A 115343-nucleotide genomic window follows, 5' to 3' on the forward strand; every position below is an offset into this window, starting at 1 on the left:
GGTGTTGTAGCTAAAATCTTTGCATAAGATTTGACGAACCACTAGTAAAAAGGGCATCATTTGATGCCCTTTTTCTGCGCTAAAAAAAGAGTTGGATGTTTTGACATCGATTTTTGCTCTTAGCAAAGAATTAAACGGTCTTTTTGACTAAAATGACTGTTAGATGTGTTGTTTTGCAACGCAAAGGAATGTGCCCTGCAACAGCGGGGTTATTGTCGTCTATATTTAAGACTTATCACAGGTTGGTTTTATGAAAGCAAACGCTGAAACTCCTGATAGCTCAGGTGCAGCAGATACAATGAAGTGGATTGTCGCTTTTGTTCTGTTGGCTGCTGCTGTTGTGGGTAATTACCTGTATGGTGAATTGTCTGTTGTAATTCGCGCTGCAGGTGTAGTTGTGCTGATTGCTGCCGCACTAGGCGTTGCAGCAACAACAACTAAAGGTAAAGCTGCGATCGATTTTGCAAAAGAATCTCGTATGGAGATTCGTAAAGTTGTTTGGCCTACTCGCCAAGAAACTATGCAAACTACATTGATCGTTTTAGCTGTATGTATTGTTATGTCTCTAGTGCTTTGGGGAATTGACGGCATTATGGTCCGTCTAGTTTCTCTAGCAACTGGGGTGTAGAGGGTTCTGATTCATGAGTGAAGCTCCAAAAAAACGTTGGTATGTAGTTCAAGCCTTTTCTGGCTTTGAAGGTCGTGTTGCACAGTCGCTACGCGAGCATATTAAAATGCACAACATGGAAGAACTATTTGGCGATGTGCTAGTACCTACTGAAGAAGTAGTGGAAATGCGTGCAGGCCAACGCCGTAAAAGTGAACGTAAATTCTTCCCTGGCTACGTATTAGTTCAAATGATCATGAATGATGAATCATGGCACTTAGTACGCAGCATTCCGCGTGTTATGGGCTTCATTGGTGGTACCTCTGATCGTCCTGCACCAATCACTGATAAAGAAGCTGATGCTATCTTGAACCGTCTAGAGAAAGCGAGCGAGTCTCCACGTCCTAAGACAATGTTCGAAGCGGGTGAAGTGGTTCGTGTGAACGATGGTCCATTTGCTGACTTCAACGGTACTGTTGAAGAAGTAGATTACGAGAAAAGCCGCATTAAGGTATCTGTATCGATCTTTGGTCGTGCAACACCGGTTGAGCTTGAATTTGGTCAGGTTGAAAAACTGGACTAAAACTCTAAGTTTTGAACAAGCTGTGGATAAATACTTCATAAGTTGTTCAAAATAAAAGAGTATAAAAAATCACCTTTTTAGGGTTGTTAAAGGCGCGAATTATGATTATAATTTCGCGCCTTTTTGCTTCTGTGGAAGTGAAAAAGAGTTAATTGAATTTATGGGGAGCTCGCCTTGCGGCTAGCGCATGTACCCAAAATATTAGGAAATATCATGGCTAAGAAAGTTGAAGCTTATATCAAACTGCAAGTTGCAGCTGGTATGGCAAACCCAAGTCCACCGGTTGGTCCTGCTCTAGGTCAACACGGCGTGAACATCATGGAATTCTGTAAAGCGTTCAACGCAAAAACAGAATCTGTTGAGAAAGGTCTACCTACTCCAGTAGTTATTACTGTTTACAACGACCGTTCTTTCACGTTCGTAACTAAGACTCCACCTGCTGCTGTTCTTCTTAAGAAAGCTGCTGGCGTTAAGTCTGGTTCAGGTCGTCCAAACACTGAGAAAGTTGGTACTGTTACTGACGCTCAAGTTCAGGAAATCGCAGAAACTAAAGCTGCTGATATGACTGGTGCTGACATCGAAGCAATGAAACGTTCTATTGCTGGTACTGCTCGTTCAATGGGCCTAGTGGTAGAGGGATAAGATCATGGCTAAACTTACTAAGCGTATGCGCGTAATCCGCGACAAAGTTGACTCAACTAAAGAATACGAAATCAGCGAAGCTGTTGCTCTTCTTAAAGAACTAGCGACTGCTAAATTCGTTGAGTCTGTAGATGTTGCTGTTAACCTAGGCATCGATGCTCGTAAATCTGACCAAAACGTTCGTGGCGCAACAGTGCTACCTCACGGTACTGGCCGTGACATCCGCGTTGCTGTTTTCACTCAAGGTGCAAACGCAGAAGCTGCTAAAGCTGCTGGCGCAGATATCGTTGGTATGGAAGATCTTGCTGAGCAAGTGAAAAAAGGCGAAATGAACTTCGACGTAGTTGTTGCTTCTCCAGATGCAATGCGTGTTGTTGGTCAACTAGGTACAATCCTAGGTCCACGTGGCCTTATGCCAAACCCTAAAGTTGGTACTGTAACTCCTAACGTTGCTGAAGCGGTTAAGAACGCTAAAGCTGGTCAGGTTCGTTACCGTAACGACAAGAACGGCATCATCCACACTACTATCGGTAAAGCATCTTTCGAAGCTAGCCAGCTTCAAGAGAACCTAGAAGCACTTCTAGTTGCTCTTAAGAAAGCTAAGCCTTCTTCAGCTAAGGGTTCTTACCTGAAGAAAGTAAGCATCTCTACTACGATGGGTGCTGGTGTTGCTGTTGATCAAGCTAGTCTTGATACTCAAGCAAACTAATTTGCTTAGGCGCAGATTTAGTGTATACTTCTGCGCCTAATATTTGTGGTTGGGTGGTTTTAAAGCAATTTGAAATCATCTATCCCAAGACCGTAGGCGCTGTCGATTTTCATTAGATTATTGATAGCTTAATAAAACCTACGTAGGCGATGTTGTGGTTTGAAGTGGATTTATTCATTTTTAAATAACATCGTAAACGCTCAATACATTTTGTATTGGGTGCTGTAATCACAACCAGAGGTTAATCCAAATGGCTTTAAATCTTCAAGACAAAAAAGCAATTGTTGCTGAAGTCAACGAAGCTGCCAGTGGTGCACTTTCTGCAGTTGTAGCTGATTCTCGTGGCGTTGAAGTTGGCGCAATGACTTCTCTACGTAAACAAGCTCGCGAAGCGGGTGTTTACATGAAAGTTGTTCGTAACACACTAGCACGCCGTGCGGTTCAGGGTACAGACTACGAGTGTCTAGTAGACACTTTCACTGGTCCAACTCTGATCGCGTTCTCTAACGAGCACCCAGGTGCTGCAGCGCGTCTTTTCAAAGACTTCGCTAAAGAGAACAAAGATTTCGAGATCAAAGCTGCTGCATTTGAAGGCGCAGTTACTGATGCTGAAGTACTAGCGACACTACCAACTTACGACGAAGCTATCGCACGCCTAATGATGTGCATGAAAGAAGCTTCTGCTGGCAAGCTGGTTCGTACTATCGCTGCACTACGTGACCAAAAAGAAGAAGCAGCGGCTTAAGCCTTGCTTTTCACTGGTTGCAAATTAAACTTATTGTTGACTTAAAAGAGAATTGTTATGTCTATTACTAACGAGCAAATCCTAGACGCAGTTGCAGAAATGTCTGTAATGCAAGTTGTTGAGCTTATCGAAGCTATGGAAGAGAAATTCGGCGTTTCAGCTGCAGCTGCAGTTGTAGCTGGTGGCGCAGCTGGCGGCGACGCTGCTGCTGAGCAAACTGAATTCGACGTAATCCTAACTGCTGCTGGCGCTAACAAAGTACAAGTTATCAAAGCTGTACGTGGCGCAACTGGCCTAGGTCTTAAAGAAGCTAAAGGTCTTGTAGACTCAGCTCCTGCAGCGCTTAAAGAAGGCGTTGACAAAGCTGAAGCTGAAGCTCTTAAAGCACAGCTAGAAGAAGCTGGCGCTTCTGTTGAAATCAAGTAATTATTACTTAATTTCATAGCCGCAAGGCTAATGGCTGGTGGTTTATTAACCACCGGCCTTTTTGCGCTGTAGGGCTATGACGAAATTTCCGCTGTTTAACCGTCATAATCCGAGCAAAAAAACAGTCATTTTTTCGAAATGATTGTTCACTACCACTAAACAGCTGTTTGTCACCACCCCCTCTGAAGAGTGTTTTGGGTGGTTTGGGTCACTTATCAGCGAGCTGAGGAACCCCATGGTTTACTCTTATACCGAGAAAAAGCGCATCCGTAAGGATTTTGGTACTCGTCCACAAGTTTTGGACATTCCATACCTGTTATCGATCCAGCTTGATTCTTTCGACAAATTCATCGAACAGGATCCAGAAGGTCAATACGGTCTTGAAGCTGCTTTCCGTTCTGTATTTCCAATTCAGAGCTACAACGGCAATTCTGAGCTGCAATACGTTAGCTACCGTCTTGGTGAGCCAGTTTTTGACGTTAAAGAATGTCAAATCCGCGGTGTTACTTACTCAAAGCCACTACGCGTAAAACTACGTCTAGTTATCTTTGATCGAGATGCACCAGCAGGTACTGTAAAAGACATTAAAGAACAAGAAGTCTACATGGGCGAAATTCCGCTTATGACAGACAATGGTACTTTCGTAATTAATGGTACCGAGAGGGTTATCGTATCCCAGCTGCACCGAAGCCCAGGCGTGTTCTTCGACAGTGATAAGGGTAAGACCCACTCATCAGGTAAAGTTCTTTATAACGCACGTGTAATTCCTTACCGTGGCTCATGGTTAGACTTTGAGTTCGATCCTAAGGATAACTTATTCGTACGTATCGACCGTCGTCGTAAGCTACCAGCATCGATTATTCTTCGTGCACTTGGTAAATCGACTGAAGAAATCCTTGATCTGTTCTTCGACAAAGTGAACTTCGAAGTGAAAGACCAAACTCTTCTTATGGAGTTGGTTCCTGATCGTCTACGTGGTGAAACTGCGTCATTCGACATCGAAGCAAACGGTAAAACTTACGTTGAGACTGGTCGTCGTGTTACTGCTCGCCATATCCGTCAACTTGAAAAAGATGGCGTTGAGCACATCGAAGTACCAGTAGAGTACATCGTTGGTAAAGTTGCATCTAAAGATTACATCAACGAAGCAACTGGCGAGATCATCGTTGGCGCGAACCAAGAGATTAGCCTAGAAGCTCTTGCTAACCTGTCTCAAGCAGGCCACAAGGCTCTACAAACTCTGTTCACGAATGACCTAGATCACGGTCCATTCATGTCAGACACTCTACGTGCAGATAGCACAGTAGATCGCATCTCTGCATTGGTAGAAATCTACCGCATGATGCGTCCTGGCGAGCCACCAACGAAAGAAGCTGCAGAGTCTCTATTCGAAAGCCTATTCTTCTCTGAAGAACGTTACGACCTATCAACTGTAGGCCGTATGAAGTTCAACAGCTCTATCGAGCGTGAAGAAGAAGAAGAGCGCGGTACTCTGGATGAATCAGACATCATCGAAGTGATGAAGAAACTGATTGGTATCCGTAACGGTATTGGTGAAGTGGACGATATCGACCACCTTGGCAACCGTCGTATCCGTTCTGTAGGTGAAATGGCAGAAAACCAATTCCGTGTTGGTCTAGTTCGTGTAGAACGTGCCGTTAAAGAGCGCCTAAGCCTTGGTGACCTTGATGCAATCATGCCTCAAGATCTTATCAACGCTAAGCCGATCTCTGCTGCAGTTAAAGAATTCTTTGGCTCTTCACAGCTTTCACAGTTCATGGACCAAAACAACCCATTGTCAGAAGTTACGCACAAACGTCGTATCTCTGCTTTAGGTCCTGGTGGTCTTACTCGTGAGCGCGCAGGCTTCGAAGTACGTGACGTTCACGTAACTCACTACGGTCGTCTATGTCCGATCGAAACGCCTGAAGGTCCAAACATCGGTCTAATTAACTCACTATCTGCGTTTGCACGTTGTAACGATTACGGTTTCCTAGAAACTCCGTACCGTCGTGTAGTAGATGGTGTAGTAACAGAAGAAGTTGATTACCTGTCTGCAATCCAGGAAGGTCAATTCGTAATCGCGCAAGCAAACACCATTCTTACTGAAGAAGGTACGTTTGCAGATGAGCTAATCACAGCTCGTCAAAAAGGTGAATCTGGTCTTCACTCACGCGATCACGTTGACTACATGGACGTTGCGACAAACCAAGTAGTATCTATCGCTGCTTCGCTTATCCCGTTCCTAGAACACGATGATGCGAACCGTGCATTGATGGGTGCCAACATGCAACGTCAAGCTGTACCAACACTTAAGGCTGATAAGCCTCTAGTAGGTACTGGTATCGAACGTAACATCGCAGTTGACTCTGGTGTTACAGCGGTTGCTAAACGTGGTGGTCAAGTTCAGTCTGTAGACGCTTCTCGTATCGTAGTTAAGGTTAACGAAGATGAATTGGTACCTGGCGAAGCTGGTATCGATATCTACAACCTAACTAAGTACACGCGTTCGAACCAAAACACATGTATTAACCAACGTCCAACTGTACTTCCTGGTGAACCAGTTGCACGTGGCGATGTTCTTGCTGATGGTCCTTCAACAGACCTTGGTGAACTAGCTCTTGGCCAAAACATGCGTATCGCATTCATGCCTTGGAACGGTTACAACTTCGAAGACTCGATCTTAGTATCTGAGCGCGTAGTTCAAGAAGACCGTTTCACGACAATCCACATCCAAGAACTATCTTGTGTGGCTCGTGATACTAAGCTGGGTTCTGAAGAGATCACAGCTGATATTCCAAACGTAGGTGAGTCTGCTCTGTCTAAACTAGACGAGTCAGGTATCGTTTACATTGGTGCTGAAGTTAAGGGTGGCGACATCCTAGTTGGTAAAGTAACCCCTAAAGGTGAAACTCAACTGACTCCTGAAGAGAAGCTGCTACGTGCTATCTTCGGTGAGAAAGCATCTGATGTTAAAGATACTTCTCTACGTGTACCAAATTCTGTTTCGGGTACTATCATCGATGTACAAGTCTTCACTCGCGATGGCGTAGAGAAAGACAAGCGTGCACTTGAAATCGAACAGATGCAGCTTAAAGAAGCTAAGAAAGACCTAACTGAAGAGTTCCAAATTCTTGAGGGTGGCCTTCTTAACCGTGTTAAAGCTGTACTTCTGTCTGGTGGTTACTCTGAAGCTAAGCTTGATACTATCGGTCGTAAGCAATGGCTAGAGCAAGTTCTAGAAGACGATGCGCTACAAACACAGCTTGAGCAACTTGCTGAGCAGTGGGATGAGCTAAAAGCAGACTTCGATAAGAAGTTTGAAACTAAGCGTCGTAAAATCACTCAAGGTGATGATCTAGCGCCTGGCGTTCTTAAGATTGTTAAAGTTTACCTAGCGGTTAAACGTCGTATCCAGCCTGGTGATAAGATGGCCGGTCGTCACGGTAACAAAGGTGTAATCTCTAAGATTAACCCTGTTGAAGACATGCCATACGATGAGAAAGGTCAGCCTGTAGACATCGTACTTAACCCGCTGGGTGTACCATCGCGTATGAACATCGGTCAGATCCTAGAAGTTCACTTAGGTTTGGCTGCGAAAGGTATCGGTGACAAGATCAACCAAATGGTTAAGGAACAACAAGAACTGCATAAGTTCCGTGAGTTCCTACAGAAGGTTTACGATCTTGGTGATACTCGTCAGAAAGTTGATATTGCTGAACTGTCTGATGATCAAGTTCGTACACTGATCAAGAACCTACGTGGCGGTCTACCGATTGCTACTCCTGTGTTCGACGGTGCTTCTGAGTCTCTAATCAAAGAACTACTTAAACTGGGTGATCTGCCAGAATCTGGTCAGCTTAAACTGTTTGATGGTCGTACTGGTGATTCGTTTGAGCGTCCTGTAACTGTTGGTTACATGTACATGCTGAAACTGAACCACTTGGTTGATGACAAGATGCATGCTCGTTCAACTGGTTCTTACAGCCTAGTAACTCAGCAACCACTTGGTGGTAAAGCTCAGTTCGGTGGTCAGCGTTTTGGTGAGATGGAAGTATGGGCACTAGAAGCATACGGTGCTGCATATACTCTACAAGAAATGCTAACAGTTAAGTCAGATGACGTTAACGGCCGTACTAAGATGTATAAGAACATCGTAGACGGTAACCATAGCATGGAACCTGGTATGCCTGAGTCGTTCAACGTACTGTTGAAAGAGATTCGCTCGCTAGGTATCAACATCGAGCTAGAAGACGAAGAGTAATCCCTCCTTCTTTTTAAAAGAAGATAGGATTATTTGGTAAAAGGGAGCTTGCTACAGCAGTGAGCTCCTTTAACTCCTTACAGGAGCTGAATGTGAAAGACTTATTAAACTTTCTAAAAGCACAGCATAAGACCGAAGAATTTGATGCAATCAAAATCGGTCTATCTTCACCAGACATGATCCGTTCATGGTCTTTTGGTGAAGTTAAAAAGCCGGAAACAATTAACTATCGTACGTTCAAACCTGAACGTGATGGTCTGTTCTGTGCACGTATTTTTGGTCCAGTTAAAGACTACGAATGTCTTTGTGGCAAATACAAGCGCCTGAAGCACCGTGGTGTTATCTGTGAGAAGTGTGGCGTTGAAGTTACACAAACTAAAGTTCGTCGTGACCGCATGGGCCACATCGAGCTAGCTTCACCAGTTGCTCACATCTGGTTCCTAAAATCACTGCCGTCTCGTATCGGTCTACTAATGGATATCCCTCTACGTGATATCGAACGTGTTCTTTACTTCGAGATGTACGTAGTAACTGAACCAGGTATGACTGATCTAGAAAAATCTCAGATGCTTACTGAAGAAGAGTATCTGGATCGTCTAGAAGAGTGGGGTGACGAATTTACTGCTAAGATGGGTGCTGAAGCGATCAAAGATCTGCTTGCAACAATGGACCTTCATCAAGAAGTGGAAGAAATGCGCGAAGAGTTAGAAACGACTAACTCAGAAACTAAGCGTAAAAAAGTTACTAAGCGCCTGAAGCTAGTTGAAGCGTTCATTGCATCGGGTAACGATCCGCAATGGATGATTCTGACTGTACTTCCGGTTCTGCCGCCAGATCTACGTCCTCTAGTACCACTAGATGGCGGTCGTTTTGCGACTTCAGATCTGAACGACCTTTACCGTCGTGTGATCAACCGTAACAACCGTTTGAAGCGCCTTCTAGAGCTAGCGGCTCCAGACATCATCGTACGTAACGAAAAGCGTATGCTGCAAGAGTCTGTTGATGCACTTCTAGATAACGGTCGTCGTGGTCGTGCTATCACTGGTTCTAACAAGCGTCCTCTGAAATCTCTTGCTGATATGATCAAGGGTAAACAAGGTCGTTTCCGTCAGAACCTTCTAGGTAAACGTGTAGACTACTCTGGCCGTTCTGTAATCACAGTAGGTCCATACCTTCGTCTACATCAGTGTGGTCTTCCTAAGAAGATGGCACTTGAGCTATTTAAGCCGTTCATCTACAGCAAGCTAGAAACTCGTGGCATGGCTACGACAATCAAAGCTGCTAAGAAGATGGTAGAGCGCGAAGAAGCTATCGTTTGGGATATCCTGGACGAAGTAATCCGCGAACACCCAGTACTGCTTAACCGTGCACCTACACTTCACCGTCTAGGTATCCAAGCGTTTGAACCAGTACTAATCGAAGGTAAAGCGATTCAGCTTCACCCACTAGTGTGTGCGGCATACAACGCCGACTTCGATGGTGACCAAATGGCGGTACACGTGCCTCTAACTCTAGAAGCACAGCTTGAAGCACGTACACTGATGATGTCGACGAATAACATTCTGTCGCCAGCGTCAGGTGATCCGATCATCGTACCTTCTCAGGACGTTGTATTGGGTCTTTACTACATGACACGTGACAAGATCAACGTGAAAGGCGAAGGTATGTACCTTGCTGGCCCTGCTGAGGCTGAAAAGGCATACCGTACTAAGACTGCTGAGCTACACGCTCGCGTTAAAGTACGTATCACCGAAACTGTAGTAGACGAAGATGGTAACAGCACTACTGAAACGAAGATGGTTGATACAACTGTCGGCCGTGCAATGCTATGGCAAATCGTTCCAGCTGGCCTACCGTACAGCATCGTTAACCAAAAGTTAGGTAAGAAGCAGATCTCTACTCTTCTTAACGAGTGTTACCGTAAGCTTGGTCTAAAAGATACAGTAGTATTTGCTGACCAAATCATGTACGCAGGTTTTGCATACGCTGCACTTTCTGGTGTTTCTGTAGGTATCGACGATATGGTTGTACCTCAAGCGAAATACGATGAAATTGAATCTGCTGAAGAAGAAGTTCGCGAAATCCAAGAGCAATTCCAATCTGGTCTTGTTACTGCGGGTGAGCGTTACAACAAAGTTATCGATATCTGGGCATCTACGAATGACCGCGTTGCGAAAGCAATGATGGATAACCTATCTTCTGAAACAGTTATCAACCGTGACGGCGAAGAAGAACAGCAAGAATCGTTCAACAGCATCTACATGATGGCCGACTCGGGCGCACGTGGTTCTGCAGCTCAGATTCGTCAGCTAGCAGGTATGCGTGGTCTGATGGCGCGTCCAGATGGTTCAATCATCGAAACGCCGATCACAGCGAACTTTAAAGAAGGTCTAAACGTCCTTCAGTACTTTATCTCAACGCACGGTGCTCGTAAGGGTCTTGCGGATACAGCACTGAAAACAGCAAACTCGGGTTACCTAACTCGTCGTCTAGTAGACGTTGCTCAAGACGTTGTAGTACACGAACATGACTGTGGCACGCATGAAGGTATCGACATGATGCCTCACATCGAAGGTGGTGACGTTAAAGTTGCACTTTCTGAGCTTGCTCTAGGTCGTGTAGTAGCTGAAGACGTTCTTAAGCCTGGTACTGAAGATGTACTGATTCCACGTAATACTCTGATTGATGAGAAGTGGTGTCAAATCATGGAAGACAACTCAGTAGATAGCATGAAAGTGCGCTCTGTTGTTACCTGTGATGCAGACTTCGGTTGTTGTGCACAGTGTTACGGTCGTGACCTAGCACGTGGTCACCTAGTGAACCAAGGTGAAGCAGTTGGTGTTATCGCTGCACAATCTATCGGTGAACCGGGTACACAGCTAACGATGCGTACGTTCCACATCGGTGGTGCGGCATCTACTGCAGCAGCAGAGAACAGCATCCAAGCTAAGACAACTGGTACTGTGAAACTTCACAATGCTAAGTTCGTAGTTAACAAAGATAAGAAACTGGTTATCACTTCTCGTGCATCTGAGATGACGATTATTGATGAATTCGGCCGTACTAAAGAGAAGCACAAACTTCCTTACGGTTCGATGCTAACCAAAGGCGACAACGCAGCAGTTACTGCTGGTGAAGTTGTAGCTAACTGGGAAGCGCATACCATGCCAATCATCACTGAAGTGGCAGGTCGTATCCAATTCGTAGATATGATCGATGGTATTACAGTTTCTCGTCAAACTGACGATCTAACGGGTCTTTCTTCAAGTGAAGTTACAGACGCAGCAGCTCGCCCAGCAGCAGGTAAAGATATGCGTCCAGCTATCAAACTTGTTGATGAGCAAGGTAACGACGTAATGATCCCTGGTACTGATATGCCAGCTCACTACTTCCTACCTGGCAAAGCGATTGTAAACATCGAAGATGGCGCTGAAGTTGGCATCGGTGACACACTATCTCGTATCCCTCAAAAATCGAGCGGAAACAAAGATATCACCGGTGGTCTACCACGCGTAGCTGACCTATTCGAAGCTCGTAAGCCTAAAGAGCCTGCGATCCTTGCTGAGCACACAGGTACTGTGTCTTTCGGTAAAGAAACGAAAGGTAAGCGTCGTCTAGTAATCACTCGTGAAGGCGGTGACGCTTACGAAGAGATGATTCCTAAGCATCGTCAATTGAACGTGTTCGAAGGTGAGAAGATTGAACGTGGTGATGTAATCGCCGACGGTCCTGAAACTCCACACGATATCCTGCGTCTACGTGGTATCCACGCAGTAACTCAGTACATCGCGAACGAAGTTCAAGAAGTTTACCGCTTACAAGGCGTAAAGATTAACGATAAGCACATCGAGACTATCGTTCGTCAAATGCTACGTAAGTGTACAATCACTCATTCTGGTGACTCTCCGTTCCTACCTGGCGAACAAGTTGAGTACCACAATGTTAAGATTGCTAACCGTAAGCTAGAAGCTGAAGGTAAAGAACTAGTACGTTTCGAACGTGATCTACTAGGTATTACTAAAGCATCTCTTGCAACTGAGTCATTCATCTCAGCTGCATCGTTCCAAGAAACGACTCGCGTACTAACAGAAGCTGCGGTTTCTGGTAAGCGTGATGACCTTCGCGGTCTGAAAGAGAACGTAATTGTTGGTCGTCTGATCCCAGCTGGTACTGGTTTCGCATACCACCAAGAGCGTCAAAAACAACGTGAAGAAGAGCAAGAAGGTCCTTCAGCTGAACAAGCTACTGACAATCTAGCAGCACTTCTAAACGCTGGTTTCTCTTCAGAAGAGTAAGCTCTACGAGTAGTCTCTAAGAGATAAGAAAAAGGCACCTTCGGGTGCCTTTTTTGTATCTGGCGTATTGGTATTTAGCTATGACTTATAAAGTGATAGGTGTGCTTATCTAGCTGGTGAGGTTGGATTTATGTCCTGAAGAGTGCTCTTTGAGGCCAGTAAGATAAAGGGTAGAGATGACTAGGCTGATTAGGGCTGTAACCATATGCTTATGGCTAAAGGTCAGGGCGAGCGAGTAAGCTCTGTCTGAAAGGTTCTGGGTAGTTTGGATAACCTTACAGACAAAACAAAAAGCTTGCACAGAGGCAAGCTTATTAAGGATTCGGCTAACTAAGCGCCTGGTGGAATCGCTAAACTGTCTGCAATAAGCTGGATAAGATTATCTTCTACTTCAAAACGTAGTTCGAGTAGTTCACCTACTTTGGACATATCTCCTTCGAAGTTAGGCAACTCATCGTCTGCATTTACTTTAACGTACTTATCATTGAATTCTAGAAGCGGCTCGGTTGTAAGTACGATCTTCGCGTAAGTTGTATCAATCTCGTCATTGGTTTTAAAGCCTGTTGCTTGCCATTTTTTCATGACCATATCGTAGATCTTAAAATGACCCTCTGAGATATAATCGACAACATGATCACAGAATGAGCTTATTTCTTTAGGGGAAGGGAGTTCAACAACGTTTGATTGCCCGTTGCTAGCTGGCTGCAAGGCACCTAGCTTACAATATTCAACGATTAGAGACTGTCGAGTTTCGAGCCAATGATCGATGACCTCATTAGAGCCACCCCATTGTTCTTGTATTTGTTTGAATTTATTTAGCATGACCATGTCCTCATGATCTGATCACAACCTTGTGATCAAGTAATTGCCTAAGCAGGGTCCGTTTTATTGGTAGCTACTAAAAGTAATAGCTTGAAATATTCTCTGCTACAACTCTAGTATGAAATTAGATTGCCAGTAAAATGAACGAACTGCAAGCAATGAGGCATAGGGATGTTTAAAAAAAGTGATAACAAAATGACAGAGCAAGCTTATTGGTGCGTCGTTTCTGGTAGTGATATTTGGGTTAATAATGATCAGTTTCCGTTTGGCTCTGCTGAAGAGCTTGGGCTGAGTGTGGAGCATGCAATCTGTATTGGTCAGCATCAAGGTCGCAAGGTGTATTGGCTCAACGATTGTGATGTGGAGAATGAGCTGAGCATGGTCAGCCTAAGAGAGTTACTGCACTGGCCTGAAGTGAGTTTCTTGACTGCAAGCAAAGCCATCCAATATGGGCATATGACTCAAAGTATGCGTTTTTGCCCTCAGTGTGGTGGTCGAAATCATCTCAACCATAACCAGGTGGCGATGCAGTGTGGAGATTGCCGCACACTTCATTATCCTCGTATCTTCCCGTGCATCATTGTCGCTGTACGAAACGACAACAAGATATTGCTTGCGCAGCACCCAAGACATAAGACAGGTATGTATACCGTGATAGCGGGCTTCCTAGAGGTCGGAGAGACCTTAGAGCAGTGTGTGGCAAGAGAAGTCAAAGAAGAAACGGGTATCGATGTCGATAATATTCGTTATTTTGGCAGCCAGCCATGGGCGTTTCCATCGAGTATGATGATGGGCTTTCTCGCAGATTATGCTGGTGGTACGCTCAAGCCTGACTACAGCGAGCTATCGGATGCTCAATGGTTTGACGTAACAAGCCTGCCTGATGTTGCTCCTGTTGGAACCATTGCGAGACAGTTGATTGAGAAAACCGTTGATGACGTGATGAAAGATGGTGTGACTGAGCAGATACTAGAGCACTAATTTGCCTGTGATAGTATTTGGCCTATGGGTGATCAAAAGCTAAAAAAAACCCTCCACAAGTGGAGGGGGTAAGTAAGATGTCGTTATGAGATGCTGAGTAGTGACTACTCAGATGTTATAATTGTAATTTTCGCTAGCGAACAAATTTTTAACATGCTCCCGTAATTGGGTGCAAATTAAGCATTGATTTAAAAGTTAATAACTTGATCTAGGTTGCAAAGCACACAGCTTTTACCCTTCAATCAGTGTTAGAATACTTGCCATCAAAACTAGACAAGATTGAATTGGAATTTAACGGAATGACCGAATTAAAAAACGATCGCTATTTACGCGCACTTTTAAAACAGCCTGTTGATTACACACCGGTATGGATGATGCGCCAAGCTGGCCGCTATCTTCCTGAATACAAAGCAACGCGCGCTGAAGCGGGCGATTTCATGTCTTTGTGCAAAAACGCGGAACTGGCATCAGAAGTAACACTTCAACCTTTACGTCGTTTCCCGCTTGATGCGGCAATCTTGTTCTCAGACATACTAACTATCCCTGATGCAATGGGCTTAGGTTTGTACTTTGAAACAGGTGAAGGTCCTAAGTTTGAGCGTCCTATCACGTGTAAAGCTGACGTAGAGAAGATTGGCCTACCTGATCCAGAAGGCGAGCTTCAATACGTAATGAATGCGGTTCGTCAGATCCGTAAAGACCTGAAAGGCGAAGTGCCACTGATTGGTTTCTCTGGTAGCCCATGGACTCTAGCGACATACATGGTTGAAGGTGGAAGCTCTAAAGCATTCACTAAGATCAAGAAGATGATGTACGCAGAACCACAAACGCTGCACCTGCTTCTAGACAAGCTGGCTGACAGTGTTATCGAATACTTGAACGCGCAAATTAAAGCGGGTGCTCAATCGGTAATGGTATTTGATACATGGGGTGGTGTACTGACTCCTCGTGATTACAACCTATTCTCACTGCAATACATGCACAAAATCGTTGATGGCCTAATCCGTGAAAACGAAGGTCGTCGAGTACCGGTTACTCTGTTCACTAAGAACGGTGGCATGTGGCTTGAGTCTATCGCAGCAACAGGTTGTGATGCGGTTGGTCTAGACTGGACAATCAACATCGCAGATGCAAAAGCTCGCATCGGCGACAAAGTTGCTCTGCAAGGTAACATGGATCCTTCAATGCTTTACGCTCAGCCTGAACGTATTCGCGAAGAAGTGGGCAGCATCCTTGAAGGCTTCGGCGACGGTGGTACAGGTCATGTATTTAACCTAGGCCACGGTATCCACTTAGATGTACCGCCAGAGAACGCTGGTGTATTCGTTGACGCTGTTCACGAATTGTCTAAGCCTTACCACAAGTAATTCTGAGTAAGATTATTGAAAGCGCTGTTGGGAAACCAACAGCGCTTTTTTATTGCCTGAAATTGGCATTTGATGGCGGTTTAATCTTGTTGTGTGCAGTTAATTAGGTATTTGGATCATGGTAGGCCAAATGCTCAGAGATGTGTTTCCTGATATAAGGAATGACTTCACTTTCAAACCAAGGGTTCTTCTTGAGCCAGATATTATTGCGTGGCGAAGGGTGGGGTAATGGCAAAAACTCAGGCGCCCACCTTTGCCAATCACGCACGGTTTCGGTCAATGTGCTGGTGGTCTTGTTTGTTAGGTAATGGTTTTGTGCGTACTGGCCAATCAGCAGTGTCATTTGAATATTGGGTAGAGATTGCAGCACTTTGTTATGCCAAAGCTCCGCGCACTCTTTGCGTGGTGGAAGATCACCACTTTTCCCTTTCCCCGGATAACAAAACCCCATAGGCACAATCGCGACTTTTTGCTCGTCGTAAAAAGTATCGCTATCTATCCCTAACCATCCTCTTAATCGTTCGCCACTCGCGTCATTCCAAGGGATCGACGACTCATGCACCTTGATACCCGGCGCTTGACCTATGATCAGCAAGCGCGCGTTTGGATGCGCTTGAATCACCGGGTTAGCACCGTGTGATAGGTGAGGCTCACAAGCTCGGCATTGTCGAATCTCTTTAAGTAACGAAGAGGACATCAGTAACCTTTATCAAAATCGATGACATGATTAAGTGTAAAGCCATCTCGCCACTGTTTGTAATTCTCTGCGAAGATCTCGACTACTTGTCTTGGCTCACTGAGTGCAGCGATGTGTGGAGTGATGGTGACTTGCGGTAGTTTCCAGAAAGGATGTTCCTGAGAGAGGGGTTCACTTTCAAACACATCTAAAAATGCGTGTTCTACCCATCTGTTTTTTATGGCGAGCAACAAGGCTTTATTGTCGATGCTTTCCCCTCGACCGACATTAAACAGCAACACATTAGAGCAGTAACCTAACGTGGTTTGGTTCAACAGCTGATAGGTTTCAGCGGTTGATGGCAAGGTGTTGACCACAATATCGGCCTGCTTAAGGGCAGCCTCTATCTCATTGATGTGGAAAGTCTCTTTAAAGGTTTCTTGTTTGGATGGGATGCCGGTACGGTTGACACCTATGGTATGAATACCAAAAGCCGCCGCGGTTTTTGCCAAATGACTGCCGATTGAACCTGTTCCTAAAATCACCATAGTTTTGTCAGTTAGGCTAGTATAAAGCTGTGGCTGCCAGTTTCGTTGTTGTTGATGCTGGTGGTAATGAGGGAAGTGTCTACAGTGACTGATTGTGTAACCCAATACGTATTCTGCGATAGCCGGACCAAAGATGCCTTTGACGTTGGTTAGCGTATAGTCCTGACGCAGATCTGGCTGAGTGAGTTTATTGATTCCGGCATAGGTACTCTGTACCCAGTCTAGCTCTTTAAACTCGCCGAGGCGCTCTGCGATTAGAGGTGGTGACGCCAAGACAATCTGTGCTGATTTGGGGTTTTGAGTGATTTCTAGGTCGGGTAAATCCTGGTTTAGAATCAGTTGCGTATAGGTATCGTCATGCTCAGTAAGAATATAGAGCTTATTCGTAAAATTGTTCATCGGCTTACCTTTTCCCCCCAGGGTTTATCAAGTACACTTTCGCTGTCTTTTTCTGCAATTATTGAGTGACTATGCTTCAGAATCCACTGCAGGTTCGTCTTGAAAAGTTAGAACCTTGGCAACAAATTACCTTTATGGCGTGTCTATGTGAGCGTATGTACCCTAACTATGCCATGTTTTGTGAGAATACAGAATTTGCGGAAGCTCGAATCTATCGTGATGTTTTGGATAGCATTTGGGAAATCCTGACGGTTAAAACAGCAAAGGTGAACTTTGAGCGTCAACTTGAGAAGGTTGAAGAGCTATTCCCTAGCGGTGATGATTTTGATTTTTATGGTGTTTACCCAGCAATGGACGCATGCCAAGGCCTAGCAACGCTAATTCATGGTCTGCTTGACCGTGAACATATGTTGGAAGCGGTAATTAAAGTGAGTCAACAATCGGTGAAGACGGTTGCTGAGCTTGAGTTTGCTCAAGGCGCTGAAGAAGTGACGAACGAAAACCAGAAAGAAAACGAAGCGGTGTGTGAAGAGTGGGACGTTCAGTGGGCCATTTTCCGACCTCTACGTGAAACGACTGAGCGTGACTTAGAGCTGATCAAAGACCTACGCCACGAACTGCGTGAAGACCCAGTCAGTAACATTGGTGTTGCGCTATAATTCGCAATTGCACCAAGGTACGAATAAAAACAAAGACTCCCTAGGGAGCCTTTGTTGTATCTGACGGTATCAAATTGAGATTAAGCGTCTTTTTTGTCTTCGTTCTACACTTTGTCTTTTGATGCCTTATCTTTTGATGCGTCGTCGTCATTCGTTGATTTTGCATCTGAAGAGTCGTTGTCTGCTGGAGTTTCTTCCTCGTCCTCGTCATCGCGGTTTTCGATAACACCGTGTGTCTCTTTCCACTTCTCCCAGCGTTGGAACGCCAGTTCTTGCATGTCAGTCGTCTTATCCGCTTCGTCGACAATCTCTTCGCCCACTAGGTGCTCAAAGATGTCTTCTAGGGTGATGATGCCCTGAATAGTGCCGTATTCGTCCACAACTAAAGACAGTTGCAGGCGGTTTGCCATCATCTGGTCAAAGGCCTTAGCCAAGCCCATGTTGTTCAGCAACACGTGGATAGGGCGCATTACTTCACCCAAAGCTTTCTCACCACAACCGGCTTGCTGCAATCTAAACAGCTCTAAGCGGTGAACAAAACCGATGATGTTGTCACTCTGCTCGCTGTAAACCAGCGGACGTGAGAATGGCGTGTCTTTATGTTGTTCTAGGAACGTATTCACACTCATTTCCGCATCAACACGGAATACCACTGGGCGCGGCGTCATTACCTGAGTCACGGGTACATCTTGAATACCCAGTAGGTTGCTCAGGATTTTTGACTCGCCTTCTGCAAATTCACCGCTCTCTTTTGCCAAAATCGCCATTGCAGATAACTCATCACGCATTTTTGGTGCTTGGTGGCCACGAGCAAGACGTTTGGTGATCTGTTCTGAGAACCATACAAACGGTGTTAGGAATAACACCATCCAACGAAGCACGCTTGCCGAAGCAGGAGCAAGTTGACGCCAGTAGGTTGCACCAATGGTTTTTGGAACAATCTCAGATAATACCAAGATACCTAGCGTTAGCACGGCAGAGAAGACACCTAACCATTGGCTACCAAAAACGACAGCCGCTTGTGCACCTGCTGTCGCAGCACCGATAGTATGGGCGATGGTGTTGAGCGTTAAAATTGACGCAAGCGGGCGGTCAATATCTGTTTTCAGTTTGTCTAAAGACTCTGCTGCAGGGTGCCCATTTTGTTTTAGTTGAGCAATGTAGCTCGGACTAATACTCAAAAGTACAGCTTCCAAAACAGAACAAATGAAAGAAACTCCAATAGCAATGGAGACGTAAATAGATAGCAGCAGCATGTTTGCCCTTAAATTAAATTGTACGCTTTAGCAGCGATTCAGCGTGGATTATAGTGAAAAAGTAGTGGCTAGGTCATCATTAATTTTGCTCTCAGCCCCTTTTAAACAAGGGCTTGCTTAATAAAATCAGTAACAAATTGTGAGTTATTACTCATATTATGGCTAAAACTACGGCATTAGAGCTAAAGATCGACGACAAACCTTTGCCAGATGGGGCATTTATGTTTTAGAGTGAATTGAATTCAAAAATACAAAGAAGGGAAACCTAAAATGAACAAGACTCAATTAATCGACTTTATTGCTGAAAAAGCGGACCTTTCTAAAGCACAAGCTAAAGCTGCTCTAGAAGCGACTCTTGGCGGTGTTACAGATGCTCTTAAAGATGGCGATCAAGTTCAGCTAATTGGTTTTGGTACTTTTAAAGTAAACCACCGTGCAGCTCGCACTGGTCGTAACCCAAAAACTGGTGATGAGATCCAAATCGCTGCTGCAAATGTTCCAGCATTTGTTGCAGGTAAAGCGCTGAAAGATTCAGTGAAATAATCTAAACTGTACCGAGGTAGTCGTATTCCACCTCGGTACAGGTTTTTATGAAAAAAGCATTTCTTCTCGTTTCACTATTATCTACATTTCTTATTGGCTGTTCTTCAACAAGCCCTCGCAAAAACCTAGAGCAATTTGAAACTCACACTGGCGGCCAAGTCATGGGCGACGCGACGAGTTTCTACTGGGTTACAAACAAGCTAACACAACCTCATACTTCAGCTGACTACGTCACTGTCGGCGATTACGGCTGGTACCAAACTGATTATGCTTGGTCAGAAGGCGTGCTTCGTGAATTCATTCGTGAAGGCGAGCAGCGTAACTCTTCTAATGAGCTGGTTCCCTATCGAGTCCATGTGCGTTTCAATAAGTCAGGCGAAGCTGTGTATCAACAGTATCGTATTGATAGCAAAATCTTACCTATCCAAGCCAAGCAGCTTGAAAACTATCAGAAAGAAGCGACGTCGGTTCTAGAGACCACAACGAAGCAGCATGATGAAGGGCTTAGGCTGATTCAGGGTTACTGGAATGGCAGCTCTTTTAAAACGTGCGCTGGTGGTGAGTTTGATCGCATTGAATTTAACCAGACCTTGCCAGGCTTCGTGATTGACCGATTGGCGTCTGTGGAAAGCTATGCGGCGTTTCTTGGCAGTGATTCACTGGGTAAGATGAGCGTGGAAGAGTTACTGATGCTGGCTGAAGACAGCCATGATTGTGTCGTTAGGCCATCATTGTTGAAAGAATAGCGAGTAATCAAAGGATTGAGAGTATTTGGCCTACTGTAGGCCAAGTGCCTATTTGTCTGTACAAATACAGATTCTTGTGTAAATGAGATAATAAAAGGCGCCTATTGAGGCGCCTTTTTCTGTTATTCACTTGCTGTCATTTGCTTACTGTTATTGGAAAGTAAGCGAGCAACAAGATTGTTTACTGCTCTTGTTCGCGCGCAATCGCACGGTAACCAATATCATTGCGGTGGAACATACCATTCCAGCTAACTTGCTTCGTCAACGCGTAAGCGCGCTCTTGAGCCTCAGAAACCGTATTGCCCAGTGCTGTTGCACAAAGTACACGACCGCCGTTTGTCACAACGTCGCCAGCTTCATTATTTGTCGTACCCGCGTGGAAAACCTTTTGGCCTTCAACTTCGCTTGTTGGTAGTGAAATAACGTCACCTTTTGCGTAGTCAGCAGGGTAACCGCCAGCCGCAAGAACAACACCGATAGAAGCGCGTGGATCCCACTTCGATTCTGCTTCGTCGAGCTTCTCGTCGATAGCCATTAGGCAAAGTTCAACAAGGTCTGACTCCATACGCATCATGATAGGTTGCGTTTCAGGGTCGCCAAAGCGGCAGTTGTATTCGATAACTTTAGGTGTGCCGTCAGCATCGATCATTAGGCCAGCGTAAAGGAAACCTGTGTAAGGTGCGCCTTCTGCGTCCATACCACGTACCGTTGGGTAGATAACTTCCTCAAGGATACGGTTGTGGATTTCTGGAGTTACAACCGGCGCAGGAGAGTAAGCACCCATGCCGCCCGTGTTTGGCCCAGTGTCTTTGTCGCCAACACGTTTGTGATCTTGGCTGGTGGCCATAGGAAGCACGCTAGAGCCGTCAACCATTACGATGAAGCTTGCTTCTTCGCCTTCGAGGAACTCTTCGATAACAACGCGGCTGCCTGCTTCGCCAAAGGCGTTGCCCGCTAGCATGTCTTTGATTGCGTCTTCTGCTTCTTCAAGGGTCATCGCAACGATAACGCCTTTACCTGCCGCAAGACCGTCAGCTTTCACTACGATAGGAGCGCCTTGCTCGCGAACGTAAGCGATAGCTGGCTCAATCTCAGTGAAGTTTGAGTAGTAACCTGTTGGGATATCATGACGAGCTAGGAAGTCTTTAGTGAATGCTTTAGAGCCTTCAAGCTGTGCTGCAGCTTGAGTAGGGCCGAAGATTGGCAAACCTACTTCGCGGAATGCATCAACCACACCGATAACCAATGGTGCTTCAGGGCCCACGATAGTCAGTTCGATTTTTTTATCTTGAGCAAACGCGACTAAACCAGCGATGTCTTCAACGCCGATGTTTACGTTCTCTAGTTTTGGCTCAAGTGCAGTACCTGCGTTACCTGGAGCGATGAATACTGTTTCAACGTTTGGGTTTTGTGCTGCTTTCCAACCCAAAGCATGTTCTCTACCGCCAGCACCAATAATTAATACATTCATTTTATTTTACCTTTGATAGCTTCATCAGATTACCTATTTCGGCGTCAAACATGCTCACTTATAGTCATAAGCTCCGCGTGTTTTCCTTGAACTAGGCAATCTGATTTTGCTCTAAAAATTAAAATTTCTATTAACGTTGATGAGTAAAACGCCAACATTAATGAACGGTTAAACGAATAAAAAAGGCTCTAGGAAAACCTAGAGCCTATTCTGATTAGTGGCGGAAGTGACGCATGCCTGTGAATATCATCGCCATGCCGTGCTCGTCTGCAGCTGCGATAACTTCGTCATCACGCATAGAGCCGCCCGGTTGGATAACACACTTGATGCCAGCCTCTGCAGCCGCGTCGATACCGTCACGGAATGGGAAGAATGCATCTGATGCCATCACACAGCCTTCAACCTGTAGACCTTCGTCTGCAGCTTTGATGCCTGCGATTTTCGCAGAGTAAACGCGGCTCATTTGGCCAGCGCCAACACCAATTGTCATGTCGCCTTTCGAGTAAACGATAGCGTTAGATTTAACGTATTTCGCTACTTTCCAGCAGAATAGAGCATCTTTCAATTCTTCAGCTGTAGGTTGGCGCTTAGAAACCACTTTAAGGTCATCTTCAGACACCATGCCTTGGTCGCGGTCTTGAACTAGCAAACCACCGTTAACGCGTTTAACGTCAAAGCCAGTTGTCTTCGTTGTCCACTCACCACACTCAAGTAGGCGAAGGTTTTTCTTAGCCGCTACGATTGCTACTGCTTCAGCAGAAACTGATGGTGCAATGATAACTTCAACGAATTGACGCTCAGTGATAGCCGTTGCTGTTGCAGCGTCTAGCTCACGGTTGAAAGCGATGATGCCGCCAAATGCAGAAGTTGGGTCTGTTTTGAATGCACGGTCGTAAGCTTCTAGGATGTCTTCACCTAGTGCAACACCACATGGGTTAGCGTGCTTAACGATCACACATGCTGGCTGGTCGAACTCTTTCACACACTCAAGTGCTGCGTCGGTGTCAGCGATGTTGTTGTAAGAAAGGGCTTTACCTTGAATCTGGCGAGCTGTAGAAACTGATGCTTCTTCAGGGTTTGCTTCAACGTAGAATGCGGCTGCCTGGTGGCTGTTCTCACCGTAGCGCATGTCTTGCTTTTTCTCGAACTGTTGGTTGAACGTGCGAGGGAATTTGCTCTTGTTTTCAGGAGAAGGTTCGTCACCTTCTTTGTTCTCACCGTAAGATGGAACCATAGTGCCGAAGTAGTTTGCGATCATGCCGTCGTAAGAAGCGGTGTGCTCGAATGCTGCGATAGCGAGGTCGAAGCGAGTCTCTAGTGTTAGAGATTTATCGTTCGCGTCCATTTCAGCGACAACGCGCTCGTAGTCGTGTGCGTTAACAACGATCGTTACGTCTTTGTGGTTTTTCGCTGCAGAGCGAACCATTGTAGGGCCGCCGATGTCGATGTTCTCAACAGCATCAGCAAGGGTACAACCTTCTTTAGCAACGGTTTCTGCGAATGGGTATAGGTTTACAACAACCATATCGATAGGGTTGATACCGTGAGTTTCCATCACGTCATCATCTTGGCCACGACGGCCTAGAACACCACCATGAACTTTTGGGTGCAGAGTCTTAACACGGCCATCCATCATTTCTGGGAAACCAGTGTAGTCAGATACTTCTGTAACAGAGATGCCTTTTTCAGCAAGCAGGCGAGCAGTGCCACCGGTAGATAGGATATCTACACCACGGTTAGCAAGAGCTTGTGCAAATTCAACGATACCAGTTTTGTCTGATACGCTGATTAGAGCGCGGCGAATTGGACGAGCGTTATTCATGCTTCCATCTTCCTCAAATTCATGGGGTTAAAATAAAGATATTTGCCAAAAAAGAACTTGTTTCTATCTTCTTAGCGTGGATTATCTTAGATACCAGTAAGAGATAAAATATTGGCCAGTTTTGGTAAAGACCTTTTGGGTTAGTCTTATGATTAAGCTATAAGATAACCAACTCCAAATTTGATGGCGCAGATTCTAACTAATTTATTACAAAAAAGCTCGCGCAATCGTTTGGCATCTCAAAATTAATTATGAAAAGTGCCATTTTAGCCTGAAAAGTAACGATAAGGTTAATTGTGGAATGGACGAAACAGTAGGAAAAAACATGTTTCAGATCGGTGAATTAGCGAAGCGATGCGGTGTGACAGCCGATACCTTGCGATTTTATGAGAAGAATAACCTGATCGCGCCAGCCAGTCGCAGTGACTCGGGTTATCGCCTATATGATGAAAATAACCAGAAACAGGTGACGTTTATTCTCAAATCTAAAGCGTTGGGGCTGAGTTTGGACGAGATTAAAGAATTGCTTGAGATTCGCCTCGAGGCCACACAGCACAGTTGCGCTGAAGTGAAGTCGATTACCTCAGCAAAGCTAGAGATGATTGATGAGAAGATTACCGAGTTAACTAAGATTCGCACCGCACTTAAAAAGATTAATGATGCGTGTTGTGGTCACGTAGACGATGATGCAAGCCATTGTTCGATTCTAGCAGCCTTGGACTCAGCAAACGTCGACAAAGGTCGCTGCTGTCGCACTGGAGAGTAATCAGCGACTATCACGGATCGACAAGCCAAAAAAAAGCCAAACTCAACAATGAGCTTGGCTTTCAATTCAATAAATTACGAAAGAACGATTAGTTCATGCCGTATTTTTTAAGTTTCTTGCGAAGAGTACCGCGGTTAATACCCATCATGGTTGCTGCGCGAGTTTGGTTACCGCGAGTGTACTGCATGATAGTGTCTAGTAGTGGCTGTTCAACTTCAGCTAATACTAATTCGTATAACTCGCTGACTTCTTGACCGTTTAATTGAGCAAGGTAATTTTTCAATGATGCTTTAACTGAGTCACGTAGTGGCTTCTGCGTGATTTGGTCTTGTGATGTAACTGTAGTTACTGTCAATGCTTCTGAAGTCAGATTTTGTTCGAACATATTCGGTCTAGCTCTTCTCGTAATTATGGTGCAACGTTATCAAAAAAACCTTCTAGCGCTTCAAGCTGCAGATCACCTGCTTCGAATGCGTTGAAGGTACGGCGAAACTCACTCGCTTGTTCATGTTCTTTTAGATACCAACCCACATGCTTACGAGCGATGCGAGGGCCTAAAAACTCTCCATAAAATTCATGTAGAGCGTGCACATGACCAAGCATGATGTCTTTCACTTCCGAAATCGGGAGTGGGTCCATCGTGGTGCCGTTTTCCAAATAGTGTAGGATTTCGTTAAAAATCCAAGGACGTCCTTGGGCAGGTCGACCTATCATTAAAGCATCAGCGCCGGTGTACTCCAGCACAAACTTCGCTTTTTCCGGACTATCGATATCACCGTTAGCGATAACCGGAATAGATACTGCTTGTTTCGCTGCTTTAATGTGTTTGTATTCTGCCTCACCTTTGTACATACAAGCGCGAGTTCTTCCATGGAGCGCAAGAGCTTGTATGCCGCAGTCTTCGGCTATTTTCGCGATTTGGACACAGTTTCTATTGTCTGTATCCCAGCCTGTGCGCGTTTTCAACGTTACTGGAACGTCGACAGCATTTACCACCGCTTTCAGAATGTCTTCAATGAGTTCTGGATGCTGCAGTAAGGCTGAGCCCGCAAGCTTCTTATTCACTTTTTTGGCTGGACAACCCATGTTGATATCGATGATTTGCGCACCGTTATCGACATTAAATTGAGCAGCCTCGGCCATAAGCTGTGGATCTGCACCAGCGATTTGTACTGAACGAATGCCCGATTCGCCTTCATGTACCATACGCTGCTGAGACTTTGACGTTTTCCAAACTTTCGGATTGGAGGACATCATTTCACTGACTGCCATCCCCGCACCGTAGCGAAGACACAACTCACGGAATGGTCTATCCGTTACGCCAGCCATAGGAGCGACGATTAGATTGTTCTTAAGTTGATAATTTCCGATTTTCAAAAATGTCATCACAGTTCTGTACCAGCAAGGGCGCGCATTTTACGCATTTTTTCGCTGCGTGAAAAGACTAATATTTGAGCATTTACAATTTGTTTTTGTAATTTGTTTAAATTTCAGTCAATTAGCGCCCAAAGTCTTGTCTAGCCTTGCTTGCGACCTGAGATTCGACACCATTCTTGTTGTTCGATGATCGGATCAATGTGAAGCTCATCACGATAATAAGTGGCAACATCTTCTGCTTGTGTATCTAAAACACCCGACATCGCAAGTACACCATTTGGCTTAACTAGGCCCTTGATGATGCCAGAAAGGTCGCGTAATGGACCCGCAAGAATGTTGGCAACAACAACGTCTGCTAGCAAACCTTCCGGTTGATCTTGTGGCAAGAACACCTCTAGTTGCTCAGCAACGCCATTGCGTTGTGCGTTGTCTTTTGATGCAAGCAGAGCTTGAGGATCAATGTCGATCCCGATAACTTTTGCTGCGCCTAGTTTGATCGCAGCGATCGCTAGGATGCCTGAGCCACAACCGAAGTCGATCACGGTTTTGCCTGCAAGGTCTAAGCCTTCAAGCCACTCAAGACACAATGCCGTTGTCGGGTGAGTACCTGTACCAAATGCAAGGCCAGGGTCTAGCATTACGTTAACAGCGTCAGGTTCAGGGATATCGCGCCAGCTAGGGCAGATCCATAAACGCTCACCAAACTTCATTGGGTGGAAGTTGTCCATCCATTCACGCTCCCAATCCTTGTCTTCAATTTGCTCTACTTTATGAGCAAAGTCTGCAGGGAACATGTTGCTTGCTTTAATCTGCGCTAGAACGACACCGGTATCAGTCTCAGCGTCGTAAAGCGCGAGAATGTCAGTATCACCCCAAAGGCGAGTTTCGCCTGGCAGAGGCTCAAATACAGGGGTATCTTGTGCATCCAGGAAAGTTACAGAAAGAGCACCAGTCTCTTCCATTAACATGTCGCCGATTTGTTCGGCATTTTCATTGGTAGCATTAAGCTTGATTTGAATCCAAGGCATGGCTGCATCTTCTATATGAGAAAAATTGGATGGCGAGTCTAGCAGAAAATATGAGCAAATTCACCAAAACCCCACGGAATATAATGGGGATTAAAGATTGATTTTTTCGGCGGTTCAAAAACAAAAATGCTCACCGCAGTGAGCATTTTGACTGTTCTTAAACGAACGGATTATGACAAACCAAGTTTCTTCTCAAGGTAGTGGATGTTTGCACCACCGTGTTGGAAGTTTTCGTCGTTCATAATAGACAGTTGAAGCTCAGTATTAACGTTAATACCTTCAACAATCATTTCACCCAATGCGTTCTTCATACGAGCGATAGCAACATCACGGTTCTCACCGTAAGTGATCAGCTTACCAATCATTGAATCGTAGTGTGGTGGCACTGTGTAACCCGTGTAGATGTGAGATTCCCAACGTACGCCCATGCCGCCTGGTGCGTGGAAACGTTCAATCTTACCTGGTGAAGGTAGGAAACGAACTGGATCTTCAGCATTGATACGACATTCGATTGAGTGGCCACGCAGCTTAATGTCATCCTGAGTGAATGATAGAGGCTGACCAGCTGCAATACGTAGCTGTTCTTTCACTAGGTCGATACCCGTTACCATTTCAGTAATCGTGTGTTCAACCTGGATACGAGTGTTCATTTCGATGAAGTAGAATTCACCGTTCTCGTATAGGAATTCAAATGTACCTGCACCGCGGTAACCGATCTCAATACATGCACGAGTACAACGTTCGCCAATGTACTTACGCATCTCTTCAGTGATACCTGGAGCTGGCGCTTCTTCCACAACTTTCTGGTGACGACGTTGCATTGAACAGTCACGCTCACCTAGGTGGATAGCATTGCCTTGGCCATCTGCAAGCACTTGTACTTCAATGTGACGTGGGTTTTCTAGGAATTTCTCCATGTAAACCATGTCGTTGTTGAAACATGCTTTTGCTTCAGCACGAGTCATCGCGATAGCTTCTGTTAATTCTGCTTCAGAACGAACAACACGCATACCACGACCGCCGCCGCCGCCAGATGCCTTGATGATAACTGGGAAGCCAATGCGTTTAGCGTGCGCTTTGTTTTTTGCTTCGTCGTCGTCAAGAGGGCCGTCAGAACCTGGTACACAAGGTACGCCAGCTTTCTTCATTGACGTGATAGCTGACACTTTGTCACCCATCATGCGAATGGTTTCAGCTTTAGGGCCAACGAAGATAAAGCCACTGCGCTCTACCTGTTCTGCAAAGTCTGCATTTTCAGATAGGAAGCCGTAGCCAGGGTGAACAGCTACTGCACCTGTAACTTCAGCTGCGCTGATGATACGAGGGATGTTTAGGTAGCTATCGATACCACGAGCTGGACCGATACAAATGGTTTCGTCTGCAAGCAGTACGTGCTTAAGGTCACGGTCAGCAGTTGAGTGAACCGCTACCGTTTTAATGCCAAGCTCTTTACATGCACGCAGAATACGTAGTGCAATCTCACCACGGTTCGCGATTACTAATTTATCTAACATAATGAGTGCTCTCTATTATTCGATAATTACTAGAGCTTGGTCGAATTCTACTGGTTGACCGTCTTCAACTAGGATAGCTGTTACAACACCAGATTTATCAGCTTCGATTTGGTTCATCATTTTCATTGCTTCAACGATACATAGCGTTTCGCCAGCAGTTACAGATTGACCAACTTTAACGAATGGTTTTGCGTCTGGGCTTGGAGCGCCGTAGAAAGTACCAACCATTGGAGAAAGAACTTGGTGACCAGCTGGAACTGCAGGAGCTGCTGCTTCTGCTGCTACAGGTGCCGCCGCAGGAGCTGCTGCCGCTACAGGTGCTGGAGCAGCTGCATATTGAACAGGTGCTACAGGTGCAGTGCTGTTACGACTGATTCGTACTGACTCTTCACCTTCAGAGATTTCTAGCTCAGAAATACCAGACTCTTCAACCAATTCGATTAGCTTTTTGATTTTGCGAATATCCATTGTTTCTTTCTCTTTATCTGTTAATTGAACTTACTCTATGACTGAGTAGGTTAGTAATAGTTCGTTGTTTATGTTTACTTTGAGTTGAGCTTGCTGAGCGCAGCGGTCAAAGCAAATTGATAACCTTGGGCACCTAAGCCACAAATCACACCTTCTGCTTTATCAGATAGGTAAGAGTGGTGACGGAATGGTTCACGCGCGTGAACATTCGATAGATGAACCTCAATAAATGGTATGGCAACGCCAAGTAGTGCATCACGCAGTGCCACACTGGTATGTGTAAAGGCTGCTGGGTTGATAATAATAAAATCAACATTTTGATAAGCACTATGGATAGCTTCAATCAGTTCGTACTCACGATTTGACTGTAAGTGAGATAGCTCAACATCGTGTGCTTTCGCTTGCTCGGTCAGTGAGCTAATAATCTGGTCAAGTGTTTGAGAACCGTAGTGTGCGGGCTCTCTAAGGCCTAACAGGTTAAGGTTTGGGCCATTTAAAACTAGAATGCGAAACTTTGTAGACATCGTGGGGCTATCTTCCTTTATCGTGTTTACGAACGTGAATGTTGCCATTTTATTGAAAATTTGCGGTTAATTTCCAGTGAGAAAAACCCAAATTTAAAAATTAGAACCAGATTATAGCTAATTCAGCGCAAATCGCAGCAATTTACTGGTCTAATCTCCTATTGATACAGCTTGGAATTGTTACCAACTTAACAAAAAAGCGTCTTAGCCTTAATTTGGGGCGGGATATTTGAGATCAAGATCAGCCATAAAAAAACCGCCACATAGGTGACGGTTTAGAAAGTGCTGTTTTAAACAGTGATTAGCTGCTGTGACTGGTTGCTTATGCCAGTTCTGCTTTCTCGGCAATCAGCTTATCAACCACACTTGGGTCGGCCAGTGTCGAGGTATCACCTAGGTTACCTGTATCGCCAGTCGCGATTTTACGCAGGATACGACGCATGATTTTACCCGAACGAGTTTTTGGTAGAGAGTCGGTCCAGTGCAGTACATCTGGCGTTGCAATTGGGCCAATCTCTTTACGTACCCAGTCTTTTACTTCTTTATGAAGCTCTGCGGTTGGGAACTCACCATCATTCAGCGTGATGTAAGCGTAAATCGCTTGGCCTTTAATATCATGAGGGATGCCCACAATCGCGGCTTCTGCAATCTTATCGAACGCGACTAGAGCCGATTCAATCTCAGCAGTACCCATACGGTGACCTGATACGTTAAGTACATCATCGACACGCCCCGTAATCCAGTAGTAACCGTCTTCATCACGACGAGCGCCGTCACTGGTGAAGTACATGCCTTTAAAGGTCGAGAAGTAAGTCTGTTCGAAGCGGTCATGATCGCCATGAACGGTACGCATTTGGCCTGGCCAAGAGTCAAGAATCACTAGGTTGCCGTCTGTTGCACCCTCAATGATGTTACCCATGTTATCAACCAGTGCCGGTTGCACACCGAAGAATGGACGAGTTGCAGAGCCCGGTTTCAGGTCTGTTGCGCCTGGTAGCGGTGCAATCAAGATACCGCCCGTTTCTGTTTGCCACCATGTATCAACAATTGGAGATTGCTCATTACCGATTGTTTTGTAGTACCACTCCCACGCCTCTGGGTTGATAGGTTCACCCACTGAGCCCATGATTCTTAGGCTGTCACGAGAAGTACCTTCAACGGCTTCATTGCCTTTCGCCATCAATGCACGAATAGCCGTTGGCGCCGTATAAAGAATATTAACTTGGTGCTTATCGACCACTTCGCTCATGCGGCTGGTGTTCGGGTAATTTGGCACGCCTTCAAACAGAATCGTTTTTGCGCCATTAGCAAGCGGTCCGTAAACAAGATATGTGTGACCGGTAATCCAACCCACATCGGCTGTACACCAGAAAGTCTCGCCTTCTTGGTAATCGAATACGTATTTGAAGGTCATCGCAGCATAAACAAGGTAGCCACCTGTGGTGTGCATAACGCCTTTAGGTTTACCTGTTGAGCCTGACGTATAAAGGATGAATAGTGGATCTTCTGCGTTCATCTCTTCTGGTGGGCAATCTGCAGATACATTAGCAATAGCATCGTGCCACCACACATCGCGATGTTCGTGCCATGCCACATCACCGCCAGTGCGTTTGAATACAACAACCTTCTCGATGTTTTTCACTTCAGGGTTCGTCAGTGCTTCATCGACATTCTTTTTCAGTGGAACAGCACGGCCGCCACGCACGCCTTCATCGGCAGTGATAACGACTTTAGAATTTGAATCGATAATACGACCAGACAGTGCTTCTGGTGAGAAACCACCAAATACGACTGTGTGAACCGCACCGATACGGGTACACGCCAGCATGGCTACTGCCGCTTCTGGCACCATTGGCATGTATAAACAAACCACATCACCTTTGCGCACGCCTTGCTCTTTTAGAGCATTCGAAAACAGGCACACTTCTTTATGCAGTTCATTAAAAGTTAGAGTTTTATCATCTGCCGGGTCATCGCCTTCCCAGATGATAGCGACTTCATCACCGCGCTCAGCAAGGTGGCGGTCGATACAGTTAGCCGAAACGTTAAGCGTGCCATCTTCAAACCAGCGAATATCAATGTGGCCAGGGTCGAAAGAGGTGTTTTTTACTTGTGTGAAAGGTTTGATCCAATCAACGATTTTTCCGTGTTCACCCCAAAAGCCTTCAGGGTCAGAAACAGATTGCTGGTACATGGCTAGGTAAGTGTCATTATCCGCGTGTGTGGTTGATTTAATATTTTCTTTTACCGGATAAACGTGGGCTTCACTCATTGCATCTCTCCTTGTGCCTACATTCCTAATGAACTGGCAACTTCCTTTGTGTTCAGTTTCTAGGTCTATTACAGAACCGTCTTTGTGTTATCACTCTCGGCTAGGACGGCGATTTCCACAATTAGACTTTAGGATGAGACGCTGCTTTTCACTTACAAAATAGCGAGTTAAGTTCAATTTTGAGATGTTGCTCTCTATGTGAAGCGCCAGTGGTTGAATTAAGAATAAGAAGAGTTGAAACGGGGAAGGTCACCATGTTTCAGGCGCACAAAGATCAGCGCAGCGGAGATAGCGTCTTGTAATGCATCATGTTTATTGACCGGGATAGGTAAATCGAGTTGGCGACAGATGGCGTCCATACTGAGATCAAAATAGGCATTGGGCAGCTGTCTTTCGAGTTTATCTTGGTAGAGCTGGCTCACTTCGACTAATCGGTTAGGCAGTGGAAATCCAAGCTGTTTTAAACAGGCACGGTCGAGAATCTTTTTATCATAGCGGATGTGATAGCCGACTAAAGGACGATTTCCGATGAAGTTCAGTAGCTCAATTAGGGCTTGTTTCTCTTCTATACCGTGCTTTAGATCTTGATGGCGAATGCGGTGGATTTTGATGGAATTACAATCGAGTGACTGAGGTGCTCTGAGTCGAACTTCAAAAGGTTGGCTGGTAATGATTCGGTTACCGATGATCTTTGTCGCGGCAATAGTGACTAATTCCGCTTGATTAGGGTCGAGGCTGGTGGTTTCACAATCGAGCGATACATATTCATTAAGCGTAGGCGTAGCAAACAGAGGCTGATAAGGAGAGCCTTTGAGCTTGTGATGCCAGTAATAACGAACCAATCTATTCATCGTTCAGCCGCCTAATCTCTTATCTGATAGTGGTAACCGAGCCATTGCTTGAATTTCTTCACCACATGTAGGCTATGACGAAGCAGATCCCTGTCTGCTCGCTCCATCAGTTTGACGTTAATCTTGTTGCTGCTGTGCTGCTGAGAAAGCCTTTGGGCTAAGCGCCACTTAAAGAATTGCTTGAGTGCTTCACTGAGATTATCGGCAGTACTTTGCTCTAATACTTTCTTGCTGACCAGCTGCTCAATGCGTTCGAAGGTGTTGTTGACCGTGACACCATGTTCTAGGCAAAGCGCTCTCACACCATGCACGATAGGGAAAATACCGCCTTGTTTGATATCGAGTCCGGACTTAGATTGCTTCACATTACCAAACAGGGTCAGGGGAACTGAGAAGTTCAGCGCCGGGCGGCAGAACTCCGTCAGAATCAATTCTTGTCCGAGCATTAAATCACTGAGGTGCTGCTTTACAGGTTTTAATAACTCTCTATTCCCCGCTACTGCGTGTGCATCTGCCATGATCGCGATATCCATCACGGTGTCTGGCGTGGCTTTTTTTACCCAATGGGTGAGGGTTTGTTTCCACTCTTGTTCTGAATGCACCCATTTCGGATTGTTGACCATTACGTTGCCCGGGCACAGTGGGTAACCCAATTGTTGAAGGGTATGGGTGAGGTCGTTCATGGCACTTTGGCATTGATGCCATTCCAAACCATCTTGAATAATCAGAGCGTTGTCTTGATCGGTTTTGAGAATTTGCTCTCCACGCCCCTCAGAACCCAATACGATTAGGCAGCAATGATTATGCAGTGCAGGTGGGATCACCAACTCAAAAGCCTTCTCTATGATCTGTTCGTTGACCGCAGAAATCAGCTCCATGATAAAGCGTGTGCGAATCCCATTACTGAGCAAGCTCTCGACCAGTTGACGTTGTTTGTTGGATGCCATTGCCAATTCTTCAACGCTGGTGGCGCGCGCAATACGCAAAGTAAGAACGTGGGAGTGTGTGGAGAATGCACTGAGAATCTGTGTCATATCCACCATGCCGACCGCATTTTTACCATCACAAACCATCAACCTTTTTACTCGATTTCTGGTCATGGTAATCATGGCGTTAAATAAGAAATCGCCTTGGTTCACGTGCATCACCGGAAACGTTGCGATCTCACCGACAGGCGCATCCAGTGTGAAATTATCGAGCATCACAGCATGCAATAAATTGGTTCGAGTGACGATTCCATACGACAAGGAACATGATGATCCAAAAGCTTTTGGATCATTATGTTCCAAATGGACTAGGGCCGAGTCTAACCCTTGTTCTTTAAGGGTTTGAGTGACTTGGTTGATCGGTTGGTTTGGTTCAAGTATCAGTGGTGGGTGATAGATAGAGTCATCCACTTTGGTTAATATAAACTCGGCAAGATTCTGTTGCTGCTGGGCGGCTTCTATCAAAGCTTTTCGTGTTGATAGGTTGCTATCAAAGTAGGCAGCGAATTGGCCATTGGCGTGGTAAAGCTCAAGAAAAATATCGGTGGGCAGCAGATAACTTAATGTATCTTCGAGTGCGATATATTGGTGTTTGGTGTGGGGTTCAAACTGGCTGCGGACATCAAAAATATCGTCATTGGCATAGTGTGCGTAAATCTCACCATCACTGCTCGCGCGCTCTTCAACAGCTCCTTTGATCAAAATATGCAGGTGTCGGCTCGGCCTTTCAGCTTCCAGTATCACTTCTTGAGAGCGGTAATACACCACGTCTAATGAAGAGCGAAGCTTCAACTGTTCGGCGTCGGACAGGCTATCGAAGGGCGGGTGCTGCATATTAAATTTGTCAGGCATAAGCATCACAAGAAGAAATGGGAGTCTTTAATCAGTCTGACAAAATACCAGCGAAGCTCCAGACGACTTTAGTCTAAATGCGAGTATGAGTATTGATGAGCGTGAAATCTCTTGTTGAAATGCGATATCCAGACCCATTGAATATGGGAATACTATCCCAGTAATAATTCCCTTTTTCATCGTATGCGAGATAGGCATAATTGGTGCTGCCTTTTTCCGCACACTTTATAGGTCATTTATGTTTAGCCCTTCACCCTATGGCTGGATCTCTCAGTATTTTCTTGGTTTCTTTTTTGCGTATGGCGTGTATTTGCCATTTTGGGCGTTGTGGTTTGAAGACCAAGGCGTGTCTGCTGGTGATATTGGCGTATTGATTGGTATCGGCTTTGCGACTCGTTGTGTGGCCAACTTAGTGATTACGCCGCGTATCCATAAAGTGGAACACTTGATGCCAGCGCTACGCTGTTTGAGTTTCGCTGCGCTGCTGTTTGTCGGTTTCCACTTCTTCACCGGTGGCAGCTTTATACTGATGTTGTTGGCAACGGTACTGTTTAACCTCTGTTGTGGGCCGATCATTCCTCTTTCTGATGCGATGGCTAACCATTACAGTCGTTTGAAAATGCTCGACTACGGCCGAACTCGTCTTTGGGGATCAATTGCCTTTATCGCAGGTTCAACGGTTGTTGGCTATTTGGTGGCACAATTCGGCACTGACATGATTTTGTATACTGCGCTTGCCGGTGTGTTGCTGTCATTGATTCTTGCGATGAGAAACCCCAATGTGATGCCAGTAACACAATCTGAGCAACAAGCGGCGCGACCAAAACTAGGTGAACTGCTGCGTGAGTCGTCAGTGGTAAAGTTTTTAGCCTTGATGGCGCTGCTGCAAGGTAGTCATGCGGCTTACTACAGTTTTAGTGCGATTTATTGGAAAGAAGCGGGTCACTCAGAAGCTATCATCGGTTATTTGTGGAGTTTAGGTGTTGTTGCTGAAGTGGCCGTATTTGCTCTGAGTAAGCGATTATTCTCAGGCTGGTCACTGCGTACTTTGTTTGTCGTCGCGGCTATTGGGGTGATGGCGCGTTGGGGTATAACCGCATCAACCACGGCGATTTTTGCACTGGTGATGGTGCAGTTGCTGCACGGTGTGACATTTGCCATGGCACACATCGCCGCGATTCAATACATCCAATCTGAAGAACAAAACAAGATGGTTGCGCTACAAGCCCTGTATAACGCGATTCCATTAGGTGCCTTTATTGCACTGATGACCACCTTAAGTGGTTGGGGTTATGAGCTTTGGGGCGCAAATATCTTCTGGGGCATGGCTGCAATGGGTGCACTTGCTCTGTTCATTAAGTTGGATGAAAGAAGTTCAGTGGTTGAGATTAATCAATCAGATTCGGAACAGTCAGAATCTCACAGCAAATGCTGATAATTAGAGTCTAAAGCACAGAATTTAAGCGATGCGATTGAGTTAATCACCCATCCTTAGTTAAATGAAACCTCTCCCTTATGGAGAGGTTTTTTTATGGATGAAAAAAGGGTTTTCAATGCAAGGATGGATAGTAATTCCAGTCTCTTTAGCCTACTTGGGCGTGTTATTTCTGATCGCTTGGTATGGAGACAGGCAGGTTCGTTGGCTATCGCGTTGGCGCCCGTGGATCTATAGCCTTTCGATTGCCGTGTATTGTACCTCTTGGACCTTCTATGGAACGGTCGGGCAGGCGAGTAACAACCCTTGGTCTTTTTTACCCATTTACCTCGCCCCGATTCTAGTCTTTACACTAGGCTGGCGGATCTTGGCGCGGCTGATCCTGATTGCGAAGCGGGAACATATCACCTCCATTGCCGACTTTATCGCGGCTCGTTATGGAAAATCTCAGGGCTTAGCGGTGGCGGTGACGGTTATCGCCGTGGTTGGTATCCTTCCTTATATTGCTCTGCAACTGCGTGGTATTACCATGGGGTTGGATATTGTTGCACCCAACCTAGCGGCTGACTTCGGTTATCAGGACTATCATGTGTCTTGGTTTGTGGTCGGTGCTTTGGCTATTTTCACCATGCTGTTTGGTACAAGACACATTGATAACACAGAGCATCACCGTGGCATGATGATGGCGGTGGCGTTTGAATCCATCGTTAAGCTCGCGGCATTCCTGATCGTTGGCCTATTCATCATGTATCTGGCGATGAGCAGCGACAAGATCGACTTGCTTGATGTGGCGGCTTCCACCTACGAATCACCCAATATTCCGACCTTAATTATTCATACCGTTTTGACCATGTTGGCGATTGTCTGTCTGCCACGCCAGTTCCATACCATGGTGGTAGAGAACGAACGTCCTCAAGACCTGCATACCGCTCGTTGGTTGTTTCCGCTTTACCTGATTTTGATGGGACTGTTCGTGCTGCCAATTGCTTGGGCAGGACAAGGACTACTTACTGGTATGCCAGCGGATACCTATGTGATCAGTGTGCCAATGTCAGAAGGCGCTAATCACATTGCCTTGCTGGCTTTCCTTGGTGGTACGTCTGCGGCAAGTGGCATGGTGATAGTGTCGACCATCGCCTTGGCGATCATGGTGTCGAATGATTTAGTGATGCCATTGTTACTGCGCCGTATGCGCCTAACTCAAAGAACCCATCGACACTTTTCTGGCCTGCTATTGGTGATTCGCCGCGGGCTAATTTTACTGCTGTTACTGGGTGCTTGGCTGTTTTATCAGGCGCTCGATACCATCCATTCACTGTCAGCGATTGGCTTTCTTTCCTTTGCTGCGATTGCTCAATTCGCGCCAGCACTTATTGGTGGTTTGTACTGGCGCCCGGGTAACCGCAAGGGCGTGTATGTCGGCTTAATGGTGGGCTCGTTGATTTGGCTGATTACCTTGATGAGCCAAACCAGCATGTTGGCTGGCGACAGTGAAAGTAACCTTTTACTGTGGATTATCACGCCGCCAGAACTGCTCAGTAGCTGGAATATCAGCAGTTCAAACTGGGGCATTGTGCTGAGTATTGTACTTAATACCTTGTGCTATGCCGTGGTTTCGATGACGACTCGCCCAAGCCTAAGTGAGCGCTTACAATCAGCAGCATTTGTTGGCACGCCGCTGCCTGAAAACGAGAATATCAGCCTTTACCAGAACCGAGTGACGGTCGCTGAATTAGAGATGCTGGCGTCGCGTTTTGTGGGCCGTAAGCGTGCGAAAAGTGCTTTACACAGCTATTGGCAACAACACGGGCAGCCGCTGCTTCCTAATCAACAAGCGCCTGCGAGTCTGATTCGACACGCAGAGCGCGTGCTCGCCGGTGTATTCGGTGCTTCATCTGCTAAGTTAGTACTTACTTCTGCTTTGCAGGGAAGAAACATGCAGCTTGAAGAAGTCGCGACCATCGTTGATGAAGCCTCGGAGCTGTACGACTTCAGTCGCGGTTTACTGCAAGGCGCGATTGAACATATTGGCCAAGGCATCGCAGTAATCGACAAACAAATGAGGCTGGTTGCATGGAATCAGCGTTACCTAGAATTGTTTGAATTCCCTGCGGGTTTGATTCAGGTTGGGCGACCCATTTCAGACGTGATTCGTCATAATGCCGAGCAAGGGTTGTGTGGCCCAGGTGACCCGGAAGATCACGTTCGCCGCCGTGTTTATCACCTTGAGCAAGGCACTCGACACACCTCTTCTCGTATTCGTCCTGATGGCCGAGTGATTGAGGTGCAAGGTAACCCAATGCCAAGTGGTGGTTTTGTGATGAGCTTTACCGACATCACGGTATTCCGACAAGCAGAGCAAGCGCTAAAAGATGCCAATGAAAGCTTGGAATCGAGAGTGCATGAGCGAACTCAAGAGCTCGAAAAACTGAATCATCGCTTGGTAAAAGCCACGCAGATTTCGGATCAAGAATCACAATCTAAGAGTCGTTTTCTAGCCGCGGTAAGCCACGATTTGATGCAGCCGCTCAATGCCGCACGTCTATTTGCTTCGTCACTGTCTGAGGTGGCAAAAGAGCAAGAGGTGAAGCAATTGTCATCTCACATCGAGAGTGCACTTGGCGCCGCAGAAGATTTGATTGGTGACTTGCTAGATATCTCTCGATTGGAGTCCGGAAAGTTAGAAACCAACATTCACGCGATTGCCGTGCATGACGTATTAACCAATTTGAACGCGGAATTTAGCGCTCTAGCGAGACAACAGAAAATTGAGTTTAAGATGATTCCGTCGTCATTGTTCATTCATTCAGACCCTAAGCTGTTGAGGCGTGTGATTCAGAACTTTTTGACCAATGCGTTCCGCTACAACCCGGAAGGGAAAGTGGTACTGGGTGCGAGAAGAGTCAATGGACAGGTTCGAATTGATGTGTGGGATAATGGAACCGGTATCGATGAAGACAAGCAACAAGAAATCTTTGAAGAGTTTACTCGTGGCAGCCAAGTACGAGCCGATCAAGGATTGGGGTTAGGGTTAGCAATCTCGAAAGGTATTGCTCATGTGCTTGGCCATCAAATTTCGATGCGCTCATGGCCGGGGCAAGGCAGTGTCTTTTCCATCAGTTTAGCTAGAGCGGAAAAAGTGGCTCCAGTTGTGCAAGCTTCGACGCCAATGGCGACCAGCGACATCGAACATCTCAAGATATTGTGTGTCGATAATGAACGAGAAATCTTAGTCGGTATGGAAAACCTGATCGGACGTTGGGGCTGTGAGGTTAAGACGGCGGTTGATTTGGTCGAAAGCTTGCAGTGCCTAGATGAGGGTTGGCTACCTGATGTGATTTTCTCTGATTACCGTTTAGATAATGGCAGAACGGGTCTCGAAGTCCTGCAGCAGTGTCGCTTGCGCCTCGGAGACTCTTTTGAAGGGGTCATCATTAGTGCCGATAGAACCGATGACATGTTGGCAGCGATAAAGGCCAACAGCTTTCGCTTTATTGCCAAGCCAGTGAAGCCACTTAAGTTAAGAGCGGTCTTGAATCGAGTGAGCTAGTTTGGGTTAACAGGCTCGGATTAGTACGTTCGTGAGCGGATAGTGAAAAGGCCTCAGATGAGGCCTTTTTTGTCTCTGTTTTTTTTGCGAACGCCGATTCGCTTGTTAATTCAATAACTAACCAGCAATGCCACCTTGTGTCAGTGTGGTTGGATCAAGCAGTTTACTGAGCTCTTCTCGGCTAAGATCGGTTTCTCTTTCTGCGACATCCAGAATTGGTAAGCCTTCTTTGTAAGCTTTCTTGGCAATATCAGCCGCCTTCAAGTAGCCAATCACAGGGTTAAGTGCGGTCACTAGGATTGGGTTCTTTGACAGTGCCAAATCGAGATTGTCTTGGCGTACCGTGAAGGTCGCGATGGCTTTGTCCGCTAAAGCGACTGAGCTGTTTGCCAATAACTCAATACTTTCCAACACGTTATGAGCAATCACTGGCAGCATCACATTAAGTTGGAAGTTACCTGATTGTCCGGCTACGGTAATGGTGGTGTCGTTGCCAATGACTTGCGCCGCCGCCATAGCTGCAGCTTCTGGAATCACAGGATTTACCTTGCCAGGCATGATCGATGAGCCTGGTTGTAGAGCCTGTAATTCAATTTCCCCTAAGCCAGCCAACGGCCCAGAGTTCATCCAGCGAAGATCGTTTGAGATCTTCATGATCGCAACTGCTGCCGTTTTGAGCTGACCTGACAGCGCAACGATCGCGTCTTGACTGCTGAGGCTAAAAAAGAAGTTTTCACTCGAGCTAAAACTGATCTTTGTCGATTGAGACAGGTTACTCGCAAACTTATCGGCAAAGCGTGGGTCAGCATTGATCCCTGTTCCAACCGCAGTACCACCTTGTGCTAAAGCCTTGATAGCGGGCAGGGTGTTCTCTATTGCTTGCTTAGCGTGTTCTATCTGAAATTTCCAACCACCTAGCTCTTGAGCAAAGGTCATTGGCATCGCATCCATTAGATGAGTGCGGCCGGTCTTCACGACCTCCGCAAGTTCCTGTTGTTTGATGGTGAGTGCTTCAGAAAGGTGAGTTAATGCAGGTAATAGCTTATTTTCAGCCATCAAAGCAACGCTCACTTGAATTGCGGTTGGCACCACATCGTTACTGCTTTGGCCCATGTTGACGTGATCATTGGGGTTCACGTCGCCTTGCAAGCTTCTTGAGGCAAGCGTAGCAATCACTTCATTGGCATTCATGTTGGAACTGGTACCTGAACCGGTTTGGTAGACATCGATAGGGAATTGATCGAGGTGTTTACCCTCAATGATCTCTTGGCTGGCTTCGGCTATCGCGTTGGCAATATCACCTTCCAGTAGACCTAACTGAGCATTGGTATCTGCCGCTGCCTGTTTAATTAACGCCAGTGCTTGAATAAAACTGGTCGGCATCTTGTGAGAGCTAAACGCGAAGTTATCCGCTGCACGCTGAGTTTGTGCTTGGTATAGCGCATCGGCAGGGACTTTCACTTCGCCCATGCTGTCTTTTTCAATCCGAAATTGTAGGGTCATGTTCTATCCTTGTTAGCCAAGTGGGGCTTGGACTTGTTTTAGTGTTTGGCTGAGATTCAAAAAACGCGCTTGGCCTTGAGGTTGCTGGCAGTAGTGGCGCTTCAAATAAAATAGTGGTGAGTGAATAGAGTCTAGGCAGATATGACGAAAGGCGAAACTGCGCTGAGGAGACTCAATCGCTTCAATCAAATGAAAGAAAACTTGGCGTAGATACAGCTCGCACAACAAGATGTTTTCTTGAGCGGCATGCTTTTCATAGTAAGCCGAAAGCGTCAGTGCACACTCGATATACTCTCGAATTACAAACGGCTCATGGCCTTGAACTTGTTCTAATGAAGCAAAGCGATCCTGTGCTTTGTAAAATCTCGAATAGAGAACCTGCTGCTCTTTCATCATCATCTGCATCTCTTTATTGGATGTTAATGATAATTATTATCAAATAAAATTTTAAAAACAACCCTTTGTTTATCTTTTTATAAAGTGAGCAGAAAAAGAAAAAGCCGATACACGAAGTATCGGCTTTCTGGAGTCAGTACCTAATCCCTACAATGTAAGTACTGATTCATTTTTTGCTAAACATCTTTGTTTAATGGTCGTGCTTAGTGGTCGTGAGCTTCACCTGCACCTTTCGGGTAACGGATGTTCTCAACCATATCTTGTACATCTTGTGGTACTTCAGCAGTTACTTTGTTTACAGCAATCGATACTACGAAGTTTAGACACATACCTAGCGTACCGATGCCTTCTGGGCTGATACCAAACCACCAGTTTTCAGGTGTGCTTGCTGCTGGGTTAATGAACTTGAAGTAGATGATGTAGCTTGCTGTGAAGGCAATACCTGACAACATACCTGCAATTGCGCCTTCCTTGTTCATCTTCTTGTAGAAGATACCTAGGATAATCGCTGGGAAGAAGGATGCTGCGGCTAAGCCGAAGGCAAACGCTACTACCTGTGCTACAAAGCCTGGTGGGTTAATACCTAAGTAACCGGCACCGACAATCGCGACCATGGCTGCCAGACGAGCGGCTAACAGCTCCTGCTTGTCGGTCATGTTTGGTCTGAAGCCTTTCTTCAACAAGTCATGTGAAATCGACGTTGAGATGACCAATAGTAGACCCGCGGCTGTTGATAGTGCGGCTGCTAGGCCACCGGCTGCAAGCAGTGCTACAACCCAGTTTGGTAGTTTCGCTAGCTCTGGAGAAGCCAGTACGATGATGTCACGGTTAATCTTCATCTCGTTGCGCTCATCGCCCGAGTAGAACATTTTGCCATCGCCGTTCTTATCTTCCCAACCTACTAGGCCAGTGCTTTCCCAGTTTTTGTACCAGCTTGGTGCGTCCGCTGCAGCGACACCTTGCATGTCAGGGCCGTTGATTGTTTCGATCATGTTTACACGAGCGAATGCTGCAACGCCTGGTGCTGTTGTGTATAGCAATGAGATGAACAGTAGTGCCCAACCCGCTGAGATACGAGCATCACGTACTTTTGGTACCGTGAAGAAACGAATGATTACGTGTGGAAGACCCGCAGTACCGACCATTAGAGCCGCACAGATGAAGAATACATCTACCATGCTCTTGTTACCTTCGGTATAGGCGGTAAATCCGAGTTCTTCGGTCAGTCCATCCAGTTTATCAAGAAGGTAAACATCTGTGCCTGATAGCGTAGAGCCCATACCAACTTGTGGAAGTGGGTTACCTGTCATCATGATTGAGGTAAAGATTGCTGGAACAAGGAAGGCGAAAATGAGGACACAGAATTGAGCTACCTGCGTATAAGTGATGCCTTTCATGCCACCTAGTACTGCGTAGAAGAACACAATACCCATACCAATGATGATGCCTAGGTTAATATCAACTTCTAGGAAACGAGAGAATACAACGCCCACACCACGCATCTGGCCTGCAACGTACGTAAACGATACGAAGATTGCACAGAATACCGCTACCATACGTGCCGTTTTCGAGTAGTAACGCTCACCGATGAAATCAGGAACCGTAAACTGACCGAACTTACGTAGGTAAGGTGCTAAACATAGCGCAAGTAGTACATAACCACCAGTCCAACCCATTAGGTAAACCGCACCGTCGTAACCAACGAATGAGATGATACCTGCCATTGAGATGAATGATGCTGCCGACATCCAGTCAGCGGCGGTCGCCATGCCGTTTGCTACTGGGTGTACACCACCGCCAGCAACGTAGAACTCACTAGTAGACCCTGCACGAGCCCAGATTGCGATGCCGATATATACCGCGAAAGTAATACCGACGAGAATAAACGTCCAAGTTTGAATATCCATGTTCTAGCCTCTAGTCTTCCTGTACGTTGTATTTTTTGTCGAGCGCATTCATGCGGACAACGTAAATAAATATCAGCGCCACGAAGGTGTATATCGAACCTTGCTGAGCGAACCAAAATCCTAGCTTGAACCCGCCAAACTGAACGGTATTGAGGGCATCCACAAATAAGATGCCAGCGCCGTAAGACACCGCAAACCAGACCGCGAGCAGTGTTCCCATAATTCCCAAGTTTTCCTTCCAGTAGGCTTGAGCATGTTCCGTAGATTCGAACGCCATTGCCTTCTCCTTTATTCCGTTTTCGTAGAAACTGTTTTTGTGAAACCGTTTTGTAAAATAGCGTGTTAACGTAATGTTACGATTTAGAATGTAGCAAGGATAAGTCAAGGGATCTGTGCAACTTTAGTCGGGATGGTATTAGCGCTAATGTACTGAAATATGGGAGCTAGGAGACATAATCATAGAAAAATGTGATGTTAAAATGTTGTTAAATTAGCCAAAGGTCTAACAAAAAGGGATGAATTAGACTGCGAGTCATAAAATTTAACAACTAAATGACCGAGAAACGGTATTTAGCCCTGCTTATGACACGAAGCGAAATATAAGTTTGTTATAGTAACAACGGCACTTTCACCGACCGTGCCTTGCTAAACGGCAGAAGATCAACAAGCTAGCGGCAGAAGATCAACATGCTTATATCTTGAGTTTTATTCTTTGGGGGAACGAATTGGACGCAATAACTATCAACCACTTATTTTTAACTGGTGCGGTGCTCATCGCCATCAGTGTGCTTTTCTCACAAGTGTCCTCACGATTGGGCGTTCCGATTCTTTTGATCTTTTTATTCGTTGGTATGTTAGCGGGTGAAGATGGACCCGGTAATATTCATTTCGATGATTACTCACTGACCTACTTGGTGAGTAACCTTGCGCTTGCCGTGATTCTGTTGGATGGCGGTATGCGAACCAAGGTGGCGAGCTTCAAGGTCGCTTTCTGGCCTTCGCTCTCGCTGGCGACGATAGGTGTCGCATGTACAGCAACCTTAACCGGATTAATGGCGGCTTGGCTGTTTGACTTGTCATTAATGCAGGGCATCTTGGTCGGGGCGATTGTTGGTTCAACCGATGCGGCAGCGGTATTCTCTTTGCTGAAAGGACAGAGTCTCAATGAGCGTGTTGGCTCAACCCTAGAGATCGAATCGGGCACTAACGACCCAATGGCGGTCTTCCTGACGGTGACCTTAATTGCGCTGTTAGGTAACCCTGACGCTGAGATGGGAATGAACTTCCTACTGCAAAGTTTTGCGATGCAGTTTGGTATCGGTACTCTTGTTGGTATTGGCGGCGGCTGGGTTCTATGGAGCTTAATCAATCGAGTACAATTGGCTGATGGCCTTTATTCCATTCTGGTACTCAGTGGGGGCGTGGCGCTGTTTGCGTTCTCTAACATGCTTGGCGGCAGCGGCATTTTATCGATTTACCTAGTGGGCTTGTTCATTGGTAATCGTCCGACGCGCTCGCGACACTCTATTCTTAATGTTCTTGATGGCATGACGTGGCTAAGCCAGATCGTGATGTTCTTGGTATTGGGTTTATTGGTGACGCCATCAACGTTGATGGACATTGCTCTGCCTGCGCTGGCACTGGCCTTCGGTATGATTTTGTTTGCTCGTCCGCTGTCGGTTTGGTTGGGTTTACTGCCGTTCAGAAGCTTTTCCACCAAAGAACGCTGGTTTGTTTCTTGGGTAGGTTTGCGTGGTGCAGTACCAATCATCTTAGCGGTATTCCCGATGATGGCAGGCCTGCCCAATGCTCAGCTGTATTTCAATATCGCGTTCTTCGTGGTTATGGTGTCGCTGATTGTTCAAGGCGGCAGCTTGATGAAAGTCGCGAGATTGGCTCAAGTGACTTTACCACCGACGCCAACACCGATTTCTCGTACTGGCATTGAAATTTACCCTGCTAGTGAGTGGGAGATATTTGTCTACAAGCTGAAAGAAGAGAAGTGGTGTGTGGGCGAACCACTAAAGCGTTTGTCTATGCCGGAAGGAACGCGAATTACTGCACTGTTTAGAAAGGATGCCTTGCTTCACCCATCAGGCAGCACCGTGTTAGAGGCGAACGATATCTTATGTGTGCTTGGTCAAGACAAAGATTTGGACAGCTTAAGTTCGTTGTTCAGTGAGGCGCCTCTAGCAGAAGAGGCGGCACGATTCTTTGGTGACTTCTTCTTGGATGTTGAGCTATCAGTTGCGGCAGTGAGTGATTGTTATGGTATTGAACTTGGCTCGGAAGAAGAGCGAGAAATGACGCTAAAACAATTGGTTGCTCAAGAGCTTGGCGCACACTCTGTATTGGGTGATAGCTTTGAGTGGCATGACATCACTTGGGTGGTTGCAGAGATAGATGATCATAAAGTCGTCAGGTTGGGTTTATGTTTACCTAAGACGACTTTAGAAGAGGATATCAGTGAAGCTTAATTGTGGACTTCTTGTAGCAAGATAACCGCTTGAGTACGATTTTTCACATCCAGTTTACGGAAGATGGCCGTCATATGTGCTTTGATGGTCGCTTCCGAAACATTCAATTCATACGCGATTTGCTTGTTAAGCAAGCCGTCAGAAAGCATCCCTAATACCTTGTATTGCTGAGGCGTCAGTGTGGAAATCTTTTCTGCAAGGTCGCTACACGCTGCATTATTGGTGATAAGCCCTTCAGGGAAGAACGGGTCGCCATTCAGCACTTGATTCAGTGCACTCACCAACTCACGCATATCACTCGACTTAGGAATAAAGCCAAACGCACCGTGGCTCTTCACCTGAGTGACCACGCTGGCATCTTCACTGGCAGAAACCACCACAATCGGTAGATCTGGGTATTCAGCGCGCAGTTGAATTAAGCCTGACATGCCATTGGCGCCCGGCATTTTCAGATCGAGCAGTAATAGATCCGGCTCGCCTTCTTTCTTTAGCAGAGTCAGTAAGGCATCGAGAGAATCGGCCTCAAGCAGGTTCGCACCACTGATCGCCATATGAACTGACTGAAACAGGGCGTTGCGAAAGAGAGGGTGGTCATCAGCAATGATGATGGTATAGGTCGAGTCCATGACGTTCATACTTTTAACAATTTAGTTAATATTTATTATCATCCTGATTGAGTATGTGGACAATATCTATGCATTAAAAGTCTGAACCATATCGACTTTTATCCCCGGAATAAGAAAGCGTTACTCTGAATAGCAAAAAAGCCGCACTGCCATCTCGTTACGGAGGGGCGGTGCGGCTTTCGATTCGGCTTATATTTTAGTGAATATTGCCGTTATAGCTGGTGGTTTTGCATGTGTTTTAAGAATACATCGGCAGGCATAAAACCGGTTACACGAGCATTTGGAACATGGTTACCCTCACCATCCCAGAACTCAATCGTAGGTAAGCCAAGTACCTGTAATTGTTTAAGCAGTTCAATGTCTTGAGGCATGTTTCTCGTTACATCGGCTTGTAGCAGTACGAAGTCAGAAAGCTTGTTTTCCACATCAGCTTGATGGAAGGTGTACTTCTCGAATTCTTTACATGCCACACACCAATCGGCGTAGAAGTCGAGCATCACAGGCTTACCGAGTTTCTTCGCTTCGATGAGCTGGATTTCTAGTTCTTCAACCGTGTTGATGCGTGCAAATTGGATGTGTTGTTCTACCGTCACGCTCTTTTCTGCAAACCAGTAATTGAGCGCAGGTTGAGCTGATGCGAACAGGCCAAGCATCGCAATGATGCCCACAGCGCTTTGCTTCCAGCCACCAAATGGCAGTGCATTCTTACTGTGGTAAAGCCAACCAAAGGCGATGAAGCCAAGGCCAGACCAAAGCACGGTTGCCCACAATTCAGGAATGATGCGCTCTAGCAGGAAGATAGGCGCGGCAAGCAAGATAAAGCCGAATACGATCTTCACCTTGTTCATCCAGCTGCCCGCTTTAGGCAATAGCTTATTACCAAACACTGCCACTAAAATCAGTGGGATACCCATACCCATAGCCAACGCGTACAGAGCAATTGCACCGGTAAATAGGTCACCACTCTGAGCCACATACAGCAGTGCGCCTGACAATGGCGCCGTGGTACAAGGTGAACACACCAAGCCAGAGATAGCGCCCATTGCGAATACGCCCAAGGTATTGCCACCTTGCTGCTTGTTGCTTTGGTTGTTGAGCCAAGTTTGGATGCTGCTTGGCAGTTGCAGGTTATAAACGCCAAACATCGACATTGCTAACGCCACGAACAGAACACTCAGCGCGATCAGCACGTAAGGGTGCTGCATAGCGGCTTGGAATTGCATGCCTGCTGAAGCAACCACTAAACCTAATAAGGTGTAGGTTAACGCCATGCCTTGCACGTAAATAAAGGACAGCATCAGCGCGCGACCTTGGCTGAGTTTGCCACCACCTAAAACGATACCCGTTAGAATCGGATACATAGGCAGCACACACGGCGTAAAGGCTAAACCAACACCGAGTGCTAAGAATAATAGAGGGGTCCACCAACTGTCACCGAGCTTATCGGCTAAGCCTTCTTCTTTTGAAACAGGGGCATTTGGCTGTTGAGTCGTGTTACTTACAACGTCTGCTTTCGGAGATGTTGGTTGCGTAGAAACATCGGTTTCGTTGCCAGCAGAAGATGAAGCTTGTGAGTCACTACCTTGCGAATTAGCAGAACCTGTTGCTGTGAAAGGTTCAATGTCGATGATACGAGTCTCTGGTGGGTAGCAGAACCCTGCGTCCGCACAGCCTTGATACTTAACGATCAGCTGTGAGCCATCTTGGTAACTCTGCAGAGGAACTTGCACGAATAACGGCTGAGTATAAATGCTCACCTCACCGAAGAATTCATCTTGGTGCGGCTTACCATCTTCTAATTCAACATTACCGATAGCGAGATTTTGGCCAGTGAACGAGAGGCTATGTTGATAGAGGTAGTAGCCCTCTTTTACTTGCCAGTCGAGAAGGACTTTGTCGTCTTGCTGGTAGTAATTGAAAGGGAAAGCTTGGTCTACAGGGACAAAACCATTGTTATTGCCTCCGAAGCTTGGCTCGGCGTTGTCGTTCCCAAATAGCGCCCACGCAGGCTGGGTGAATAGGGAAACACAAACAAAAAGTAATGTGGCAAGTCGTCGCATACTATTTAGTCATCAAAATGGAGTTGAAGGTATCTTAACTCAATCAGACCGTAATAGTTTGCTATTAGTTTCATCGGCAAACAAATATCCCCTAAGGCGGGATAGCGATTTTATTGGGTAATCGAGTGGGGAGCTGCAATTCAACTTGAGTGACTTGCCTTTGTAAAAGAGACATTTAAGCTACACCCAAGCGTGCTTTTACTACTTGTTCGCAAGCATCAATATTCATCGTATCTTTTGGAATAATAAGCACGGTATCATTACCGCCAACGGTGCCGATAATCTCAGTATGTGGGTCGATATCGACTAATCTTGCGACTAATTGAGCACAACCTGGATGAGTTTTTACGATGACCATCGCTTGGTTATGAGTGATGAATTCGATTTGCGATGAGATGGATGCATCGACACGAACCGGTGCACTTTCAACCGTGATGCAGTAAACCTTTTTACCGCAAGCATTCTGAATTTTGACAACACCAAGCTGTGACAAAATACGAGATACGGTCGATTGGCTGATACCGGTATAGCCAATATCGACGAGTTTCTCTCGCAGTTGATTTTGGGTCGAGAAGCTTTGTTGTTGTAGTAAGCGTTTGCACGCTGCAGTCAGTGTTTTATCTTCAGCTGAATACAAGCAACCGTGCTCAGTGATTGGGTTCATGAACAACTCCTTAAGGTCAACATGTGGTTATCGCTTGTCCATAGCGCCGAGCGTACTCCCAAAGCCGTAGAGTACGATTGTTAAATAGGGCTTACCGATGAATCCCGAAATAAAGAGGGAAGGTATGCGTGATGTATGATCGTCTATCCATTGAGTCTACCACTAAAGGATAGTTATCTTTTTGAAGGGGATCACCAAATAAAATTCTAGTTAATTGCTTTTATTTTGGAGTTTTATTCTTTTGTTAAATGGATATTTATTCCAAGTTTGGCATAAATATCCATCGGTATTAGGGTGCTTTGGAGACCGTGATAATGGCGCTAAGGGTTAGCGAATTTCACTCATGATCTCGCGAGAGAATACTTTTTCACAGTAGTGACATTTTAGCTGCACGTTTTCCTGTTTTAGCTGCACTTTAAAGCTGCTTTCGACTGGCTCACCGTGCGAAATACAGTTGCTATTCGGGCAAGAGTAGACACTGTGGATTTGCTCTGGCAGCACAAGGGTTAGCTTATTAACCACTTTATACTCTTCAATCTGATTGACCGTTGCCTGCGGAGCATAAAGAGCCAATTGGTTGGCTTGTTCCTTGGTCAGGAAGATGTTCTCAATCTTGATTAGATCTTTATGGCCAAGTGCCGATGATGGCAGGTTTAAGCCCATAGTGATGCGCTGTTCTGTCTTGTGTAGCTTAAACAGTTTAAGGATTTTGATACCAAGGTGAGCAGGGATGTGGTCAATCACGCTGCCGTTACGGATCGCTTCTACTTGTAGCTGAGTTTGTTTAACCATGACTGTTTCTCCTGCTTATAAAGTGTCGTTAAGAACTAGGGCCAATAGGGCTTCGCGAGCGTATACACCGTTTTCAGCTTGTTCGAAGTAGTAAGCGTGTGGCGTTTTATCAACGTCGGTGGTGATTTCGTCGACGCGTGGCAGCGGGTGAAGTACCTTCATGTTTTGACGAGCGTCTTTCAATGTATCGGCGGTGAGGATGTAAGCCGATTTCATGTGTGCGTATTCCGACGCATCAAAGCGCTCTTTCTGCACGCGAGTCATGTACAGAACATCCAGTTCCGGCACGACTTCTTCAATGCTGCTGTGAGTGCTGTATTGGATGCCCATCTCTTCCAATTCTTCACAGATGTAATCTGGCATCTCTAAGACTTCTGGCGCGATAAAGAAGAAACGCACGTTATTGAATTTCGATAGTGCTTGGGTCAATGAGTGCACGGTACGGCCATATTTTAGGTCGCCGACGAACGCCACATTGAGGTTATCGAGCGTGCCTTGTGTTTCGTAAATCGAGAACAGGTCCAGCAAGGTTTGCGTCGGGTGCTGGTTAGCACCGTCGCCGCCGTTTACTACCGGCACACCGTTAGAAAATTCAGACGCTAAACGTGCTGCCCCTTCTTGTGGGTGACGCATTACAAAGGCATCGACGTAGGATGAAATAACCTGCACTGAATCGGCAAGTGTTTCGCCTTTCTTCGCCAGTGAGGTGTTACCGCCATTATCAAAGCCAATGACCGTGCCACCAAGGCGCTGGACGGCGGTCTCAAATGAAAGGCGAGTTCGAGTTGAAGGCTCAAAGAAGCAGCTCGCAACGACTTTATTTTTCAGCAACTCTGGGTTTGGCTCGGCCTTGAGTCTTGCTGCTGTGTCGACGATAAGCTCCAGTTCATTACGAGTGAGCTCAGGTATGGAGATGATGTGCTTGTTAAATAACGAATGCGCCATAACGGGTCTTCCTTCTATGCATACAGTCAAATTGCGGACAAAAAAAAGCCCCCTAAAAATAGGAGGCTTCGAAACGATCAATAGAGCAAAATAAAAATGACACCACCGCCACTCTTTGGCGTGTAGTTTGACAATCATGTGCGACAGAATTGCAGTTCATATTTTGCTCTCTTAAGACAAATTGCGGAGGATTATACTCAGATAAAAACTGCATGCAATACTTTCTGTAAAGTATTCATTTAATGGATTTTTATGCGAAATAACCTCTACATTTTGCTTTGATTTAAGCCCTTGTTGAAACAGAAAATCTCAGGCTTTTTCAGGTAATAATCTTTTCAAGGACATGAAAAAAAATGCGGGTTTTATCCAAGGTCAAAATCCCAAGAACGCCACCCGCATTTCCCTGTTATTGCACTTAGCTTGTCAATTTATTGCGAACAAGTGCGTGCTTAACTGCTTAATTTCTTAATTTCTTAGCTGCCTAATGTCGCAACCATGACTGCTTTGATGGTGTGCATGCGGTTTTCTGCTTCATCGAACACGATAGAGTATTCAGACTCAACTACCTCATCAGTCACTTCCACACCGTCTTTTAGCTGTGGATATTCAGCCGCAAGTTGTTTGCCTACCGTGGTATCTTCGCCATGGAAAGCTGGCAGACAGTGCATGAATTTCACATGTGGGTTACCCGTTGCTTTCAGCATTTCCATGTTCACTTGGTAAGGCATCATTAGGTTGATACGCTCAGCCCATGCTTCTTTCGCTTCGCCCATAGATACCCAAACGTCGGTGTACAGGAAGTCACAACCTTGCACGCCTTCTTGAACATCTTCAGTCAGTGTAATTTTGCCACCTGTGTGCTCTGCGATTTCACGACACTGAGCCAATAGTTCTTCTTGTGGCCAGAACTGTTTTGGAGCAACAAGGCGAATGTCCATGCCCATTTTCGCTGCGCCAACCATCAGAGAGTTACCCATGTTGTTGCGAGCATCACCTAGGTAAGCAAAGCTGATTTCATGCAGTTGTTTACCACGGCCGTATTCCGTCATGGTTAGGAAGTCAGCAAGAATTTGTGTAGGGTGGAATTCGTCAGTCAGACCATTCCATACTGGAACTCCAGCGTAAGCGCCGAGCTCTTCAACGATTTCTTGACCGAAGCCGCGGTATTCAATGCCATCGTACATACGGCCAAGAACGCGAGCGGTATCTTTCATTGATTCTTTGTGGCCAATTTGAGAGCCAGATGGGCCTAAGTAAGACACGCGAGCGCCTTGGTCGAATGCCGCTACTTCGAATGCACAGCGAGTACGAGTTGAGGTTTTCTCAAAGATAAGCGCAATGTTTTTGCCAGTTAGTGTTGGCTGTTCGTAACCGTTGTACTTCGCTTTTTTTAGCTCCATAGAAAGATCTAATAAGTGTTGAATTTCGCGTGGAGTGAAATCTAGTAGTTTTAGGAAGTTACGATTGCGTAGGTTAAAAGCCATGATGTATTCCTTCTTAGATTTAGGCGCTTTCTTGTTACAGGGAAAGAAAATTCAAGAAAGCGCGATTCAATTTTTGTGTATTAATTTCAGTTCAAACGGTGATTCAGTTTTCTCGCAAGGTTTGAAAAGCTCGCGAGTAGATTAATCTTTGGTGATGTTGGTGCCCGCCAAGCCTTGCAGGATTTGCAAACCATCTTCGAGTGCACCAATACCGACGACTTTGCCGCCTTGCTGAATGAATTCGCACGATGCTTCAATTTTTGGTCCCATAGAGCCTGCATCAAATTCGAATTTCGCCAGTTCACTTGGTGTGGTGCTGCGCAGTGCGTGTTGAGTCGGTTTGCCCCAATCAAGGTAAACAGCGTCCGCGTCGGTCAAAATAAGCAGTGCATCCGCATCCAGTTGTTTCGCTAAGAAAGCCGCTGACATGTCTTTGTCGATAACCGCTTCAACACCCACTAATTTGCCGTTCTCTTTTTTCACTGGGATGCCACCGCCGCCAGTACAAATCACTAGGTGGCCTGCATCGATAAGTTGGGTGATCGCTTCGTGCTCAACAATGCCAGTAGGGCGTGGGCTTGGCACAACGCGACGGAAGTGTTGGCCGTCTGGTTTGACGATCCAGTGGAATTTCTCCGCCAATTCACGCGCTTCCGCTTCTTCGTAGATCGGGCCAATCGGCTTCGTTGGATCGGCGAATGCAGGATCGTTTGGATCAACGGTCATTTGTGTCAACATGCACGAGATGTTGCGGTTAGGTAGATAGTTCTTGAACTCTTGCATCAGCATGTAGCCGATCATGCCTTGAGTCTCACTGCCCAATACATCTAGCGGATACGGGTTTACTTTTTTGTATTCCAAACCTTGCAGAGCCAGTAAACCAACTTGTGGGCCATTACCATGTACTAGAACCACGTTGTACACTTTCGCGATTTCAGAGATGGTTTTAACCGCTGTTTCAATATTACGGCGTTGAACATCGGCTTCTAACGGCTCACCGCGACGAAGTAAGGCATTACCGCCGAGTGCAACAACAACAGTTTGCTTAGTCATAATTGTGTTCTCTCATTTTGGCCAAGCTGAGATTATTTAAGATCATTCAACTTGGCCGTTTTCGTCTTAGTGATTAGATACCATCACGCTCAATTGGGCAGCTCATGCAGCGTGCGCCACCGCGACCGCGGCCAAGTTCATCTCCAGGGATAGGAAGAACTGTGATGCCTGCTTTATCGTATTTTTCATTGGTGTAGGTGTTGCCTTCGTAGCCAATCACAACGCCAGGTTTAACCGTTAGAACGTTGTTTGCATCGTTCCACTGCTCACGTTCTGCATGGAAGTTGTCACCACCGGTCGTGATTAGGTTTAGCTTGTCTACGCCCAGTGCTTTTTCGATAGCTGTTACGAAGTAGCCTTCTTCTTTCACTTTCACTGCGCCAGACTCATCACCAGTTAGGTTCCAGCACTGTACGTCTTTACTCACCACTTCAGGGTAAACAGAGAACGTATCTTCGTTCATGTGCGTCATAACGGTGTCTAAGTGCATGCAAGAGCGGTGTTTTGGTAGCTGCATTGCGATAACTTGTTTCGCTTGACCGTGTTTGAATAGGCTAGATGCTAAGTGCTCAACACCTTGTGCTGTTGTACGCTCAGACATACCGATAAGAACCGTACCGCGACCGATTACAAGAACGTCACCGCCTTCAATGGTTGAGTTGTCGTAGCTGATGTTTTCTTCATCGCCGAAGTACTTAATGAAGTCTTGGCCAGCAAATGTTGGGTGCCAGCGGTAAATAGCGCGAACGTGGTTGGTTTCACGTTGACGAGCAGGTTTCGCCATCGGGTTGATGGATACGCCACCGTATACCCAGCAAGATGTGTCACGAGTAAATAGGTGGTTTGGTAGCGGTTCGATAATGAAGTCGGTTGGTGCGTGCATGCCTTGCATCATTGAAGATGATTTCATTGGCATCTCAGCGTAAGACAGACCACCCGTTAGGATTTTTGCTAGTTCTAGGTTTGGTAAGTCGCCCAAGTAGCAGCGCACATCGTTAGCAAAGGTTTTGCCTAAGCGGTAATCAGAAACTTGATGATTCAAAAGCCAATCTTTCGCTTCTGGCACTGCTAGCGTGTCTGCTAGTAGGTCAGTAAGAAGAAGAACTTCAACACCTTGATCACGCAGCGTTTGAGTAAATGCGTCATGCTCTTTACCAGCACGTTCAACAGCCAGTACGTCATCAAATAGTAAATCGTGACAGTTAGAGGGTGTTAGGTGAGTCAGTGCGCGTCTTGGACGGTGAACTAGAACGCGGCGTAATTGACCTATTTCAGAACCTACATAGAACTTACTCATGATCGTCTCTCTCTTATATATTTGAATTACTTTTATCGCTAAGAGTAATTATTTATTTTCAGTTGAGAAGAATGAATTATTTATTCATATCTCTTGTCTGGAATTAATATTACGCCTGCTAGTCAGGTATTCTTAGAGATCTATCACAAATCGTTTTTTATCCCGCAGCCCTTTAAAATTAAGGGTTTTAACAAACTTTATGCACTTTCAGTTATGAATAATACATTCTAAATAGTTAGCAGTTAGGGAACTTTATGCACGCTTTTTTGACGAAACTTACTAGAATCTAATTTACGAGGGATTATATGCAGAATAGTTTTATTGATAAGAGTGTACTTAGCTTGGAAGTATGCAGTGTTTTTATTTAGATATTTAATTTTGGATGTGGAATTAATTGTTTATTAACAAAGTAAATGCGAATAAAGCTGTTGCGATCACATTTTAAAATTGGCTGTTTAAGTGTGTTTTTTGATAGAAAAGGGCATTAATCCTCGTCTGTTTATTAGGCTATTAATTACTTTAAATATAATTAACGCTAATAAGTGACTAACTATTTGTTTAAACATCATGGTTGAAAATAGAGTGTTATTTCATCAAGAAAATTAGATGTTTAAAAGTAGGATTGATTCTTCTATTGCGAGTGCTTTGAGTTTAGTTGAGCTTGGCTACGAACAGAAGAACCTTGAATATCGCGTGTATGGCTTTGAGGAGCTGTTTCAGTGGCAGAGGGTTACATTGAGAGGGAACAATAAAAAAGCCGCTGTGAGAAGCGGCTTTGGATGAGAAAGGAGTGAAGTGCTGTTAGTTAGATCAGCGCACCAATACTCAGTACAACAATGCAGAACACCATCAATATACCGACTAGTGGCATCACCCATTTAACCCAGCGCACGTAAGGGACACGAGCAATCGCCAAACCACCCATCACCACCGCGGAGGTTGGGGTGATTAGGTTCACCAAGCCAGATGCAGATTGGTACGCAGTGATAACCAAGTCACGACCTACGCCAGCAAAGTCGGCCAGTGGTGCCATGATTGGCATGGTCAGTACCGCTAAGCCAGAGGTCGATGGCACTAAGAACGACAGTAGAATCTCTAAGAAGAACATCACGTTAATGAAGATAACCGAAGAAAGCCCCGTTACCATCTGTTCTGCTGAGAAGAGAATGGTATCGGTGATCATACCGCGGTCCATCACCACTACGATACCACGTGCAATACCTATGATGAGCGCAACGCCAAGTAGGTCGCGGGCACCATCAATGAAGCTGGTGGTAAACTCTTCTTCGCTCATGCGAGCCACAATACCAACGATGATGGTTGCTGCTAAGAACATCGCTGAGATCTCAGCCATCCACCATCCAGCAACGGATACACCATAAATCATTACAGCGAACGAGCCACCAAAAATGGTCAGAATCAGTTTGCGAGTCGCGGTGAATTCAAGTTTTTCGCCGCTCGCATTACCTAAGAAGTGCGCTTTGTTCTCTTCGTATTTGTCGTAGACAATTGATGTTGTTGGATCGGCTTGAACCATTCTTGCGTAACGCATTACGTAGGCAACACAAATACCCCAACCAATAATCAACATCGCAATGCGCAACACGATACCGTCTGTAAATGGAATACCAGAGGCGTTGGCAGCGATCACGGTTGCGAATGGGTTAATCGTTGAACCCAGCACCCCAATACCTGCACCAAGCAGTACGGTCGCAGCGGCAACAAGAGGGTCAAAGCGAGCTGCCATCATTACCGGCACTAGCAATGTATAGAAGGGCAGTGATTCTTCCGCCATGCCGTAGACGGTACCACCTGCGGCAAATAGCGCCATCAGTATTGGTATCATCAACTCTTCTCTCCCTTCTAAGCGGGCGGTGACGCGCTCGATACCGGCATCAATGGCACCCGTTTTGGTTACTAGCCCTAAGAAGCCACCAATGATTAAGATGAACAGCGAAACGTCGATAGCCGCCGCTTCATAGCTATTGTGGTCATAGAAGCCGTCAATAGGCGCGAGCAGTACATCAATCACGCCTTGAGGGTTACCTTCTACCGCTTGATAGGTTCCGGTTACGGGTACTTCTCGGCCTAGCTCTTCATTCATTGCACGGTCGTATTGGCCTGCTGGAACAATCCAGGTAAGCAGTGCGACGAACGCAATCAGAATAAATAGAATGGTGTAGGCAGAAGGGAATTTAAAGTTGGCAAAGAAGCCGCCCTTTTTTTTCTCGCTTGGTATCGTTTGAGTTGTCATGGCTATCTCCTTACATCATCTTAAATAGAAGTGATGTGAATTAGCGACTAATGATTTATAGATTGTAAATACACGGACACTTATAAAGCACTCAACGATATAAAGTTGCTGACTTTAAATATAAGTATCTTTATATTTATATATCCAAATGAATTTAGATTTAATTTAACTGCGGTTATTTTATTCCTTACGTTGGAATTTAAGTTTGGTATTGTTCACAAAAATAGTGACCAATGAATAGGCTGGAAAACGTTAGAAAAAGAGCAAGGTTTTTTGGTTGGTTAGCTTGGATTAATATTCGATGTTAATTAGAAAGAAACAAGGGGTGGTTGTGTTGGCAGGCATTGTTAATGAATGACGTGAATATTCCTGAAATTTTATTCAAACTTTATTTTTGTTCGGGTTTTTAGATTTATAATGTTTATTTGATACGTATCAAATAAACACATTGTTCAGAAAAGAAAAAAGGAAGCCGAAGCTTCCTTTTAGGTTTGGTTTTTCAGCGAGTGTTAGATAAACAGACCGCCGAATGCGAAGCCGAGTGCTACCGCTGTACTGATTGTTGCCACACCAGGAATGAAGAATGGGTGGTTAAATACGTACTTACCAATACGAGTTGAACCTGTGTCATCCATCTCAACCGCTGCCAGTAGCGTAGGGTAAGTTGGAAGTACGAACAGTGCACTTACCGCAGCAAAAGAAGCCACGGCTGTTAGTGGTGCTACGCCAATCGCTAGAGCTGCAGGCATCAGTGCAACCGTTGTCGCGCCTTGAGAGTAAAGCAGCATAGAAGCGAAGAACAGAACAAGAGCCAGCATCCAAGGGTAGTCAGCAAGTAGAGCACCAGCAACGTCTTTGATTTCAGCAACGTGTGCATTCACAAACGTTGAACCTAACCAAGCCACACCCAGTACACAAACACATGCTGTCATACCAGAGCGGAATGTTGGAGCCGAAGAAATCTTCGCTGCATCAATCTTAGTGAACATCACGATTGCCGCTGCTGCTGCCAGCATCACAGACATGATCGCTTCGTTACGGCCCAGTGCTGGGTTTTCAATTAGGCCAACAGAGCTAGAGATAGCGGCTGCGTAGCAAACAACAAAACCAATCGCTGCAAGGAAGATGTAAGTCGCCTTCTTCGCTGTTGGTAGAATTTCGCGTTTCTCTTCTGTTGCTAGCTTGATTAGACCTTTCTCTAGACGTTCTTGGTAAATAGGATCGTCTTTCAGTTCGCTGCCCATGTAGTTCGCGACAACCGCACCAACCATACAAGCGATGAAGGTTGTTGGAATACAAACCATCAATAGCGTTAGGTAATCGACACCAAAGGGTGCCAGCATCGCTGCGAAAGCCACAACTGCTGCCGAAATAGGCGAAGCTGTGATCGCAATTTGAGAGGCTACAACTGCGATAGACAGTGGACGAGAAGGACGAACACCTTGGCCTTTTGCTACTTCTGCAATAACAGGCAACGTAGAGAATGCTGTGTGACCAGTACCCGCCATTAGTGTCATTACAAAGGTCACAATCGGCGCGTAAAAGGTGATACGTTCAGGGTGTTTACGCAAAAAGTTTTCTGCAATTTGTACCAACCAGTCCATACCGCCAGCAACCTGCATTGCTGCAATTGCGGTGATAACCGACATGATGATCAAAATTACATCGACCGGGATAAAAGATTGGCTTGTTGGAACACCAAGAATTAATGAAAGGGCAATAACACCAGCACCACCGGCAAAACCAATACCGATACCGCCAATTCTGGCCCCCAAAAAGATAAAGAGCAGGACGACAAATAGTTCTACTGCAATCATAAGTAACACCTCATTTTAGATTTTATTATGTGAACATTCGCCACTGGAATGTTCACATAATAGTTCTATGGTTTAGGTTTAATTAAGCAAAAACGCAACTAACGGAAATCCACAAGATCAGCAGGGTTAACCGTATTGGAGCCTAAAAAAGGGCTCCGTTTGGAGCCCTTTCTCGCTACCGTTATTCGTAGCGTTTAGCTTTATACTGAGGATGCATTAGATTTTCAACAGAGAAAATGTCATCAAGTTCTTCTTCGGTCAATAAACCGCGTTCTAGAACTACATCACGAACACTCTTACCTGTTTCTGCACAGATCTTACCAACAATGTCACCTTCGTGGTGGCCAATGTATGGGTTTAGGTAAGTGACGATACCGATAGAGTTAAATACGTGCGCTTCACATACTTCTTTGTTTACCGTAATGCCGTCTACACACTTGTCGCGCAGGTTCACACAAGCGTTTGTCAGAATGTCTAGAGACTCAAACATGCTTTGTGCAATAACAGGTTCCATTACGTTCAGTTGAAGTTGACCACCTTCCGCAGCGAAAGAAACCGTGTTGTCGTTACCTAGAACTTTGAAGCAAACTTGGTTTACTACTTCAGGTACAACTGGGTTTACTTTAGCAGGCATGATTGAAGAACCTGCTTGCAGTTCAGGTAGGTTTAGCTCGTTCAAACCAGTACGTGGACCTGAAGAAAGTAGACGCAAGTCGTTACAGATCTTAGATAGCTTAACTGCTAGACGCTTAAGTGCGCCGTGCGTCATTACGTATGCGCCACAGTCAGACGTTGCTTCGATTAAATCTTCAGCCGCTACACACTCTAGGCCTGTTACTTCTGCTAGGTGTTTCACTGCTAGGCCTTGGTAACCCGGTGCTGCGTTCAGACCTGTACCGATAGCCGTTGCGCCTAGGTTTACTTCAAGCAGTAGTTTTGAAGTGTATTCTAGGTTTTTGATTTCTTCATTGATGGTTACAGCCCAAGCGTGGAACTCTTGGCCAACCGTCATTGGAACTGCGTCTTGAAGCTGAGTACGACCCATCTTCAAAATCGTGTTGAATTCTTGGCTCTTAAGCTCGAATGCACCTTTTAGGTATTCGATCGCATCAATCAGTTTACGAACGCTGTTGTAAACAGAGATACGGAAGCCAGTTGGGTAAGCACAGTTTGTAGATTGGCTGCGGTTTACATGGTCGTTCGGGTTGATGAACTCGTATTGGCCTTTTTCTTTGCCCATAAGTTCAAGAGCCACGTTCGCAACAACTTCGTTTGCGTTCATGTTTACAGAAGTACCAGCACCACCTTGGAAAACGTCCGATGGGAACTGATCCATGCACTTACCCGTGTCTAGAATTAGGTCACAAGCTTGGATGATGTATTTAGCCACTTCGCTTGGAATTACACCTAACTCTTTGTTTGCTAAAGCCGCCGCTTTCTTAGTCATCACCATACCGCGAACGAATTCAGGTACATCTGAGATCGTTACATTTGAGATGTTGAAGTTTTCAACTGCGCGTAGAGTGTGGATGCCGTAGTAAGCATCAGCCGGAACATGACGTTGACCTAATAGATCTTCTTCGAGACGAGTAGCTTGAGGAGCTTCAACTTGAGCTTCTGATTGAGTAGCCATAACAGGATCCTTAGAGAATTATTCTGATTATATAGTTAGTTATTAGCCTATTCTGTGTGCAAATACTCCGTTCGCTAGAATATTGGGCTGATAAATCCGTCCTGACTTATGTGGCACATGATACTGTACTTAGCGCATAAAAATATTAAGTGGATCACCTTTTTCGGTTTTGTTTCGTCAATATTTTGCAAAGTTATTCTTGGTCAATAAACACGCTTATTTACCGGATAAATTTGAGATTGTTAGGGCTTTCAGCGTAAACTGCAAGTAACAAAGGAGGGCGTGTGTTTCCTATCTTATTATTACTATTTATCTTCGTACCCATCATTGAGATTGGGCTATTTATTCAAGTTGGTGGCTTCTTAGGATTGTGGCCAACTATTGCGTTGGTTTTGATCACTGCATTTGTGGGTGCATCGCTGGTTCGTAGCCAAGGCATTCAGACACTTATGTCTGTGCAAGGTCGTTTGCAACAAGGCGAAATGCCAGCACAACAGATTCTTGAAGGCGTGATGCTTGCAGTTGCCGGTGTATTGCTGCTGACTCCGGGTTTTATGACGGACGCACTCGGTATGTTGGTATTATTGCCAGCACCAAGAGCGATGATTGCCAAGAAAATGATGGAAAAAATGGTGGTGACCAACATGTCTGGTGGTTTCCATGCCGGTGGACAAGCTGGTTTTGGCCAGAGCCCATTTGGACAAGACCCATTCAATCGCGATCCATCTGACCAATCAAAAGACGGCAACACCTTTGAAGGTGAGTTTGAGAAGAAAGACGACGACAACGATCGTAACCGCTTAAACTAATTAATTTTTTCTCTCTTTATATAGAGGGAAAACAGAAAAGGCTCTTACCTTTATCCTTCGCAAGAAAGTGATAATGGTAAGAGCTTTTTTATTGTCTGTCGCTAGCTGTTACTTACTGTTTACTATCGATAACAGATAACAGATAACAGATAACAGATAAAAGATAAGTTTGAGCGTTCGGTTATACCGCGCCTTCAAAGCCCATTTGTCGCCATGCTTCAAAAGCAATGATTGCCACTGCGTTAGACAGGTTCAGGCTGCGCGCGTCTGGCATCATTGGAATACGAATGCGTTGTTCCATTGGCATGCTTTCAATGAACTCAGCAGGCAGGCCGCGAGTCTCTGGGCCAAACATCAACACATCACCTTGTTGGAATTTTGCATCAACGTGGTGACCTGTCGTTTTAGTGGTGCAGGCAAAGATGCGGAAGTCACCCTCGCGTTCATTCTCAAGATACTCAAGGAAAGCTTCTAGGTTCTTGTGACGCTTAACTCGCGCAAGGTCGTGGTAATCCAAGCCAGCACGACGAACCTTCTTCTCTTCAAAATCAAAGCCAAGCGGTTCAATCAGGTGCAGGTTTGCGCCGCAGTTAGCACATAGGCGGATGATGTTACCCGTATTGGGTGCAATTTCTGGTTCGTATAGAGCGATATCAAACATGTTGGTTCACAAGAGTAATCAAAGATAGCCCGAGTATACGGTGGCAAGCTGAGTGAGTACAGTTCACCACCATTCGCTTACGCTTTATTCGCGAGTGCTTGTGCGTAGTTTTCAGCAACCGCCTTCCAATTCACCACATTCCACCATGCGTTGATGTAATCAGGACGACGGTTTTGGTAGCTGATGTAGTAGGCGTGTTCCCAAACATCGAGCGCAAGAATCGGTTCGCCATCACTGACAACGGTATCCATCCACGGATTATCTTGGTTCGAGGTTGAGATGATCTTCAGTTGCCCTTGCTCTACCACTAGCCAAGCAAAGCCGGAGCCAAAGGTATTGATCGCCGCTTGGGCGAACTGATCTTGGAATGTCTCGAAATCACCGAAGGTACTCTTGATAGCCTCACCAAGCTCGCCCGTAGGTTCACCACCACCGTCTTGCGACATGCAATTCCAATACAAGATGTGATTGTAGTAGCCGCCGCCATTGTTACGCACGGCAGGGCTGTGCTGAGATATGTTGGCAAAGATCTCGGTCAGAGATTGCTGTTCTAGCTCGCTGCCAGACACTGCCGCAACAAACTTATCGTAGTAGGTTCTATGGTGCTTGCTGTAATGCACTTCCATTGTCTTAGCGTCAATGTAAGGCTCTAGGGCATCGTAAGCGTAGGGTAAAGCAGGGAAAGTGTGCGACATGGTAAATCCTCCTTAATTAGAGGATTTACCATAATGATAATGACAATTATTATCAACTGCGATCTTTGTGGGGGTATTACACCGGTAAGATAGGCAGGGTGATTTCGAGTTGTAATCCACCGAGCTGGCTGCGGGTTGCGGTGATGGTTCCGCTGTGTTGGCGAATCGCACTTTCAGTAATGGTTAATCCAAGACCTGTGCCGCCGGTATTACGATCACGGGCAGTGGAAACGCGATAGAAAGGTCTGAAGATAGAATCCAGCTCATCCTCTGGTACACCATCGCCATTATCGTTCACACAAATCGTCAGCTGATCTTGAACCACATGGAACTGTACATCCACTTGGTCTTTACCGTAGTAGATGGCATTGCGTGTAATGTTGTCTAGCGCACTCATCAGCAGTTTAGGGTTCCCCGAAATAGAGCGTTCTGGGATCTCCGAGAACGTCAGTTGTTTGCCCATCTGTTCGGCTTCAAACTGTGCGTCTTTTAAGATCTCTTCCCATAGGCTCGAGATAGGCTGAACCTCACGAGTAATATGGCTGTCGACCTGCATACGAGATAGCGTTAGCAGCTCACTGATCATCTGTTCCAAACGCTGTGCTTCGGTATCAATGCGTTCTAACTCTTGGCTCTCGCCTTGTTTACGAATCGCCAGTGCATTGGCCATGCGAAGACGTGTCAGTGGCGAGCGCAGTTCGTGTGAGATATCAGAGAGCAGGCGTTGTTGCCCCGAAATCATCTGGTTTACCGCTTCTACCATCTGGTTAAAGCTTTCACCCGCTTGTCTGAACTCTGAAGTACCTTTTTCGAGTGTTGGATCGACCTCGAATTGACCTTTCGCCACGCGTTGTGCCGCGCGTTCTAGCCTGCGAGCGGGTTGACTCAGTGCCCAAGCTAACCAAAGTAATAGCGGGGTACTCGCCAACATCACGGCAAGCAATAGCTGCAGAGGTCTATCAAACAGGCGCAGTAAGAATGGCGGTGGTTGGTTCCACTTCACTCCGGCATACATCAGCAACTCTTCACCAGCGAGAGTAATTGGCACTGGCCCTGCGACCATGTAGTGTCCGTAGAGTTTTTGCTTCGGCATCTCAGGGTTATCAATCGAGGTAACAAAGTTACGAATCGCCTTTAGCTTATAGTCTGAATGCCTTTTCGAGGTAAGGACTGCGCCCTCAAGATCGGTCAGGTAGATGCGAGCTCTAGAATCCTTGCGGCTGCGTGGTGCCTCCAGTTGGAAGACAATCTTGCCCAGATTAGGTTCTTTGGCGTAGCGTTTCTCTGTGATTTTAGCGATACGCTCGAGTTTATCGAGGTGATCTGCGGGCACATCTCGCGCGACTCGAGGGTCTAAATGGGGAAGTGACAGCACCGACAAAAGCACCAGTAACATGGTGAACCAAAAGATAGCAAAGATACGTCCATATAAGCTGGTGATTTTAGGTATACGCATTAATCTTCCTCTACCAATAAGTAGCCACGGCCTCGTAAGGTTTTGATGCGTGATTTGCCGTCAGTGCGCTCAGGAATCTTCTTACGTAGATTAGAGATGTGCATGTCTATCGCGCGGTCAAACGCTGCGAGCCTTTTACCCAGCACATCCAAACTCAATGCTTCTTTGGTGATCACTTGCCCTGGGTTTTGGATAAGGTGACTCAGTAGGGCGAACTCGGTTGTGGTGAGGTCGATGAGCTCCCCATTGCAGTAGGCTTCTTGTTTGCCAGGGAAGACTTCGATGTCTTGATATTGAACTCTATCACTGGCCGCCTTAGGTGCGGTGTTGGTTTGAGTACGACGCAAGATAGCTCGAATACGAGCTAACAACTCTCGGTCACTGAAAGGTTTAGGCAGGTAATCATCCGCGCCAAGTTCAAGACCAATCACACGGTCGATCTCTTCGCCTTTTGCGGTCAGCATTAGTACCGGCGTTTCCCAATTTTCCCTCAGCTTTTTTAGCGTTTCCATGCCATTAAGGCGCGGCATCATCACATCCAAAAGGACCAGATCAATCTCATCATTGATCGCTTCAAGCCCGGCATAGCCATCATTGGCTTCGGAGACAGTGAAGCCCTCAAAGCTCAAAATGTCTTTAAGTAAGCTGGTTAACTCTGTGTCGTCATCAATAAGAAGAATGTTCGCCATTGGGAAGCCTTAATCATTTAGTTAGGTTAATAATACTGCTAATTATTCGTCAACTTTCACTCTTTACGATTCTTTACGCTTTCTAAACGTCACTTTACGAGGGAAAGACTAATCTATATTCAAGCGCTGAGAAACAGACGCAACACATGACTTATTATACCGAATTGAGGCAACAATTATGAAAATGACTAAGAAACTTGTACTAGCAGCTGCGGCACTTCCACTTATTTTTGGTACAGCAAGCGCGTATGCTTACGGTGGTGGTGATAAAGGTGACCACAAAGGTATGCACGACAAGTGTGGCGGTTTCGATAAAAAAGTAATGCGCCAACTAGACCTAACCGACGCTCAAAAAGAACAGTTAAAAGAGATGCGTGAAGCAGACCGTGCTGAGATGAAAGCAAAGCGCGGTGCAAACAAAACGGCAAAAATGGCGCAAATGAAAGCGCATCACGAAAAGGTTCAAGCATTGGTACTTGCTGACAACTTTGACGAAGCAGCAGCAAACGACCTAGCAAGCCAAATGGTTGAGAAGCAAACTGAGCGTCGCGTAGCAATGCTTAAGAAGCAACACCAAATGATGAGCGTACTAACGGCTGAGCAAAAGACTCAACTGAAAGAAATCCAACAAGAGCGCATGACTAAGTGTGCTGACAAAATGGGAAAACGCATGAACAAAGACAAGTAATTCATTGCTTGAAAAATCAGCGTTGAATGAAAGTGTTTAGAAAGAAGCGGCCGAGTGCCGCTTTTTTTGATCCTTAAAAATGAATGTTTTACATCATAGCTGTCATATTCAATTGGTTGTTTGCAGGTTATACTTTGTGCTATCAGTCACTTTATAGCCAAGTTATGAAACAAGAATACGCACGTTTAGTTACGCTCGCCGCTTGGGCAGCCACCACCATCGCCACTATTTTATTGATAGTGAAAGTCGCAGCGTGGTGGGTGACAGGTTCCGTGAGTCTGTTGGCTTCCGTCGTGGATTCAATGCTGGATATCGCGGCCTCTGTCGTTAACCTTATCGTGGTTCGTTACTCTCTGCAGCCTGCCGACAAAGAGCACACCTTTGGTCATGGTAAGGCTGAATCTCTCGCTGCATTAGCGCAGGCAATGTTTATTTCAGGCTCTGCATGTTTCCTTATTCTCAATGGTATTGAGCGCTTCTTCCGACCTCATGAACTGAACTCTCCAGAAATTGGTATCTACGTCAGCCTGTTCGCGATAGTGATGACCTTTGGTCTGGTTCGCTTCCAAAAACATGTGGTCAACAAAACGGGTAGCCAAGCTATTGCAGCCGATTCATTGCACTATCAATCAGACCTTTATATGAACGCCGCGATTATGCTGGCACTGGCATTGAGTTGGTTTGGGCTTGGCCAAGCGGACTCTGTATTTGCGGTCGGTATAGGTATCTACATTCTGTACAGCGCTTATCAAATGGCGATGGAAGCGGTTCAGTCTCTGCTTGATCATAAGCTGCCAGATGATGAGCTGAAACAGATTAAAGAGACATCATTGAGCGTGGAAGGCGTGTTGGGTGTGCATCAATTACGAACGCGTCGCTCGGGGCCAATACGCTTCATCCAACTGCATCTAGAATTGGAAGATAATATCCCACTTATTGAAGCGCATCGCATTTCTGACGAAGTAGAAGACAAGCTTATCTCCGTTTTCCCTGATGCTGATGTATTAATTCATCAAGACCCGTATTCGGTCGTATTTGGACCCGAGAAGCAGCAGAAATTTCACTCATGGTAAGCGAGCTAAAAAAGGGTTGGCAAATGGTAAGTAGGTGGCTTTTGAACTAAAGTGAGTAAAAATTACTAATTCTTCAGTGATTCAAAAATCACCTTAGTAACAATTAATGTTGATTCTGATGTGAATCAACAAAGTTACTGAGTAAAACTGTAATACTCTTACAGAAGTAGAAATGTTACATAATTTTACGCGATTTAAGTGCTATTCCTGTTGAGGAAATGTAACATAACGCACAAATATAGATTTAAAATCTTGTTGATATACAATCAGCAAGAATAAGAATTGAATAATAGATTCCCAAAAATCGAGGGTGAGCATGATTAAGAAGATCGGTGTTTTGACCAGTGGTGGTGACGCTCCAGGCATGAACGCAGCAGTTCGTGGTGTAGTTCGTACTGCGCTATCAGTTGGCATTGAAGTTTACGGCATTTACGATGGCTACCAAGGCCTTGTTGAAGACCGTATCGAAAAGCTTGACCGTTCAAGCGTATCTGACGTGATCAACCGTGGTGGTACTTTCTTAGGTTCTGCACGTTTCCCTGAGTTCAAAGACGTTGCTGTTCGTGAGAAAGGCATCGAGAACCTTAAGAAGCACGGTATCGAAGCACTCGTTGTTATCGGTGGTGACGGTTCTTACATGGGTGCTAAGAAACTGACTGAGATGGGTTACCCATGTATCGGTCTTCCAGGCACAATCGATAACGATATCGCGGGTACTGACTACACAATCGGCTACCTAACAGCGCTTAACACTGTTATCGATTCAATCGACCGTCTACGTGACACGTCTTCTTCTCACCAACGTATTTCTATTGTTGAAATCATGGGCCGTCACTGTGGTGACCTTACGCTTATGTCAGCAATTGCGGGTGGCTGTGAGTACATCATCACACCTGAGACTGGCCTAGATAAAGATCAGCTTATCAGCAATATCCAAGATGGTATTGCGAAAGGTAAGAAGCACGCAATCATCGCTCTAACTGAGTTAATGATGGATGCGAATGAACTAGCGAAAGAGATCGAAGCTTCAACAGGTCGTGAAACTCGTGCAACGGTTCTTGGTCACATCCAACGTGGTGGTCGCCCGACTGCATTTGACCGTGTACTGGCTTCTCGCATGGGTAACTACGCTGTTCACCTTCTTCAAGAAGGCCACGGTGGTCGTTGTGTTGGTATCGAGAAAGAAGCGCTTGTTCACCACGACATCATCGACTGTATCGAGAACATGCAGAACCCAGACCGTTCTGAGCTGTTCCGCGTTGCAGAAGAGTTGTTCTAAGCCACGCTTAGCGTTCGCTTAAAATATTAAAAGCCGCTGATTGTTCAGCGGTTTTTTTGTGCCTGTTGTTTGGCTTTAAAGCTTGAATCTCAAACGATAGGCAATAAAAAAGGCCAACCTAAGTTGACCTTTCATTTAATCTAAACGGTGAAGTTTAAATTAAGCTTTTGCTTCAGCTGCTGCTTTAGCGATAGCTGCGAAGCTTTTCGCGTCTAGCGCTGCGCCGCCAACTAGAGCACCGTCGATGTCTGGTTGTGCGAAGTAAGCTGCTGCGTTTTCTGGCTTAACAGAGCCGCCGTATTGGATAACAACTTTCTTAGCAACGTCTTCAGATTTCTCTGCGATGTGTGCACGGATTTGAGCGTGGATGCGTTGTGCATCTTCAGCTGTAGCTGCTTTACCAGTACCGATAGCCCAGATTGGTTCGTAAGCGATGATAGCGCCTTCAAGAGCTTCAACACCTTGAGTGTTGATAACAGCGTCAAGTTGACGAGCACATACAGCAACAGTTTCGCCTGCTTCGTTTTGTGCATCAGACTCACCGATACAAAGAACTGGAGTTAGGCCGTTCTCTTTTAGGAATGCGAATTTCTTAGCAACGAATTCGTCAGACTCAGCGTGGTATTCACGACGCTCAGAGTGACCGATGATGATGTGAGATGCGCCGAACTCTTTAAGCATTGCTGGAGACATGTCGCCAGTGAATGCACCGCTGTTGTTTAGGTCAGAGTTTTGAGCACCTAGGATGATCGCGCTGCCCGCTTCAGTAAGCGTACGCTCAGCAAGATCAACGAAAAGTGCTGGTGGAGCAACTGCTACGTCTACGCCTGTTACGCCTTCAAGTTCAGCGTTAAGACCGTTTAGTAGATCAACAACCATTTCTTTGCTGCCGTTTAGTTTCCAGTTACCCATAACTACAGGATGACGCATAGGAATATCTCCAAAGTATTTAAATAAATCGAATGTAAAAAAGTAAACTTTATTACGAAATAATATAACAGAATAATATCAACAGATCATGACTGTGGTCATGACTTTCTTGGATCTTACTCAATGGTCAGAGTAGATTTTGAGCATATATCAGTGATCCGGCAGACAGAATAATAGCTAACTTCTCGGATTTTTCATCGTTAGTTGCTATTAAGGGACAAACGATTGCGTTAACAATAGGAAGTAATAATGCCGAATCTAGTTCTAGAGTACTCAAATTCAGTGGATGAGCGAGTGAATATCCAAGGTTTACTAGAAGATCTTCATCAAGTTACATTAAACTGTGGTTTGTTTGATGTACCTTCTGTGAAGTCTCGTTCACTGCGCTGTCATAACTGGCTCGTCGGTGATGAAGAGGACAATGTGGATTTTGTTCATATTAGCTTCGAGTTACTTTCAGGGCGTACCGAAGAACAGAAAAGAGAATTGTCGCGTTTGTTGATGCAAACCTTACAAGAACAGGCAAGCCATATCCGCAGCCTAACGGTCAACATAAGGGATATGGATAAAAGTTGCTTTCAGAAAGTGATTAACTAGCTAAAAATAATCAACGAACTAAAAGTGATTAACTAACTATTTGCTGCTAACTTTTTGGTAGCGTATTAATTTTTTGAGTATTTAAGATGTCGATGAAAGATTTACTGCTCTCTTTCAAAGGGAGAATTGGTCGTAAGACTTACTGGATTTGGAATATTTTCTACTATATCGCGATTACTGGTTTTGCCACCGGTATCTCGGTTTTGTTCCCAGCATACTCCTATCTCCTGTTACCAATCTTCCTTCTATTACTTGTTATTCCAGATCTTGCTGTTACCGCTAAGCGCTGGCATGACCGCAACAAGTCTAACTACTGGCTATTGCTGAATGTACCGCTTGTACTCGGGCGACTTGCATCACCTATGGCTGCGACTACGACAGAGCCAGTATCGCCTATTCACATGGTGGCAACGGTTGCTGCACTAGTGTGTGGTTTGTGGATCTTGGTAGAATGCGGTTTGATGAAAGGCACTGAAGGCCGTAATGATTACGGTGAAGATCCCGTTTAAAGATTGGATGATTCATCAGTAAAAAGGGAGCATTGCGCTCCCTTTTTTGTTCTAAGGCATTTTGTTTTTAATGCGTTTTTTTCACTAATACATTTTAGCTTTCAGTACATTTTTGGTTCTGTATTTGGCCTGAAAGGCACGACATTTTCAGGCAGAGATTCTTCAAAATCGCAGCGGCCTTTGAGTGCATCTTGGAATTTACAGACCTGACAGCGCAGCTCTTGCATCAGAACAACATTAGCGTGATGTGGATTCTTGCAGCGGCTGACGACTAAATCGATATGACTTTGTTGAGCGCGAAGCCTGTTTTGCATGGTCTCTGAGGCTGAGCAAATCATCTGTTCGCACATCTCGTGTTTGAATTGATTGAATGCTTTCGGATCGCTTTTCGCGAGTTGGACCAGTTCATCAAAAGGGGGCAGTTTTTGATTGGGTTGTGGATGCGCCATCATTCCTTCCTTAGCATTAAGCGTGTTTCATATGCTCTAAGCTTAAGAAAGAAATCTGTACAAATTTTAATCTATTTGTATTTTCTCAATATTGAGACGGTATTAGCCGATTACCTTTGCAATCAAAGGGCGGGTGTTAAGGTGTAAGTGCAGCGTCGTTCGCCAGCAATGATGTGCTCTGTACGGCTCACGTGACACTCATCTTTTAGTAACTCAGTAAACACGTTGAGCTCAGATTGGCACAGGCTAGGGCAGCGAGTTGCAGCCTTACAGATAGGGCAGTGGTTCTCAATCAAGATGTAGTGATCATCATACTCTTGAAGCTCAGCCATGTAGCCTTCGTCTTCACGAAGCTGGGTGAGTTTTTTAAGCTTGCTGATGAGTGAATCACAGCCAGACAGCGCGGTTTGATATTGCTTAAGGGTGTGTTGTTCACGCTCGGCCGCAACCTTAGCTAACCCCTCTTTACCAAACAGATTCTCGACAGCATCGATCACTTGAATGGTGAGCTCACCGTGTCGATCTGAAAATTGACCATGGCCTTGTTGAGTCAGGGACCAGTGGCGAGTCGGGCGACCCACTTTTACTTTAACATCATGAAACGCAAGAATACCGTCATCTTCCAAACTTTGTAGGTGCTGTCTGGCACCCATTGTCGTCATGCCAAATTCTTCTGACAGTTGTTTCGCGGTTACCGCGCCTTGACGCTTAATGGTCTGTAAGATTTTGTCGCTTGTTTTCATACTATCTCTACCTAATGAACCTTACTATTATGAGGCAAGGTGTTTATAAAGCAAACCATTTACTATGGCGTAGGTGAAATGCACAGGTTATTGATGGCCAATAAAACAAAAGGCTGATACTTGGTATCAGCCTTCGCGTGTTCTGTTGAACCTAGTTTAGGTTTACAGGATGTGACCAATCACTTCTGGGTCTTTACGTTCTAGATAGTGAATAGACTTGATGCGACGAATAGTACGACAGCGGCCACGGATAAGCAGTGTTTCTGTAGTTGCGATATTGCCTGTACGAGTGATGCCTTCTAGTAGGTCACCCTTAGTAATACCCGTTGCAGAGAATACAACGTTGTCGCTACGAGCCATGTCTTCCATCTTCAACACGATACCCGCCGTTACGCCCATTTCAGCACAACGCTCTAGCTCAAGCTCACCGTGTTTGCGGTTCTCTTCTGTATCGCCTTTTACTTCATGACGAGGAAGCAGACGTGCGTGCATGTCGCCGTCGAGTGCGCGAATAACCGCCGCCGAGACCACGCCTTCAGGCGCGCCGCCGATGCAGTACATTACGTCGACTTCACTGTCTGGCATACACGTGAGGATAGAAGCAGCAACATCACCATCTGGCACTGCGAATACACGAACGCCCATTGCTTGCATATCGGCAATCACTTGATCATGACGTGGCTTAGCCAGTGTGGTTACTACCAGTGTATCGAGTGTTTTACCTAGTGCTTTCGCAATGTTTTCTAGGTTTTCTGTCAGTGGCAGTTCTAGGTCAATCACGCCTTTTGCGCCAGGACCAACAACCAATTTTTCCATGTACATGTCAGGTGCTTTTAGGAAGCTACCTTTTTCGCCTGCAGCCAATACAGCCAATGCATTTGATTGGCCCATTGCTGTCATGCGTGTCCCCTCAATTGGGTCAACGGCGATATCTACCGCATCACCGCCAATACCGACGTTTTCGCCGATGTATAGCATAGGTGCATCATCGATTTCACCTTCGCCGATAACGATCTCGCCGCTAATTTCGGTTTTGTTCAGTAGGCTACGCATTACTTCTACAGCAGCGCCATCTGCAGCGTTTTTATCGCCGCGGCCAAGCCACTTGTAACCAGCTAGTGCTGCACCTTCAGTGACACGAGAGAATGACATTGCTAAATCGCGTTTCATGCGGACTCCAAAATTTTCAAAAGGGGAATAGAAATTTCGCGGCGAATTTTACCATATCCCAAAGGAAACGTTTGCCTTTTTGTTTTTTGGGGATTGCTCTTGATCAATTTGCGGGTGAAAACAGGTAATATTCATCAAAATAATCAGTCTGTTGTCGCGGTAGTAATAATTCACGTCAATATTCGGTAAAAAGCGCTGTTTTTTTCATCGAATGGCGCAAAATATCGAATATATTGAGTGTTTATCCTTGCTCTGCTGAGTAGAATGGGGAAATAAGTGGAGTAGACCTTCACCATCAAACGGATAACTTAAAGGTAGGCCAGAATGTCTTTTGAAGTACTAGAGCAGCTAGAAGCAAAAATTCAAACAGCAGTAGATACAATTGCACTTCTTCAAATGGAAGTGGAAGAGCTTAAAGAAGAGAAACAAGCACTAGCAACAGAAGCTGGTGAGCTTAAAGAAAGCCGTCACGAGCTAGAGCAAAAAACTCAGCAAATGCAGGAAGAGCATTCAGCGTGGCAAGATCGCATCCGTAACCTTCTTGGTAAAATGGATGACGTAGAGTAATTGACTCTTCAGATTTAAAAAAACGCCCGCTACTGAGTAGCGGGCGTTTTTGTTTGTATTCTTATGCTTCGTGTTCTTATGGTTTGTTTTATTATTTGAAGCTGAGTGAGAGTTACTCGATCTCTTCTTCTTCAACATCCAGATCAAGTTCTACATCTAAAGGCTCTGCCGAAAGAATAATGCCAGTGTTGTCTGCGTAGAGGTAATCTTCCGGTAAGAAGGTTACGCTGCCAAAGTTGACCGGTACGTCCAATTCGCCGACACCTTCTTGGCTCGCACCAACAGGGATTGAAGCCAAGGCTTGGATACCTAGGTTCATGTCTTCAAGCTCATCGACTTCACGAACGCAGCCGTAAACCACAATACCTTCCCACTCATTGTCTTCGGCAAGTAGGGCAATCTCAGCATCGATCAGCGCTTTGCGTAGTGAGCCGCCACCATCGATTAACAACACACGTCCCAGACCATCTTGCTCTAATACGGAGCGAATCAAAGCATTGTCTTCAAAACACTTTAATGTCGTGATCTGTCCTGCGAAGGATGCACGTCCACCGAAGTTGCTGAACATGGGCTCCACGACATCAACTTGATCCAAATATATGTCGCACAGTGCTGAAGTGTTGTATTCCATTAGTATACCTTTTGAACAATGAGCTTACTTTGAGTATATCGGTGCTTGATCCCTTTGCAATGATTAGTCTCATTTAACTCAATAGAGTTTGAGCTACGACAACCCCTGCAAACAATAGGTTAGTGACCAGTGAGCATTTCACAATCACTGGCATCATTGGTGCAATCTGTGCTGGTTTTTCGGTTTCCCAAACGGCCTTGCCATGTTTGTAAACAATAACAATGCTCAGTAAAAACGGCAGGCTGATCCAGACCGGTTTTTCTTGAATCAGTAGGTAGATAGCGAAAGAAGCAAGGGCGAGACCAAGCAGTGCAAAATGATAGTGCTTGGCTTTGCGTTGCCCTAGGCGAACCGCCATGGTGCGCTTACCACATTCACTGTCGTTCTCTATATCACGCATGTTGTTGATGTTGAGTACCGCAACCGCCATTAATCCACAGCCTAAGGCCGGAAGAAATAGGCTTGGCTCAACATGACCAGTGTGTAGGAAGTATGTGCCTGAAACGCCTAACAAACCGAAGAAGATAAATACCGATAAGTCGCCAAGGCCAATATAACCATAAGGTTTATTGCCGACGGTGTAAGCGATGGCAGCCATTATGGCTAATACGCCTAACGCGATGAAAGATAAGATGCTTTCAATCGAGGTTAAGGCATGAAAAATAAGAATCAGCCCAGCGAGCATGGTAAACACGATGTTGAGGATGATCGCTTGCTTCATGGTTTTCGCGGTCACCGCACCAGATTGCATTGCACGTGTTGGCCCCAGACGGTTTTCGTTGTCTGTGCCTTTTACTGCGTCGCCATAGTCATTGGCTAGGTTCGACAGGATTTGTAATAAGGTGGCAGTTAAAAAAGCCAGTAGGGCTATTGATAGAGAAAACTGACCGCCGGCGAACGCTAAACTACTTCCTGTAAGAATAGAGACGAGTGCGAGAGGCAGAGTTTTTGGTCGTGCGGCATCAAGCCAAATCAGTAGAGATTGTTTCATCGTAGGTCTATTTCTTTGTAAGTCTTCGTTTCAAACTGTGATTTGAGTATACGCCCATTTTTCGGGTAATAAAAAGCCCACTCGAAAGTGGGCCTTGAATTCGCTTATTAGCTGCTATTTCTTTGAGATAGAGCAATAAGTTGGAGTTTTGTGTGCTACAGGATGAAGCGACTTAGGTCTTCGTCTTCTACGAGCTCGCCAAGCTTAGATATTACATAAGCTTCATCAATCAGCAATTTACTGCCTGCTCGGTCTGTTGCGTCAAATGAAATTTCATCCATTAGGCGCTCCATGACTGTGTGTAGACGACGCGCACCGATGTTTTCAGTGGTTTCGTTCACACGCCATGCTGCGTCTGCAATCTGGTTGATGCCATCTTCAGTGAACTCAATGCCGACATCTTCTGTTTTCATCAGGGCAATGTACTGCTCGGTCAGTGACGCCTTTGGCTCAGTAAGAATACGTTTGAAGTCATGTGCAGAAAGCGCTTCAAGTTCTACGCGGATTGGTAGACGACCTTGCAGTTCAGGGATCAGGTCAGATGGCTTAGCCACTTGGAATGCACCTGATGTGATAAACAAGATGTGGTCAGTTTTAACCATGCCGTGCTTCGTTGATACTGTGCTGCCTTCGATTAGAGGCAGTAGGTCACGTTGAACACCTTCACGAGATACGTCTGGGCCAGAGCTGTCGCCACGCTTACAGATTTTGTCGATCTCATCGATGAATACGATGCCGTTGTTTTCAGCGTTGAAGATTGCGCTCTCTTTTAGCTCTTCCTGGTTCACAAGCTTCGCAGCTTCTTCTTCCGTCAGTGCTTTGAATGCGTCTTTGATTTTCATCTTACGCTTTTTCTTAGTGTCGCCCGCTAGGTTTTGGAACATGCCTTGCAGCTGGTTTGTCATCTCTTCCATGCCTGGAGGTGACATGATTTCAACGCCCATTTGCGGCGCGGCTACATCAACTTCAATCTCTTTGTCATCTAGCTTACCTTCGCGCAGTTTCTTGCGGAAAATTTGGCGAGTGTTTGAAGAGGTGGTGTCTTCAGTTGATTGCTCGTTCTGACCCCAAGCATCACGTGCTGGTGGTAGAAGTGCATCAAGAATACGCTCTTCAGCTTGCTCTTCAGCGCGGTATTGTACTTTTTCCATCGCTTGTTGATGTGTCATCTTGATCGCAACGTCCGTTAGATCACGGATGATGGTTTCAACTTCTTTACCAACGTAACCCACTTCGGTGAACTTAGTCGCTTCTACCTTGATGAAAGGCGCGTTTGCTAATTTCGCTAGGCGGCGAGCGATTTCAGTTTTACCTACACCCGTTGGGCCAATCATCAGGATGTTTTTTGGCGATACTTCAACACGTAGGCTTTCTTCAAGCTGCATACGGCGCCAGCGGTTACGAAGAGCGATAGCCACTGAGCGTTTAGCGTTGTCTTGGCCGATAATGTGGCGATTGAGTTCGTGAACAATTTCGCGAGGAGTCATCTCAGACATGGTTTTTCCTTAATTCTTTAATCACTGTTGAATACAACGTTATTGATGGAAGCTGTCGTTACTCTGGCTTTGGCAGCTCAACGGTGCTTTCTAGTTCTTCAATAGTGTGGTGATGGTTGGTGAAGACACAGATGTCGCCTGCAATGTTCAGCGACTTTTCTGCGATTTCACGCGCATCTAAATCAGTATTTTCTAATAGTGCAGTAGCGGCTGCTTGAGCGAAGTTTCCGCCCGAACCGATCGCAATCAGGTCGTTCTCAGGTTGAACTACGTCACCGTTACCTGTGATGATCAGTGAAGCGGTCTCATCCGCTACTGCTAACAGTGCTTCTAACTTACGTAGAGCACGGTCGCTACGCCAATCCTTCGCTAGCTCAACTGCCGCTTTGGTGAGATGGCCTTGGTGCATTTGCAGCTTGCTTTCAAATTTTTCGAATAGCGTGAAAGCATCAGCCGTACCGCCAGCAAAACCGGCCAGTACTTTGTTGTTGTATAGGCGACGTACTTTACGGGCGTTGCCCTTCATTACTGTATTGCCCAGAGATACTTGTCCATCACCCGCGATGACGACTTTATTATTACGACGTACAGATACAATGGTAGTCACGAGTCGACCTCTTTTGATTATTATTTATGGTTACTACTTATATGTGGCTCCACTATCATGAATTCAAGTGCCACTTTTAATGGTATGTCATATCAAAAAAACTAAATGTTACCAGTTGTTTCAAGCATCCATTACCTGTTGAGCCTATGTGTGGCAAGGGTTGGTGGGTTAATAGTTTGTGATAAATATAAAAAAAGATAAAACAAATTTCTAACGTGAAATGGTTAACACTTTTTGTTTGATTTATAAGGAATGATGTTCACTAATCAGTGGTATTCACTACATAAGGAGTAGTGTGATGAATAGTGACAATATCAGTTTTTTTAATAGAGATATGGATCTGGATGAGCTGTCTATACTGCATCATCTGATGTATCAGGAGGCGGGCGAGTGTTCAACAGAACATCTAAAAAACTCGGTCAACGTTTTTCTTAAACGTCCATTTCCTAACGTTTTAGCGCACTTGGATTTTTTTGGTTACATCGAGATAAATAAGGAGCAGGTCTACCTGACTGACTTTGGGCTTGAGTACTACGAACAAGTACCTCAGTTTCGTTAAAACGCACTCTTTTGATTAACATACTGGTATTGCTTGTGCGATGAACTATTGAACGCTTTCAAACAGCAATAGGGGGAATCCTCTTCCCCCTATTATATATTGAGTTGATTAAGACCCGTCTTTCCAAATAGCGCAAGGTTCAATTTTCGCTCGTTGCAGCTTATGGCGATCGCGTTCTGCGTCACGCTTCAACTTGTATGGCCCTAAAACCACACGGTACCAGCTACTGCCATCTTTCTTGCGGATCTCACTTGAGATACCTTGGAAGGCAATATCCAACTTACGTGCTTCTGCCTGCGACGAGGTTTTGTAAGCGCCACACTGCATGATGTAAGGGATCTTAGAGATCTGTTGCTCTTTGGCTTTTACTTCAATCTCGCGGCTTGGCAGCGTTTCAACGTAGTCCCACTTCTCTTCAGGAGGCGGCGGAATCACTTTCGCTGGTTTTGGCTTAGGTTTTGGTTTGGTTGCCACAGGCGTTGGTGCAGGCGGCTCAGGATCATTACTCAATAGGTAAAGTCCGTAACCAAAACCACCGGCAAGGAGGATCGCCAAAAGACCACTGCGCCAAGGTTTACGGCGAGGGGCTTGTTTTTTGGTCGGTTTTTTCGTGCCACGACCGCGCTTTACATAATCTCTATTAGCCACAAGACAATTCAATAGTTGCTGATTCTGCCCTCATGGTAATCCAGATTGCGCGAGGATAATAGTGCAGAAATGGAAGCGGCACATCAAAATGTGCCGCAGATTTATAAGGGTATTTCTAAGGGTTATATTCGAGGTGGCGCTGTACTGCCTCGAACCACTAATTTAGCTTCAAGCAGACGCGAACCTGCTTGCACATCGTTGCCTTTTAATAGATCAAGCATCATCAACATCGCTTGGCGTCCAATCTCATAACGAGGCTGAGAAATGGTGGTTAGCGGTGGATCGCAGTATTGAGCGAATTGGATGTCATCGAAGCCGACAATCGATAGGTCTTGAGGAACGCGCAAGCCCAGCTTCTTCGTTTCTTGAATCGCACCAATCGCCATCGCATCGTTGTGACAGAAGATAGCTGTAGGTTGTTCAGGAAGTGCCAGTAATTGACGAACCGCTTGAGCGCCCGCTTCAAAGGTGAAGTCACCGACCGTGCTATAGGCTGGATTCATTGAGACTCCGGCGCGACGCAGCGCTTGCTGGTAGCCTTGTTGGCGGAACTTACACAGTGTTGCCGATACTGGTCCTGAAATTTGAGCAATACGCTTATGACCTAACTGAGCTAGGTAGTTCACCGCTTCAAAGGCAGAGGTCAGGTTATCGATGTGTACCGTAGGCAGTTCAAGCTCAGGGGCAAACTCACACGCCATTACCATTGGTGGTAAATTCTTTTGTTCAGATTTACTGACATCAAATGGATGGTCAGTGCCAAGCAATAGCATACCGTCAGCTTGTTTGGTGAAAACTAAGTTAACAAACGAAGACTCACGCTTCTTTTGTTGGCCGCTATCACCCAGTAAGACAAGGTAGTCATTTTCTACTGCGGCATCTTCGATACCACGAATGATCTCGGCGAAATAAGGGTCACAGATATCAGGAACGATAGTGATGATGGTTTTTGATTCGTTGCGACGTAAGTTTCTAGCTAATGTATTGGGTGAGTATCCAGCTTCAAGTACTGCTGTTTCCACTCGTTTACGAGTCGAAACTGAGACTTTCTCAGGGTTCATCAATGCACGTGATACCGTGGCTGTTGAGACGCCTGCTAGCTGGGCAACATCCTTCATTGTCGCCATAAATTAAACCCTCTTTTAAGTTCCTTTGTCGCCTAAGTATCTAAGGCGTGAATAATAAATGTAATCGAATAGATATTATGAAAGTGTTGCTAACACTTTTTTTATTGCAATATTTTATTCGTTTAATCCGTGTAAAGTTACGGCTAGATTAACAAAAATCACATGACTCGTGTGAACTTGCTCACGAGAAATATGAAATATTTGTGAACAAACTTATCATTAGTTTTAACCCGAAGGGGTTTAGCTCAGATCTTGCGGCTCTATGTCGAGTGACCAACGAACTTTTTTCGCGGCGGGTAACATATTAATTGCCGGCTTAGCGCTCATTAATAGCTTCTGCATTAACGAGCGAGTTTGAGTCTGTAAGATTAACTGCCAGCGCGATTTGCCTGCTCGTTTTGCTAATGGGGCTGGGGTTGGTCCTAGCACCATACAATATTGATCAAACAGCGGGTGCGATTCCAATGTGTGACGAACCTGACGCAAGAACTCTTCCACCAAGCGAGTGTCATTGGCTTCTGCTCTAAACAGAGTCATAAAGGTATAAGGCGGTAACATTGCCTGCTTACGTTCTGCCAGCGCCGTCTGAGCAAAGTGGTTATAGTCTTTGTGAAGCAAGGCTTGCAACAACCCATGTTCTGGGTGGTGAGTCTGTAAGATCACTTCACCGGGTTTGCTTGCTCGTCCTGCGCGTCCCGCTACTTGGATGAATAGCTGGGCAAGACGTTCAGAGGCACGGAAGTCACTACTATATAAAGAGCCATCCACATCCAATAACGCCACAAGTGTCACGTCAGGGAAATGGTGACCCTTAGCAAGCATCTGCGTGCCGATAAGAATTTGGAATTCACCCTTACGAATCGACTCGAGCGCGCTTTCTAAGCTGCCTTTACGACGGGTGCTGTCGCGGTCAATACGAATGGTTTTGTATTCCGGGAATAGTTGACCAAGTTGAGCTTCTAACTGCTCGGTACCGACACCCACTGTCACCAAGTTCACAGACCCACAACCTTGGCAGTTGTGCACGATATGCTGCTGAGAACCACAGTGGTGGCAGCGCATCTCATTACTGTATTGGTGATAGGTGTAGTAAGCATCACAACGTTTACACTCGGCTGTCCAACCACAATCGTGACACATCAATGCCGGAGAAAACCCTCGGCGATTGAGGAACAGCATCACTTGGTTGCCTGCTTTGAGGTGTCTTTGCATCTCTGCAATTAACGACGCAGACAGGCCACTTTCTAGATATTCACCTTTAACATCCAACACCTTATTGGTGGTCGGCAGTGCGACACCCGCACGTGAAGTCAGGGTGAGATAACTGTATTTACCTATTTGAGCGTTGTGCAGTGTTTCAAATGCTGGAGTTGCAGAGCCTAACACAACCGGGATCTGCGCTTTGTGCGCACGCATGATCGCCACATCACGAGCGTGGTAGCGCAGGCTATCTTGCTGTTTATAAGACGCGTCGTGTTCTTCATCGACAATGATAATACCTAGGTCAGCAAACGGCGTGAACAGAGCCGAACGGGTACCAATCACGATGCCCGCTATTTTATCGCGCGCCGATAACCAAGCATTCAGTCGCTCAGAATCGTTTAAACCTGAGTGGATAACCTCAACAGGTACATTAAAGCGTCGCTTAAAGCGGTTAATCGTTTGAGGGGTGAGGCCAATCTCGGGCACGAGCACTAACGCTTGTTTACCTTGGTCGAGAATCGGCTTAATCATATTAAGGTAAACCTCGGTCTTACCTGAGCCAGTAACGCCCTCTAACAGGAAGCAACCAAAGTCGGTTTGGCTATTTACGGTCGCAATCGCGATGGCTTGTTCGGCATTGAGCTTAGGCTTGTCTTGGTCGTTTTCAAGATCAACTGGCCACGGCTGACGCGTTGGCTTTTTCTCTACCGATTCAATCCAGCCTTTCTCTTCTAGCGTTTTGAGTACGGCGCTGCCAACTTCTTCATCAATGAATTCTTGATGAGGAACCGGGCCGTGTTCAAGCATGTGCATCACTTTGGCTTGCTTGACCGCGCGACCAAAACCTTGCATCAGTTGGTCTTTGCCTGATGGCGTTAACTGCCACTCAACCAGCGTCGCGAAGTCGGCGGCTTTGCCTTTTCTTAGAGCGCTCGGAAGGGCGTTAGCAAAGGTTTCGCCAAGAGGGTACTGATAAAACTGACTGCACCACATTAACAGTGAATAGACAGATTCCGGCCAAACGGGTTGGTTGTCTAATAAGGCTTTAATGGGCTTGAGCTTATCTAGCTCGAATTCTGATTCGTTAACCAGAGCCGTGACAATCCCAGTTAAGGTTTGTCGTCCAAAAGGCACAGAGACTCGTCCACCAATAATCGGAAATAGGTGGTTTGGAATCTTGTAATCGAACTGCTTGTCGAGTGGAACAGGCAGTGCCACGCGGGCAATCATTGGACGCATAAAGGGACGGCTTTATCTGAGTTGACGAGAGCGAACAGTCTAAAGGATAAGGCGGTTAAATTCGAGAAGCAGTTTGGATGAAGGCGGCGAGTTAGCGTATACCGACAACGACAGCCCGAAATCTCAGGCCGATAAAGGAAATAAAGAGAGAATTGGTGAAAAATGTATCAAATCGGTTGATCCTGCTTTATAGATTCATTACTATACTGCGCCTTAAAGGTATGGCTTCATCACTCTTTTGTGTCGATGCGGTGTCTTTATTTCTTTTTTTAAACTACGTGTGGTGTGCGGCTTAGAATCGTATAGCGACACGGCCTACTTGAGGTTATCCCATGAAAGCTGGAATCCACCCAGAATACAAAGCAGTTACTGCAACTTGTTCTTGCGGCAACACATTTGAGTTCAACTCAACGCTAGCAAAAGAATCAATCCACCTAGACGTATGTGACAAATGTCACCCGTTCTACACTGGTAAGCAACGTATCGTAGATACTGGCGGCCGTGTTGATCGCTTCAACAAGCGTTTCGGTGCTCTTTCTAGCAAGAAGTAATTCTCGCTATTTAGACATGAAAAAGGACACTTCGGTGTCCTTTTTTGTTGCCTGTAATTTGAGAAAGCACTGACTTCTATTCAAGCATCACTCTCACCCAACGATAAGTTGCCTCTCTATTCTATTTCAGGGCAACTCCTTGCGTATCTCTCTTCACCAAAATTCAGCACGAAACTTCAACAAGCGATAGTAATTTCAACTGCTCACTGGTCTTATTAGTAGTGAAATCTCGTTTTTTAATGAGACAGAGGCTTCAACTACCTAGGAACTTTGAAGTACATCCATTAACATGAACAAGATCCCCCAAATAATAATATCCTAGGAACCTACACCTATGTCTGAAGACAGCAGCCAAGCTCAATCCTCTCAAGAATTATCACCTCAAGAACAATTCCGTCAGCAAGCTCTTGATTACCATGAGTTCCCAATTCCAGGCAAAATTGCCGTAGAACTGACGAAGCCTGCAAACTCTGCAGAAGACCTAGCACTTGCATACAGCCCAGGCGTGGCTGAGCCTGTTCGCGAGATCGCACAGAACGTTGATAACGTTTATAAGTACACAGGTAAAGGCAACATGGTTGCAGTTATCTCTAACGGTACAGCGATTCTTGGCCTAGGTAACCTTGGCCCTATTGCTTCTAAACCTGTTATGGAAGGCAAAGCGCTCCTGTTTAAGCGTTTTGCTGGTTTAGATTCTATCGATATTGAAGTAAAACACCGCACAATCGATGAGTTCGTTGATACAGTTGCGAATATCGCAGATACATTCGGCGGTATTAACCTGGAAGACATCAAAGCACCAGACTGTTTTGAGATTGAACGTCGCCTGATTGAACGTTGTGATGTTCCGGTATTCCACGATGACCAACATGGTACAGCGATTGTAACGGCAGCGGGTATGCTGAATGCGATCGAGCTTCAAGGTAAGAAACTTGAAGAGTGTAAGATCGTTTGTTTAGGTGCTGGCGCAGCGGCGGTTGCTTGTATGGAACTACTGATTAAGTGTGGCGCTCAGCGTGAAAAAATCTACATGCTTGACCGTAAAGGTGTGATCCATACTCGTCGTGATGACCTAAACGAATACAAAGAGCTGTTCGCAAATAACACTGATAAGCGTACGCTTGAAGATGTTATCGAAGGCGCTGACCTGTTCTTGGGTGTATCGGGGCCGAATCTACTGCCTGCTGAAGCACTAACGCTGATGGCTGATAAGCCTGTTGTGTTTGCATGTTCAAACCCAGATCCAGAGATCAAGCCTGAGCTTGCACACGAAGTTCGTTCTGACCTAATCATGGGTACAGGCCGCAGTGATTACCCTAACCAAGTAAACAACGTACTTTGTTTCCCATTCATTTTCCGTGGTGCACTAGACGTGCGTGCGAGCGAAATTAATGACGAAATGAAGCTAGCGGCGGTTAAAGCGATTCGTGAACTGGCGAAAGAAGAAGTTCCAGCTGAAGTACTAGCAGCTGCGGGCGAGACTGCACTGGAGTTCGGTAAGGGTTACATCATTCCTAAGCCAATGGACCCACGTCTACTTCCTCGCGTAGCACGAGCAGTTGCGGAAGCGGCTGTTGAATCTGGCGTAGCTCGTATCGAGATGCCTGCTAACTATATGGCTTAATAGCTGTTGCTCTATTGAGCCAAAAAGAATAATAAAAAACCGACTCATCTGGAGTCGGTTTTTTTATGTCTATCATTCACAGCGCAATCATAAAAAGCTATGCGCGATGTGATAAATAAGGTTCAGCTAGAGCGAATCAATAATGAAGGCAGTGACTGAGTTGTTTTTATTCTTCGTCAAACGCTTCGAACTCGATGCCCATCTCTGTCATCAGTTTTTTGACTTCAGTCGGGATGTCGTCTGGACGATCTTTACGAAGGTCTTCATCCGTTGGCAGTGGTTGGCCTGTGTACGCATGTAGAAAGGCTTCGCACAGTAGCTCACTGTTTGTTGCATGGCGTAGGTTATTGATCTGGCGGCGAGTGCGCTCGTCAGTAAGAACCTTTAACACTTTTAGAGGGATAGAAACTGTAATTTTCTTTACTTGTTCGCTTTTCTTTCCATGCTCAGCATATGGGCTTATGTATTCACCATTCCAGTCGGCCATTGCGTACCTTCATCACTTTAGTTGTTAGAATAAATTAATAGTGGTGATTTTAGCGGGATTTACTGCCATAAGCAAAGACATATAGACGTCTAGAAGTGTTGACGTCTCACGTTTATGAAAGTAAAGTGAATAACATATATCTAACACAGCCGCAAAATGCCGACAAGCCGCTGTGATTCTCAGACGCAAAACTTGTAAGGAAGCACCTATGAGCAGCCGGAAGCCAGCAACAATCGCAGTACGTACTGGTATCGAGTCAGACACGCAACACCATGCCGTTGTCCCACCCATTTATCTTTCGACTAACTATGGGTTTCCCGCTTTTGGTGAAGTGCCAAAGTACGATTACACCCGTTCTGGTAACCCAAACCGCGGTTTATTAGAGACGGCACTGTTTGAGCTTGAATCAGGCAAAGGCGCGGTTGTGACTAACTGTGGTACTTCGGCGCTTAACTTATGGGTTTCGGCTTTCTTAGGCGGCGATGATCTTATTATTGCACCGCACGATTGCTACGGCGGTACTTACCGTCTGTTTAACACTCGCTCGCTAAAAGGTGACTTCAAAGTTCTGTTCGTTGATCAATCGGATCAAGCAGCGCTGGATGCGGCGCTCGCGCTTAAGCCAAAGTTGATCTTAATTGAAACCCCATCGAATCCACTGGTTCGCGTGGTTGATATTGCAGAAACTTGCCGTAAAGCGAAAGAGGTTGGTGCTCTGGTTGCTGTCGACAACACGTTTTTGACACCTGTGTTCCAAAAGCCTTTAGAGCTGGGTGCTGATTTTGTTATCCACTCAACCACTAAGTACATCAATGGACACTCAGATGTTATTGGTGGCGTTGTGGTCACTAAGACAGAAGAACACGCTGAAGAGTTAGCATGGTGGGGCAACTGTATTGGTGCGACCGGCACACCATTTGATAGCTACATGACTTTACGTGGTATTCGTACGCTAGGTGCGCGTATGCGAGTTCACGAAGAAAGCTCACGTGAAATTCTAGCGTCTCTGCAGCAACAAGATCTTGTTGGCACTATTTACCACCCAAGCCTTCCTGAACATCCGGGTCATGATATCGCGAAGAAACAGCAATCGGGCTTTGGTTCCATGCTCAGTTTTGAGTTTGCGGGCTCATTCGAGGCGCTTAAATACTTTGTTGATAAGTTAGAGCTGTTTTCTTTGGCAGAATCATTGGGCGGTGTTGAAAGCCTGATTTGTCACCCTGCGTCGATGACTCACCGCGCGATGGGTGAAGAAGCCTTAGCAGAAGCGGGTGTTTCTCAGCAACTACTGCGTCTATCTGTTGGCCTTGAAGATGCAGAAGACCTAATCGATGACCTCAAGCAAGCGTTTGAAAGAACACAGCGCTTTATCGCTGAAGGGGAGGGTTAATAATGGCAACCTTTCGCCAGCTACATAAATTTGGTGGCAGCAGTTTAGCGAATCCTGAATGTTACCAACGCGTGGTCAACATTCTTAGAGAATACTCATCAGCATCTGATTTGGTGGTGGTATCGGCAGCAGGCAAAACAACCAACCGTTTGATTGAATTTGTTGAAGCGCTCGACAAAGATGGTCGTATTGCCCATGAATGCCTACAAGCACTTCGTCAGTTCCAACTCGATCTGATTGAAGCACTGCTTGAGGGTGAATCAGCCGCACAACTTACTGCAACCATTCAACAAGAATTTACCGCTTTGGGTGAGCTAACGGCTCCCTTGAGCGAAGCACAAAAAGCAAAAGTGCTTGGACACGGTGAGGTTTGGTCTTCACGTCTACTCGCTGCTTTGTTGTGCCAGCATGACTTACAAGCGGTTGCTCAAGATGCGCGTGCTTTTTTACGTGCAGAAGTAGGCGCTCAGCCCGAAGTCGACCGCGCACGTTCTTACCCTCTGATTAAAGAAGCTCTGGCGCAGCATGCCCATTGCCGCGTGGTGATTACGGGCTTTATGGCTCAGAACTGCGAGGGTGAAACGGTTCTACTCGGCCGTAACGGTTCGGATTACTCAGCAACCGTGATCGGTGCTTTGGCTGAAGTTGAACGCGTGACGATTTGGAGTGATGTGGCGGGTGTTTACAGCGCTGACCCTCGTCTGGTTTCGGATGCGTGTCTATTGCCTCTACTTCGCCTTGATGAAGCCAGTGAATTGGCTCGTCTTGCCGCTCCAGTACTTCATAGCCGAACGCTACAGCCTGTGGCTCAAAGTGCTATGGATCTCAGCTTACGCTGTAGCTACCAGCCGGAGGCGGGCTCTACACAGATAGAGCGTGTACTGGCATCGGGTCGTGGCGCCAAAATCATAACCTCTCTGGATGAAGTGCTTATCGTACAGCTGACCTTTGGTCACGGCCATGATTTCGACCGTCTAGAGAGTGAAGTACTTGAAGGGCTTAAGCGTGCTCAACTGGAGCCGCTTGCCTATGAGCTTGAACCGGATCAACACTGTTTGCGTCTTGCCTATACGGAAGAGATCGCTGGTGGTGCATTAGAATATCTCCAAGACCATGCGATTGAAGCTGAGATTAAGCTAAAAGAAGGTTTCTCTTTGATTGCTGCAGTGGGGGCGGGTGTGACTAAGAACCCGAACCATTGCTACGGCTTCTACCAGCAGCTTAAGAGCTCACCGGTTGAGTTCATCTCAGAAGCGAACTCTGGCTTAAGCTTGGTGGCTGTGATTCGTAAGAGTGAAACATCAAACCTAGTGAAAGGCATTCACTCTCAACTGTTCCAAGCGCAGAAGCGTGTTGCGATTGCCTTGTGTGGTAAGGGCAACATTGGTTCAAGTTGGTTAAGTCTGTTTGCTGAACAAAAAGCGGAACTTGAAAAGCGCCGTGGAATGAACTTTGAATTGGTTGCCGTGGTTGATAGTCAAACCTATTGGTTCGACGATCAAGGCATTGATGCGACCTCTGTGAGCAAGCGCTTTGACGATGAAGCGATTGCCAACAATGGTAACGACTGGTTAGAGCGTTTGGGTTCTATTCAGGGTTACGATGAAGCTGTGGTACTCGATGTCACCGCAAGCCCTGTGCTTGCAGCAAAGTACCTGCAAATCGCACAACAAGGTATCCACCTGATCTCGGCTAACAAGGTGGCTGGTTCTGCATCAAGCGAGTATTACCATCAAGTACAAGATGCTTTCGCTAAGATCAGCCGTCATTGGTTGTACAACGCGACAGTGGGTGCAGGTTTGCCGATTAACCACACGGTACGTGACCTGCGTGAAAGTGGCGATGACATTATTGCGTTGTCAGGCATCTTCTCAGGCACGCTGTCTTGGTTGTTCCAGCAGTTTGATGGCACGGTGCCATTCAGTGAGTTGGTCGACTTAGCGTGGCAGCAAGGGCTGACTGAACCGGACCCGCGCGCTGACCTTGATGGCTCAGACGTGATGCGTAAGCTGGTGATTCTAGCGCGTGAATCGGGTTTGGATATCGAACCTGAAAACGTAAAAGTGGAATCACTGGTACCTGAAGAGTTGCAAGACCTGTCGGTAGATGACTTCTTTGATAAGGCTTCTGTGCTAAGCGAAGAGTTGGCGGAGCGCTTAGAGAAAGCGCACTCTCAACAGAAAGTTCTGCGTTACGTAGCGCGTTTGGAGAAGAACGGTAAGGCAACCGTAGGCGTTGAAGCACTGTCTAAAGAACATGCTCTGGCGAACTTGTTGCCTTGCGACAACATCTTTGCGATTGAGAGCAAATGGTACAAAGATAATCCATTGGTTATTCGTGGCCCAGGTGCTGGTCGTGAAGTAACGGCAGGTGCAATTCAATCTGATTTAAACAGAATGTCTAGCCTGTTCTGATTTTCAGATCGGTTGGTTTAGTGTCTAAATGGCATACTATTCACTAAGATAAATAAGGCTGAAAGCACGATGTGTTTTTCAGCCTTTTTTCTACATTATTTCTGCTTTGCGACCCATCTAACGACTTGAGTTTTACTCACGATCTACTTGAGAAAAATTCATAATGGATCTGTTGACATTAAATCGTATTCAATACATTCTACAGACATATAGACGTCTAAACGTCGTTTAAGGATTTGAGTTTTTAGTGGTTGCTTTTGCCACAGGGAGAGTAAGATGGGATACACACACGCTAGTCATATCGACGCTTTAAATCAGAATATCGCTGAGCTTTCTGACAACATCAATGTGTCATTTGAGTTTTTTCCACCGAGCAGTGAGAAGATGGAAGAGACCCTGTGGAACTCTGTTCACCGCCTTAAAACACTTCAACCAAAATTTGTATCGGTAACTTACGGTGCAAACTCGGGTGAACGTGACCGTACCCACTCAATCATTAAAGAAATTAAAAACCAAACCGGCCTAGTGGCTGCACCGCACCTAACGTGTATTGATGCAAGCCGTGAAGAGCTGATTCAAATTGCCGACGATTACTGGGCAAATGGTATCGAGAGTATTGTTGCGCTACGTGGTGATATTCCAGCAGGCGGCGGCGCGCCAGAGATGTACGCATCTGACCTAGTCGAGCTACTTAAATCTCGCCACGATTTTGATATCTCAGTAGCGGCATTCCCTGAGGTTCACCCTGAAGCAAAAAGCGCTCAATCTGATCTTATTAACCTAAAGCGTAAAGTGGATGCGGGTGCCAACCGTGCCATCACTCAGTTCTTCTTTGATGTAGAGAGCTACCTACGCTTTCGTGACCGCTGTGTAGCGGCTGGCGTTGATGTTGAGATTGTACCGGGCATTCTGCCGGTTTCTAACTTCAAGCAAGCATCTCGCTTTGCTGCGATGAACAACGTAAAAGTACCGGGCTGGATGGCGAAGCAGTTTGAAGGTTTGGATGATGATCCAACGACTCGTCAGCTTGTTGGTGCTAGCCAAGCAATTGATATGGTTCGTACACTGAGCCGTGAAGGTGTGAAAGATTTCCACTTCTACACGCTAAACCGTGCAGAAATGACTTATGCACTTTGCCATACGCTAGGTGTTCGTCCGCAAGTCGCTGCGCTGTAAGAAAAGTCTAAGAAGTAAAGCCTAAGCACTTGTAAAAAGCCTCTGGTAGTAACATTTCAAATCCTATAGATACAAAAAAGGCTTGGACTCATAGAGTTCAAGCCTTTTGCTTTTCTAGCTTAACTTAAGCTAGAGCGCCAAGTTCAAGCAGTACTTCTTCAGCCCATACAATCCATGCTTCACGGATAAGTAGGTTACGACGAAGTGTTAGACGCTCAAGGCGTGCTTGCTTGTCTAGTGTCGATGGCGTTGCGTAGTAAGCTGCTTCGATTTCACGGTAGTGAGAAACCAGTTTGCGAGACTCTTCTACTAGCTCAGCAAGTTGTACACGGTAAGCGTCAGAAGGTTGTACGGCACAAGCCATTAGCTTAGCTGAGAACTCGTCACGAACGGTTGGGTGTGCAGTTGGTTGTTCAAACCATTCACCTAGCGCGCCACGGCCAGCATCAGTGATAGAGTAAACTTTACGATCAGGTTTGCCTTCTTGAGGCTCAAGCACGCAAGTTACCTGGTCGTTCTGAGCCATTTTATTTAGCTCGCGGTAAACTTGTTGATGGCTAGCTTTCCAGAAGTAACCAATGCTTGCGGAGAATTCTTTTGTGATATCGTAACCAGTAGCATCGCGTGTACTTAAAACGGTTAGAATTACGTGTGGTAATGACATGTCTGAAATCCAAATGGTAAACAGTAAACAAATACTTAAACAACAAGTGTGCTTCTAATGGCACGTTATATTGGTTATGTCTAAGTAGCACCAACTCATCGGTTGGTTATGTCACCTTACAAAGCCGTTTATCACCTAGGTTGACCAGTTTATTGGTCAAGATGCTGCAGATTATTTTTTGGAGTGTTTCCGCAGCGGAGCAGTAGTATATCTAAATAATAAGCATAAAGTAGAATACATGGACAAAATAACCCAAAAAACTGACAAAAAACTCAGTATTGCTTATTTTGTGAAATAAAAAGGTCGCACTAGGCGACCTTTTGTCTGTTGAATGGAAGGAATCACTAATTAACCAGTGTTTCGCATGCCTGCTGCAATGCCTGCAATCGTCACCATTAGCGCTTCTTCAAGCTCTGCTGGTGGTGTTTCACACTTACGAGTACGGTAAAGCAGTTCAGCTTGAAGCATGTTTAGTGGCTCAACGTAGATGTTACGTAGGCGGATTGACTCAAGTCCCCAAGGGTCGCTCTGCATTAGGTTCTCGTTGTTCTCAACATTTAGCACGGCTTTGATGTCTTTTTGCAGCTGTTCACGCAGTAACTCACCTAATGGTAATAGCTCTTCGTCAACAAGGCGTTGGTCGTAGTACTTAGCGATTTCCATGTTGCACTTCGAGTACACCATTTCCAACATACCGAGACGGGTAGAGAAGAACGGCCACTCGCGACACATCTCTTCGAGCAGGGCTTGATGGCCTTGATCTACAGAGTACTGAATCGCTTCACCAGCGCCTAACCATGCAGGCAGTACCAAACGGTTTTGGCTCCAAGAGAAGATCCATGGAATCGCACGTAGGCTTTCTACGCCGCCGTTCGGGTTACGTTTCGCAGGGCGAGAGCCAAGAGGCAGTTTACCTAGCTCCAGTTCAGGTGTCGCTTGACGGAAGTAAGGTACGAATTTCTCTTCGCCACGAACCACGTTGCGGTAAGCCTCACAAGATACTTGAGATAGCACTTCCATTAGGTCGCGCCACTCTTGTTTTGGCTCAGGTGGCGGCAGAAGGTTCGCCTCTAGAATCGCGCTTGCGTAAAGGTTGAAGCTGTTTACAGCAACGTCTGGTAAGCCAAGTTTAAAGCGGATCATTTCGCCTTGCTCTGTTACACGTAAACCGCCTTTCAAGCTCTTAGGTGGCTGAGAAAGAAGAGCAGCGTGCGCCGGAGCACCACCACGACCAACCGTACCGCCACGACCGTGGAATAGAGTCAGTTCAATGCCTTCTTCATCACAAACCTTAACCAGTTTGTCCATTGCATCATATTGAGCCCAACCTGCAGACATTACGCCCGCATCTTTCGCTGAGTCAGAGTATCCGATCATCACCATTTGGTGGTTCTGGATAAAGCCACGGTACAAGTCGATGCTCATTAGCTGTTTCATTACTGCTTCTGAGTTGTTCAAGTCGTCTAGCGTTTCGAACAGCGGACATACGTCCATGCGGTATGGGCAGCCACATTCTTGCAGTAGTAAGTGAACAGCCAGTACATCTGATGCAGTACGAGCCATAGAAATTACGTAAGCACCGAAGGCTTCACGAGGTTGAGCAGCAATAACCTTGCAGGTGTCTAAAACCTCTTTAACCTGTTCAGATGGCTCCCAATCGCGAGGAAGAAGCGGACGCTTAGAGCTTAATTCATTGGTTAAGAAAGCAATCTTGTCTTGCTCGTTCCATTGGTCGTAGTCGCCAATGCCTAGGTAGCGAGTCAGTTCAGACAGTACATCTGAGTGACGAGTACTTTCTTGACGAACATCGAGACGAACTAGGTGTACACCGAACGCTTTTAGGCGGCGCAGAGTATCAAGCAGAGAACCGTCTGCGATTACGCCCATGCCACATTCGTGCAGCGATTGGTAACATGCGTAAAGCGGTGTCCAAAGTTGCTCGATGTTCTGTAGTGTTTCTTTCTTCGGAACCTCTGTGTCATGCAATTTTGCATCCAGCACTTCTAGCGTGTTGTTCAGTAGAGTGCGTAGGTTCTTCAGGATTGCACGGTAAGCTTCGTGTTCATCACCTGCTAGCTCACGAACGGCATCATTACACTTAGTCATCGACAGTTCGGTAATCAGCTCGTTTACGTCGCCTAAGTAAAGATCGGCAGCTTTCCAACGAGATAGGCGCAGAACTTCCTTAGTGATGGTGTGCGTTACGAATGGGTTGCCATCGCGGTCACCGCCCATCCAAGATGAGAAGTGTACTGGGCGTGCATCGATCGGCAGGCCTTCACCAAGATAACCTTTTAGTCGGCCATCCATTTCACGTAGGAAGTCAGGAACGGCTTCCCATAGAGAGTTTTCTACAACCGCAAAGCCCCACTTAGCTTCATCAAGTGGCGTTGGGCGTTGTTGACGAATCACATCTGAGTGCCAACCTTGAGCGATCAGTTGCTCTAGGCGGCGTTCGGTTTTCACGCGCTCTTTGTGTGATAGGTCGCTTAATTCTAATTTAGACAGACACTCGTTGATCTTAACTAGCTTGTTGATCATGGTGCGACGAGTGATTTCTGTTGGGTGTGCAGTCAGAACGAGTTCAATGTTCAGGTCGCGAACGGCTTGAGCCGCGTCTAGCTTGCTGATGTCATTCTGGTTTAATTTGGAAAATAGAGATTGCAGCACGTCTGGTTCACAAACATGCTCCTCACAGTGGCGAGAGATGGTGTGGTACTGCTCTGCCATGTTGGTGAGGTTGAGAAATTGGTTAAATGCACGAGCAACAGGAGTGAGTTGTTCGTTCGGCAGGTTTTTGATTTCTTCAACTAGGCTGTCACGGTCAGCTTTGTTGCCTGCGCGGGCGGATTTGGAAAGTTTACGGATAGTCTCCACTTTCTTTAAGATAACGTCACCATGTGCATCTTGGATTGTGTTACCTAGCAAGCGTCCCAGCATGCTTACGTTACTCTTGAGAGCGGCGTATTTCTCGTTCATTGTCATCCTGCCTCGTAAAAAAATTACATCCATTGTTCCTTGTTAAGTACACAATCTAGCGAAAAGTGCTGTATCTAGTCAAATAAAGCATTCTAAGTTTGCAATTATTAGTTTTCGAAATGCGGGAGAAGTAAATTTTCCAAGACTTCGGAATAAAGTGAAATTTAATTACAAGATCAGGCTTTGGCTGGGATAACAGAATAAAAGCCACCTTTTAGGGCAGCTTTTATAAAAAAGTATCGCAAGGGTAGCAATAGCTAGAAACAATATTTACGAATAGATTTACTCAGAACATCAATCGTTGGATCGATAAAATCGAAGCTTAGGAACTCATCTGGTTGGTGAGCTTGGTCGATAGAGCCCGGCCCCAGCACTAAGGTTGGGCAAAGTTCTTGAAGGAAAGGTGCTTCTGTACAGTAGTTCACGGTTTGTGATTCAGTTTCGCAAACTGATTCCATGCCACCAATAAATGGATGGTCGTGTTGGCACTCATAACCTGGGATAGGTTCGTGCAGTGGCGTAATCTCGATTCTGCCCGGCCATTTTGCTTCCACTTCTTTAAGTGCGCTGCGCAGCATGTTATCCAAGCCATCTAGGCTGATACCTGGCAAAGGACGCACATCATAGTGCAGCTCACAGCAACCACAGATACGGTTGGCACTGTCGCCACCGTGGATATGGCCAAGGTTTAGAGTGGGGCTTGGAATTGCGAAACCCGGGTGGTGATACTCTTTGACTAGCTTGTCACGCAGTTGCATTAAAGCGAACAACACTTCATGCATGATCTCGATGGCGTTGACACCTAATGCAGGATCAGAAGAGTGACCTGATTTACCCGTTACTCGCACAGCGTTAGCAACATGGCCTTTATGGCCACGAATCGGCACAAGGCTGGTTGGCTCACCAATAATGCAGTAATCCGGTTTAAACGGTGCATTTTCAGTGAAATGACGCGCACCCAGCATGGTGGTCTCTTCGTCACAGGTTGCCAATACATATAGCGGCTTGGTCTGTTTGCTCCAATCCATCTTCTTTGCCGCTTCATAAACGAAAGCGAAAAAGCCTTTCATATCGGCTGTGCCTAATCCATAGAAGCGATTGTTGTGTTCTGTTAGTGCGTGAGGGTCAAAGTTCCAACGTCCTTCATCAAATGGCACTGTGTCGCTGTGTCCTGCGAGTAGCAAGCCACCTTCGCCCGATCCCATCTTAGCGACCATATTATGCTTGCCGGGTTCGACTTCCACGACTTCAACGCTAAAGCCTACGTCTTTAAACCATTGAGCCATTTTTTCGATCACTTTCTCGTTGCCATGATCCCAGCTTGGATCGGTCGAGCTAATAGAGTCTGTGGAAATTAGGCCTTTGTAGACCTCAAGAAAACTCGGTAATTGCATAATAACTTCACTTCTACTATTGACAGGAAAACCATAAGTCGGTAAAACACATATTAAATCATATTTAATGCATAAGAAATCAAATAAAGCTAAAAATTAAGTATGAATAGTCAAATTTGAAATGTAACTTACCTCAAAAATGGATGTGTTGAGATGTTGAAAACCACGATCATTGGCGCAAGCGGCTACACAGGAGCAGAACTGGCTCTAATGATAAACAGACACCCTGAGCTCACGCTATCAGGTTTATATGTCTCAGCCAATAGTGTAGACGCAGGTAAACCTATTGCGGCACTGCACGGTAAGTTAGCTGGCTTGATTGATATGCCAGTACAACCTTTAACAAATCCGGAAGAAGTAGCTAAACAATCTGATGTGATTTTCTTAGCAACGGCACACGAGGTTAGTCACGACCTAGCGCCAATTTTTCTAGAGAACGATTGCCAAGTCTTCGACCTATCGGGTGCATTCAGAGTTAAAGGCGAAAACTTCTATCAAGAGTTTTACGGTTTTGAACATCAACACGAACAATGGCTAGACAAAGCGGCTTACGGTTTAGCTGAGTGGAACGAACAAGAAATTAAAGAAGCTCAGCTTGTCGCTGTCGCGGGTTGTTACCCAACCGCATCACAACTGGCGATTAAGCCTTTGGTTGAAGCCAAGTTACTGGATGAAAACCAATGGCCAGTGATTAACGCAACCAGCGGTGTGACTGGTGCAGGCCGCAAGGCGACGATGGTCAACAGCTTCTGCGAAGTGAGCTTGCAAGCTTATGGTGTATTCAATCACCGTCATCAACCTGAAATGGCTGCACATTTAGGATGTGATGTGATTTTTACCCCGCACCTCGGCAACTTTAAGCGTGGCATTTTGGCAACCATTACCATGAAATTGGCTGAAGGCGTGACAGAACAACAGATACAAGATGCCTTCGAGCAAGCTTACCAAGGTAAACCTGCGGTGAGATTACTCGAAGAGACACTGCCAAGAATTCAAGATGTAGAACAGACACCTTTCTGCGACTTGGGTTGGAAGGTTCAAGGTCAACACATCATCGTTGTTTCAGCGATTGATAACTTATTAAAGGGTGCATCTAGCCAAGCGATGCAGTGTTTAAATTTACGTTATGGTTTTGCGCCATTAACTGCGTTAGTGTAAGGAAATCTAGATATGAGCCTTAATAATCAACCATTAATCATAAAGTTAGGTGGCGCAGCGCTATCTTGTGGTGAAACACTTAGCAAGTTATTTGGTGCTATCTCTGCTTACCAACAACAGGCACAACGACCAATCGTGATTGTTCACGGTGGCGGTTACCTTGTTGATGATTTGATGAATAAGTTGAATCTAGAAACCGTTAAGAAAGAAGGGCTACGTGTTACTCCTTATGATCAGATCCCTGTGATCGCTGGTGCACTAGCGGGCACGGCCAACAAACTACTTCAAGGTCAGGCAATTAAAGACGGTATCAATGCCGTTGGTTTAAGCCTAGCAGACGGTGGTTTATGCAAAGTGAGCGAACTGAACCCTGAACTGGGCGCGGTAGGAAAAGCGGAGCCGGGCGACTCAACCGTTCTGCAAGCGATTCTTAATGCGGGCGCACTGCCAATCATTAGCTCAATTGGTCTTACTGAGCAAGGTCAACTGATGAACGTCAATGCCGACCAAGCTGCGGTTGCCGTTGCGGGCGCACTTGATGCTGAACTGGTACTGCTTTCTGATGTAAGTGGTGTGTTGGATGGCAAAGGCCACCTCATTCCAAGTCTTAATCAACAGCAAGCCGATGACCTTATTGCCGGCAAAGTGATTACCGACGGCATGATCGTTAAGGTTCAAGCTGCACTAGAAGCCGCTAACGACCTTGGACGACCAATCGAAGTTGCCACTTGGCGATACCCAGAAAAGCTAACACAACTGTTTTCAGGTAAAAGCATAGGAACACAGTTTTTACCTCAGTAGGTCTCACAACGAGTCACTACTTAAAGAATTTAGACAAATTAAATAAACATATAATTATGAAGTCATTTCCAACGCTGACCGCCATGTGCAGTATGGAAACTAGGAGAAAGAAAATGAGCAAAGTTAACGTAAAGAAAGTTGTAGTAGCCTACTCTGGCGGTCTAGACACATCAGTAATCATTCCATGGTTGAAAGAGAACTATGACTGTGAAGTGGTTGCGTTTGTTGCGGATGTTGGTCAAGGCGACGAAGAGTTGATTGGTATCGAAGAGAAAGCAAAAGCTTCTGGTGCATCTGAGTGTTACATCGCAGACCTTAAAGAAGAGATGGTTGCTGACTACATCTACCCAACGCTGAAAACGGGCGCTTACTACGAAGGTAAATACCTACTAGGTACGTCGATGGCGCGTCCAATCATCGCGAAAGCACAGGTTGAAGTCGCACGTAAAGTAGGTGCAGACGCACTGTGTCACGGCTGTACTGGTAAAGGTAATGACCAAGTTCGTTTTGAAGGCGCATTTGCTGCACTAGCACCTGATCTACACGTAATTGCACCATGGCGTGAATGGGATCTAGTGAGTCGTGAAGAGTGTCTAGATTACCTGGCTGAGCGTAACATCCCTTGTACGGCTTCTCTTACTAAGATTTACTCGCGTGATGCAAACGCATGGCACATCTCAACAGAAGGCGGCGTTCTAGAAAACACATGGAATGCACCTAACGAAGATTGCTGGGCTTGGACTGTAGACCCTGAGCAAGCGCCAAACGAATCTGAAACAGTGACGCTTAAAGTTGAAAAAGGCGAAGTGGTTGCGGTTGATGGCGAAACAATGACGCCATACAACGCACTGGTTTACCTAAACGAGAAAGGTGCTAAGCACGGTGTTGGTCGTATCGATATCGTAGAGAACCGTCTTGTTGGCATGAAGTCTCGTGGTTGTTACGAAACTCCGGGTGGCACAATCATGATGGAAGCACTGCGTGCAGTAGAGCAACTGGTTCTTGATAAAGCGGCATTCGAATTCCGTGAAGAGCTCGGTGTTAAGGCTTCTCACCTTGTATACGATGGTCGTTGGTTCACTCCACTATGTAAGTCAATCCTTGCCGCGACAGAAGAGCTAGCACAAGACGTGAATGGTGAAGTGGTTATCAAGCTTTACAAAGGCCATGCAACGGTGACTCAGAAGCGTTCTGACAACAGCCTGTACTCAGAAGAGTTTGCAACCTTTGGTGAAGATGAAGTTTACGACCAAAGCCATGCTGAAGGCTTCATCCGCCTTTACTCGCTATCAAGCCGTATCCGTGCTTTGAATAGCCAAAAGTAATCCTAACAATGAGTTAGTGAGCTAGCCTTTGATGAAAGATTGAAGGTTAGTAAACAGACATTATTATGCAAAGCCCATTCACTATTGATTAGTGAGTGGGCTTTTTACTTTCTATTTGCCTAATAAATCAGCTTCGGTTTTTCCTATCGGATGGCATATAATTCGCGCTCCACGCTAAAAATAATCAATGGATTGAACTGTTGGTGAATAAATATGTGAAAATAATGAATTAATACTTTATTTTCATTTTGAATTGCCGTAAGTTTAAACCATCAGAAAAATACTGAATCTTAATCAGAATTATCATTTGCAAAAACAGTGAGCACTGTGCAATTAGGAGATACACAATGGCATTATGGGGCGGTAGATTTACCCAAGCAGCAGACACCCGGTTCAAAGATTTTAACGATTCTCTTCGTTTTGATTACCGATTGGCTGAGCAAGACATTGTGGGCTCAATTGCCTGGTCTAAAGCTCTACTGTCGGTCAACGTATTAACAGAAGAAGAGCAACAGAAGCTTGAGTTAGCGCTGAATGAGCTAAAACTTGAGGTGATGGAAGATCCTGAACAGATTCTACGTTCTGATGCAGAAGATATTCACAGCTGGGTTGAGCAGCAACTTATCGGCAAAGTCGGTGACTTGGGCAAAAAACTTCACACTGGCCGTTCTCGTAACGACCAAGTGGCGACAGACCTGAAACTATGGTGTCGTCAGCAAGGTAACCAACTGCTACTGGCATTGGATCGCCTACAAAGCCAAATGGTGAACGTTGCTTCTCAGCATCAAGAAACCGTGCTTCCTGGCTACACTCACTTACAACGTGCTCAGCCGGTAACTTTTGCTCACTGGTGCTTGGCTTACGTTGAAATGCTTGAGCGTGATTATTCACGTTTGAATGATGCGATTAAGCGTCTAGACACATGTCCGCTGGGTTCTGGTGCCCTTGCTGGAACAGCTTACCCGATGGACCGTGAAGAGTTAGCTCACAACTTAGGTTTCCGTCGTGCAACGCGCAACTCTCTAGATTCAGTTTCTGACCGCGACCATGTGATGGAGCTAATGTCGATTGCTTCTATCTCTATGCTTCACCTTTCGCGTCTTGCAGAAGATATGATTTTCTACAACTCAGGTGAATCAAACTTCATCGAGTTAGCGGATACCGTGACGTCAGGTTCATCTCTGATGCCACAAAAGAAAAACCCAGATGCGCTAGAGCTTATCCGTGGCAAAACTGGCCGTGTTTACGGTTCATTAGCGGCAATGATGATGACAGTAAAAGCTCTGCCTTTGGCGTACAACAAAGACATGCAAGAAGATAAAGAAGGTCTGTTCGACGCTTTAGATACTTGGAATGATTGTATGGAAATGGCAGCACTCTGTTTTGACGGCATTAAAGTGAACGGCGAACGTACACTTGAAGCCGCGAAACAAGGCTACGCGAACTCAACTGAATTGGCTGATTACCTAGTAGCGAAAGGGATTCCTTTCCGTGAAGCTCACCATATTGTTGGTGTGACGGTAGTGGCGGCGATTGCTAAAGGCTGTGCATTAGAAGAATTAACCATCGCAGAGATGAAAGAGTTCTCTGAGGTGATTGAGGAAGATGTGTATGACATCCTGACCATTGAATCGTGTCTTGAAAAACGTAGCGCGCTAGGCGGTGTATCTCCACAGCAAGTGGCTTACGCGGTTGACCAAGCTGAGAAACGTTTATCACAGCGTGATACGTCCATCGTCAAGGTTCGTCCTGCTCGTCTGACCGATATTGAAGCGTTGGAAGGTATGGTCGCTTACTGGGCGAACATGGGTGAAAACCTACCTCGTTCTCGTAATGAACTGGTGCGTGATATTGGCTCGTTTGCGGTCGCAGAGCATCATGGTGAGGTGACAGGTTGTGCATCACTCTATGTGTATGACTCTGGCCTAGCGGAAATCCGTTCACTGGGTGTCGAAGCTGGCTGGCAAGGTCAAGGGCAGGGTACCGCAATTGTGCAGCACTTGGTTGAGAAAGCGCGACAAATGGCCATCAAGAAGGTGTTTGTGCTGACTCGTACTCCAGAGTTCTTTATGAAGCATGATTTCTTACCAACATCGAAATCTCTGCTGCCTGAGAAGGTACTGAAAGATTGTGACCAGTGTCCTCGTCAACATGCGTGTGATGAAGTGGCATTGGAAGTGAACTTGGTAGAGCAGATAATTGCTAAGGTTAATGTTGCATAAGGCATTGATTTTATAGCTCCTAAAAAAAAGATCAAAAATCTGATCTTTTTTGGGAACAAACTAAGAAAAGCCCGGTCTATTAAAGTACCACTGCTTTTTCTTAGAATTTTCTAAGAAAGCCCTAGAATCGATTGGTTCTGGGGCTTTTTTCTATCTGCTGTTCGGGAAATGACAATAGCTCGAAAATTATGATGAATTATCGGATTGTTTAGCCCTGTCTCTAATCACTACTCTTTATCCAATAAAGACTTCCAGCTAACGTTTTTTGCCCTTTAACGGTAGCACCACAAACTTCATGACCCAATGCAACGACAGCAAGCCACTGAACGCGAAAGCGGCCATCATCAACGCGATGGCATTGATGGTTTTTGGGTCTTCTCTGAAAAACAGCCACCATACTCCCCAACTCAAAATCGACAACACCATCAGCTGATTCATGCAACGCTGGCAGCGACCGAGTTTGTTACGGATTTTTTCACTTTTATTGCAATGAATGCATGTCATCTTGGGTTTGATTCGCGTTATGCTTGTTTCCCTGATAATAACACGTCACAAGATATTGGATCACGGTGACACAGAGAGAGAAAGTCGATGATTGAGCGCCAAGAAACCAAGCAACGTATGAGCCGTATTGTTAAACACAACGGTACTATCTACCTATGTGGCCAAGTTTGTGCTGATGCAACTAAAGACATCACTGAACAAACTCAAACCATGTTAGATAAAGTAGAAGCGCTACTTGAGCAAGCAGGCAGCGACAAAGAGCACATGCTGTCAGCAACGATTTACTTGAAAGACATGAAAGACTTCCAAGAAATGAATGCAGTGTGGGATGCATGGGTACCAGAAGGTCACGCTCCAGCTCGCGCATGTGTGACTGGCGACATGGCTCGCGAAGCGCTACTTGTTGAGATCTCTGTGATTGCTGCTGAGAAGTAATTGCTTAAAGCTTTTAGTGACGCAATGGCTTCAAGAGATTCCAGATACCTCGTCCCTCGGTTCTGGAATGACGAGTTTAGTTTTGGTTTAGCTGATGCGTCACTTTGATTTTCTTCAGTTTAGACGCGTTTTGAAAAGCACCGTTATTCTGGTTAGCTTCGCCTAGACGTGTATGAAAATTGCTGTCATTCCCGAGAGCGACGAAGGAGCGTAATCGGGAATCTATAGTTTACTCGTTGCCAAAAACAAAAAGGAAAGCCAATGGCTTTCCTTTTTAGTATCTAACGTTTGTTAACTGCTAATTGACTGGCGCTAGTCTGAGATTAACAGCCCGGGCCACAATCTAGGCAGTGTTTCACCATCTCTGGGCCTAGGTGCAGTTTCGCATTCAGGTCACGTAGGGCAGTTCGTACACCCTCTTCGATTACTGGGTGGTAGAACGGCATGTCTAGCATCTCAGAAACCGTCATCTTGTTCTGGTGTGCCCATGCTAACAAGTGAGCCAAGTGTTCTGCGTTTGGTCCCATCATCTCAGCACCAAGGAAGCGGCCTGTACCTTGCTCGCCGTATACGTGCAGAATACCTTTGTTGCGAAGCATCACTCGTGAACGACCTTGGTTTTCGAAAGACACTTCACCCGTTGCGAAACAGCCACATGTGCCTAAGCGTGTGGTGATCTCTTTGTAGGTTTCACCAACCATCGCGATTTGCGGGTCAGAGAATACTGCCGAGATTTTAGAGCGGCGTAGGCCTGCACGAATCTCTGGGAAGCGACCTGCATTGTCACCCGCAATACGAGCTTGGTCTGCTGCTTCATGCAGTAGAGGCAGTTGGTTACTCGCATCACCAGCGATAAATACTGATGGTAGCGATGTTTGTAGCGTGTAGTGGTCTGCGATTGGAACACCACGCTCATCAAGTTCTAGAGAGGTATTTTCTAGTCCAAGCTTGTCTGTATTAGGACGACGACCTGTTGCTGCCAGTACGAACTCAACGATGTTGGTTTCTAGTTCACCTTGCTTATTGATGAACTGGATTTCGACGCGAACTTCGCCTGATTCAGTCATAATACGCTTCATGCTTTCGATTTTTACGTCAGCATCTAGGTAGAACTCTTCATTGAAAGCTTTGTCTGCGTAAGCCATGATCTCTGGGTCGGTTACTGGGCCTACTTGACCACCTAAACCGAACAGTTTTGTTTTTACACCCAAGCGGTGCAGTGACTGGCCAAGCTCAAGCCCAATAACACCAGGTCCAAATACTGCGACGGATTCCGGTAAATCATCCCAGCTGAACACGTCGTCGTTAATGATCAGACGGTCACCAAGCTCATTCCAAACTGCAGGATATGCAGGGCGAGAACCGGTTGCTATAACAATACGTTTAGCGGTGACAACCGTGTGATCATCAATTTGTAGCGTGTTGTCATCTAAGAACTTTGCGTAACCAGAGATCTTGTCTTGCTCTGGGATTTCATCAACACCTTCTAAAACAAAACCAACAAAACGGTCACGCTCAAACTTCACTCGATCCATCACTTCACGGCCGTTAATCACGATATCACCTTGTGGGTGAACGCCAAAAGCCGGAGCTTTCTCTATTTGGTGTACGCTTTCTGCAGCTGCAATAAGCAGTTTCGATGGCATACAACCAACACGAGCACAGGTTGTACCGTAAGGGCCGCCTTCAATCATCACAACACTGTCAGTGTGTGCTTTTGCAGCGCGGTAAGAACCTAGACCTGCCGTACCGCCCCCGATAACTGCTACATCTACATTGACTTGTTTCATAATAATCTTCTCGCAATGGCTAAATTTAGTTTGAACAAACCCCTCCAACTCTGGTGATTTGTTGAGAGTCAGGATAGCGGTTCAGTTTTGTGATTCTGTTTTATTAGGTTTAGCTTGTGATTCAGCTTTTTGTTACTAACTATAGGTTAGTTAAAAGTTCGCGAGTCAGAAGCTTTATCTTTTCCAAAGCTCATATAAGAGTGATTTGGAATAGCTAACCCACAAGAGGTTGGGTTAGCTGGTATTACTTAGGTTATTTAATTGCTAGGCGTTTATTAGCGACTAAGTGATTAACCTAGGAAAGCTTCTAGTTCTTCGCTGCCACCGATGTGTTTGCCACCGATGAATACTTGAGGAACGGTAGTGCGACCAGAGATTGCACGTAGGCTTACTGTTGTTGCGTCTTTACCTAACACCACTTCTTCGTAGTTTAGACCTTTGTCGATTAGGTTTTGTTTCGCTTTCATACAGAAAGGACAGCCTGGCTTAGTGAATACTGTGATCGACTCTTGCTCTTTGTGCTCAGGAGCAATGTAGTTAAGCATAGTATCTGCATCAGAAACCTTGAACGGGTCGCCTGGTACATCTTCTTCGATGAACATTTTTTCTACCACGCCGTTTTTAACCAGCATGCTGTAGCGCCATGAACGTTTGCCGAAGCCGATGTCGTTTTTCTCAACCAGCATACCCATGCCGTCTGTGAAGTCACCGTTGCCATCTGGGATGAATGTGATGTTTTCAGCTTCTTGGTCTGCTTTCCATGCGTTCATTACGAACGTATCGTTTACTGAAACACAAAGGATGTCATCAACGCCGTTTTCTTTGAACACTGAGTGTAGTTCGTTGTAACGAGGTAAGTGGCTTGAAGAACATGTTGGTGTAAACGCACCTGGCAGGCTGAATACGATAACTGTCTTATCTTTGAATAGTTCTTCCGTCGTTACGTTAACCCATGCATCACCTTGGCGAGTTGGGAATGTTACTTGAGGGATTGATTGACCTTCTTTAGATGCAAACATATTGATTTCCTTAAATAGTATTTTAATTTTGTTCTATCAGAGCTTAACGTTTTTCTTCGCTCTGTTTCGTTTCGTTGAGCCCATTATTAGATAAATCCTTTGATAGCTCTAATCGTTTGATGTTATGGTTTTGATAGGTAAACTCTATCAAGAGCATTTTTCTTTTAAATGTTTCTATTAGAACCCTTGTTCTTATTAAAACCTGAGGTAAGAGACTGATCATGAACATTCGTGACTTTGAATACTTGGTGGCGCTCGCAGAGCATAAACACTTCCGAAAAGCGGCAGAAGCGTGCTTTGTCAGTCAGCCGACACTAAGCGGTCAAATACGCAAACTCGAAGATGAAATTGGACTTCAGTTAACCGAGCGTAGTCCAAGGAAGGTGATATTTACAGAATCAGGGTTACAACTTGTTGAACAAGCCAAGCGTATTCTCAATGAAGTGAAAACTTTTAAAGATATGGCGAGTGGACACGGTGAAGCGATGACGGGGCCAATGCACATTGGTTTTATTCCAACCGTGGGTCCTTACATCTTGCCTAAGATTGTTCCTCATCTTAAAGAGAGCTTCCCAGATCTTGAGCTTTACCTGCATGAAGCTCAGACCCATCAGTTAGTGAGCCAACTTGAAGATGGCAAGCTTGATTGCTTAGTACTGGCTGCGGTTGATGAAACGGCGGTGTTCAAAGAGATCGATGTGTATGACGAGCCGTTAAGTGTTGCCGTTCCATGTGACCACGAGTGGGCTCAGCAAGACACTGTCGATATGCTGCAGCTAAATGGACAAACCGTACTTGCGCTAGGTGACGGTCACTGTTTGAGAGACCAAGCCTTGGGCTTCTGTTTTGCTGCGGGCGCCAAAGATGATGAGCGCTTTAAGGCAACCAGCTTAGAAACGCTGCGTAACATGGTCGCGGCGGGGGCGGGCATTACCTTGCTACCTCAGTTATCGGTGCCAAAGGAAAAGCAGAAAGATGGTGTGTGTTACGTACCTGCGGTGAATCCAACACCTTCACGTCGAATTGTCGTGGCTTATCGTCCGGGCTCTCCATTGAAGGGACGTTTCGAGCAATTGGCTGAGACGATTCGAACTCAACTGGAGAAGACGGCTTAGCGCTTGAATTTAGAGCCTAGTCTGGTCAGATATAGATATAAAAAAAGGGTTGATATGAATGCATATCAACCCTTTTTGTTGGTTCATGTTACTAGGTTCTACAAACCTTAGTTAGAACAGTTCTTCTACTGCTTCACCTGATGAGGTTGAGTAGATGTCATCATTGAAACGTTCAGTGATGTACTCGGTTGGCTCTGTGCCTTTCTCGAAGTACTCGAACATTGATGAGCTATCGAACTTGTTGGTCAGTAAGCCAGTTTCACGGTCGATACGAACACGGACGATGTTCTCAGGAATCTCTTTACGCTCAGCAGGAACACCCGCTAACGCCGTACCCATGAAATCAACCCATGCAGGTTCTGCTGTTTTCGCGCCAGCTTCTGCACCCGTAATTTGGTTCTTACCAAGATTTGAGTTCGCTTTGGTTCTGCCTAGGTTGCGGTTGTGGTTATCAAAACCAACCCATACCGTTGCAACCATGCCAGGGCCGTAACCGCTGTACCAAGTATCTTTAGAATCGTTGGTGGTACCCGTTTTTCCGCCAATGTCACGACGCTTCAACGGTTGTGCACGCCAACCAGTACCGTTCCAACCAGTGCCAGCGCTCCAATCACCGCCACCCCAGATGTTGCTGTACATCATTTCACGAACAAGGAATGCGTTCTGTTCAGAGATAACTTGAGGTGCGTATTGTACTTTGGCATCCACATCTTGCTCTGCAAACTCATCAGCCATTGGGTCTGAGGTCATTTGCTGTTGGCAATCGTCTTTACAAACCACTTTTGGTGTCGCTTCAAATTCAGTCTCACCAAATGGTGTCTCAATGCGACTGATGTAGAAAGGTTCAACGTAGTAGCCGCCATTAGCGAATACTGAGTAACCTTGAGCTACTTTCATTGGCGTTAAGCTACCCGCACCCAGAGCAATGGTTTCAGAGCGCGGAACTTCATCAATATCAAAGCCAAATCGAGTTAGGTAGTTACGAGTATCATCTAGACCTACTTCGCGCAGTACACGTACCGCCATTACGTTTTTAGACTGAGCTAAGCCAATACGTAAACGAGTTGGACCCACGTAAGTCGGTGGCGAGTTCTTTGGTCGCCATGCGGTACCTTGGCTCTTATCCCATTGGTTAATCGGTGCATCGTTGATCAGTGAGGCTAGCGTTAAGCCTTTCTCAATCGCTGCTGAGTAGATAAAGGGTTTGATACCAGAACCCACCTGACGAATAGATTGCGTTGCACGGTTGAACTTGTTGTGGACAAAGTTAAAGCCACCGACCATCGACAATACCGCGCCGTTGTTCGGGTTCATTGCAACAAATGCTGTGTTCGCATTCGGTACTTGGCTTAGTCGCCATACAATCGGTGTTTCTGATTCTGCAGTCGCTGACTCTTCTGTCGGCTCTTCAGAGACTTCATCGCCGGTAACGGCTTCATGGCGAACCCAGATTTGTTCACCAACCGCCAGAATTTCTTTCGCTTGAGAAGGCGCTGGTCCTTGGCGGTTATCCGTTAGGAATTTACGCGCCCAGTTCATGCCTTGCCATTCGATAGTGCCTTCACCTTGGTTCTTAACCCAAATTTGAGCACTTTTCGAATCAACCGCGGTAACAACAGCAGGGACTAGGTCACCATAGGTTGGTTGAGACTTAAGGTGTTTAACGATTTGTTCTTGATCCCACGCTGATTGCGCAGTCTGCCACAATACTTTTTCAGCACCACGGTAGCCGTGACGCTCATCGTAGCCAAGTAGGTTCTTAATTGCGGCTTGGTTCGCTGCTTTTTGCAGTTTCGAATCAACGGTCGTGTAGACCTTCATGCCTGATGTATAAGCTTCTTCACCATAGCGTTCCACCATCCAAGCACGTGCAACTTCAGCAACATATGGCGCGCTCAGTTCGATCTCTGCACCGTGGTATTTCGAGATAAGCTCTTCGCTACGAGCGTCATCGAACTCTGCTTGAGTGATGTATTTCTCGTCTAACATACGACGCAATACAACGTTACGACGGTTAGTCGCGCGCTCAACAGAGTAAATAGGGTTCATTGTCGAAGGTGCTTTTGGCATACCCGCAAGGGTCGCAATTTCACTCAGCGTGAGATCAGGAAGATCTTTACCGAAGTAAACACGTGCTGCCGCGCCAAAACCATACGAACGGTGACCAAGGAAGATCTTGTTGACGTAAAGCTCCATGATCTCTTCTTTACTAAGAAGTTGCTCAATGTGGATCGCAATGAAGATCTCTTTGATCTTACGCATAATCTTTTTCTCATTAGATAAGAAGAAGTTACGCGCAAGCTGCTGAGTAATGGTACTAGCACCTTGTTTGGCTGAACCCGACATTGCAACCACGAGTGCTGCACGTGTGATACCGATTGGGTCAATACCTGGGTGTTCATAGAAACGGCTATCTTCGGTGGCAATCAGAGCCTCAACTAAGTGGCGAGGAATCTCGTCATAAGTGACTGGATTACGACGCTTTTCACCAAATTGAGAGATCAGCTTACCGTCTTGACTGAAGACTTGCATCGGCGTTTGGAGTTCTACGTCGCGCAAAGTGGCAACATCAGGCAACTCTGGTTTTACGTAAAAATAAAACCCGAAAATTGTACTGACTCCAAGAATCATGCAAATCAATGTAAATATGAATAATCGCTTTATGAACTTCACCGGATAATCCCTGATTAGTTAAGGCTGATAAGCAGCAAACCCTTGTACTCTAGGCTAAAAACTTAGCTTTCGTTTATTAACGCTTATTTAACTAATAATCACAACCCCTAGATAATCAACGAAATGCTTGGCACTTCAGGAGCTAGGTCACATGGGTTCATCATTAATTACAGGTATAGATATAAATCATCACAGCATCAAAGCCGTGGTACTAAAACCCGTGGGGGAGTTGTATGCCCTAGTGGGATACAAAGAGCTGCCGATTTCGGACGACATTTTTACAGCTAACCATACTTTGGAGTATCAGAAAACTGTTAAGAAACTTAAAGAACTTAGGAAAGGACTGCCTTTTGGCTGTCGCAACGTCGCCATTTCGGTACCTGATAACACGGTGATCAGCAAAGTACTGCAAATAGAGAGTGAGTTAGAAGACAGAGAAAAAGAGTTTTCTATCTATCAAACCTTCGCCCATCAATCTCCCTTTCCTATCGAGGAGCTGAGTTTAGATTTTGTAAAGCTGGAAGACAAACGATTTGGTAAAGGTTCGACAAGCAGTTATCAGGTATACGCCACTCGTAAAGAAGTTGTGGATAGCCGAGCGGATGCATTAACCAAGGCTGGCTTCAAACCTGTGGTGGTGGATACACAGGCGCATGGGCTACTTAATATCTGGCAATTGGCCTCGCGCCTGTATCCCGATAAGAAAAACTGGTTGCTAGTGGATGTTGGAATCGACCAAACCTCGCTAGGGGTTATCCCGCAGAATTCGGCGCCTTTCTATAAAGACATCGCCTTTGGCACTCAAGATCTTCGCAGCTCAGATGACCCGAGTGATATCGAGAGCGTGTTCGGTACTATGGAAGAGACACATCAATTCATTGTTAACCTGATTGAGAAGCTCAAGCGTCAATTGCAGCTCTATTCATCGGGAAATGCGCAGCAACCTATCTCAGGGATTTGGTTGATGGGCGAGGGCGCCAGCATCCCTATGGTAACCGAAGAGCTAGAACGCCATTTTCAGTTGAGCTGCGAGTCATTGAATCCTTTGTCTTTATTTGAGAATAAGGTCGCCAAGAGACGCCGACTGCCGATTGACTGGCAACACTTTGGTATCGCGGCGGGTATGGCGATGAGTGGGCTCAAGTGGCAGGGAGAGAAGCATGTTGCATCAAATTAACCTGCTGCCGTGGCGTGATGAGATTCGTGCTCAGCACAAGAAGCGTTTTATCCATCTGGTCATTCTTGGCGTCATCATTGCGCTTATAGGGCAATGGGCGGTTGGTCACTATTTTCACGATCAACAAGCCAAGCAGCAAGCTCGCCTCAATTACCTCAATCAGTACATTGCTGAGCTCGACCGACAAATTCAGTCGTTAAAAGTCGCAGAGCAAGAACACAAAGCCATTCTGACTCGACTTGATGTGGTTGAGTCGCTGCAGCTTGGCCGTAATAAGACCACCGACTTCATGAACTTGATGCCGGAGCTGATTCCAGAGGGTGTCTATGTCGACAAGATAAAGATGAATGGTCAGGAGATTGAAATGTCGGGCATCAGCGACAGCACTGCTCGTCTCGCCACCATGTTGGACAACCTCGAACGTTCAGATTCTTTGAAAGGGGTCGAGATGCACTCTATCGTTCATAACCGCAAGCGCTTCAATAAAGAGTTTCAGACCTTCAAGGTCTCTTTTGTGTTTAGCCCTGTGTCTTTAGAAAACACAACCGCGAGCAGAAAAGATAAGGGGGCGCATCATGGCTAACCTTCAAAATAGGATTAGTAGGCAAAACAGGATGAGCTTGCAAGATCTCGATGTTGATGAGATCACCGAATGGCCATTGTTGCCTCAGCTTCTCGTGATTCTGGTGTTGATGGTGTTAATCCAAGGTGTTGGCACTTGGCTGTATCTGCTGCCGCTCGACGAGGAACTGAAACAGATGAAGCAACAGGAGCAGACCTTAAAAACGACCTTGAGGATAAAGGCGAATAAGGTTGCAGCCTTGCCTAAGTTGCAGAGCCAGTTGGATGAGCTAACTAGTCGCTACGATTATCTATTAGAGCAGCTGCCCGTTCAAAAGGAGTTAGCGAGCATGTTGGCCTCCGTGAATGAGCTCGGCTTGGATAACTCGCTGACCTTCACACGAATCGATTGGGGGCAAAAGCAGAATAAGGAGTTTCTCTATCGATTGCCTCTCAATATAGAGCTGACAGGTGACTATCACGAGATTGGTGACTTCTCTGCTGCCATCGCCAAGCTGCCGCGTATTATTAGCTTTGATGATGTGAATTGGCAGCGAGTCAGTCAAGAAAGTAGCACGCTGCACTTTAGGGTTCGAGCTTATACCTACCAGTTTAAATCGGAGGTTAATGATGAAACCCAATAGCGCGTTTTACTCAATCGTATTGATGCTTGCGTTGTCAGGCTGCAAAGCTAATCAAGACTCACTGCAAGATTTTGTGGCGCAGGTTGAAGCCAAGGCGAGAAAAGATGTCGAGCAACTTGTCCCAGCAACTGAATTCACGGCGGCGACTTATCAGCGCCGATCTTTGCGTCCTCCCTTTGAACTGCCTAAAGAAGCCATTGTGCAAAACCAACCCTTGGTTAAGAAAGACTGTTGGCAACCCAGCGCCCGTTCTCGTAATGGCAAGTTAGAGAAGTACCCGCTGAGTAAGCTTCGTTTAAGAGGCGTGATGGGCAGTGGCTCAAGCGTGTTTGGCTTAGTGCAAACACCCAAAGGCAACGTGGTAAACGTAAAGAAAGGCCAGTTTATCGGCTTAAACAATGGCCGAGTTACTAAGGTGACGAGCCAATACGTTCAGATTAATGAAACTCTTCCAGATGGCTTAGGTTGTTGGCATAAGCGCAACGTTAGGCTGGCTCTGAAGTAAACCAATGTCACATGATGTGGATATGAGATGTAAATATGATTAAAGGAATAAGTGGATTAGTGAGCAAGGCTCTACAAGGTTTTGCTGTGTCTGTGATGTTGGTTGTTAGCGTGCTCAGCCATGCCGAGAGCTTACCGAACAAATTGGAGAATATTGATTTTAGGGTCAATAAGGATAAAGACGCCGTCATCATTATTGAGCTGGCGACCAGCACAGCAGTGGTGGATGTTCAACGTGCTCAGGAAGGGTTAAGTATCGAGTTGATCAATACTCAGGTTGATGATGACAAGCTCTACCTGCTGGATGTGAAGGATTTCGCTACCTTGGTTGAAGGCATTGAAGTCTATAAAGAGACACCAAGCACTCGGCTTCTAGCGACGATTAGCAATGACTATCAGTATGAATACAACCTAAAGGGGCGCTTTATTGAGGTGGTGATCAGCAAACCGGTGCTCGATGAAGCGACCAAAGAAAAAAGCGTTCTAGAGAAAGAGGGCAAGCTGATATCGATTAACTTCCAGGATATCCCGGTACGAAATGTCCTGCAACTGATTGCCGATTACAACGACTTCAATCTCGTGGTGTCTGATTCGGTAGCCGGAAACCTGACGTTACGCTTAGATGGCGTACCTTGGCAGCAAGTTCTCGACATTATCTTGCAAGTTAAAGGCTTGGATAAGCGTGTTGATGGCAATGTTATCTTGGTCGCGCCGAAAGCAGAGCTCGACCTTCGAGAGCAACAAGCGTTAGAGAAATCGCGCTTAGAAGAGGAGTTAGGGGAGCTTAAATCGGAAATCATCAAGATTAACTTTGCTAAAGCCACCGACATCGCTGACATGATTGGAGGTGAAGGTGCGGTCAGCATGTTGTCCGATCGTGGTTCGATTACCATTGATGAGCGCACCAACTCACTGCTCATTCGTGAATTGGAAGAAAACATTGCCGTGATCCGAGGCATCATTGAATCGTTAGACATTCCCGTGAAGCAGGTACAGATAGAGGCACGTATTGTCACGGTTACTGAGGGTAATCTTGATGAGCTTGGCGTGCGCTGGGGCGTTTCCTCAACCAACGGAAGCTTCACCGTTGGTGGCTCAATCGAAGGTAACCACCCATCAGCGATTACGCCGTATGACGACGATAGCGGCAGCAGCGTGATTGATGACTATCTCAACGTCAATTTAGGGGCAACATCGCCGAACGCCTCGAGTATTGCGTTTCAGGTGGCCAAACTGGGTTCAGATACCTTACTCGATCTTGAACTGTCGGCACTGCAACAAGAGTCAAAAGCTGAAATCATTTCTAGTCCACGCTTAATCACCACCAATAAAAAGCCGGCTTATATTGAGCAAGGTACTGAAATTCCTTACTTAGAGTCATCTTCAAGTGGCGCTACGTCGGTTGCATTTAAGAAAGCCGTGTTGAGTCTTAAGGTGACACCGCAGATCACGCCCGATAATCGTTTGGTATTGGATTTGAGCGTGACTCAAGATAGGCCAGGGCAAGTGGTAAAAACTGGAACCGGTGAAGCGGTCGCCATTGATACGCAAAGAATAGGTACGCAAGTGCTTGTTAATAATGGTGAAACTGTCGTGCTTGGCGGGATATTTCAGCACAGCGTGAGCAGTACAGTGGATAAAGTTCCTCTGTTGGGGGACCTGCCAGTTTTGGGCGCATTGTTCCGTCGCAGCTATGAAAATGTGGGTAAAAGTGAACTACTTATTTTTGTCACACCCAAAGTTGTGATTCAGTAATGAACAATTAGATTAAAAATAAAGTTGCATTAGTGGCACCTAACCTTGATAATTTCGGGTCTTATCACGAATTATCTGTGAGGAATCGGTGCCACGGGCCTTTTAATTTCAGTACTTGTACTGACCTACCTTGTGGCGATGTCATTGAATTAACGTTGTAAATTACTGCTAAAAACATGGCTGAGAAACGCAATATTTTTCTTGTTGGCCCAATGGGCGCCGGCAAAAGTACAATTGGTAGACACCTAGCTTCCCAACTTCATATGGAGTTTCTAGACTCTGACACTGTGATCGAAGAGCGCACTGGCGCAGACATCGCATGGGTTTTTGATGTTGAGGGCGAAGAAGGTTTCCGTAAGCGCGAAGAATCTGTAATCAATGATCTGACAGAAGAACAAGGTATTGTTCTTGCGACAGGTGGTGGTTCAGTGTTGAGCAAAGAAAACCGTAACCGTCTATCTGCACGAGGCATTGTTGTATACCTAGAGACAACAATTGAAAAGCAACTTGCTCGCACTAACCGCGACAAGAAACGCCCTCTACTTCAAACAGACAACCCGCGTGATGTGCTAGAAGATCTAGCTGTATCTCGCAACGCACTATACGAAGAAGTGGCGGACTACACAGTTCGTACTGACGACCAAAGTGCAAAAGTGGTAGCCAACCAGATCGTAAAAATGCTAGAAGAACGTTAAGTTCATTTTTTCGGAGAGCAAACCCATGGAACGGATTACGGTCAATCTAGCTGAGCGTAGCTACCCTATCTCTATTGGCGCCGGGTTATTTGAAGACCCGGCGTACCTTTCTTTTTTATCAGGTAAGCAGAAAGTTGTTGTTATCAGTAATGTGACAGTAGCGCCTCTTTATGCTGATAAAATTTTATCGCTATTGGATCAAGTCGGCTGTCAGACATCTCTTCTCGAACTGCCAGACGGTGAACAGTACAAAACCCTTGAAACGTTCAATTCAGTGATGAGCTACATGCTTGAAGGAAATTACAGCCGCGATGTGGTGGTGATTGCTTTAGGAGGTGGTGTTATCGGTGACTTGGTCGGTTTTGCTGCCTCTTGTTACCAGCGCGGTATTGATTTCATTCAAATCCCGACGACCCTTCTTTCTCAAGTGGACTCTTCTGTTGGTGGTAAAACCGCAGTAAACCATCCTCTTGGTAAGAATATGATCGGCGCTTTTTACCAACCGAAATCTGTGATCATCGATACCAACTGTTTATCAACGCTTCCAGAGCGTGAGTTTGCAGCGGGCATTGCTGAGGTGATCAAATACGGCATCATTTACGATGAAGCCTTCTTTGATTGGTTGGAGCAGAATCTAGAGAAACTTTATCAACTTGATGAAGAAGCACTGATTACCGCGATTGCTCGTTGTTGTGCAATTAAGGCTGAAGTGGTGGCTCTAGATGAAAAAGAGTCAGGAATCAGAGCGTTATTGAACCTAGGTCATACATTTGGTCATGCGATTGAAGCAGAACTAGGCTATGGTAATTGGCTACATGGTGAAGCTGTGTCGTCAGGCACTGTAATGGCAGCTAAAACAGCTCAATTACAGGGACTGATCTCTCAGCAGCAACTTGAGCGAATTATTTCTATACTCAAGAATGCGAAACTACCAATCCATACGCCAGAAAGCATGTCTTTTGAAGACTTTATGAAGCACATGATGCGCGATAAAAAAGTGCTGTCTGGTCAGTTGCGTTTGGTATTACCAACAAGTATTGGTACTGCTGAAGTGGTTGCTGATGTGCCTCAAGACATCATTAAACAAGCGATCGATTTCTGCCGTACTCTTTAAATTTGGTTGTGAGGTTGCCTAGCTAAACTCTAGGCAATTGAAGCGTTTTACTGATCGATCTTATCAGTAGGGATCCCCAATGAGTTTGGCTCATGAATTAAGAGTATTAGAGTTAGAATCTCAAGTTGAGCTGCTAGAGCGCTTACAGCTTTTGACTAACTTTGGTTCAAACCTTGTGACGGTTGCTGGCAAAGCTGGCTCTGGCCGATCTTGGTTGGCTCAGCGTTATCTTGAAGCATGGTCGACAGAAAAAAATCAGTGTTTACTGCTTTGTCATCCAAGCCAAGACGATCAACAACGCCGCGCGCTTATTCTTAGCCAAATTGTTTCTGATCCCCTGTTTAATCAACATGATTCTTTATCGGATAGCCTAACAAGGTTACTGGATGGAGAACCGTGTAATGTGGTTGTCGTCGTTGATGATGCCCAACGACTTTCTGAGCTATTGGTATCCGAATTATGGATGTTGGTACTGGAAGCTCAATCAAACCCTCAATGGACGATCAATATCGTTCTCTTCTCGGAACCTGGCCACTTAGATACGTTATTAACGCGTTTGAGCTACGGTCAACAACACAAACCTATCGATCTTGAGATCGATGACCTTTCGCAACCAGAAGCTGAACATTTCTTTGAATCACTGGTGATTCGATATGTTGATGATGAGTCTGAAACTTGCGTGCGACGTGCGTTTAATAAAGCGCAACCTCTGCCCGGTGAGTTAATGGCTTTAGGAGAATTGAAAGTGGAAAAAAGGATTATTATTCGCTCAATTATTGGCTCACCCATCAATATCGCGATTGTGGTGGCCTTGCTGTTGATTTTAATTGGTGGTGGTTATTGGTGGATGTTCAGTCAACCAACCCCTGACGATAAAGCGCAATCTCTTATCGCTCCGATTGAACAGACAGCTATCCCAACTTTTGAAGTGGAAAGTGGTACCGAGCAAGCTGGAATCGACGGAATGGACGATTCTGAAGCCGAAGCTGACATGAGTTATCAAGGTGCTGATGACGACAGCTCATCTTTGCCACCGACTGTCGTTGAAGATACCGCGAGTGTTGGAGAAGTCGAACAAGATCAGCAGCGTGTCGTAATCACCTCTGATGTGGTTGATGCCTTGCTTGATGATAAACCTGAAAGTGCCGATACCAGTGCGATTGATGCTGCTGTTGAAGAAAACACAGGTGCCGCGGTGAGTTCGCAATCAGATGCAGACAAAGTGGAGTCACAGCCTTCAGCCGATGAAGCAACAGACCTAACACAGTCCACGCCACCGACTAAGAAAATTACATTCTCATTTTCTCGCGAAGAGTTACAAGCTATCTCTCCGCGAGCTTATACTTTGCAGTTGAGTGCGATGACCTCATTGGACGACGTACAGTCTTTCATTGAAGAGTATGACCTTGAGAACAAGGTTCGTATTTACCCAACACTTCGCAACGACACCAAGTGGTTTATTATCACTTATCAAGATTACCCAACGATTCAAGTGGCGAGAGACGCGGTAAGTGCGTTATCAAAACCCCTTCAACAGTTGGAACCTTGGGCAAAATCGATGAATCAAGTGCATCGAGAGATAGAACGTGCGAAATAACCCTGAGCTTAGCCTCAAAATATGTTACATTCCGCAGCCTTATTTTTGAGTTGATAGATAGAGCAGTAAATGAAAAAGCAGCGTGCCTTTCTAAAATGGGCTGGTGGTAAATATGGCCTAGTTGAAGACATCCAACGTCACCTGCCACCTGCTCGTAAATTGGTAGAACCGTTTGTCGGTGCCGGCTCAGTATTTCTGAATACTGACTTTGAACAGTACCTGCTTGCAGATATCAATCCCGATCTTATCAACCTGTACAACCTGCTTAAAACCGATCCTGAAACTTATATCACGGAAGCGAAGCGCTGGTTCTGTCCTGAGAACAACCGTAAAGAAGCCTTCTTAGATATTCGCGCTGAGTTCAATGGTACAGATAACGTCATGTATCGTTCATTGGCTTTCTTGTATATGAACCGATTTGGCTTCAATGGCCTATGTCGTTACAACAAGAAGGGCGGTTTTAACGTTCCATTTGGTTCTTATAAAAAACCTTACTTCCCAGAAGCTGAGCTGGAATTTTTTGCCGAGAAAGCGAAAAAAGCCACCTTCGTCTGTGAGGGATACCATGAAACCTTTAGCCGCGCGCGCAAAGGCTGTGTGGTTTACTGCGATCCTCCATACGCACCACTGTCGAACACGGCAAACTTTACCTCTTACGCAGGTAATG

At 45.8% G+C, this 115343-nt stretch carries 99 protein-coding genes (1 of these 99 running past the window's edge); 45 read left to right on the plus strand and 54 right to left on the minus strand.

What is annotated here, in order from left to right:
- Nucleotides 1-250: 250 nt before the first annotated feature.
- From secE to rpoC, 8 genes are all read left to right on the plus strand, one after another.
- Nucleotides 251-628 (plus strand): preprotein translocase subunit SecE, encoded by a 378-nt coding sequence (secE, locus tag AB4249_RS19570; RefSeq protein WP_010435558.1) that lies wholly within the window; start codon nucleotides 251-253, stop codon nucleotides 626-628.
- 13 nt (nucleotides 629-641) lie between these two features.
- Complete coding sequence (gene nusG / locus AB4249_RS19575; protein ID WP_010435556.1) at nucleotides 642-1190, plus strand: transcription termination/antitermination protein NusG; 549 nt, start codon at nucleotides 642-644, stop codon at nucleotides 1188-1190.
- A 213-nt stretch (nucleotides 1191-1403) separates the two neighbouring features.
- Nucleotides 1404-1832: a 50S ribosomal protein L11 gene (gene rplK, locus AB4249_RS19580; protein ID WP_010435555.1), complete on the plus strand. Its 429-nt coding sequence runs from the start codon at nucleotides 1404-1406 to the stop codon at nucleotides 1830-1832.
- A gap of 4 nt (nucleotides 1833-1836) precedes the next feature.
- Entirely contained in the window at nucleotides 1837-2541 is a 705-nt protein-coding gene (gene rplA, locus AB4249_RS19585; protein WP_017060523.1) for a 50S ribosomal protein L1, read from the plus strand.
- A 250-nt stretch (nucleotides 2542-2791) separates the two neighbouring features.
- Nucleotides 2792-3286 (plus strand): 50S ribosomal protein L10, encoded by a 495-nt coding sequence (rplJ, locus tag AB4249_RS19590; protein WP_017060524.1) that lies wholly within the window; start codon nucleotides 2792-2794, stop codon nucleotides 3284-3286.
- A 57-nt stretch (nucleotides 3287-3343) separates the two neighbouring features.
- The gene (gene rplL, locus AB4249_RS19595; RefSeq protein ID WP_017060525.1) at nucleotides 3344-3712 is read left to right on the plus strand and encodes a 50S ribosomal protein L7/L12; all 369 of its coding nucleotides are present in this window, start codon (nucleotides 3344-3346) and stop codon (nucleotides 3710-3712) included.
- Between the two features lie 235 nt (nucleotides 3713-3947).
- Nucleotides 3948-7976 (plus strand): DNA-directed RNA polymerase subunit beta, encoded by a 4029-nt coding sequence (rpoB, locus tag AB4249_RS19600; protein ID WP_372104500.1) that lies wholly within the window; start codon nucleotides 3948-3950, stop codon nucleotides 7974-7976.
- 92 nt (nucleotides 7977-8068) lie between these two features.
- Nucleotides 8069-12271: a DNA-directed RNA polymerase subunit beta' gene (gene rpoC / locus AB4249_RS19605; RefSeq protein WP_017060527.1), complete on the plus strand. Its 4203-nt coding sequence runs from the start codon at nucleotides 8069-8071 to the stop codon at nucleotides 12269-12271.
- A 330-nt stretch (nucleotides 12272-12601) separates the two neighbouring features.
- Here rpoC and AB4249_RS19610 read toward each other — a convergent pair whose 3' ends face one another.
- The gene (locus AB4249_RS19610) at nucleotides 12602-13099 is read right to left on the minus strand and encodes an Rsd/AlgQ family anti-sigma factor (protein WP_032546263.1); all 498 of its coding nucleotides are present in this window, start codon (nucleotides 13097-13099) and stop codon (nucleotides 12602-12604) included.
- Nucleotides 13100-13264: 165 nt separating this feature from the next.
- Here AB4249_RS19610 and nudC point away from each other — a divergent pair, with 165 nt between their 5' ends.
- A complete protein-coding gene (gene nudC / locus AB4249_RS19615; RefSeq protein ID WP_371724702.1) occupies nucleotides 13265-14074 on the plus strand; it encodes an NAD(+) diphosphatase in 810 nt (269 codons plus the stop codon).
- 299 nt (nucleotides 14075-14373) lie between these two features.
- Nucleotides 14374-15441: a uroporphyrinogen decarboxylase gene (hemE, locus tag AB4249_RS19620; RefSeq protein ID WP_017060530.1), complete on the plus strand. Its 1068-nt coding sequence runs from the start codon at nucleotides 14374-14376 to the stop codon at nucleotides 15439-15441.
- A 103-nt stretch (nucleotides 15442-15544) separates the two neighbouring features.
- On the opposite strand, the gene AB4249_RS19625 is transcribed toward hemE, so the two are convergent.
- A complete protein-coding gene (locus AB4249_RS19625) occupies nucleotides 15545-16138 on the minus strand; it encodes a uracil-DNA glycosylase family protein (protein WP_017065640.1) in 594 nt (197 codons plus the stop codon).
- Entirely contained in the window at nucleotides 16138-17064 is a 927-nt protein-coding gene (locus tag AB4249_RS19630) for a D-2-hydroxyacid dehydrogenase (RefSeq protein ID WP_017063654.1), read from the minus strand. The genes AB4249_RS19625 and AB4249_RS19630 overlap by 1 nt, the downstream gene beginning before the upstream one ends.
- Nucleotides 17065-17135: 71 nt before the next feature.
- Between AB4249_RS19630 and AB4249_RS19635 the strand changes: the two genes are divergently transcribed.
- Complete coding sequence (locus tag AB4249_RS19635) at nucleotides 17136-17723, plus strand: YjaG family protein (protein WP_017062699.1); 588 nt, start codon at nucleotides 17136-17138, stop codon at nucleotides 17721-17723.
- A gap of 104 nt (nucleotides 17724-17827) precedes the next feature.
- Here AB4249_RS19635 and AB4249_RS19640 read toward each other — a convergent pair whose 3' ends face one another.
- The gene (locus AB4249_RS19640) at nucleotides 17828-18979 is read right to left on the minus strand and encodes a CNNM domain-containing protein (protein WP_102333899.1); all 1152 of its coding nucleotides are present in this window, start codon (nucleotides 18977-18979) and stop codon (nucleotides 17828-17830) included.
- 270 nt (nucleotides 18980-19249) lie between these two features.
- Between AB4249_RS19640 and hupA the strand changes: the two genes are divergently transcribed.
- Both hupA and AB4249_RS19650 read left to right on the plus strand, forming a co-directional pair.
- Entirely contained in the window at nucleotides 19250-19522 is a 273-nt protein-coding gene (hupA, locus tag AB4249_RS19645) for a nucleoid-associated protein HU-alpha (protein WP_004729753.1), read from the plus strand.
- Nucleotides 19523-19569: 47 nt separating this feature from the next.
- Nucleotides 19570-20268 carry a DUF1481 domain-containing protein gene (locus AB4249_RS19650; protein WP_017063655.1) on the plus strand — a complete coding sequence of 233 codons (699 nt, stop codon included), beginning with the start codon at nucleotides 19570-19572 and terminating at the stop codon, nucleotides 20266-20268.
- Nucleotides 20269-20449: 181 nt separating this feature from the next.
- Here the strand turns inward: AB4249_RS19650 and purD are convergent, their stop codons facing one another.
- Both purD and purH read right to left on the minus strand, forming a co-directional pair.
- Nucleotides 20450-21739 (minus strand): phosphoribosylamine--glycine ligase, encoded by a 1290-nt coding sequence (gene purD, locus AB4249_RS19655; protein WP_017062702.1) that lies wholly within the window; start codon nucleotides 21737-21739, stop codon nucleotides 20450-20452.
- A 214-nt stretch (nucleotides 21740-21953) separates the two neighbouring features.
- On the minus strand, nucleotides 21954-23561 hold the full coding sequence (gene purH, locus AB4249_RS19660) for a bifunctional phosphoribosylaminoimidazolecarboxamide formyltransferase/IMP cyclohydrolase (protein ID WP_065584281.1): 1608 nt from the start codon (nucleotides 23559-23561) through the stop codon (nucleotides 21954-21956).
- A 325-nt stretch (nucleotides 23562-23886) separates the two neighbouring features.
- Between purH and zntR the strand changes: the two genes are divergently transcribed.
- A complete protein-coding gene (zntR, locus tag AB4249_RS19665; RefSeq protein WP_017062704.1) occupies nucleotides 23887-24327 on the plus strand; it encodes a Zn(2+)-responsive transcriptional regulator in 441 nt (146 codons plus the stop codon).
- Between the two features lie 88 nt (nucleotides 24328-24415).
- Here the strand turns inward: zntR and fis are convergent, their stop codons facing one another.
- The 9 genes from fis to AB4249_RS19710 form a co-directional block, all read right to left on the minus strand.
- A complete protein-coding gene (gene fis / locus AB4249_RS19670) occupies nucleotides 24416-24712 on the minus strand; it encodes a DNA-binding transcriptional regulator Fis (protein ID WP_004729744.1) in 297 nt (98 codons plus the stop codon).
- Nucleotides 24713-24735: 23 nt separating this feature from the next.
- Nucleotides 24736-25704 carry a tRNA dihydrouridine synthase DusB gene (gene dusB / locus AB4249_RS19675; RefSeq protein ID WP_032546269.1) on the minus strand — a complete coding sequence of 323 codons (969 nt, stop codon included), beginning with the start codon at nucleotides 25702-25704 and terminating at the stop codon, nucleotides 24736-24738.
- A 140-nt stretch (nucleotides 25705-25844) separates the two neighbouring features.
- Complete coding sequence (gene prmA, locus AB4249_RS19680; protein ID WP_017055901.1) at nucleotides 25845-26732, minus strand: 50S ribosomal protein L11 methyltransferase; 888 nt, start codon at nucleotides 26730-26732, stop codon at nucleotides 25845-25847.
- A gap of 170 nt (nucleotides 26733-26902) precedes the next feature.
- The gene (accC, locus tag AB4249_RS19685; protein WP_017062706.1) at nucleotides 26903-28246 is read right to left on the minus strand and encodes an acetyl-CoA carboxylase biotin carboxylase subunit; all 1344 of its coding nucleotides are present in this window, start codon (nucleotides 28244-28246) and stop codon (nucleotides 26903-26905) included.
- Between the two features lie 15 nt (nucleotides 28247-28261).
- Complete coding sequence (accB, locus tag AB4249_RS19690) at nucleotides 28262-28714, minus strand: acetyl-CoA carboxylase biotin carboxyl carrier protein (RefSeq protein ID WP_017062707.1); 453 nt, start codon at nucleotides 28712-28714, stop codon at nucleotides 28262-28264.
- A gap of 74 nt (nucleotides 28715-28788) precedes the next feature.
- On the minus strand, nucleotides 28789-29238 hold the full coding sequence (gene aroQ, locus AB4249_RS19695; protein WP_010435475.1) for a type II 3-dehydroquinate dehydratase: 450 nt from the start codon (nucleotides 29236-29238) through the stop codon (nucleotides 28789-28791).
- 322 nt (nucleotides 29239-29560) lie between these two features.
- Nucleotides 29561-31510 (minus strand): acetate--CoA ligase, encoded by a 1950-nt coding sequence (gene acs / locus AB4249_RS19700; RefSeq protein WP_009844693.1) that lies wholly within the window; start codon nucleotides 31508-31510, stop codon nucleotides 29561-29563.
- Nucleotides 31511-31728: 218 nt separating this feature from the next.
- A complete protein-coding gene (locus AB4249_RS19705) occupies nucleotides 31729-32361 on the minus strand; it encodes a 3'-5' exonuclease (protein ID WP_372104504.1) in 633 nt (210 codons plus the stop codon).
- A gap of 11 nt (nucleotides 32362-32372) precedes the next feature.
- Complete coding sequence (locus tag AB4249_RS19710; RefSeq protein ID WP_102429028.1) at nucleotides 32373-34205, minus strand: DUF294 nucleotidyltransferase-like domain-containing protein; 1833 nt, start codon at nucleotides 34203-34205, stop codon at nucleotides 32373-32375.
- Between the two features lie 232 nt (nucleotides 34206-34437).
- On the opposite strand from AB4249_RS19710, the gene AB4249_RS19715 reads away from it, so the two are divergent.
- Together AB4249_RS19715 and AB4249_RS19720 are read left to right on the plus strand one after the other, a co-directional pair.
- On the plus strand, nucleotides 34438-35634 hold the full coding sequence (locus AB4249_RS19715; protein ID WP_017062710.1) for a 3-phenylpropionate MFS transporter: 1197 nt from the start codon (nucleotides 34438-34440) through the stop codon (nucleotides 35632-35634).
- A 118-nt stretch (nucleotides 35635-35752) separates the two neighbouring features.
- Nucleotides 35753-39184, plus strand: coding sequence for a PAS-domain containing protein (locus AB4249_RS19720; protein WP_372104507.1), 3432 nt, complete (start codon nucleotides 35753-35755; stop codon nucleotides 39182-39184).
- A gap of 117 nt (nucleotides 39185-39301) precedes the next feature.
- On the opposite strand, the gene AB4249_RS19725 is transcribed toward AB4249_RS19720, so the two are convergent.
- From AB4249_RS19725 to AB4249_RS19740, 4 genes are all read right to left on the minus strand, one after another.
- Nucleotides 39302-40687 (minus strand): lyase family protein, encoded by a 1386-nt coding sequence (locus AB4249_RS19725; protein ID WP_017062713.1) that lies wholly within the window; start codon nucleotides 40685-40687, stop codon nucleotides 39302-39304.
- Nucleotides 40688-40699: 12 nt separating this feature from the next.
- A complete protein-coding gene (locus AB4249_RS19730) occupies nucleotides 40700-41086 on the minus strand; it encodes a hypothetical protein (protein WP_017068852.1) in 387 nt (128 codons plus the stop codon).
- A 200-nt stretch (nucleotides 41087-41286) separates the two neighbouring features.
- Nucleotides 41287-42990: a sodium:solute symporter family protein gene (locus AB4249_RS19735; RefSeq protein ID WP_017062715.1), complete on the minus strand. Its 1704-nt coding sequence runs from the start codon at nucleotides 42988-42990 to the stop codon at nucleotides 41287-41289.
- A gap of 10 nt (nucleotides 42991-43000) precedes the next feature.
- The gene (locus AB4249_RS19740; RefSeq protein ID WP_010435433.1) at nucleotides 43001-43267 is read right to left on the minus strand and encodes a DUF4212 domain-containing protein; all 267 of its coding nucleotides are present in this window, start codon (nucleotides 43265-43267) and stop codon (nucleotides 43001-43003) included.
- A gap of 448 nt (nucleotides 43268-43715) precedes the next feature.
- On the opposite strand from AB4249_RS19740, the gene AB4249_RS19745 reads away from it, so the two are divergent.
- On the plus strand, nucleotides 43716-45467 hold the full coding sequence (locus AB4249_RS19745) for a potassium/proton antiporter (RefSeq protein ID WP_372057591.1): 1752 nt from the start codon (nucleotides 43716-43718) through the stop codon (nucleotides 45465-45467).
- Here AB4249_RS19745 and AB4249_RS19750 read toward each other — a convergent pair.
- From AB4249_RS19750 to aspA, 11 genes are all read right to left on the minus strand, one after another.
- A complete protein-coding gene (locus tag AB4249_RS19750) occupies nucleotides 45464-46093 on the minus strand; it encodes a response regulator transcription factor (protein WP_017062717.1) in 630 nt (209 codons plus the stop codon). The genes AB4249_RS19745 and AB4249_RS19750 overlap by 4 nt on opposite strands.
- 212 nt (nucleotides 46094-46305) lie before the next feature.
- Nucleotides 46306-48153: a protein-disulfide reductase DsbD gene (locus AB4249_RS19755; RefSeq protein ID WP_372104510.1), complete on the minus strand. Its 1848-nt coding sequence runs from the start codon at nucleotides 48151-48153 to the stop codon at nucleotides 46306-46308.
- A 175-nt stretch (nucleotides 48154-48328) separates the two neighbouring features.
- Nucleotides 48329-48817, minus strand: coding sequence for an arginine repressor (locus AB4249_RS19760; protein ID WP_017063664.1), 489 nt, complete (start codon nucleotides 48815-48817; stop codon nucleotides 48329-48331).
- A 327-nt stretch (nucleotides 48818-49144) separates the two neighbouring features.
- Nucleotides 49145-49609 carry an aspartate carbamoyltransferase regulatory subunit gene (gene pyrI / locus AB4249_RS19765; RefSeq protein ID WP_017062720.1) on the minus strand — a complete coding sequence of 155 codons (465 nt, stop codon included), beginning with the start codon at nucleotides 49607-49609 and terminating at the stop codon, nucleotides 49145-49147.
- 15 nt (nucleotides 49610-49624) lie between these two features.
- Nucleotides 49625-50554: an aspartate carbamoyltransferase gene (gene pyrB / locus AB4249_RS19770; protein WP_017062721.1), complete on the minus strand. Its 930-nt coding sequence runs from the start codon at nucleotides 50552-50554 to the stop codon at nucleotides 49625-49627.
- Nucleotides 50555-51027: 473 nt separating this feature from the next.
- Complete coding sequence (locus AB4249_RS19775) at nucleotides 51028-52038, minus strand: ornithine carbamoyltransferase (RefSeq protein ID WP_017062722.1); 1011 nt, start codon at nucleotides 52036-52038, stop codon at nucleotides 51028-51030.
- Between the two features lie 141 nt (nucleotides 52039-52179).
- A complete protein-coding gene (arcC, locus tag AB4249_RS19780) occupies nucleotides 52180-53091 on the minus strand; it encodes a carbamate kinase (protein WP_017062723.1) in 912 nt (303 codons plus the stop codon).
- A gap of 73 nt (nucleotides 53092-53164) precedes the next feature.
- Complete coding sequence (gene arcA, locus AB4249_RS19785) at nucleotides 53165-54388, minus strand: arginine deiminase (protein ID WP_017062724.1); 1224 nt, start codon at nucleotides 54386-54388, stop codon at nucleotides 53165-53167.
- A gap of 805 nt (nucleotides 54389-55193) precedes the next feature.
- On the minus strand, nucleotides 55194-56642 hold the full coding sequence (locus AB4249_RS19790) for a YfcC family protein (RefSeq protein ID WP_017062726.1): 1449 nt from the start codon (nucleotides 56640-56642) through the stop codon (nucleotides 55194-55196).
- Nucleotides 56643-57151: 509 nt separating this feature from the next.
- On the minus strand, nucleotides 57152-58459 hold the full coding sequence (locus AB4249_RS19795; protein ID WP_004729714.1) for an anaerobic C4-dicarboxylate transporter: 1308 nt from the start codon (nucleotides 58457-58459) through the stop codon (nucleotides 57152-57154).
- Nucleotides 58460-58640: 181 nt separating this feature from the next.
- Nucleotides 58641-60092 carry an aspartate ammonia-lyase gene (gene aspA, locus AB4249_RS19800; RefSeq protein WP_017063668.1) on the minus strand — a complete coding sequence of 484 codons (1452 nt, stop codon included), beginning with the start codon at nucleotides 60090-60092 and terminating at the stop codon, nucleotides 58641-58643.
- Nucleotides 60093-60376: 284 nt separating this feature from the next.
- On the opposite strand from aspA, the gene AB4249_RS19805 reads away from it, so the two are divergent.
- Nucleotides 60377-60901 (plus strand): FxsA family protein, encoded by a 525-nt coding sequence (locus tag AB4249_RS19805; RefSeq protein WP_012604974.1) that lies wholly within the window; start codon nucleotides 60377-60379, stop codon nucleotides 60899-60901.
- Nucleotides 60902-61082: 181 nt separating this feature from the next.
- On the opposite strand, the gene trmL is transcribed toward AB4249_RS19805, so the two are convergent.
- From trmL to AB4249_RS19825, 4 genes are all read right to left on the minus strand, one after another.
- Entirely contained in the window at nucleotides 61083-61562 is a 480-nt protein-coding gene (trmL, locus tag AB4249_RS19810) for a tRNA (uridine(34)/cytosine(34)/5-carboxymethylaminomethyluridine(34)-2'-O)-methyltransferase TrmL (RefSeq protein ID WP_009844716.1), read from the minus strand.
- Nucleotides 61563-61639: 77 nt separating this feature from the next.
- A complete protein-coding gene (locus tag AB4249_RS19815) occupies nucleotides 61640-62257 on the minus strand; it encodes a superoxide dismutase (RefSeq protein ID WP_137001891.1) in 618 nt (205 codons plus the stop codon).
- Nucleotides 62258-62333: 76 nt separating this feature from the next.
- Nucleotides 62334-63713: an envelope stress sensor histidine kinase CpxA gene (gene cpxA, locus AB4249_RS19820; RefSeq protein WP_372104513.1), complete on the minus strand. Its 1380-nt coding sequence runs from the start codon at nucleotides 63711-63713 to the stop codon at nucleotides 62334-62336.
- Nucleotides 63713-64402, minus strand: coding sequence for a response regulator (locus AB4249_RS19825; protein ID WP_017066566.1), 690 nt, complete (start codon nucleotides 64400-64402; stop codon nucleotides 63713-63715). Before AB4249_RS19825 ends, cpxA begins: the two co-directional genes overlap by 1 nt.
- A gap of 178 nt (nucleotides 64403-64580) precedes the next feature.
- Here AB4249_RS19825 and AB4249_RS19830 point away from each other — a divergent pair, with 178 nt between their 5' ends.
- The 3 genes from AB4249_RS19830 to pfkA all read left to right on the plus strand — a co-directional run bounded on the left by AB4249_RS19830 (nucleotide 64581) and on the right by pfkA (nucleotide 67442).
- Nucleotides 64581-65090 (plus strand): CpxP family protein, encoded by a 510-nt coding sequence (locus AB4249_RS19830; protein ID WP_017063671.1) that lies wholly within the window; start codon nucleotides 64581-64583, stop codon nucleotides 65088-65090.
- Nucleotides 65091-65254: 164 nt separating this feature from the next.
- Nucleotides 65255-66163: a CDF family cation-efflux transporter FieF gene (gene fieF, locus AB4249_RS19835; protein WP_372104516.1), complete on the plus strand. Its 909-nt coding sequence runs from the start codon at nucleotides 65255-65257 to the stop codon at nucleotides 66161-66163.
- A 316-nt stretch (nucleotides 66164-66479) separates the two neighbouring features.
- Nucleotides 66480-67442, plus strand: a complete 963-nt coding sequence (gene pfkA / locus AB4249_RS19840) for a 6-phosphofructokinase (protein WP_004729705.1) — start codon at nucleotides 66480-66482, stop codon at nucleotides 67440-67442.
- A gap of 159 nt (nucleotides 67443-67601) precedes the next feature.
- Here the strand turns inward: pfkA and tpiA are convergent, their stop codons facing one another.
- On the minus strand, nucleotides 67602-68372 hold the full coding sequence (tpiA, locus tag AB4249_RS19845; protein WP_004729704.1) for a triose-phosphate isomerase: 771 nt from the start codon (nucleotides 68370-68372) through the stop codon (nucleotides 67602-67604).
- Between the two features lie 249 nt (nucleotides 68373-68621).
- Between tpiA and AB4249_RS19850 the strand changes: the two genes are divergently transcribed.
- Both AB4249_RS19850 and AB4249_RS19855 read left to right on the plus strand, forming a co-directional pair.
- A complete protein-coding gene (locus AB4249_RS19850; RefSeq protein WP_004729703.1) occupies nucleotides 68622-68969 on the plus strand; it encodes a 5-carboxymethyl-2-hydroxymuconate Delta-isomerase in 348 nt (115 codons plus the stop codon).
- A gap of 86 nt (nucleotides 68970-69055) precedes the next feature.
- Nucleotides 69056-69478, plus strand: coding sequence for a DUF805 domain-containing protein (locus tag AB4249_RS19855; protein WP_004729700.1), 423 nt, complete (start codon nucleotides 69056-69058; stop codon nucleotides 69476-69478).
- A gap of 101 nt (nucleotides 69479-69579) precedes the next feature.
- On the opposite strand, the gene AB4249_RS19860 is transcribed toward AB4249_RS19855, so the two are convergent.
- The 3 genes from AB4249_RS19860 to glpX all read right to left on the minus strand — a co-directional run bounded on the left by AB4249_RS19860 (nucleotide 69580) and on the right by glpX (nucleotide 71840).
- A complete protein-coding gene (locus AB4249_RS19860) occupies nucleotides 69580-69927 on the minus strand; it encodes a DUF3135 domain-containing protein (protein ID WP_017086006.1) in 348 nt (115 codons plus the stop codon).
- Nucleotides 69928-70049: 122 nt separating this feature from the next.
- Complete coding sequence (locus AB4249_RS19865; RefSeq protein ID WP_372104521.1) at nucleotides 70050-70670, minus strand: helix-turn-helix transcriptional regulator; 621 nt, start codon at nucleotides 70668-70670, stop codon at nucleotides 70050-70052.
- 162 nt (nucleotides 70671-70832) lie between these two features.
- On the minus strand, nucleotides 70833-71840 hold the full coding sequence (gene glpX / locus AB4249_RS19870) for a class II fructose-bisphosphatase (protein ID WP_004729697.1): 1008 nt from the start codon (nucleotides 71838-71840) through the stop codon (nucleotides 70833-70835).
- A gap of 324 nt (nucleotides 71841-72164) precedes the next feature.
- Here glpX and zapB point away from each other — a divergent pair, with 324 nt between their 5' ends.
- Nucleotides 72165-72407 carry a cell division protein ZapB gene (gene zapB, locus AB4249_RS19875; protein WP_004729696.1) on the plus strand — a complete coding sequence of 81 codons (243 nt, stop codon included), beginning with the start codon at nucleotides 72165-72167 and terminating at the stop codon, nucleotides 72405-72407.
- Nucleotides 72408-72519: 112 nt separating this feature from the next.
- On the opposite strand, the gene rraA is transcribed toward zapB, so the two are convergent.
- From rraA to hslV, 4 genes are all read right to left on the minus strand, one after another.
- On the minus strand, nucleotides 72520-73038 hold the full coding sequence (gene rraA / locus AB4249_RS19880) for a ribonuclease E activity regulator RraA (RefSeq protein ID WP_050649589.1): 519 nt from the start codon (nucleotides 73036-73038) through the stop codon (nucleotides 72520-72522).
- Between the two features lie 73 nt (nucleotides 73039-73111).
- A complete protein-coding gene (locus AB4249_RS19885) occupies nucleotides 73112-74029 on the minus strand; it encodes a 1,4-dihydroxy-2-naphthoate polyprenyltransferase (RefSeq protein WP_017080187.1) in 918 nt (305 codons plus the stop codon).
- Nucleotides 74030-74184: 155 nt separating this feature from the next.
- Nucleotides 74185-75525, minus strand: a complete 1341-nt coding sequence (hslU, locus tag AB4249_RS19890; RefSeq protein WP_017077598.1) for an HslU--HslV peptidase ATPase subunit — start codon at nucleotides 75523-75525, stop codon at nucleotides 74185-74187.
- A 58-nt stretch (nucleotides 75526-75583) separates the two neighbouring features.
- Nucleotides 75584-76132 (minus strand): ATP-dependent protease subunit HslV, encoded by a 549-nt coding sequence (hslV, locus tag AB4249_RS19895; protein ID WP_004729692.1) that lies wholly within the window; start codon nucleotides 76130-76132, stop codon nucleotides 75584-75586.
- A 298-nt stretch (nucleotides 76133-76430) separates the two neighbouring features.
- Here hslV and AB4249_RS19900 point away from each other — a divergent pair, with 298 nt between their 5' ends.
- Nucleotides 76431-76691 carry a hypothetical protein gene (locus AB4249_RS19900; protein WP_017061149.1) on the plus strand — a complete coding sequence of 87 codons (261 nt, stop codon included), beginning with the start codon at nucleotides 76431-76433 and terminating at the stop codon, nucleotides 76689-76691.
- A 108-nt stretch (nucleotides 76692-76799) separates the two neighbouring features.
- Here the strand turns inward: AB4249_RS19900 and AB4249_RS19905 are convergent, their stop codons facing one another.
- From AB4249_RS19905 to priA, 3 genes are all read right to left on the minus strand, one after another.
- Nucleotides 76800-77339 (minus strand): SPOR domain-containing protein, encoded by a 540-nt coding sequence (locus tag AB4249_RS19905; protein WP_017061148.1) that lies wholly within the window; start codon nucleotides 77337-77339, stop codon nucleotides 76800-76802.
- Between the two features lie 122 nt (nucleotides 77340-77461).
- Nucleotides 77462-78466 (minus strand): DNA-binding transcriptional regulator CytR, encoded by a 1005-nt coding sequence (gene cytR, locus AB4249_RS19910; RefSeq protein ID WP_102393044.1) that lies wholly within the window; start codon nucleotides 78464-78466, stop codon nucleotides 77462-77464.
- A 240-nt stretch (nucleotides 78467-78706) separates the two neighbouring features.
- A complete protein-coding gene (gene priA / locus AB4249_RS19915) occupies nucleotides 78707-80908 on the minus strand; it encodes a primosomal protein N' (protein ID WP_229647417.1) in 2202 nt (733 codons plus the stop codon).
- 332 nt (nucleotides 80909-81240) lie between these two features.
- Between priA and rpmE the strand changes: the two genes are divergently transcribed.
- Nucleotides 81241-81459 (plus strand): 50S ribosomal protein L31, encoded by a 219-nt coding sequence (rpmE, locus tag AB4249_RS19920; protein ID WP_004737142.1) that lies wholly within the window; start codon nucleotides 81241-81243, stop codon nucleotides 81457-81459.
- Between the two features lie 334 nt (nucleotides 81460-81793).
- On the plus strand, nucleotides 81794-83083 hold the full coding sequence (locus AB4249_RS19925) for a malic enzyme-like NAD(P)-binding protein (protein ID WP_017061144.1): 1290 nt from the start codon (nucleotides 81794-81796) through the stop codon (nucleotides 83081-83083).
- A 166-nt stretch (nucleotides 83084-83249) separates the two neighbouring features.
- Here the strand turns inward: AB4249_RS19925 and metJ are convergent, their stop codons facing one another.
- Nucleotides 83250-83570, minus strand: coding sequence for a met regulon transcriptional regulator MetJ (gene metJ / locus AB4249_RS19930; protein ID WP_004729686.1), 321 nt, complete (start codon nucleotides 83568-83570; stop codon nucleotides 83250-83252).
- 208 nt (nucleotides 83571-83778) lie between these two features.
- Here metJ and AB4249_RS19935 point away from each other — a divergent pair, with 208 nt between their 5' ends.
- The 3 genes from AB4249_RS19935 (at nucleotide 83779) to metF (ending at nucleotide 88550) form a co-directional block, all read left to right on the plus strand.
- Nucleotides 83779-84960 carry an O-succinylhomoserine (thiol)-lyase gene (locus AB4249_RS19935; protein WP_017063681.1) on the plus strand — a complete coding sequence of 394 codons (1182 nt, stop codon included), beginning with the start codon at nucleotides 83779-83781 and terminating at the stop codon, nucleotides 84958-84960.
- Between the two features lie 2 nt (nucleotides 84961-84962).
- Entirely contained in the window at nucleotides 84963-87374 is a 2412-nt protein-coding gene (locus tag AB4249_RS19940) for a bifunctional aspartate kinase/homoserine dehydrogenase II (RefSeq protein WP_017065991.1), read from the plus strand.
- A gap of 276 nt (nucleotides 87375-87650) precedes the next feature.
- Nucleotides 87651-88550, plus strand: a complete 900-nt coding sequence (gene metF / locus AB4249_RS19945; RefSeq protein WP_004729683.1) for a methylenetetrahydrofolate reductase — start codon at nucleotides 87651-87653, stop codon at nucleotides 88548-88550.
- A 124-nt stretch (nucleotides 88551-88674) separates the two neighbouring features.
- Here the strand turns inward: metF and AB4249_RS19950 are convergent, their stop codons facing one another.
- The 3 genes from AB4249_RS19950 to argE form a co-directional block, all read right to left on the minus strand.
- Nucleotides 88675-89214 (minus strand): PadR family transcriptional regulator, encoded by a 540-nt coding sequence (locus AB4249_RS19950; protein WP_017061141.1) that lies wholly within the window; start codon nucleotides 89212-89214, stop codon nucleotides 88675-88677.
- Between the two features lie 348 nt (nucleotides 89215-89562).
- A complete protein-coding gene (gene ppc / locus AB4249_RS19955) occupies nucleotides 89563-92199 on the minus strand; it encodes a phosphoenolpyruvate carboxylase (RefSeq protein WP_372104527.1) in 2637 nt (878 codons plus the stop codon).
- A 251-nt stretch (nucleotides 92200-92450) separates the two neighbouring features.
- Complete coding sequence (argE, locus tag AB4249_RS19960) at nucleotides 92451-93587, minus strand: acetylornithine deacetylase (protein WP_009848891.1); 1137 nt, start codon at nucleotides 93585-93587, stop codon at nucleotides 92451-92453.
- 153 nt (nucleotides 93588-93740) lie between these two features.
- Here argE and argC point away from each other — a divergent pair, with 153 nt between their 5' ends.
- The 4 genes from argC (at nucleotide 93741) to argH (ending at nucleotide 99093) form a co-directional block, all read left to right on the plus strand.
- A complete protein-coding gene (gene argC, locus AB4249_RS19965) occupies nucleotides 93741-94745 on the plus strand; it encodes an N-acetyl-gamma-glutamyl-phosphate reductase (RefSeq protein WP_017063685.1) in 1005 nt (334 codons plus the stop codon).
- Nucleotides 94746-94757: 12 nt separating this feature from the next.
- Nucleotides 94758-95546 (plus strand): acetylglutamate kinase, encoded by a 789-nt coding sequence (argB, locus tag AB4249_RS19970; RefSeq protein ID WP_017063686.1) that lies wholly within the window; start codon nucleotides 94758-94760, stop codon nucleotides 95544-95546.
- A 113-nt stretch (nucleotides 95547-95659) separates the two neighbouring features.
- Nucleotides 95660-96871 carry an argininosuccinate synthase gene (locus AB4249_RS19975; RefSeq protein ID WP_017061137.1) on the plus strand — a complete coding sequence of 404 codons (1212 nt, stop codon included), beginning with the start codon at nucleotides 95660-95662 and terminating at the stop codon, nucleotides 96869-96871.
- A 347-nt stretch (nucleotides 96872-97218) separates the two neighbouring features.
- Nucleotides 97219-99093 carry an argininosuccinate lyase gene (argH, locus tag AB4249_RS19980; protein ID WP_017061136.1) on the plus strand — a complete coding sequence of 625 codons (1875 nt, stop codon included), beginning with the start codon at nucleotides 97219-97221 and terminating at the stop codon, nucleotides 99091-99093.
- Nucleotides 99094-99348: 255 nt separating this feature from the next.
- On the opposite strand, the gene AB4249_RS19985 is transcribed toward argH, so the two are convergent.
- Entirely contained in the window at nucleotides 99349-99597 is a 249-nt protein-coding gene (locus AB4249_RS19985; protein WP_029235423.1) for a DUF3624 domain-containing protein, read from the minus strand.
- Nucleotides 99598-99684: 87 nt separating this feature from the next.
- Between AB4249_RS19985 and AB4249_RS19990 the strand changes: the two genes are divergently transcribed.
- Nucleotides 99685-100032, plus strand: a complete 348-nt coding sequence (locus AB4249_RS19990) for a RidA family protein (RefSeq protein WP_004729674.1) — start codon at nucleotides 99685-99687, stop codon at nucleotides 100030-100032.
- Between the two features lie 323 nt (nucleotides 100033-100355).
- Here the strand turns inward: AB4249_RS19990 and AB4249_RS19995 are convergent, their stop codons facing one another.
- From AB4249_RS19995 to AB4249_RS20005, 3 genes are all read right to left on the minus strand, one after another.
- On the minus strand, nucleotides 100356-101822 hold the full coding sequence (locus tag AB4249_RS19995; protein ID WP_372104530.1) for a dihydrolipoyl dehydrogenase: 1467 nt from the start codon (nucleotides 101820-101822) through the stop codon (nucleotides 100356-100358).
- A 290-nt stretch (nucleotides 101823-102112) separates the two neighbouring features.
- Nucleotides 102113-102841, minus strand: coding sequence for a glutathione peroxidase (locus AB4249_RS20000; RefSeq protein ID WP_004737157.1), 729 nt, complete (start codon nucleotides 102839-102841; stop codon nucleotides 102113-102115).
- Between the two features lie 43 nt (nucleotides 102842-102884).
- A complete protein-coding gene (locus AB4249_RS20005) occupies nucleotides 102885-103064 on the minus strand; it encodes a hypothetical protein (RefSeq protein WP_017096544.1) in 180 nt (59 codons plus the stop codon).
- Here AB4249_RS20005 and oxyR point away from each other — a divergent pair.
- Nucleotides 103063-103956 carry a DNA-binding transcriptional regulator OxyR gene (oxyR, locus tag AB4249_RS20010; RefSeq protein WP_017061132.1) on the plus strand — a complete coding sequence of 298 codons (894 nt, stop codon included), beginning with the start codon at nucleotides 103063-103065 and terminating at the stop codon, nucleotides 103954-103956. The genes AB4249_RS20005 and oxyR overlap by 2 nt on opposite strands.
- 111 nt (nucleotides 103957-104067) lie before the next feature.
- On the opposite strand, the gene AB4249_RS20015 is transcribed toward oxyR, so the two are convergent.
- Entirely contained in the window at nucleotides 104068-106629 is a 2562-nt protein-coding gene (locus AB4249_RS20015; RefSeq protein WP_032546261.1) for a penicillin-binding protein 1A, read from the minus strand.
- A 151-nt stretch (nucleotides 106630-106780) separates the two neighbouring features.
- Here AB4249_RS20015 and pilM point away from each other — a divergent pair, with 151 nt between their 5' ends.
- The 9 genes from pilM to AB4249_RS20060 all read left to right on the plus strand — a co-directional run.
- The gene (gene pilM, locus AB4249_RS20020) at nucleotides 106781-107806 is read left to right on the plus strand and encodes a type IV pilus assembly protein PilM (RefSeq protein WP_017061130.1); all 1026 of its coding nucleotides are present in this window, start codon (nucleotides 106781-106783) and stop codon (nucleotides 107804-107806) included.
- Nucleotides 107790-108389, plus strand: a complete 600-nt coding sequence (locus AB4249_RS20025; protein WP_017061129.1) for a PilN domain-containing protein — start codon at nucleotides 107790-107792, stop codon at nucleotides 108387-108389. Before pilM ends, AB4249_RS20025 begins: the two co-directional genes overlap by 17 nt.
- The gene (locus AB4249_RS20030) at nucleotides 108382-109011 is read left to right on the plus strand and encodes a type 4a pilus biogenesis protein PilO (protein ID WP_017061128.1); all 630 of its coding nucleotides are present in this window, start codon (nucleotides 108382-108384) and stop codon (nucleotides 109009-109011) included. The genes AB4249_RS20025 and AB4249_RS20030 overlap by 8 nt, the downstream gene beginning before the upstream one ends.
- Nucleotides 108998-109516, plus strand: coding sequence for a pilus assembly protein PilP (locus AB4249_RS20035; RefSeq protein WP_017063694.1), 519 nt, complete (start codon nucleotides 108998-109000; stop codon nucleotides 109514-109516). The genes AB4249_RS20030 and AB4249_RS20035 overlap by 14 nt, the downstream gene beginning before the upstream one ends.
- 35 nt (nucleotides 109517-109551) lie before the next feature.
- Entirely contained in the window at nucleotides 109552-111270 is a 1719-nt protein-coding gene (locus AB4249_RS20040; RefSeq protein ID WP_032545762.1) for a type IV pilus secretin PilQ, read from the plus strand.
- Nucleotides 111271-111446: 176 nt separating this feature from the next.
- A complete protein-coding gene (aroK, locus tag AB4249_RS20045) occupies nucleotides 111447-111965 on the plus strand; it encodes a shikimate kinase AroK (RefSeq protein ID WP_017061125.1) in 519 nt (172 codons plus the stop codon).
- A gap of 25 nt (nucleotides 111966-111990) precedes the next feature.
- On the plus strand, nucleotides 111991-113079 hold the full coding sequence (gene aroB / locus AB4249_RS20050) for a 3-dehydroquinate synthase (protein WP_017061124.1): 1089 nt from the start codon (nucleotides 111991-111993) through the stop codon (nucleotides 113077-113079).
- Nucleotides 113080-113158: 79 nt separating this feature from the next.
- Nucleotides 113159-114676: an AAA family ATPase gene (locus tag AB4249_RS20055; RefSeq protein WP_372104532.1), complete on the plus strand. Its 1518-nt coding sequence runs from the start codon at nucleotides 113159-113161 to the stop codon at nucleotides 114674-114676.
- A 69-nt stretch (nucleotides 114677-114745) separates the two neighbouring features.
- Nucleotides 114746-115343, plus strand: partial view of a Dam family site-specific DNA-(adenine-N6)-methyltransferase gene (locus tag AB4249_RS20060; RefSeq protein WP_017061122.1) — the 5' portion only. 251 nt of this gene lie beyond the right edge of the window; the window shows 598 of its 849 coding nt (coding positions 1-598); its start codon is at nucleotides 114746-114748; its stop codon lies beyond the right edge, outside the window.

Origin of the sequence: Vibrio sp. 10N.261.55.F4 (assembly GCF_041470465.1) — a bacterium.
In the GTDB taxonomy this organism is placed as follows: domain Bacteria; phylum Pseudomonadota; class Gammaproteobacteria; order Enterobacterales; family Vibrionaceae; genus Vibrio; species Vibrio crassostreae_C.

Coding starts and splice junctions, on each gene's coding strand:
- argE (WP_009848891.1), bottom strand. CDS start 93,587: ATGCAATTACCGAGTTTTCTTGAGGTCTACAAAGGCCTAATTTCCACA.
- AB4249_RS19815 (WP_137001891.1), bottom strand. CDS start 62,257: ATGTCGCACACTTTCCCTGCTTTACCCTACGCTTACGATGCCCTAGAG.
- priA (WP_229647417.1), bottom strand. CDS start 80,908: ATGCGTCCAATGATTGCCCGCGTGGCACTGCCTGTTCCACTCGACAAG.
- AB4249_RS19850 (WP_004729703.1), top strand. CDS start 68,622: ATGCCGAATCTAGTTCTAGAGTACTCAAATTCAGTGGATGAGCGAGTG.
- nusG (WP_010435556.1), top strand. CDS start 642: ATGAGTGAAGCTCCAAAAAAACGTTGGTATGTAGTTCAAGCCTTTTCT.
- zntR (WP_017062704.1), top strand. CDS start 23,887: ATGTTTCAGATCGGTGAATTAGCGAAGCGATGCGGTGTGACAGCCGAT.
- metF (WP_004729683.1), top strand. CDS start 87,651: ATGGGATACACACACGCTAGTCATATCGACGCTTTAAATCAGAATATC.
- rplJ (WP_017060524.1), top strand. CDS start 2,792: ATGGCTTTAAATCTTCAAGACAAAAAAGCAATTGTTGCTGAAGTCAAC.
- AB4249_RS19860 (WP_017086006.1), bottom strand. CDS start 69,927: ATGGCGCATCCACAACCCAATCAAAAACTGCCCCCTTTTGATGAACTG.
- oxyR (WP_017061132.1), top strand. CDS start 103,063: ATGAACATTCGTGACTTTGAATACTTGGTGGCGCTCGCAGAGCATAAA.
- fis (WP_004729744.1), bottom strand. CDS start 24,712: ATGTTCGAACAAAATCTGACTTCAGAAGCATTGACAGTAACTACAGTT.
- AB4249_RS20005 (WP_017096544.1), bottom strand. CDS start 103,064: ATGATCAGTCTCTTACCTCAGGTTTTAATAAGAACAAGGGTTCTAATA.
- AB4249_RS19720 (WP_372104507.1), top strand. CDS start 35,753: ATGCAAGGATGGATAGTAATTCCAGTCTCTTTAGCCTACTTGGGCGTG.
- AB4249_RS19940 (WP_017065991.1), top strand. CDS start 84,963: ATGGCAACCTTTCGCCAGCTACATAAATTTGGTGGCAGCAGTTTAGCG.
- accB (WP_017062707.1), bottom strand. CDS start 28,714: ATGGATATTCGCAAAATCAAAAAGCTAATCGAATTGGTTGAAGAGTCT.
- argH (WP_017061136.1), top strand. CDS start 97,219: ATGGCATTATGGGGCGGTAGATTTACCCAAGCAGCAGACACCCGGTTC.
- arcA (WP_017062724.1), bottom strand. CDS start 54,388: ATGAGTAAGTTCTATGTAGGTTCTGAAATAGGTCAATTACGCCGCGTT.
- AB4249_RS19985 (WP_029235423.1), bottom strand. CDS start 99,597: ATGACATGCATTCATTGCAATAAAAGTGAAAAAATCCGTAACAAACTC.
- arcC (WP_017062723.1), bottom strand. CDS start 53,091: ATGACTAAGCAAACTGTTGTTGTTGCACTCGGCGGTAATGCCTTACTT.
- AB4249_RS19715 (WP_017062710.1), top strand. CDS start 34,438: ATGTTTAGCCCTTCACCCTATGGCTGGATCTCTCAGTATTTTCTTGGT.
- AB4249_RS19625 (WP_017065640.1), bottom strand. CDS start 16,138: ATGTCCTCTTCGTTACTTAAAGAGATTCGACAATGCCGAGCTTGTGAG.
- AB4249_RS19990 (WP_004729674.1), top strand. CDS start 99,685: ATGATTGAGCGCCAAGAAACCAAGCAACGTATGAGCCGTATTGTTAAA.
- nudC (WP_371724702.1), top strand. CDS start 13,265: ATGTTTAAAAAAAGTGATAACAAAATGACAGAGCAAGCTTATTGGTGC.
- AB4249_RS20035 (WP_017063694.1), top strand. CDS start 108,998: ATGAAACCCAATAGCGCGTTTTACTCAATCGTATTGATGCTTGCGTTG.
- argB (WP_017063686.1), top strand. CDS start 94,758: ATGAGCCTTAATAATCAACCATTAATCATAAAGTTAGGTGGCGCAGCG.
- glpX (WP_004729697.1), bottom strand. CDS start 71,840: ATGAAACGCGATTTAGCAATGTCATTCTCTCGTGTCACTGAAGGTGCA.
- AB4249_RS19710 (WP_102429028.1), bottom strand. CDS start 34,205: ATGCTTATGCCTGACAAATTTAATATGCAGCACCCGCCCTTCGATAGC.
- AB4249_RS19705 (WP_372104504.1), bottom strand. CDS start 32,361: ATGAATAGATTGGTTCGTTATTACTGGCATCACAAGCTCAAAGGCTCT.
- AB4249_RS19610 (WP_032546263.1), bottom strand. CDS start 13,099: ATGGTCATGCTAAATAAATTCAAACAAATACAAGAACAATGGGGTGGC.
- rraA (WP_050649589.1), bottom strand. CDS start 73,038: ATGGAATACAACACTTCAGCACTGTGCGACATATATTTGGATCAAGTT.
- aroQ (WP_010435475.1), bottom strand. CDS start 29,238: ATGTCTACAAAGTTTCGCATTCTAGTTTTAAATGGCCCAAACCTTAAC.
- AB4249_RS19935 (WP_017063681.1), top strand. CDS start 83,779: ATGAGCAGCCGGAAGCCAGCAACAATCGCAGTACGTACTGGTATCGAG.
- rplK (WP_010435555.1), top strand. CDS start 1,404: ATGGCTAAGAAAGTTGAAGCTTATATCAAACTGCAAGTTGCAGCTGGT.
- prmA (WP_017055901.1), bottom strand. CDS start 26,732: ATGCCTTGGATTCAAATCAAGCTTAATGCTACCAATGAAAATGCCGAA.
- AB4249_RS19755 (WP_372104510.1), bottom strand. CDS start 48,153: ATGCGACGACTTGCCACATTACTTTTTGTTTGTGTTTCCCTATTCACC.
- rpmE (WP_004737142.1), top strand. CDS start 81,241: ATGAAAGCTGGAATCCACCCAGAATACAAAGCAGTTACTGCAACTTGT.
- AB4249_RS19730 (WP_017068852.1), bottom strand. CDS start 41,086: ATGATGATGAAAGAGCAGCAGGTTCTCTATTCGAGATTTTACAAAGCA.
- cpxA (WP_372104513.1), bottom strand. CDS start 63,713: ATGCGTATACCTAAAATCACCAGCTTATATGGACGTATCTTTGCTATC.
- rplA (WP_017060523.1), top strand. CDS start 1,837: ATGGCTAAACTTACTAAGCGTATGCGCGTAATCCGCGACAAAGTTGAC.
- purD (WP_017062702.1), bottom strand. CDS start 21,739: ATGAATGTATTAATTATTGGTGCTGGCGGTAGAGAACATGCTTTGGGT.
- AB4249_RS19635 (WP_017062699.1), top strand. CDS start 17,136: ATGCTTCAGAATCCACTGCAGGTTCGTCTTGAAAAGTTAGAACCTTGG.
- AB4249_RS19735 (WP_017062715.1), bottom strand. CDS start 42,990: ATGGATATTCAAACTTGGACGTTTATTCTCGTCGGTATTACTTTCGCG.
- rpoB (WP_372104500.1), top strand. CDS start 3,948: ATGGTTTACTCTTATACCGAGAAAAAGCGCATCCGTAAGGATTTTGGT.
- trmL (WP_009844716.1), bottom strand. CDS start 61,562: ATGTTTGATATCGCTCTATACGAACCAGAAATTGCACCCAATACGGGT.
- AB4249_RS19855 (WP_004729700.1), top strand. CDS start 69,056: ATGTCGATGAAAGATTTACTGCTCTCTTTCAAAGGGAGAATTGGTCGT.
- AB4249_RS20025 (WP_017061129.1), top strand. CDS start 107,790: ATGTTGCATCAAATTAACCTGCTGCCGTGGCGTGATGAGATTCGTGCT.
- pyrB (WP_017062721.1), bottom strand. CDS start 50,554: ATGGCGCATTCGTTATTTAACAAGCACATCATCTCCATACCTGAGCTC.
- AB4249_RS19865 (WP_372104521.1), bottom strand. CDS start 70,670: ATGAAAACAAGCGACAAAATCTTACAGACCATTAAGCGTCAAGGCGCG.
- pfkA (WP_004729705.1), top strand. CDS start 66,480: ATGATTAAGAAGATCGGTGTTTTGACCAGTGGTGGTGACGCTCCAGGC.
- secE (WP_010435558.1), top strand. CDS start 251: ATGAAAGCAAACGCTGAAACTCCTGATAGCTCAGGTGCAGCAGATACA.
- ppc (WP_372104527.1), bottom strand. CDS start 92,199: ATGACAATGAACGAGAAATACGCCGCTCTCAAGAGTAACGTAAGCATG.
- AB4249_RS19750 (WP_017062717.1), bottom strand. CDS start 46,093: ATGGACTCGACCTATACCATCATCATTGCTGATGACCACCCTCTCTTT.
- metJ (WP_004729686.1), bottom strand. CDS start 83,570: ATGGCCGACTGGAATGGTGAATACATAAGCCCATATGCTGAGCATGGA.
- hslU (WP_017077598.1), bottom strand. CDS start 75,525: ATGTCTGAGATGACTCCTCGCGAAATTGTTCACGAACTCAATCGCCAC.
- hemE (WP_017060530.1), top strand. CDS start 14,374: ATGACCGAATTAAAAAACGATCGCTATTTACGCGCACTTTTAAAACAG.
- AB4249_RS19795 (WP_004729714.1), bottom strand. CDS start 58,459: ATGATTGCAGTAGAACTATTTGTCGTCCTGCTCTTTATCTTTTTGGGG.
- tpiA (WP_004729704.1), bottom strand. CDS start 68,372: ATGCGTCATCCTGTAGTTATGGGTAACTGGAAACTAAACGGCAGCAAA.
- AB4249_RS19885 (WP_017080187.1), bottom strand. CDS start 74,029: ATGAAACAATCTCTACTGATTTGGCTTGATGCCGCACGACCAAAAACT.
- AB4249_RS19760 (WP_017063664.1), bottom strand. CDS start 48,817: ATGAACCCAATCACTGAGCACGGTTGCTTGTATTCAGCTGAAGATAAA.
- cytR (WP_102393044.1), bottom strand. CDS start 78,466: ATGGCGACAATGAAGGATGTTGCCCAGCTAGCAGGCGTCTCAACAGCC.
- AB4249_RS19640 (WP_102333899.1), bottom strand. CDS start 18,979: ATGCTGCTGCTATCTATTTACGTCTCCATTGCTATTGGAGTTTCTTTC.
- AB4249_RS20000 (WP_004737157.1), bottom strand. CDS start 102,841: ATGTTTGCATCTAAAGAAGGTCAATCAATCCCTCAAGTAACATTCCCA.
- AB4249_RS19740 (WP_010435433.1), bottom strand. CDS start 43,267: ATGGCGTTCGAATCTACGGAACATGCTCAAGCCTACTGGAAGGAAAAC.
- hupA (WP_004729753.1), top strand. CDS start 19,250: ATGAACAAGACTCAATTAATCGACTTTATTGCTGAAAAAGCGGACCTT.
- purH (WP_065584281.1), bottom strand. CDS start 23,561: ATGAATAACGCTCGTCCAATTCGCCGCGCTCTAATCAGCGTATCAGAC.
- zapB (WP_004729696.1), top strand. CDS start 72,165: ATGTCTTTTGAAGTACTAGAGCAGCTAGAAGCAAAAATTCAAACAGCA.
- argC (WP_017063685.1), top strand. CDS start 93,741: ATGTTGAAAACCACGATCATTGGCGCAAGCGGCTACACAGGAGCAGAA.
- AB4249_RS19900 (WP_017061149.1), top strand. CDS start 76,431: ATGAATAGTGACAATATCAGTTTTTTTAATAGAGATATGGATCTGGAT.
- AB4249_RS19775 (WP_017062722.1), bottom strand. CDS start 52,038: ATGGCTTTTAACCTACGCAATCGTAACTTCCTAAAACTACTAGATTTC.
- pyrI (WP_017062720.1), bottom strand. CDS start 49,609: ATGGTTAAACAAACTCAGCTACAAGTAGAAGCGATCCGTAACGGCAGC.
- AB4249_RS19995 (WP_372104530.1), bottom strand. CDS start 101,822: ATGAAACAAGTCAATGTAGATGTAGCAGTTATCGGGGGCGGTACGGCA.
- aroK (WP_017061125.1), top strand. CDS start 111,447: ATGGCTGAGAAACGCAATATTTTTCTTGTTGGCCCAATGGGCGCCGGC.
- rplL (WP_017060525.1), top strand. CDS start 3,344: ATGTCTATTACTAACGAGCAAATCCTAGACGCAGTTGCAGAAATGTCT.
- AB4249_RS19830 (WP_017063671.1), top strand. CDS start 64,581: ATGAAAATGACTAAGAAACTTGTACTAGCAGCTGCGGCACTTCCACTT.
- accC (WP_017062706.1), bottom strand. CDS start 28,246: ATGTTAGATAAATTAGTAATCGCGAACCGTGGTGAGATTGCACTACGT.
- pilM (WP_017061130.1), top strand. CDS start 106,781: ATGGGTTCATCATTAATTACAGGTATAGATATAAATCATCACAGCATC.
- AB4249_RS19825 (WP_017066566.1), bottom strand. CDS start 64,402: ATGGCGAACATTCTTCTTATTGATGACGACACAGAGTTAACCAGCTTA.
- AB4249_RS19630 (WP_017063654.1), bottom strand. CDS start 17,064: ATGAACAATTTTACGAATAAGCTCTATATTCTTACTGAGCATGACGAT.
- AB4249_RS19975 (WP_017061137.1), top strand. CDS start 95,660: ATGAGCAAAGTTAACGTAAAGAAAGTTGTAGTAGCCTACTCTGGCGGT.
- AB4249_RS19650 (WP_017063655.1), top strand. CDS start 19,570: ATGAAAAAAGCATTTCTTCTCGTTTCACTATTATCTACATTTCTTATT.
- AB4249_RS20040 (WP_032545762.1), top strand. CDS start 109,552: ATGATTAAAGGAATAAGTGGATTAGTGAGCAAGGCTCTACAAGGTTTT.
- fieF (WP_372104516.1), top strand. CDS start 65,255: ATGAAACAAGAATACGCACGTTTAGTTACGCTCGCCGCTTGGGCAGCC.
- AB4249_RS19950 (WP_017061141.1), bottom strand. CDS start 89,214: ATGTCATTACCACACGTAATTCTAACCGTTTTAAGTACACGCGATGCT.
- aroB (WP_017061124.1), top strand. CDS start 111,991: ATGGAACGGATTACGGTCAATCTAGCTGAGCGTAGCTACCCTATCTCT.
- AB4249_RS20030 (WP_017061128.1), top strand. CDS start 108,382: ATGGCTAACCTTCAAAATAGGATTAGTAGGCAAAACAGGATGAGCTTG.
- AB4249_RS19790 (WP_017062726.1), bottom strand. CDS start 56,642: ATGACAACTCAAACGATACCAAGCGAGAAAAAAAAGGGCGGCTTCTTT.
- AB4249_RS20055 (WP_372104532.1), top strand. CDS start 113,159: ATGAGTTTGGCTCATGAATTAAGAGTATTAGAGTTAGAATCTCAAGTT.
- acs (WP_009844693.1), bottom strand. CDS start 31,510: ATGAGTGAAGCCCACGTTTATCCGGTAAAAGAAAATATTAAATCAACC.
- AB4249_RS19725 (WP_017062713.1), bottom strand. CDS start 40,687: ATGACCCTACAATTTCGGATTGAAAAAGACAGCATGGGCGAAGTGAAA.
- AB4249_RS19925 (WP_017061144.1), top strand. CDS start 81,794: ATGTCTGAAGACAGCAGCCAAGCTCAATCCTCTCAAGAATTATCACCT.
- aspA (WP_017063668.1), bottom strand. CDS start 60,092: ATGGCTACTCAATCAGAAGCTCAAGTTGAAGCTCCTCAAGCTACTCGT.